Annotated in this window: 114 protein-coding genes and 2 pseudogenes (1 of these 116 running past the window's edge); 54 read left to right on the top strand and 62 right to left on the bottom strand. The window is 60.7% G+C overall.

Annotation, left to right across the window (positions count from 1 at the left end):
• Positions 1-407 carry the 5' portion of a hypothetical protein gene (locus ACTOXK_RS04015; protein WP_482277596.1) on the bottom strand. It extends 103 nt beyond the left edge of the window, so only the first 407 of its 510 coding nucleotides appear in the window; its start codon is at positions 405-407; its stop codon lies off the left edge, out of view.
• A gap of 266 nt (positions 408-673) precedes the next feature.
• Here ACTOXK_RS04015 and ACTOXK_RS04010 point away from each other — a divergent pair, with 266 nt between their 5' ends.
• From ACTOXK_RS04010 to ACTOXK_RS04000, 3 genes and pseudogenes are all read left to right on the top strand, one after another.
• Positions 674-1,150, top strand: a complete 477-nt coding sequence (locus ACTOXK_RS04010; RefSeq protein ID WP_482277595.1) for a helix-turn-helix domain-containing protein — start codon at positions 674-676, stop codon at positions 1,148-1,150.
• A 342-nt stretch (positions 1,151-1,492) separates the two neighbouring features.
• Positions 1,493-2,134, top strand: a pseudogene (locus tag ACTOXK_RS04005) (IS256 family transposase); the annotation flags it as partial.
• A 325-nt stretch (positions 2,135-2,459) separates the two neighbouring features.
• A complete protein-coding gene (locus ACTOXK_RS04000) occupies positions 2,460-3,650 on the top strand; it encodes a Fic family protein (RefSeq protein WP_482279602.1) in 1,191 nt (396 codons plus the stop codon).
• A gap of 12 nt (positions 3,651-3,662) precedes the next feature.
• On the opposite strand, the gene ACTOXK_RS03995 is transcribed toward ACTOXK_RS04000, so the two are convergent.
• Both ACTOXK_RS03995 and ACTOXK_RS03990 read right to left on the bottom strand, forming a co-directional pair.
• Positions 3,663-4,952, bottom strand: coding sequence for a cation:proton antiporter domain-containing protein (locus tag ACTOXK_RS03995; protein ID WP_482277593.1), 1,290 nt, complete (start codon positions 4,950-4,952; stop codon positions 3,663-3,665).
• A pseudogene (locus ACTOXK_RS03990) lies at positions 4,894-5,478 on the bottom strand (cation:proton antiporter domain-containing protein); the annotation flags it as partial. The gene ACTOXK_RS03995 and the pseudogene ACTOXK_RS03990, both read right to left, overlap by 59 nt.
• Positions 5,479-5,761: 283 nt before the next feature.
• On the opposite strand from ACTOXK_RS03990, the gene guaA reads away from it, so the two are divergent.
• Entirely contained in the window at positions 5,762-6,742 is a 981-nt protein-coding gene (guaA, locus tag ACTOXK_RS03985) for a glutamine-hydrolyzing GMP synthase (protein ID WP_482277592.1), read from the top strand.
• Positions 6,743-7,404: 662 nt separating this feature from the next.
• Here guaA and ACTOXK_RS03980 read toward each other — a convergent pair.
• The gene (locus ACTOXK_RS03980; protein ID WP_289636043.1) at positions 7,405-7,818 is read right to left on the bottom strand and encodes a helix-turn-helix domain-containing protein; all 414 of its coding nucleotides are present in this window, start codon (positions 7,816-7,818) and stop codon (positions 7,405-7,407) included.
• A 150-nt stretch (positions 7,819-7,968) separates the two neighbouring features.
• Here ACTOXK_RS03980 and ACTOXK_RS03975 point away from each other — a divergent pair, with 150 nt between their 5' ends.
• The 5 genes from ACTOXK_RS03975 (at position 7,969) to ACTOXK_RS03955 (ending at position 11,107) form a co-directional block, all read left to right on the top strand.
• Positions 7,969-8,172 (top strand): DNA-binding protein, encoded by a 204-nt coding sequence (locus ACTOXK_RS03975; RefSeq protein WP_289636042.1) that lies wholly within the window; start codon positions 7,969-7,971, stop codon positions 8,170-8,172.
• Entirely contained in the window at positions 8,162-9,250 is a 1,089-nt protein-coding gene (locus tag ACTOXK_RS03970; RefSeq protein ID WP_482277591.1) for a site-specific integrase, read from the top strand. The genes ACTOXK_RS03975 and ACTOXK_RS03970 overlap by 11 nt, the downstream gene beginning before the upstream one ends.
• Entirely contained in the window at positions 9,237-9,605 is a 369-nt protein-coding gene (locus ACTOXK_RS03965; protein WP_242164931.1) for a plasmid mobilization protein, read from the top strand. Before ACTOXK_RS03970 ends, ACTOXK_RS03965 begins: the two co-directional genes overlap by 14 nt.
• 2 nt (positions 9,606-9,607) lie before the next feature.
• Positions 9,608-10,681 carry a site-specific integrase gene (locus tag ACTOXK_RS03960; protein WP_482277590.1) on the top strand — a complete coding sequence of 358 codons (1,074 nt, stop codon included), beginning with the start codon at positions 9,608-9,610 and terminating at the stop codon, positions 10,679-10,681.
• Between the two features lie 84 nt (positions 10,682-10,765).
• A complete protein-coding gene (locus ACTOXK_RS03955) occupies positions 10,766-11,107 on the top strand; it encodes a hypothetical protein (protein WP_482277589.1) in 342 nt (113 codons plus the stop codon).
• 7 nt (positions 11,108-11,114) lie between these two features.
• Here ACTOXK_RS03955 and ACTOXK_RS03950 read toward each other — a convergent pair whose 3' ends face one another.
• The 5 genes from ACTOXK_RS03950 to ACTOXK_RS03930 are packed head-to-tail and all read right to left on the bottom strand — an operon-like array spanning position 11,115 to position 21,684.
• The gene (locus ACTOXK_RS03950) at positions 11,115-11,873 is read right to left on the bottom strand and encodes a hypothetical protein (RefSeq protein ID WP_482279853.1); all 759 of its coding nucleotides are present in this window, start codon (positions 11,871-11,873) and stop codon (positions 11,115-11,117) included.
• 25 nt (positions 11,874-11,898) lie between these two features.
• Positions 11,899-12,969 (bottom strand): 5-methylcytosine-specific restriction endonuclease system specificity protein McrC, encoded by a 1,071-nt coding sequence (gene mcrC / locus ACTOXK_RS03945; protein ID WP_482277587.1) that lies wholly within the window; start codon positions 12,967-12,969, stop codon positions 11,899-11,901.
• Positions 12,966-14,981 carry an AAA family ATPase gene (locus ACTOXK_RS03940; RefSeq protein WP_482277586.1) on the bottom strand — a complete coding sequence of 672 codons (2,016 nt, stop codon included), beginning with the start codon at positions 14,979-14,981 and terminating at the stop codon, positions 12,966-12,968. The genes mcrC and ACTOXK_RS03940 overlap by 4 nt, the downstream gene beginning before the upstream one ends.
• A 7-nt stretch (positions 14,982-14,988) precedes the next feature.
• Positions 14,989-20,673: a DEAD/DEAH box helicase gene (locus ACTOXK_RS03935; RefSeq protein WP_482279852.1), complete on the bottom strand. Its 5,685-nt coding sequence runs from the start codon at positions 20,671-20,673 to the stop codon at positions 14,989-14,991.
• Between the two features lie 27 nt (positions 20,674-20,700).
• Positions 20,701-21,684 (bottom strand): helix-turn-helix transcriptional regulator, encoded by a 984-nt coding sequence (locus tag ACTOXK_RS03930; RefSeq protein WP_482277584.1) that lies wholly within the window; start codon positions 21,682-21,684, stop codon positions 20,701-20,703.
• Positions 21,685-22,128: 444 nt separating this feature from the next.
• Between ACTOXK_RS03930 and ACTOXK_RS03925 the strand changes: the two genes are divergently transcribed.
• The 9 genes from ACTOXK_RS03925 to ACTOXK_RS03885 all read left to right on the top strand — a co-directional run bounded on the left by ACTOXK_RS03925 (position 22,129) and on the right by ACTOXK_RS03885 (position 28,306).
• On the top strand, positions 22,129-22,512 hold the full coding sequence (locus ACTOXK_RS03925; RefSeq protein ID WP_482277583.1) for a YraN family protein: 384 nt from the start codon (positions 22,129-22,131) through the stop codon (positions 22,510-22,512).
• Positions 22,513-22,611: 99 nt separating this feature from the next.
• Entirely contained in the window at positions 22,612-22,983 is a 372-nt protein-coding gene (locus ACTOXK_RS03920) for a hypothetical protein (RefSeq protein ID WP_482277582.1), read from the top strand.
• A gap of 133 nt (positions 22,984-23,116) precedes the next feature.
• A complete protein-coding gene (locus ACTOXK_RS03915; protein ID WP_482277581.1) occupies positions 23,117-23,884 on the top strand; it encodes a ParA family protein in 768 nt (255 codons plus the stop codon).
• Positions 23,871-24,776 carry a ParB/RepB/Spo0J family partition protein gene (locus ACTOXK_RS03910; protein WP_482277580.1) on the top strand — a complete coding sequence of 302 codons (906 nt, stop codon included), beginning with the start codon at positions 23,871-23,873 and terminating at the stop codon, positions 24,774-24,776. Before ACTOXK_RS03915 ends, ACTOXK_RS03910 begins: the two co-directional genes overlap by 14 nt.
• Before the next feature lie 277 nt (positions 24,777-25,053).
• Positions 25,054-25,473 carry a plasmid mobilization protein gene (locus tag ACTOXK_RS03905; RefSeq protein WP_482277579.1) on the top strand — a complete coding sequence of 140 codons (420 nt, stop codon included), beginning with the start codon at positions 25,054-25,056 and terminating at the stop codon, positions 25,471-25,473.
• A gap of 2 nt (positions 25,474-25,475) precedes the next feature.
• Positions 25,476-26,708, top strand: coding sequence for a relaxase/mobilization nuclease domain-containing protein (locus tag ACTOXK_RS03900; RefSeq protein ID WP_482277578.1), 1,233 nt, complete (start codon positions 25,476-25,478; stop codon positions 26,706-26,708).
• Positions 26,705-27,271, top strand: coding sequence for a hypothetical protein (locus tag ACTOXK_RS03895; RefSeq protein ID WP_482277577.1), 567 nt, complete (start codon positions 26,705-26,707; stop codon positions 27,269-27,271). The genes ACTOXK_RS03900 and ACTOXK_RS03895 overlap by 4 nt, the downstream gene beginning before the upstream one ends.
• A 55-nt stretch (positions 27,272-27,326) precedes the next feature.
• A complete protein-coding gene (locus ACTOXK_RS03890) occupies positions 27,327-28,022 on the top strand; it encodes a hypothetical protein (RefSeq protein WP_482277576.1) in 696 nt (231 codons plus the stop codon).
• 74 nt (positions 28,023-28,096) lie between these two features.
• On the top strand, positions 28,097-28,306 hold the full coding sequence (locus tag ACTOXK_RS03885; RefSeq protein ID WP_482277575.1) for a hypothetical protein: 210 nt from the start codon (positions 28,097-28,099) through the stop codon (positions 28,304-28,306).
• A gap of 83 nt (positions 28,307-28,389) precedes the next feature.
• On the opposite strand, the gene ACTOXK_RS03880 is transcribed toward ACTOXK_RS03885, so the two are convergent.
• Positions 28,390-28,830, bottom strand: a complete 441-nt coding sequence (locus tag ACTOXK_RS03880) for a hypothetical protein (RefSeq protein WP_482277574.1) — start codon at positions 28,828-28,830, stop codon at positions 28,390-28,392.
• A 294-nt stretch (positions 28,831-29,124) separates the two neighbouring features.
• Between ACTOXK_RS03880 and ACTOXK_RS03875 the strand changes: the two genes are divergently transcribed.
• The 3 genes from ACTOXK_RS03875 (at position 29,125) to ACTOXK_RS03865 (ending at position 31,936) form a co-directional block, all read left to right on the top strand.
• The gene (locus ACTOXK_RS03875) at positions 29,125-29,694 is read left to right on the top strand and encodes a DUF8617 domain-containing protein (RefSeq protein WP_482277573.1); all 570 of its coding nucleotides are present in this window, start codon (positions 29,125-29,127) and stop codon (positions 29,692-29,694) included.
• An 83-nt stretch (positions 29,695-29,777) separates the two neighbouring features.
• A complete protein-coding gene (locus ACTOXK_RS03870) occupies positions 29,778-30,452 on the top strand; it encodes a hypothetical protein (protein ID WP_482277572.1) in 675 nt (224 codons plus the stop codon).
• Complete coding sequence (locus ACTOXK_RS03865; RefSeq protein ID WP_482277571.1) at positions 30,449-31,936, top strand: hypothetical protein; 1,488 nt, start codon at positions 30,449-30,451, stop codon at positions 31,934-31,936. Before ACTOXK_RS03870 ends, ACTOXK_RS03865 begins: the two co-directional genes overlap by 4 nt.
• Here the strand turns inward: ACTOXK_RS03865 and ACTOXK_RS03860 are convergent.
• From ACTOXK_RS03860 to ACTOXK_RS03770, 19 genes are all read right to left on the bottom strand, one after another.
• The gene (locus tag ACTOXK_RS03860) at positions 31,902-32,594 is read right to left on the bottom strand and encodes a class B sortase (protein WP_482277570.1); all 693 of its coding nucleotides are present in this window, start codon (positions 32,592-32,594) and stop codon (positions 31,902-31,904) included. The genes ACTOXK_RS03865 and ACTOXK_RS03860 overlap by 35 nt on opposite strands.
• A 103-nt stretch (positions 32,595-32,697) precedes the next feature.
• Positions 32,698-36,459 carry a VaFE repeat-containing surface-anchored protein gene (locus tag ACTOXK_RS03855; protein WP_482279851.1) on the bottom strand — a complete coding sequence of 1,254 codons (3,762 nt, stop codon included), beginning with the start codon at positions 36,457-36,459 and terminating at the stop codon, positions 32,698-32,700.
• Positions 36,460-36,467: 8 nt separating this feature from the next.
• The gene (locus tag ACTOXK_RS03850) at positions 36,468-36,932 is read right to left on the bottom strand and encodes a DNA gyrase (protein WP_161471215.1); all 465 of its coding nucleotides are present in this window, start codon (positions 36,930-36,932) and stop codon (positions 36,468-36,470) included.
• A 114-nt stretch (positions 36,933-37,046) separates the two neighbouring features.
• Positions 37,047-38,051: a VirB6/TrbL-like conjugal transfer protein, CD1112 family gene (locus ACTOXK_RS03845; protein WP_482277568.1), complete on the bottom strand. Its 1,005-nt coding sequence runs from the start codon at positions 38,049-38,051 to the stop codon at positions 37,047-37,049.
• A 5-nt stretch (positions 38,052-38,056) separates the two neighbouring features.
• On the bottom strand, positions 38,057-38,815 hold the full coding sequence (locus ACTOXK_RS03840; RefSeq protein ID WP_482277567.1) for a hypothetical protein: 759 nt from the start codon (positions 38,813-38,815) through the stop codon (positions 38,057-38,059).
• 15 nt (positions 38,816-38,830) lie between these two features.
• Positions 38,831-40,468 (bottom strand): NlpC/P60 family protein, encoded by a 1,638-nt coding sequence (locus ACTOXK_RS03835; protein ID WP_482277566.1) that lies wholly within the window; start codon positions 40,466-40,468, stop codon positions 38,831-38,833.
• A 4-nt stretch (positions 40,469-40,472) separates the two neighbouring features.
• The gene (locus ACTOXK_RS03830; RefSeq protein WP_160325037.1) at positions 40,473-42,911 is read right to left on the bottom strand and encodes a VirB4-like conjugal transfer ATPase, CD1110 family; all 2,439 of its coding nucleotides are present in this window, start codon (positions 42,909-42,911) and stop codon (positions 40,473-40,475) included.
• A gap of 100 nt (positions 42,912-43,011) precedes the next feature.
• Positions 43,012-43,416 carry a PrgI family protein gene (locus ACTOXK_RS03825; RefSeq protein ID WP_160325016.1) on the bottom strand — a complete coding sequence of 135 codons (405 nt, stop codon included), beginning with the start codon at positions 43,414-43,416 and terminating at the stop codon, positions 43,012-43,014.
• Between the two features lie 13 nt (positions 43,417-43,429).
• Positions 43,430-43,645, bottom strand: a complete 216-nt coding sequence (locus ACTOXK_RS03820) for a hypothetical protein (protein WP_160325015.1) — start codon at positions 43,643-43,645, stop codon at positions 43,430-43,432.
• Between the two features lie 187 nt (positions 43,646-43,832).
• On the bottom strand, positions 43,833-45,659 hold the full coding sequence (locus tag ACTOXK_RS03815) for a VirD4-like conjugal transfer protein, CD1115 family (protein WP_482277565.1): 1,827 nt from the start codon (positions 45,657-45,659) through the stop codon (positions 43,833-43,835).
• On the bottom strand, positions 45,656-46,201 hold the full coding sequence (locus ACTOXK_RS03810; protein WP_160325013.1) for a hypothetical protein: 546 nt from the start codon (positions 46,199-46,201) through the stop codon (positions 45,656-45,658). The genes ACTOXK_RS03815 and ACTOXK_RS03810 overlap by 4 nt, the downstream gene beginning before the upstream one ends.
• 16 nt (positions 46,202-46,217) lie before the next feature.
• Positions 46,218-46,961 (bottom strand): hypothetical protein, encoded by a 744-nt coding sequence (locus ACTOXK_RS03805; protein ID WP_160325012.1) that lies wholly within the window; start codon positions 46,959-46,961, stop codon positions 46,218-46,220.
• Positions 46,962-47,146: 185 nt separating this feature from the next.
• On the bottom strand, positions 47,147-47,962 hold the full coding sequence (locus ACTOXK_RS03800) for an ATP-binding protein (protein ID WP_482277564.1): 816 nt from the start codon (positions 47,960-47,962) through the stop codon (positions 47,147-47,149).
• An 18-nt stretch (positions 47,963-47,980) separates the two neighbouring features.
• Positions 47,981-48,418, bottom strand: coding sequence for a hypothetical protein (locus tag ACTOXK_RS03795; protein ID WP_482277563.1), 438 nt, complete (start codon positions 48,416-48,418; stop codon positions 47,981-47,983).
• Entirely contained in the window at positions 48,415-48,663 is a 249-nt protein-coding gene (locus ACTOXK_RS03790) for a helix-turn-helix domain-containing protein (protein ID WP_160325009.1), read from the bottom strand. Before ACTOXK_RS03790 ends, ACTOXK_RS03795 begins: the two co-directional genes overlap by 4 nt.
• A 52-nt stretch (positions 48,664-48,715) precedes the next feature.
• On the bottom strand, positions 48,716-48,976 hold the full coding sequence (locus ACTOXK_RS03785; protein WP_160325008.1) for a helix-turn-helix domain-containing protein: 261 nt from the start codon (positions 48,974-48,976) through the stop codon (positions 48,716-48,718).
• A 251-nt stretch (positions 48,977-49,227) separates the two neighbouring features.
• Complete coding sequence (locus ACTOXK_RS03780; RefSeq protein WP_482277562.1) at positions 49,228-49,392, bottom strand: hypothetical protein; 165 nt, start codon at positions 49,390-49,392, stop codon at positions 49,228-49,230.
• A gap of 100 nt (positions 49,393-49,492) precedes the next feature.
• The gene (locus tag ACTOXK_RS03775; RefSeq protein ID WP_482277561.1) at positions 49,493-50,287 is read right to left on the bottom strand and encodes a hypothetical protein; all 795 of its coding nucleotides are present in this window, start codon (positions 50,285-50,287) and stop codon (positions 49,493-49,495) included.
• 5 nt (positions 50,288-50,292) lie between these two features.
• On the bottom strand, positions 50,293-51,078 hold the full coding sequence (locus ACTOXK_RS03770; RefSeq protein ID WP_482277560.1) for a hypothetical protein: 786 nt from the start codon (positions 51,076-51,078) through the stop codon (positions 50,293-50,295).
• A gap of 318 nt (positions 51,079-51,396) precedes the next feature.
• Here ACTOXK_RS03770 and ACTOXK_RS03765 point away from each other — a divergent pair, with 318 nt between their 5' ends.
• From ACTOXK_RS03765 to ACTOXK_RS03750, 4 genes are all read left to right on the top strand, one after another.
• A complete protein-coding gene (locus ACTOXK_RS03765; RefSeq protein WP_482277559.1) occupies positions 51,397-52,671 on the top strand; it encodes a Y-family DNA polymerase in 1,275 nt (424 codons plus the stop codon).
• A 16-nt stretch (positions 52,672-52,687) separates the two neighbouring features.
• The gene (locus tag ACTOXK_RS03760; protein WP_242165006.1) at positions 52,688-52,960 is read left to right on the top strand and encodes a hypothetical protein; all 273 of its coding nucleotides are present in this window, start codon (positions 52,688-52,690) and stop codon (positions 52,958-52,960) included.
• A gap of 342 nt (positions 52,961-53,302) precedes the next feature.
• Positions 53,303-53,962: a hypothetical protein gene (locus ACTOXK_RS03755; protein WP_482277558.1), complete on the top strand. Its 660-nt coding sequence runs from the start codon at positions 53,303-53,305 to the stop codon at positions 53,960-53,962.
• 109 nt (positions 53,963-54,071) lie between these two features.
• On the top strand, positions 54,072-54,695 hold the full coding sequence (locus tag ACTOXK_RS03750) for an SOS response-associated peptidase (RefSeq protein WP_482277557.1): 624 nt from the start codon (positions 54,072-54,074) through the stop codon (positions 54,693-54,695).
• Positions 54,696-54,742: 47 nt separating this feature from the next.
• On the opposite strand, the gene ACTOXK_RS03745 is transcribed toward ACTOXK_RS03750, so the two are convergent.
• Positions 54,743-55,192 (bottom strand): NUDIX hydrolase, encoded by a 450-nt coding sequence (locus tag ACTOXK_RS03745; protein WP_482277616.1) that lies wholly within the window; start codon positions 55,190-55,192, stop codon positions 54,743-54,745.
• Positions 55,193-55,197: 5 nt separating this feature from the next.
• A complete protein-coding gene (locus ACTOXK_RS03740; protein ID WP_482277556.1) occupies positions 55,198-56,196 on the bottom strand; it encodes a hypothetical protein in 999 nt (332 codons plus the stop codon).
• A gap of 443 nt (positions 56,197-56,639) precedes the next feature.
• Between ACTOXK_RS03740 and ACTOXK_RS03735 the strand changes: the two genes are divergently transcribed.
• The 6 genes from ACTOXK_RS03735 (at position 56,640) to ACTOXK_RS03710 (ending at position 60,726) form a co-directional block, all read left to right on the top strand.
• On the top strand, positions 56,640-57,794 hold the full coding sequence (locus ACTOXK_RS03735; protein WP_482277555.1) for a helix-turn-helix domain-containing protein: 1,155 nt from the start codon (positions 56,640-56,642) through the stop codon (positions 57,792-57,794).
• The gene (locus tag ACTOXK_RS03730) at positions 57,787-58,215 is read left to right on the top strand and encodes a hypothetical protein (protein WP_482277554.1); all 429 of its coding nucleotides are present in this window, start codon (positions 57,787-57,789) and stop codon (positions 58,213-58,215) included. Before ACTOXK_RS03735 ends, ACTOXK_RS03730 begins: the two co-directional genes overlap by 8 nt.
• Positions 58,216-58,422: 207 nt before the next feature.
• Positions 58,423-58,812, top strand: coding sequence for a hypothetical protein (locus ACTOXK_RS03725; RefSeq protein ID WP_482277553.1), 390 nt, complete (start codon positions 58,423-58,425; stop codon positions 58,810-58,812).
• A 63-nt stretch (positions 58,813-58,875) separates the two neighbouring features.
• Positions 58,876-59,082: a helix-turn-helix domain-containing protein gene (locus tag ACTOXK_RS03720; RefSeq protein WP_482277552.1), complete on the top strand. Its 207-nt coding sequence runs from the start codon at positions 58,876-58,878 to the stop codon at positions 59,080-59,082.
• A gap of 652 nt (positions 59,083-59,734) precedes the next feature.
• Positions 59,735-60,061 (top strand): hypothetical protein, encoded by a 327-nt coding sequence (locus tag ACTOXK_RS03715; protein WP_482277551.1) that lies wholly within the window; start codon positions 59,735-59,737, stop codon positions 60,059-60,061.
• Positions 60,058-60,726 carry a Fic family protein gene (locus tag ACTOXK_RS03710; protein ID WP_482277550.1) on the top strand — a complete coding sequence of 223 codons (669 nt, stop codon included), beginning with the start codon at positions 60,058-60,060 and terminating at the stop codon, positions 60,724-60,726. The genes ACTOXK_RS03715 and ACTOXK_RS03710 overlap by 4 nt, the downstream gene beginning before the upstream one ends.
• Before the next feature lie 229 nt (positions 60,727-60,955).
• Here ACTOXK_RS03710 and ACTOXK_RS03705 read toward each other — a convergent pair whose 3' ends face one another.
• Positions 60,956-61,399 (bottom strand): hypothetical protein, encoded by a 444-nt coding sequence (locus ACTOXK_RS03705; protein WP_482277549.1) that lies wholly within the window; start codon positions 61,397-61,399, stop codon positions 60,956-60,958.
• Positions 61,400-61,721: 322 nt separating this feature from the next.
• Between ACTOXK_RS03705 and ACTOXK_RS03700 the strand changes: the two genes are divergently transcribed.
• The 5 genes from ACTOXK_RS03700 to istA all read left to right on the top strand — a co-directional run bounded on the left by ACTOXK_RS03700 (position 61,722) and on the right by istA (position 68,084).
• Entirely contained in the window at positions 61,722-62,918 is a 1,197-nt protein-coding gene (locus ACTOXK_RS03700) for an ABC-three component system protein (RefSeq protein WP_482277548.1), read from the top strand.
• On the top strand, positions 62,905-63,129 hold the full coding sequence (locus ACTOXK_RS03695) for an ABC-three component system middle component 7 (protein ID WP_482277547.1): 225 nt from the start codon (positions 62,905-62,907) through the stop codon (positions 63,127-63,129). Before ACTOXK_RS03700 ends, ACTOXK_RS03695 begins: the two co-directional genes overlap by 14 nt.
• Complete coding sequence (locus ACTOXK_RS03690) at positions 63,119-64,780, top strand: DUF2326 domain-containing protein (RefSeq protein WP_482277546.1); 1,662 nt, start codon at positions 63,119-63,121, stop codon at positions 64,778-64,780. Before ACTOXK_RS03695 ends, ACTOXK_RS03690 begins: the two co-directional genes overlap by 11 nt.
• Positions 64,781-65,061: 281 nt before the next feature.
• Complete coding sequence (locus ACTOXK_RS03685; RefSeq protein ID WP_482277545.1) at positions 65,062-65,625, top strand: YdeI/OmpD-associated family protein; 564 nt, start codon at positions 65,062-65,064, stop codon at positions 65,623-65,625.
• Between the two features lie 299 nt (positions 65,626-65,924).
• On the top strand, positions 65,925-68,084 hold the full coding sequence (istA, locus tag ACTOXK_RS03680; protein WP_482277544.1) for an IS21 family transposase: 2,160 nt from the start codon (positions 65,925-65,927) through the stop codon (positions 68,082-68,084).
• A gap of 252 nt (positions 68,085-68,336) precedes the next feature.
• On the opposite strand, the gene ACTOXK_RS03675 is transcribed toward istA, so the two are convergent.
• The 6 genes from ACTOXK_RS03675 to ACTOXK_RS03650 form a co-directional block, all read right to left on the bottom strand.
• Positions 68,337-69,143, bottom strand: a complete 807-nt coding sequence (locus tag ACTOXK_RS03675) for a nucleotidyl transferase AbiEii/AbiGii toxin family protein (protein WP_482277543.1) — start codon at positions 69,141-69,143, stop codon at positions 68,337-68,339.
• Positions 69,144-69,683 (bottom strand): type IV toxin-antitoxin system AbiEi family antitoxin domain-containing protein, encoded by a 540-nt coding sequence (locus ACTOXK_RS03670; RefSeq protein ID WP_482279307.1) that lies wholly within the window; start codon positions 69,681-69,683, stop codon positions 69,144-69,146.
• A gap of 101 nt (positions 69,684-69,784) precedes the next feature.
• On the bottom strand, positions 69,785-70,573 hold the full coding sequence (locus ACTOXK_RS03665; protein WP_482277541.1) for a metallophosphoesterase: 789 nt from the start codon (positions 70,571-70,573) through the stop codon (positions 69,785-69,787).
• An 8-nt stretch (positions 70,574-70,581) separates the two neighbouring features.
• Entirely contained in the window at positions 70,582-70,785 is a 204-nt protein-coding gene (locus ACTOXK_RS03660) for a hypothetical protein (RefSeq protein WP_482279850.1), read from the bottom strand.
• A 326-nt stretch (positions 70,786-71,111) separates the two neighbouring features.
• On the bottom strand, positions 71,112-71,747 hold the full coding sequence (locus ACTOXK_RS03655) for a GyrI-like domain-containing protein (protein WP_482277539.1): 636 nt from the start codon (positions 71,745-71,747) through the stop codon (positions 71,112-71,114).
• 71 nt (positions 71,748-71,818) lie between these two features.
• Complete coding sequence (locus tag ACTOXK_RS03650) at positions 71,819-72,676, bottom strand: AraC family transcriptional regulator (protein ID WP_482279306.1); 858 nt, start codon at positions 72,674-72,676, stop codon at positions 71,819-71,821.
• Positions 72,677-72,899: 223 nt separating this feature from the next.
• On the opposite strand from ACTOXK_RS03650, the gene ACTOXK_RS03645 reads away from it, so the two are divergent.
• The 9 genes from ACTOXK_RS03645 (at position 72,900) to ACTOXK_RS03605 (ending at position 81,289) form a co-directional block, all read left to right on the top strand.
• On the top strand, positions 72,900-73,946 hold the full coding sequence (locus tag ACTOXK_RS03645) for a hypothetical protein (protein WP_482277537.1): 1,047 nt from the start codon (positions 72,900-72,902) through the stop codon (positions 73,944-73,946).
• Positions 73,947-74,186: 240 nt separating this feature from the next.
• Positions 74,187-74,789 (top strand): type IV toxin-antitoxin system AbiEi family antitoxin domain-containing protein, encoded by a 603-nt coding sequence (locus ACTOXK_RS03640; protein ID WP_482277536.1) that lies wholly within the window; start codon positions 74,187-74,189, stop codon positions 74,787-74,789.
• A complete protein-coding gene (locus ACTOXK_RS03635; protein ID WP_482277535.1) occupies positions 74,786-74,908 on the top strand; it encodes a hypothetical protein in 123 nt (40 codons plus the stop codon). The genes ACTOXK_RS03640 and ACTOXK_RS03635 overlap by 4 nt, the downstream gene beginning before the upstream one ends.
• 32 nt (positions 74,909-74,940) lie before the next feature.
• Entirely contained in the window at positions 74,941-75,276 is a 336-nt protein-coding gene (locus tag ACTOXK_RS03630; protein ID WP_482279305.1) for a hypothetical protein, read from the top strand.
• A 461-nt stretch (positions 75,277-75,737) separates the two neighbouring features.
• Complete coding sequence (locus ACTOXK_RS03625) at positions 75,738-76,433, top strand: response regulator transcription factor (protein WP_482277533.1); 696 nt, start codon at positions 75,738-75,740, stop codon at positions 76,431-76,433.
• Positions 76,433-77,611, top strand: a complete 1,179-nt coding sequence (locus tag ACTOXK_RS03620) for a sensor histidine kinase (protein ID WP_482277532.1) — start codon at positions 76,433-76,435, stop codon at positions 77,609-77,611. The genes ACTOXK_RS03625 and ACTOXK_RS03620 overlap by 1 nt, the downstream gene beginning before the upstream one ends.
• A gap of 86 nt (positions 77,612-77,697) precedes the next feature.
• On the top strand, positions 77,698-78,477 hold the full coding sequence (locus tag ACTOXK_RS03615; protein ID WP_482277531.1) for an ABC transporter ATP-binding protein: 780 nt from the start codon (positions 77,698-77,700) through the stop codon (positions 78,475-78,477).
• Positions 78,449-80,935, top strand: coding sequence for an ABC transporter permease (locus tag ACTOXK_RS03610; protein WP_482277615.1), 2,487 nt, complete (start codon positions 78,449-78,451; stop codon positions 80,933-80,935). The genes ACTOXK_RS03615 and ACTOXK_RS03610 overlap by 29 nt, the downstream gene beginning before the upstream one ends.
• Positions 80,936-81,151: 216 nt before the next feature.
• Positions 81,152-81,289: a hypothetical protein gene (locus ACTOXK_RS03605; protein ID WP_482277530.1), complete on the top strand. Its 138-nt coding sequence runs from the start codon at positions 81,152-81,154 to the stop codon at positions 81,287-81,289.
• Positions 81,290-81,328: 39 nt separating this feature from the next.
• Here ACTOXK_RS03605 and ACTOXK_RS03600 read toward each other — a convergent pair whose 3' ends face one another.
• Complete coding sequence (locus ACTOXK_RS03600) at positions 81,329-82,375, bottom strand: DUF8462 domain-containing protein (protein ID WP_482277529.1); 1,047 nt, start codon at positions 82,373-82,375, stop codon at positions 81,329-81,331.
• 701 nt (positions 82,376-83,076) lie between these two features.
• Here ACTOXK_RS03600 and ACTOXK_RS03595 point away from each other — a divergent pair.
• Positions 83,077-83,370, top strand: a complete 294-nt coding sequence (locus ACTOXK_RS03595) for a ferritin family protein (protein ID WP_482277528.1) — start codon at positions 83,077-83,079, stop codon at positions 83,368-83,370.
• Between the two features lie 211 nt (positions 83,371-83,581).
• Here ACTOXK_RS03595 and ACTOXK_RS03590 read toward each other — a convergent pair whose 3' ends face one another.
• From ACTOXK_RS03590 to ACTOXK_RS03565, 6 genes are all read right to left on the bottom strand, one after another.
• Positions 83,582-84,232 (bottom strand): HAD family hydrolase, encoded by a 651-nt coding sequence (locus tag ACTOXK_RS03590; protein WP_482277527.1) that lies wholly within the window; start codon positions 84,230-84,232, stop codon positions 83,582-83,584.
• A 168-nt stretch (positions 84,233-84,400) separates the two neighbouring features.
• Positions 84,401-84,703, bottom strand: coding sequence for a type II toxin-antitoxin system RelE/ParE family toxin (locus ACTOXK_RS03585; protein ID WP_482277526.1), 303 nt, complete (start codon positions 84,701-84,703; stop codon positions 84,401-84,403).
• Positions 84,700-84,972 carry a type II toxin-antitoxin system RelB/DinJ family antitoxin gene (locus ACTOXK_RS03580; protein WP_482277525.1) on the bottom strand — a complete coding sequence of 91 codons (273 nt, stop codon included), beginning with the start codon at positions 84,970-84,972 and terminating at the stop codon, positions 84,700-84,702. The genes ACTOXK_RS03585 and ACTOXK_RS03580 overlap by 4 nt, the downstream gene beginning before the upstream one ends.
• 390 nt (positions 84,973-85,362) lie before the next feature.
• Positions 85,363-85,869 carry a hypothetical protein gene (locus ACTOXK_RS03575; protein ID WP_482277524.1) on the bottom strand — a complete coding sequence of 169 codons (507 nt, stop codon included), beginning with the start codon at positions 85,867-85,869 and terminating at the stop codon, positions 85,363-85,365.
• A gap of 178 nt (positions 85,870-86,047) precedes the next feature.
• Positions 86,048-86,497 carry a hypothetical protein gene (locus ACTOXK_RS03570; protein ID WP_482279849.1) on the bottom strand — a complete coding sequence of 150 codons (450 nt, stop codon included), beginning with the start codon at positions 86,495-86,497 and terminating at the stop codon, positions 86,048-86,050.
• Positions 86,498-86,651: 154 nt separating this feature from the next.
• On the bottom strand, positions 86,652-87,239 hold the full coding sequence (locus ACTOXK_RS03565; protein WP_482279483.1) for a TetR/AcrR family transcriptional regulator: 588 nt from the start codon (positions 87,237-87,239) through the stop codon (positions 86,652-86,654).
• Positions 87,240-87,439: 200 nt separating this feature from the next.
• Here ACTOXK_RS03565 and ACTOXK_RS03560 point away from each other — a divergent pair, with 200 nt between their 5' ends.
• Entirely contained in the window at positions 87,440-87,946 is a 507-nt protein-coding gene (locus ACTOXK_RS03560) for an HsmA family protein (RefSeq protein WP_482277521.1), read from the top strand.
• 74 nt (positions 87,947-88,020) lie between these two features.
• A complete protein-coding gene (locus tag ACTOXK_RS03555) occupies positions 88,021-88,659 on the top strand; it encodes a GNAT family N-acetyltransferase (protein WP_482277520.1) in 639 nt (212 codons plus the stop codon).
• On the opposite strand, the gene ACTOXK_RS03550 is transcribed toward ACTOXK_RS03555, so the two are convergent.
• The gene (locus ACTOXK_RS03550; protein ID WP_482277519.1) at positions 88,656-89,258 is read right to left on the bottom strand and encodes a hypothetical protein; all 603 of its coding nucleotides are present in this window, start codon (positions 89,256-89,258) and stop codon (positions 88,656-88,658) included. The two genes, ACTOXK_RS03555 and ACTOXK_RS03550, sit on opposite strands and share 4 nt — an antisense overlap.
• Positions 89,259-89,373: 115 nt before the next feature.
• On the opposite strand from ACTOXK_RS03550, the gene ACTOXK_RS03545 reads away from it, so the two are divergent.
• Entirely contained in the window at positions 89,374-90,036 is a 663-nt protein-coding gene (locus tag ACTOXK_RS03545; protein ID WP_482277518.1) for a TetR/AcrR family transcriptional regulator, read from the top strand.
• On the opposite strand, the gene ACTOXK_RS03540 is transcribed toward ACTOXK_RS03545, so the two are convergent.
• From ACTOXK_RS03540 to ACTOXK_RS03520, 5 genes are all read right to left on the bottom strand, one after another.
• Entirely contained in the window at positions 90,033-91,778 is a 1,746-nt protein-coding gene (locus ACTOXK_RS03540) for an MFS transporter (RefSeq protein WP_482277517.1), read from the bottom strand. The two genes, ACTOXK_RS03545 and ACTOXK_RS03540, sit on opposite strands and share 4 nt — an antisense overlap.
• Before the next feature lie 125 nt (positions 91,779-91,903).
• Positions 91,904-92,683: a MerR family transcriptional regulator gene (locus tag ACTOXK_RS03535; RefSeq protein ID WP_482277516.1), complete on the bottom strand. Its 780-nt coding sequence runs from the start codon at positions 92,681-92,683 to the stop codon at positions 91,904-91,906.
• A gap of 216 nt (positions 92,684-92,899) precedes the next feature.
• Positions 92,900-94,057, bottom strand: a complete 1,158-nt coding sequence (gene nrfD / locus ACTOXK_RS03530; RefSeq protein WP_482277515.1) for an NrfD/PsrC family molybdoenzyme membrane anchor subunit — start codon at positions 94,055-94,057, stop codon at positions 92,900-92,902.
• A gap of 12 nt (positions 94,058-94,069) precedes the next feature.
• Positions 94,070-94,687: a 4Fe-4S dicluster domain-containing protein gene (locus tag ACTOXK_RS03525; protein ID WP_223901358.1), complete on the bottom strand. Its 618-nt coding sequence runs from the start codon at positions 94,685-94,687 to the stop codon at positions 94,070-94,072.
• 2 nt (positions 94,688-94,689) lie between these two features.
• Positions 94,690-97,086, bottom strand: a complete 2,397-nt coding sequence (locus tag ACTOXK_RS03520; protein WP_482277514.1) for a molybdopterin-dependent oxidoreductase — start codon at positions 97,084-97,086, stop codon at positions 94,690-94,692.
• Positions 97,087-97,315: 229 nt separating this feature from the next.
• On the opposite strand from ACTOXK_RS03520, the gene ACTOXK_RS03515 reads away from it, so the two are divergent.
• Positions 97,316-97,906 (top strand): TetR/AcrR family transcriptional regulator, encoded by a 591-nt coding sequence (locus ACTOXK_RS03515; RefSeq protein ID WP_482277513.1) that lies wholly within the window; start codon positions 97,316-97,318, stop codon positions 97,904-97,906.
• Positions 97,907-97,918: 12 nt separating this feature from the next.
• Here the strand turns inward: ACTOXK_RS03515 and ACTOXK_RS03510 are convergent, their stop codons facing one another.
• The 5 genes from ACTOXK_RS03510 to ACTOXK_RS03490 form a co-directional block, all read right to left on the bottom strand.
• On the bottom strand, positions 97,919-98,812 hold the full coding sequence (locus tag ACTOXK_RS03510; RefSeq protein WP_482277512.1) for an SOS response-associated peptidase family protein: 894 nt from the start codon (positions 98,810-98,812) through the stop codon (positions 97,919-97,921).
• Positions 98,813-98,821: 9 nt separating this feature from the next.
• Positions 98,822-99,583, bottom strand: coding sequence for a hypothetical protein (locus ACTOXK_RS03505; protein WP_482277511.1), 762 nt, complete (start codon positions 99,581-99,583; stop codon positions 98,822-98,824).
• The gene (locus ACTOXK_RS03500; protein WP_482277510.1) at positions 99,580-100,551 is read right to left on the bottom strand and encodes a hypothetical protein; all 972 of its coding nucleotides are present in this window, start codon (positions 100,549-100,551) and stop codon (positions 99,580-99,582) included. Before ACTOXK_RS03500 ends, ACTOXK_RS03505 begins: the two co-directional genes overlap by 4 nt.
• A gap of 214 nt (positions 100,552-100,765) precedes the next feature.
• The gene (locus ACTOXK_RS03495; RefSeq protein ID WP_482277509.1) at positions 100,766-102,352 is read right to left on the bottom strand and encodes an FAD-dependent oxidoreductase; all 1,587 of its coding nucleotides are present in this window, start codon (positions 102,350-102,352) and stop codon (positions 100,766-100,768) included.
• Positions 102,353-102,377: 25 nt separating this feature from the next.
• Positions 102,378-102,920 (bottom strand): cytochrome c3 family protein, encoded by a 543-nt coding sequence (locus ACTOXK_RS03490; protein ID WP_482277508.1) that lies wholly within the window; start codon positions 102,918-102,920, stop codon positions 102,378-102,380.
• 400 nt (positions 102,921-103,320) lie between these two features.
• Here ACTOXK_RS03490 and ACTOXK_RS03485 point away from each other — a divergent pair, with 400 nt between their 5' ends.
• Together ACTOXK_RS03485 and ACTOXK_RS03480 are read left to right on the top strand one after the other, a co-directional pair.
• Positions 103,321-104,763 carry a helix-turn-helix domain-containing protein gene (locus tag ACTOXK_RS03485; RefSeq protein ID WP_482277507.1) on the top strand — a complete coding sequence of 481 codons (1,443 nt, stop codon included), beginning with the start codon at positions 103,321-103,323 and terminating at the stop codon, positions 104,761-104,763.
• Positions 104,764-104,941: 178 nt separating this feature from the next.
• Positions 104,942-105,307, top strand: a complete 366-nt coding sequence (locus ACTOXK_RS03480) for an arsenate reductase family protein (protein WP_482277506.1) — start codon at positions 104,942-104,944, stop codon at positions 105,305-105,307.
• Positions 105,308-105,376: 69 nt separating this feature from the next.
• Here ACTOXK_RS03480 and ACTOXK_RS03475 read toward each other — a convergent pair whose 3' ends face one another.
• Both ACTOXK_RS03475 and ACTOXK_RS03470 read right to left on the bottom strand, forming a co-directional pair.
• Entirely contained in the window at positions 105,377-106,531 is a 1,155-nt protein-coding gene (locus tag ACTOXK_RS03475; protein WP_482279436.1) for an ATP-binding protein, read from the bottom strand.
• A gap of 189 nt (positions 106,532-106,720) precedes the next feature.
• Positions 106,721-107,299: a helix-turn-helix transcriptional regulator gene (locus tag ACTOXK_RS03470; RefSeq protein ID WP_482277504.1), complete on the bottom strand. Its 579-nt coding sequence runs from the start codon at positions 107,297-107,299 to the stop codon at positions 106,721-106,723.
• Positions 107,300-107,344: 45 nt separating this feature from the next.
• Between ACTOXK_RS03470 and ACTOXK_RS03465 the strand changes: the two genes are divergently transcribed.
• Positions 107,345-107,470, top strand: coding sequence for a hypothetical protein (locus ACTOXK_RS03465; protein WP_482277503.1), 126 nt, complete (start codon positions 107,345-107,347; stop codon positions 107,468-107,470).
• A gap of 33 nt (positions 107,471-107,503) precedes the next feature.
• Positions 107,504-108,706, top strand: a complete 1,203-nt coding sequence (locus tag ACTOXK_RS03460) for an FAD-binding protein (RefSeq protein ID WP_482277502.1) — start codon at positions 107,504-107,506, stop codon at positions 108,704-108,706.
• A gap of 299 nt (positions 108,707-109,005) precedes the next feature.
• Here ACTOXK_RS03460 and ACTOXK_RS03455 read toward each other — a convergent pair whose 3' ends face one another.
• The 4 genes from ACTOXK_RS03455 to ACTOXK_RS03440 all read right to left on the bottom strand — a co-directional run.
• On the bottom strand, positions 109,006-110,274 hold the full coding sequence (locus ACTOXK_RS03455) for an ATP-binding protein (RefSeq protein ID WP_482277501.1): 1,269 nt from the start codon (positions 110,272-110,274) through the stop codon (positions 109,006-109,008).
• Positions 110,275-110,472: 198 nt separating this feature from the next.
• Positions 110,473-110,718: a hypothetical protein gene (locus ACTOXK_RS03450; RefSeq protein WP_482277500.1), complete on the bottom strand. Its 246-nt coding sequence runs from the start codon at positions 110,716-110,718 to the stop codon at positions 110,473-110,475.
• A complete protein-coding gene (locus ACTOXK_RS03445) occupies positions 110,708-111,343 on the bottom strand; it encodes a DUF1700 domain-containing protein (protein WP_482277499.1) in 636 nt (211 codons plus the stop codon). The genes ACTOXK_RS03450 and ACTOXK_RS03445 overlap by 11 nt, the downstream gene beginning before the upstream one ends.
• On the bottom strand, positions 111,340-111,633 hold a 294-nt coding region (locus ACTOXK_RS03440), incomplete at its 5' end, for a PadR family transcriptional regulator (protein ID WP_482277498.1). The genes ACTOXK_RS03440 and ACTOXK_RS03445, both read right to left, overlap by 4 nt.

Here is a 111,633-nt window from a genome sequence, read left to right as displayed (position 1 = left end):
TTGATGCCGTGCTTCTGATTTCCTTCATGAAGCCGAAGGATCATCTCCTGCATCTTGCAGATGCCGTCCACAATTAGCTTGAGATCCTCAGACGAGAGATCGTCCCTTCCTAGTCTCGAATTAAGCTGGTCGAGAGTTGTCTGGAGCGACGCTAGAATACGTTTGGACTCATCCGCATTAACGTCGAGCGCCTTGACCATCGTCTCCTTGTAATCGCTAGCCCACGATACTGCCGTTCTTGCCAAATCAGGGAACTGCTCCAAGGCTTTGAGAGCAACCTCAGGCTCCATTTGCGACATCATAGAGACGAACTCTATTGCTCCACTCTTGGTCATGCGACGAAAATCATCGATGCCCAGAATTTCCTTTACACGATCTTCCGACAGCAGGGTTTCCTTCTCTATCAATTTCTTCTCCTCCTCTACTCAAGCGACCACTCGAATACATCACTCCGATTTTTCTTGCGAAAGCCGGATGCCTTTTTGCTTTATCGATCAGGCGTAGTGAGGCTATCCTTTCTCTTGTGTCCATTGCCTGCCCTTCTCGCATTTGCTAACGTTCGGCTCTCTTGATGCTGTATATTTTCCTCTCGAAAGTTCTGAATGATTAGGGGTTGGAATTGCAGAAAAACAGGTTCGTTCCCGGTAATTTCTACACAAAATAGGAGAACTTTATGGGAAGACCGTCGAACAACCCCGACAAACTGTCCTTTCAGATAAAGCGCGAGGAGTTGGGTCTGTCACGCGAGCAGGCCGTAAAAAACATGAGCGGCATGTCTTACGATAGACTCGAAGGCATAGAGAACAGACGCATCGCAGCGACACCCGAAGACATCCTCCTGCTTGCAGAAAGGTACAACGACCCTTCTCTCTGCAACCAGTACTGTTCCGGACAATGTAGCATTGGACAGCGTTATGTGCCCGAGGTTAGAGTCGGCGAGCTGCCGAGCATCGTTCTTGGAATGATTGCCACACTTAACAATGTTGGAACCATGAAAGACAGGCTCATTTCCATAGCCGCTGATGGAGTAATCGACGAAACCGAGCGAGAGGACTTCGAGGCCATACAAACTCAGCTCGAGGAGCTATCTATCGCCGTAGAAGCGTTACAACTTTGGGTCGAAAAAACCCTAGGCACGGAGCAGCCCTAGCCTCATTCAGTTGTCGCCGCCTCATAAGAGAACAAGAAGATTTGAAGATTAATTTCACGTAATTCAACAAGCAGACATGGGTTAGCCGTCAGCAAATGAATCCTCGACCGTCTCTACTATCGCACGCGTTGCAGGGAGCCGTATGTGCGACCGGCCGGACTACCGATTCCCCTGTTCATCGCAGGCGCACCTTACGGGACGCCTATTCGCCGGGCAACTCATCCCAAACGGCGCTGGGTAACGTACAATCTCTTGCGCACTTTGTCAGCAGCATAGTCCAGATGCAGGAAAGACACGGCTCCGGCCTTCGGTATGATTTGAGTGTCGAATTCAATCATGCTCGAGAACGTGGCCGTGATGGTGGCCATCGGAGTGAACGACGACGGCTACCGCGAGGTGATAGGGGCGGCGGAGGGCTTCACCGAGTCGGCCGAGTGCTGGCGGGAGCTCCTGTCCCGGCTCAAGGGCCGCGGCCTGACGGGGGTGCGCATGTTCACCGGCGACAAGGCCGCCGCCATGACCGGCGCCATCGCCGAGGTGTTCCCGGACGCCGCCTACCAGAGGTGCACCGTGCACTTCTACCGCAACGTGCTCGCGAAGGTGCCGAAATCGAAGAGGGGCCGGGTGGCGGCCATGCTCAAGGCCATCCACGCCCAGGAGTCACTGGAGGCCAGCTCGGAGAAGGCCGGCGACGTCGCCGTCAAATTGGACGACATGAGGCTGGCGGCGGCCGCCAAGTGCGTCCGCGACGGCGTCGCGGAGACGCTGACCTACGCGCGCTTCCCCATGCGGCACTGGCGGCGCATCCGCACCAACAACGCCATAGAGCGGCTGAACCGCGAGATCCGCCGCCGCACGCGGGTGGTGGGCACGTTCCCCGACGGCAATAGCGCGCTCATGCTGGTGACGGCCAGACTCAAGTACGTGGCCGACAGCGAGTGGGGATCAAGGCGGTATCTGGACGTGTCGCTGCTGGACGAGTGACCATGCCGACGGCCGGCAGCCGCCTGCTGGAATTTGCGCAAGAGTCTGGACAGCACCGAGGCGCGCTTTAAAGCATTTACAGGACGACGGGGGTTGAAATAAATAGTCAACCCCAAAGCAGGCGCAAACCACACTGGAAGGACTCAGTTGACGTAAGAGCTGATTAAGAGATATTTGCCACCCTGCGTCTCGCTTGACCCCCTATCCATTGCTCGTCGCAAGTGCATTACACCAAAATCAAATCGTTCAGAATTAAATTCTTCTACATTTTTAACTCAAATGGGACTAAAATGCTCTATAGAATTAAACCAACTTGGGAAAAGCCATGTATCAAGACCTAAAGAGAATCTTCCATACCGATGCCACCAAAGCCGAATCCGTTTACCAGAAGCGGTTCAGCGACTCTTCGGCGATGATTATCGGACTGCGTGAGAATGAGCCTTTCTTCTATTGGGGCGCTCCTGATACATACAAGAAAATACTCGCAATCGAGCGTCTTGATCGCAAGACCGAGGAGCTTGCCTCTTCACTGCCCCCTACGGCAGTCAACCATTATCTTTCGGAATGCATGATTGACGAGATCATCATCACAAATGATATTGAAGGCGTCATCTCGACCCGCAAGCAAGTGGAAGCGGCCCTTGATGCCCTGCGACGGAACGACAAGCGTCAACGTTTCCAGGGAATCGTCAACAAATACCAGGCACTTGCCACAAATACGGACGTGCCCCTTGCAACCTGCGAAGACATACGATCCCTTTACGACACCCTTGTTCTTGAAGAAGTCTTGGCCGACGACCCGACAAAAGCGCCCGACGGGAAATTATTCCGAACGGAAGCAGTCCGGGTGGCCGATGCTGCCGACAGAACCATTCACGAAAACGCTTTCTCGGAGAGTCGCATCGAAGCGGAGCTCACCGGCATCCTGCAGTTCTACAATAATCCGAGCATAGAAGCGTCAGTACGCGCAGCCATCTTCCATTTCGCTTTTGCCTACATTCACCCCTTCTATGATGGAAACGGGAGGACGAACCGCTTTGTGAGCAGCTATCTGCTTACGAGGTATGTAAGCCGGTTTGCCGGGTTGCGACTGTCCTTTTCCGTCAAGGAAAATATCCATGACTATTACAAGGCCTTCACTCTGGCCGAGCACCCCTTGAGCAGAGGAGACCTTACCCCCTTCATCCTTACGTTCCTGGATCTTATCATTGACGCCATTGAGAAGACCTACAAGAGCCTGGAAGAGAAACAGATCCTGCGCGGCCACTTCCGGAACATCTTGGCAGAGTGGCCGGTCGATACCAAACCTCTCGATGTTTCAGGGGTCGGCACCACTCTCCTTGATGCCGCGCTCTTTACTGCCAACGGCCTGACGGCCGAGCAGATTGCCGAAGAGACGCATATCAGCACGCCTACCGCTCACAAACGCCTCAAGGAATTTGAGCAGCAGGGCCTTTTGAGGCGCACACGAACGGGGCGGCGAGTCTGCTATCAGCTGAACCTGGAAACCCTTTAAGCCCAAGACCCCCTAATCCCCCAACGTGATCTGCAGTACGTAGACGCGCTGGCGTAGTTGTTGGGCTACCGACTCGCTGATGGCTCCGTCCTCCTGGAGGCGTCGGATCTGGTCGAGCTCGATGGTCAGCGCGTCGGCATCCACCTCGTCGGCGTAGCGGGCCGCTTCCAGCAGCTGCTTGCCGAACAGGGGGCGCATGCCCGCGGGCAGCCCGTCGTGATGAACGAGGGTGAGCCCCGTGTGGTCGGCCTGCTTCACGTCCTGGCCGTAGTTGATGCGATTCCACAGCGAATTGAGGGCCGTCTTGTGCTCATCGAGCAGCAGGCGCGCCGCCCGCTGGCGACCCTCGTCGGTCGCCGACTCTTCCAAAAAGTCGATGGCTCCGTGCTCAAGCTCGATAGCGAACAGGCAGGCATCGTAATAGAGTCGCTCGGCCTCATCCCCCTCCACTTCCAAGGGCTTCGCGCCTTGCCACAGCAGCGCCACGCGCCCCAGCAGGCCGCCAAACCGCGCACCCACTTTCACATCGGTGCCGCTGTAGCCCACCGAACGCCGCACGGCCCGCAGCATGGCGTAGAAGGAAGCCCGCTCACGAGGACTTTCCCCGCCATAGGCCTCGCCACCGATGGCGTCGGCCTTCTGCTGCTGACGCTGGCGCACCTCAGCCTGAAGCTCGTCCATCTGGCGACTGCACGAGTCGTCCAGGGCGCCCCGCTCGCGATTCAGCCGCAGTCGATAGGAAGCGATGGTCTGACGCGGGGCCGGCTCCAGCTGCGGATCGTCGTCATTTTGCAGCATGGCCCGCAGCTCGCGCAAAGTGCCTTCCAGCACCTTGATGGCGCCGCGGCGCAATTCCGTTGCCGACGTCCCCTTGCATCCTCCACCGAGCGGAGCCAGACGCGGCAGCAGCCCGTCGGCCAGCAGCAGCGTGCACAAAATGACGCTAGCCGCAAGGAAGATGAGTAGGTCGCGCTCGGGAAAGGCCGAGCCATCAGCCAGGGTCCTCGGGATGAGGAAGATGATGGACAGAGTGACGGCCCCCTTCGGGCCCGCGATGGTGAGGATGAGGGCGTCGCGCAGTACGGGCGTACCGCGGTCCCGATGCACCAGTTCCATCGCCAGCACCCAGAGAAAGCGGCAGACCACCACCAGAACCGTGGCCAGCGCTACCAAGCCCAGCAGAAACGGCAGCGAGAAGTGATCGACGAAGGCCGGCGACAAGGCGCGCGGCAGCCGCCATGCCCAGCACCGCGCCCACCGCAATGCCGCCGAAGAAGAGCCGCGCGAAGGACACCGCGGCATCGGCGGCCGAGAAGGCGCCGGTCAGGGCAGCGGCGATGGCGAACTGGAAGGCCACCACGCCCGATGCGTCGTTGATGAGCGACTCGCCCGCCAGCAGCGTAGACTGGCGCGGCTTCAGGCCAACGCGAGAACCCAGCGCGCCCACGGCCGCCGCATCGGTGGGGGCCAGGGCCGCGGCACAGGCGAAGGCGGCGGCCAGAGGGATGGACGGCACGAACCAATGCGGCACGAAGCCCACCACCAGCACGGTGAGCAGCACAAGCCCCACGGCCAGCGAGAAGATGGCGCCCTTGTTCTCCCAGAGTGCACGGCGGTTGATGCTGCGCGCCTCGTCGAACAGCAGCGGAGCGATGAACAGCACGAGGAACAGCTCCGCCGGAATGTCCACTCCGTAGACGGCGGGAACTATGCAGGCCACCACCACGCCAGCCACGATTTGCACCAAGGGCAGCGACAAGTGCCGTACGACCTGGGCGAGCACCGCCGAAGCGATGACGCAAGCCAACAGAACCAAGGCGAATTCCACGGTATGCACGGCGACTCCCTTCTCGCACGGCTTTCTCGGATATGCACCAGGCCCTAGGGCCGACCCCTCTCGCCGGCGCCTCCTGCCAGCATCCTCGGTCGGCTTTCCCGGCCGACGTTTCCCATTATGAAGGGGCCCGCGGCGCAGCCCGAAAGAAGTGCCGCTTCCGTTGAACCGCCGTCAAACCGCCGACACCTTCCCCGCTTTCCTCCCGTAGGCGATGGCGGCCTTCGCTATAATCGTCCCAGAGAGAATCACGGTCCGAATTTGCGAGGAGGCCCCTATGGATCAGAACGTTCGCCCCGACGACATGGAGCGCATCACCACGCCCGAGCTTGCCCAAGCGTTTATCGAGGAGCAGGTGGCGGCACTGCGCGAGCAGGTCGGCGACAAGAAGGTGCTGCTGGCCCTGTCCGGCGGCGTGGACTCGTCGGTGGTGGCGGCGCTGCTCATTAAGGCCATCGGGAAGAACCTCGTGTGCGTGCACGTGAACCACGGTCTCATGCGCAAGGGCGAGTCCGAGCAGGTCATCGACGTGTTCCAGAACCAGATGGACGCGAATCTGGTGTACGTGGACGCCACCGACCGCTTCCTCGACCTCCTGGCCGGCGTAGACGAGCCCGAGACCAAGCGCAAGGTCATCGGCGCCGAGTTCATCCGCGTGTTCGAGGAAGAGGCCCGCAAGGTGGGCGACGAGGTGGACTTCCTCGCCCAGGGCACTATCTGGCCCGACATCCTGGAGTCCCAGGACGGCGTGAAGGCCCATCACAACGTGGGCGGTCTGCCCGAGGATCTGCAGTTCGAGCTCGTGGAGCCGGCGCGCCTGCTGTTCAAGGACGAGGTGCGCGTGGTCGGCCGCGAGCTGGGCCTGCCCGAGAACATGGTGGAGCGCCAGCCCTTCCCCGGCCCCGGCCTGGGCGTGCGCTGCCTCGGCGCCATCACCCGCGACCGCCTGGAGGCGCTACGCGAGGCCGACGCCATCGTCCGCGAGGAGATGGAAGCGGCGAACGTGGGCGCCTGGCAGTACTTCGCCGTGGTGCCCGACATGCGCGCCACCGGCGTGCGCGAGGGCGAGCGCGCCTACGAGTGGCCGGCTATCATCCGTGCCATCAACACCGTGGATGTCATGACCGCCGAGGTGCCCGAGCTGGATTGGGCCCTCTTGAAGCGCATGACTAACCGCATCACCCACGAAGTCCCCGGTATCTGCCGCGTCTGCTACGACCTGACCCCCAAGCCGGTCGGGACGGTGGAATGGGAGTAGGTTTGTGGCTTTGACCTGGGGTTTCTTGATTCTTTATTCCTGTTGATTCGAGAGTAATTTAGTTGAACCCAGTTGACCGAAAGTTGCAAACCACTTGGAAAAGATGGACTTTGCAGAATTGAGAGCGAGCCGCCGGATAGAAACCGGCGGCTCTTCTTATCTGGCCAAACTTCATTCCCGACCCGGCGTTCTGCCGCTTTTTGCTGCTCTCGCTTCGACTGTATTCCACTGCATTCAACTCCGCTCATCTGGACGGGAAGGCGCCGAAGCTGCAAGCCACGTGGAACCGTCGGCTAGGAATAGAGGAACACCCCCTCATCCCCATTTGTTACCACTTTCCGATCTGTCGCGTTTTCGCCCCTCGAAAAGCAAGTTTCCCCAGCTCAGAAACGAGGAGCAAATTTTCGGCAGAATCGGCGTTTTCGGGGAGGATTCCCACCCCTCAGAGCCCGTCCGGGGCTCCCGATTCGAGGGCCGGAAGCCGGTGAATGCTGCGCGGTTTGCAATTTCCCGGGCCCGGCTTACTCCCCGCGCAAAGGAGGAGTATTTCTCCGACCCGGTAACACAAGGCCAGGAAGGCGGCGCGCCTCCGCATCAGGGCAAAGAAAATGGCGGCACGAATGCCGCCATCAACGATCTACCGAGAAGGGTTCTCTGCCGCGCTATTCGAAGGTCGCCCTCCAGCGCTCGTACTCGTCCTGGGTCATCTCCCCGGCCTCCAGCTCGTCGAGCGCGCCCCTCCATGCCGCGAGGGCGGCACTCAGCTTCTGGGCGCCCTCCGCCTTGGGGTCGAGAGCGAGCGTCTCGCCGTCCACGGGCTTGAGGCCGAAGGCGTCCTCAAGCCTGAAGAGCGCCTCCAGCGCCTCGCGCGCCGAGGAGAGCTCGTAGTCGTCCAGGGCGGACATCGGCACCCCCAGGGCGTCAGACAGCGCTGCCAGGGTCTCCTGCGAGGGGTCCCGCAAACCCAGCTCGTAATTGCGGACGGCGGATTCCGCGAGACCGATCCTCTCCGCGAGGCTCTTCTGCGTCAGCCCCTTCATCTTCCGATAGCGCCTTATGCGCTCGCCCCTGCTCAATTCGACCCGCTTTCCTTCTGGTTCTTAACCTGTGCCTCGAATTCTATAACAGCACGTTTCTGTGCGCAATCGCTTGACAGCACGATATTGTGCTGATAAGGTCTGCAATCATCCAACCGCACGGATTTGTGCTGTTTAGAAAGGACGGACATGGCAGGACGGGAAAGAATGATGAAGGTGGACGAGGTGATGGAGCGCCTGGGCGTGTCCAAGGCGACGGCGTACCTGGTCATCAAACGACTGAACGCAGAGCTTGAGGCCAAGGGCCTGCGCACCATACCCGGGAGGGTGAGCGAGAGGTACTTCGATGAGACCTACTTCTCGCTGAAGGGGGCTGGCGAAGATGACATCTAGGCAGGAGGCGAACGGCACATGGACGAGCCAGTTCCGCTACGAGGACGCCTACGGCCGCTCCCGCAGCAAGTGCAAGCGCGGGTTCGCGACCGAGGCCGATGCGGACCGGTTCGAGAGGCACTTCAAGGCCAGGGAGAGCAAGTCGCTCGACATCAGCTTCCTCGACTTCATCGAGCTGTACGAGGACGACGTCGCCCCGCAGCTGAAGGAGAACACTTGGCGTACCAAGGAGTACATCATCAACGACAAGCTCGTCCCCTTCTTCGGGCCGATGATAATGACCGAGGTCACGACGCTCGACGCGGTCAGGTGGCAGAACGCCCTCCTGAAGGGCAACCCCAGGACGGGACAGCCGTACACGGACACCTACCTGCGCACGGTCAACAACCAGGCGGTCTCCATCTTCAACCACGCCGAGCGGTTCTACAAGCTCAAGCCTAACCCCTTCAAGAGGGCGCCGAGGATAGGATCCAAGATCGCGACCGATATGAGCATATGGACCAAGGAGGACTTCCTCCGCTTTTCCAGCACGCTCACGGGCCGACCCATCTACTTCATGGCGTTCGAGCTCCTCTACTGGGCCGGCATCCGCGTGGGCGAGCTCCTGGCGCTCGTTCCCGACGACTTCGACCTCCGGAGATCGGAGCTGCGCATCACGAAGTCCTATCAGCGCATCAACCGCCGGGACGTGATAACGGACCCGAAGACGGAGAACTCGGTGCGAACCATATCCCTTCCGGAGTTCCTCCGGGACGAGGTGAGGGACTTCGCCTTCGACCCGCCGGGCTTCGACCACGACGAGAGGATGTTCGCGGGCCTGACGAAGGCCTCGCTCTCCGCAGCATTGCGCGAGGGGGCGCAGGCGTGCGGCCTTGAGGTGATCCGCGTGCACGACCTGCGCCACAGCCACGTCTCTCTCCTCGTAGAGATGGGCTTCTCGGTGATCGCCATCGCGGAGCGGCTTGGGCACGACTCGACGGACATCACGCTCAAGTACGCGCACCTCCTCCCGAGTACGCAGCAGAAGATGGGCGAGGCCCTGAACGACTACCAGGAGGCCGACGATGAGCTGCTATGACCACAACAGGGTCCGGTCTAAGACGATCGCGTTCCGGATCACGCCCGAGCTCAACGAGCAGATCAACCTGATCGTGGCCGCCAGCGGGATGACGAAGCAGGATTACATCACGAGCAAGCTCCTAGACCTGGAGGTAACCATAGTCCCATCCACCTACACCTACGCCGCCCTACGCGACGAGATGCGGGAGGTCTGCCGGCAGCTGAACAGGATCAGGAACGGCTGCGAGCCGAGCGAGAGGCTCCTCGGGCTCTGCGAGAGGCTTTCCGACCTCTTCCTTGGCCTCAGATGCGACGATGCGGGCTCCCAGATCGAGGACGAGGACGACATGGTACGCAAGATGGAGAGGTGCTGACCATGGCCGCGCGCAGAGAGGAGAACGGGACGTGGAGCACCTCGTTCCGCTACAGCGACTGGGAGGGCAAATCCAGGCTCAAGCATGCCAGAGGGTTCAAGGAAGAGGCCGAAGCCGACGCGTTCGAGCGGGACTTCAAGCGCATGGCGTCGGGCAAGTCCGGGATGCCCTTCGAGGTGTTCGCGGAGAAGTACCTGGAGGACATCGAGCCGAGGGTTCGGCCCACCACGTACGAGACGCGGGAGCGGATGATCCGCGTGAAGATCGTCCCCCTGTTCAAGGGAAGCCTGGTGTGCGAGATCACGTCGCTCGACGTGCTCCACGCCCAGAACGTCCTGCTCGCGCAGCGCAAGCCCGACGGAAGCGAGTACTCGCCGGTCTACATACGGCGCATAAGCGAGCAGGTATGGGGCATGTTCAACCACGCCGTGGACAACTACGAGCTCGAAGAGAACCCCTGCAGGTCGCTGAGGCAGGCGGGGTCGAAGAAGAACGGCGAGATGAAGATCTGGAGCAAGGCCGAGCTCAACCTTTTCCTGGACGCGGTGTCCGACAAGCCGCTGATCTACTACGCGTTCGAGACGCTCTACTGGACCGGCATCCGTGAGGGAGAGCTCCTCGCCCTCACGCCCTCGGATCTCGACTTCCGGGCATGCACACTGACGGTGAGCAAAACCTATCACAGGCGCGGAGGGAAGGACGTCATAGGGCCGCCGAAGACCGCTTGCTCGTACCGCACGATCTCGATGCCGCAGTTCCTCTGCGACGACCTTCGGAGGTTCATCCGCGACGTCGCCAAGACCCAGCCGGACGAGCGCATCTTCGCCGGACTCAACAAGAAGAAGCTCCTCAGGGCGATGAGCAGGGGCTGCGCCGCATCCGGGGTGAAGGCCATCCGCGTCCATGACCTCAGGCACAGCCACGTGTCCACGCTCATCAAGATGGGCTTCTCCGTTGTGGCCATCGCCGAGCGGATGGGGCACGAGTCCTCTGATATCACGCTGCGTTACGCGCACCTCTTCCCGAGCGCTCAGGCCGAGATGGCGGACGCGCTGCAGGCGGCTAGGGGGAAATAGATTTGCATGGGTGTCCCATTTGCGGGCACCCTCCCTGCACCTCGGGCTATAGACTCGATTAAAACGAGAGATTGCAAGGTGAAGATGTTTCATGCAATGACAGAGCAGGAGATCGACGGCTTCGAGGACTACCTCGCGGATGTTCTATGCGTTTGGGACTGCTATGAGCAAGAGCGGGTAACCGGGTCGCCGTTGGTTCTACGTTTCGAATCAGCAGATGTTGTCGCTGATTTGGAAATGGGAGATTTGTATTGGATCGATAGCTCCAACGAGGCGAGCGTCGATACGCTGGTCGTTGGATACGAACAGAGCGATACCGAAGGCCCCTGCCTTACTCTTGTCCGATTTGAATCGGCTGCTCGTATGGTTGGCGAAAAATGGTCGGCTGCTCACGCCTCTCGCGCTCTCACTAATTACATCTCATAGAATCGTGCTAGGCAAGATCGCATACCTCGATGAGCTTATAAGACTTGAGTGGTGGCACACTGACTTCGAGGTAGTCCTTTCTGCAGAGCATGGACTTCAGCTTCCCCGAGCGATCACCGGGCTTGGGTAGAATCGCGAAACGATACTCATGCTGATTTCTGTAGATGGACCGCTTATGGAAGAGGATGCGCCATAGAGCCGCGTCCTCTCCGGTGCTGAACCTCGCAAAATCGGCTGCCGTCAACGGCTCGTCGCTGTACTCGACGGCTCGATGGAAGAATGCGAGGCCATACTGTTCAGCGAAAGCAGAGAGGCGTTCCGCCATCTCTTCGATCGAGAAGATTACGCCGTAGCAGGATCCAGGCGCCCCCACCTGAGTCGAGAGAAAGCCAGTATAACTGTCGCTCAACTTCCCTAAATGGCGGCCAGTTTCTTCCCAGGTGTCAAGCGCTCCGCTTCCGAGGAGGGTTGCGCACAGTACCACCGCTTCGTCAGCTTCCGGAATGCTGGCGGGTGTCGAGATGGCATCAACTGGCCAGAACTGCTGGGAGGTTGCTCCGTCAATGCTGCCAGACGACGGCAAGCCAAGAAAGATCTGTCCGGCGAAAGGCCTTCTTCCCTCCTGAGAGTCCCCAATCTCCGGGTCGTCTTCCTCCATACTATGGTATCGGCTTATCAGCGACATCCTGAAATGCCCCTGCACAAGCTGCTCGCAATAGTCTTTCCTGCTCATGATTCTCATGCATTGCCCGGGTCCGATGATCATGGTCGCGCGTTTCTTGCCCGCCTCGTCACTCATTTGCGGCTCCGGTTGTCACTGCTTCGGCTATCCTATCGAGCTCGTATGCGATATCCGGGAACGGCCTTCCCAGGTCTAGTGTTCTTGCGGTAATTCGACTGCCGTCGAGAAGGAAGCTCTCGTCGGGCTGGACCGCATCGCCGGTCCTCGCGTACAAAAGCATCCCTGATACCGACAGCTCCGGAGATGTCGCAGCCTTGTTCTTCACGTAGGAGAAGATCTGATAGAGGTTGTGAGAGTGGATCGTCTTCGAGCCATATCTGTCTTGGCTCTGATAAGCATGCGCATAGAACTTGGCGTCGATGATCAGGAATTGGGAGCCTTTTGAAAGCGCGATATCTGTTTGCATGACGGGCAGCATCGTGCCCACGTACTCCTCGTCCAGCGCCCATGGGATCTTGGGTGCCGAAGGATGCAGATCCGGATGATGCACTTGGTAGTAGCGCAGGATGAATCGCTCATACAGCCTGCTCATGTCGCTTTCGCTTATGTAGGGCGCGAGAAGCATACCGCCTCCCGCATCAGTCAAGAGCATGCCTTGGATGATGAGCTGACAGATGCTTACGAGCAATCGATACGAGCGGTTCTCGCGCCCGAATGCGAAGGCCGACCATTGTATGCTCGATGGCTCCACGAACGACACGTTCGAGAAGTAAAGCATACTCTTCTTGATTGAGTCCTTGGTGCTCTTCTGCACCTCGCTGCTTCTCACGATGAGCGAGCAAACGGTCTTGATGACCTGGTTGTAAGGGTTGTCGTCTGACAGCTCGTCGAACTCGCAGGCAATTCGGGGACTTCGGGCCATCTTGTTCCTTATGGCACCTCGCATGTCGATCTTCCCGCGAAGCGCTTGCAGATCGTCGTGCATCGGAATGTATTCGCGGAAGAGGCCCTGTTTGATCTGACGGGTGACGCCCGCATCGAGAAGCGCGGCGAGGAGATCCAGCGCGTTGTCGAACTCCTCTGCGGCGACATCCTCGAACCTGCTCTCGTCCACGAACTCGAAGGCATATGCGAGCATGTAGTAGAGGTTGGATATCGGTATGCCCTTGTGGGCTCTCATCGGATAGCGCCCTCCAAGCGGTCGCGCCAAGCCGATACCCGCTCCTCGTCGTCGAACCAGTACTCCTCAAGCATGGGCACGATCTCAAGATCGACAATGTCGCTCAGCTCCTCGGCCGATCCGCTCTCCATGCCGCAGAAGTAGCTATGGCCGATTCGGAATCCCCTTCCTAGAGAGGCGTCGGATTCGATCTCTTTGTTTAAGTCCCGCATCACCTCGATGAGATTCCGCAGTTGGGGTGAATCGCTATCCGACACTGCCGAGAGAAAGCCTTGGGCATCGAATGCGGGCTCCATCTCGTAGAAGGCGAAGCGACGGCGAAGGGCGTAGTCGATCATGGCGAGGCTTCTGTCCGCTGTGTTCATCATGCCGATGATGTAGAGGTTCTCTGGCACCGTGAACGGGAGTCCGCTGTAGGCCAGCGTGGCGTAGTCGCCGCGATGGCTCGCCTCAATAAGCATGAGCAGCTCGCCGAACACCTTGCTCATGTTGCCACGGTTGATTTCGTCGATGATGAAGAAGTACTCCAAGTCGGGATGGCTCTCAGCCATCTTGCAGAACTCATAGAAGACACCGTTTTTGAGCTTGAAAGCATCGCCGTCAGGCTTGTAGCCCATGACGAAGTCCTCGTACGAGTAGTTCTGGTGGAACTGCACGAGCCGGATTCGCGCGTCGTCCTTCGCGCCCATCATGGCGAAGGCCAGCCGCTTTGCAGCGAACGTCTTGCCGGTCCCGGGCGCTCCTTGCAGGATGAGGTTCTTCGATTTCCTGAGCACTCGCGCGAGCTTGTCGTACTCCTCGGGCGCGACGAACACCTCCGAGAGGAAGCTCTCACGGTCATACGGAGCTGCTTCCTCTGCTTGGACGGCGGGATTCAGCTCGCGAACGACATCGATGATTGCCTCGTACTCCTCGGATTCCACTTTGAACAGGCTGCCGTTGGGGTTGACGAAGAACTCCATGTTCTCCAGCTCTGGCATTGCTTTCAGATCCTGATAGTCAACGGGGGTTGCGAGGGCCTCTGTCTTCTGGAATGCGATCTTCTCGCCATCACTACTTTCAACGATCTCGCCCAAGGCCACTATCTGCTTCACGGGGTTCGACTCGTAGCCAATAACGATATCGCCGGGCTTGGCGTCAAGGAAGTTCTGGAATATGCGTCGCTTGTTGCCGTTCTCGTTGAAGAGGGTGTAGGTCTGCACTTCGCCGACTGGCGTCTCCGCAAAGCTCCAGATCTTCGGGTTGGCGTTGAGCCACCATACTGCGCGAACTTCATCGAAGCTGGGGGGATTTTCTTCGCTAAGGTGCTTGTGCTCTCCGCTTTCCTGCGAGGTCCTGCTGACAAAGAATCCGAAGTCGAACGTGAGGGTTCTCTCTTCTGGATCTGTGTAGCAATCTTGGTCGATGGAGCGCTCAAGCATTTCCCGCAGTCCAGTGTCCTTAACGATCTCGTCGTGGATCGAATCGTAGAGACGATAGAAGTTCCTGAGATTGTCCTCGTACCGACCCTTCTTGAAAACGAGGTCGCTGCCGAGCGCCGCTGCAACAGCTCGGACCTCGCCAAGCTTGTAGATATAGTACTTGTGCGGGTACCTCAGCCAGAGATACGTCGAAATCGCGTTCTCGGACTGAAAGTGGTTCCCGGCGTCCGGGCGATATTTCGCATGGATTGCTTCGGCTTTGTGCTTGAAGTCCTCTATCCTCTCCACCACGTCTCGGGATTCGTCGAACAGCTCGCGGAACATCTCGCGAACCTCTTCCGGGGCGATATGCGCGAACTGGGTGATCATGCCCTTAGGGAAATTACCTGCAGAGACAAGCAGGTTACCGGTTTTCGAGAGCGATTTCTCAAGCATTGTTGGGAAGTCCTCCACATCAATGTCCCAGGAGTCTTGGAATTGCCGAGCGGCCACCCATTTATATCTCTCGTCTTCCCAGTGCTGTCCCTCGAATGCGCTCTTATAAACTTCGAGCCACTCGTCGTATTTCTCTTCGATGAAGTCGTTTGACATGGTTCTCCTATCCCTCCGAGCGCCACGCGAGCGGCCAGTCTGCGGGTTGCGGTTTCTCTTTAAGCGCCGGGAGCGAATCTACTATCTCCATCGTCTCCATTGATACGCGTACAAGTTTTTCGATGAGGTCAACGATGTAGCGGGGGTTGTCGCTGTAGTCGTTCGGGTCGTTCGTGATTCCGGACGGGCCGTCTGTTTTGACTTGGTAGCGGTCGATAATCCAGTCGAGCGGGCTCCTCCCATTCACAACGTAGCGCTGAGCCCCTGCTGGGATGTCCCGTATGGTGAGATTGTCGTTGTAGATGAGAGTCGTGTAGTCGTTTTCCTTTTTGCCTGTGGACGGATTGCGCTTTTTGGCCCATTTGATCTTCTTCACCGGACCGGGATCGACTGAATTGCCGACTTCTTCAACCGGCCAAGGCTCCAGCTCCTCGTAATCGAGATGCAGTTTCGCTAATTTGCGCCCGGCATTCGAGAAGGCAACAAAGTCATCAGCCAGGGGAATTCGCGGAAGCTCCTTCTTCAGATTTGAATTGAAGCGCATGCGGTATTCAGGAGAGTGGAGGATGCCGTAGACGTAATAGAAGATGTCCTCTTTTGTTAGCTCGATGCCGCCTTGACTCTTTGGTCGTGGCTTGCGTTTGCCAAAAGCATCGAATGCACGAGGATATGCCTCCCGGAATACCGTCAAGGCCTCGTCGGACACGGCCTCATGCTGGATCAGCTCACTTGGAGCCTCTTGGAAGAGGCCGCCGATCTCCTGGGTCCTCTCATACCAATACATCGGGAAGCATTGCGAATCGCCGTCGTAGTGGTAGTTTGGCAGCTCGTCGGTGATGAGCACGCTGAAGTTCTTCGTTCCCGAAATGCAGATGGAGACATTCTGCGTATCTTTCTCTGGATACTGCTCTGGCATGAGATAGACCATCTCATTAAGGCGCCTATCGAAATACACCCATTGTTTGCAAAACGGTCTATAGGATCCAAGAACAATGTTTCGATCATGGAATACTAAGTTTTTCTTCCGCTTGAGATCTCCCTTTAACGCCCTTGTCCAGCTGATTTTTGTTCCGTCTGGATCAACAAATGACGATACATCTTTGGGGCATCCGGCTTCCTCATATCTTTCGAGCTCGGAATTGTAGACCTCGACGAGACTCTCGATATTAGAAGAGACCTTCTCCTTGGAGTAGTTGTATGCCCAAGCATCTCGCGCGGTAAGCACACCAAGCGAATAAGTGCCGAAGATTCCCGGTGCGCCGTGCTTGTCTATAGCCATCGGCGCGAACTCGTACCAAGAGTCGTCTCGCTGGTTGAGCCAGTCGCCATGACGATCGGGTGAGAGGGTCTCCCAATCGAACGCCTCCCCCTGCGCCGCTTCTCTCACTATTGAGAGTTTCTCGTCGCGGGTCAGGTAGTCGCCGATGTCGTGGTAGTGGATCGCGCCTCGCTCATCGGAGTCTGGGTTCTTCACGAGCATGGTTATGACAATGGCCGCCCGCGATCCGGATCCAAAAATCTTTCCGCCTTCCTTGCGCGATTGCTCGCCCTGAGTGTATTGGTTGCCGCGCAGGTTGAACACGTAGATGGAGCTGAACTCGTCGACAAGGCTCTTCCTGAACCCGTCCATGGAGCCGCCTTCGAGCCAGCCGCCGTTGGTGACGAAGGAGATCACCCCCTTGTTGCCGATGCGGTCGGAGGCCCATCTGAACGCTCGGATGTATGAGTCGTAGAGCTTGGTTTTCAGCGTGGCGCTAGAGCGGTCGGCATAGGTGGCGCGGATCTTGTCATCAAGGGTCGGATAAGCCATGTTCTTCGCGTTGTCATTCTCGTTCTTCTGACCGGCGGAGTAAGGCGGGTTGCCGATGATGACGTTGATGGGCGTCTCCATCTCGCGCAGAATGCGCTCGGTGTTGTCCACGAACGTGCCGATGTCGATGGGGTCGCCCTCCTCGTACATCTGGAACGTGTCGGTCAGCACCGCGCCCTCGAAGGGCGCGTAGTCGCCCGGGATGCGGGAGTGGTAGGCGTGCTCGATGTTGATGGTCGCGATGTAGTAGGCGAGCAGGAGAATCTCATTGCAGAAGATCTCGCTTCCGTACTTCAGGGGAAGCTTGTCGTCCGGCATCAGCTCCTCGTCCTGGATGAGGTTCACCACGAACGTGCCGGTCCCGGTGAAGGGGTCGAGGATGTTCACGCCCGGGTCGGCGAGCGACTGGCCGAACTCCTTGCGCATGAGGCGGTCTGTGGCGTGGAGGATGTAGTCGACTACCTCGTTCGGGGTGTATACGATGCCCATCTTCTCGGACGTCGCCTTGAACGCCTGGCTGAAGAACTTCTCGTAGAGCTCCTTGATGATCTTCTGCCGACCGCCGTCGGTGCGCACGCCCTCGGCGCGCAGGCGCACGCTTGAGTAGAGCTCGGCCAGCTCGCGTCTCTCCGAGTCGGTCTCGATGCCGTAACCCCGGAGTGTTTCGACCATCCCTTCCATGGCGATGGAGACGGGGTTGGAGCTAGCGAACTCGGCTCCGGCGAACAGAGCCTCGAACACCGGCAGCGTGATCATGTGCTGCGCGAGCATCTCCACCGCCTCGTCCTCGGTGATGCCCTGGTTCAGCGAGTCCCTGAGGCCCTTGAGGAACGACGCGAACTCTGCGGATGCCGGGCCGCCGTCGAGGACGAGCTCGCCGACGCGCTCGATGTGCCTCTTGGCGATCTTTCCGATATCCTTCGCCCAGTCCTCCCAGTAGACCTTCGTGCCGCACTTGCGGACGAGCACGGCGTTAACGGCCTCCTGCAGCTCCTTGTCGGAGAAGTCGAGCTTCATCTGCTGACCCTCGCCGTCGAGCTGGGGCGGCAGCGCGCCCTTGCCGCCGTCTGTGGCATTCGGGGGCTTCTGCCCGTCCTTGGACACATTGATGACGTCGACCACCGCCGTCGTGGCAGGATCGTATTCGAGCCCATTGATGGATCCGTCGAGCCTCTCGTCATGGCTGCGGAGCGCCTGCACGATCTCCCAGACGACCTTGAAGGCGTCCGTGTTGTCGAGCGCCTCCTCGGGCGTCATGCCCGCAGGTATGACGACGGGAAGGATGATGTAGCCGTACTCCTTGCCCTCGAAGCGCCTCATGACGCGCCCGACGGCCTGCACCACCTCGATGCGCGACTTCTTGGGCTGGAGGAACATGATGGCGTCGAGGTTGGGGACGTCCACGCCCTCGGAGAGGCAGTGGACGTTGGAGAGCACGTGGCACTCGCCGCCGTCCTCGTCCGGGTCGTCGACATCGGCGAGCCAGCGCAGCTTCTCCTTGCGAAGGCCCATGTCCATGGTGCCGTCCACGTGGTCGACGACGCATTCCAGCAGCGGCACGTCGTTGCCCTGCTCGTTCTCGTAGTCGATGTAGGCGTTGACCGTCCTCTGGAAGTAGTCGGTCATGCGCTTGGACTCGGGGATGGTGGAGCAGAAGGCCACGGCGTTCTTCAGGCTCACGCCCTCGTCGCCCTTGCCCTGGTCGGCAAGGCCCTTCCAGCAGCCGATGACCTTCGCGGCGTCGGTGATCTCGAAGCCCTCCTCGCTCGCCATCGCCATCTGGTAGACGTCGCTCACGACGTCCTCGGAGACCGTCAGCGCGATGACCCGGTAGTCGGTGAGCAACCCCTCGTCCACGGCGCGGCCGAAAGTGAGGCGGTAGAAGACCGGGCCGAACTTCGCCTCGTCGTCCATGGAGGAGATCTCGTAGTTCTCGGTCTTGGCCTGGCGGCGCGCGTTGTCGCCGTAGAGCTTGGGGGTCGCCGTCATGTAGATGCGGCGGTGCGCCGACACGAGCCTGTTGTCGTGGACCTTAGTGAACTCGCTCTGCTTCTTCAGGTCGTCCGCCGCCTCAGACGCGCCCGTGGTGCGGTGGGCCTCGTCGGACACGATGAGGTCGAAGGGGTCGAGCCCCATGCGCTGTGCGTCAGAGACGACTTGGATGGACTGGTAGGTCGAGAAGACCACATTGATCCCGCTGTCCTTGTCGAATCGCCTCACCTGCTCGTAGAGGTTCTCGGGGTCGGTGGTAGCGGGATATGGGATATCCGATAGAGAGGTCTCCCAAGTGTCGCCCTCCGTGCTTGAAGCCTTCGCATCCGAGCACACGACGGCGCAGCGCATGGCGCGCTTGGACTGGTTCGCCCACTCGCGCATCGTCTGCGCGACGAGCGCAATCGAGGGTGCGAGGAAGAGAACCGTAGATCCTTCGGGCAGGAGCTCCTCCGTGAGCCGGAGGGACGTGAGCGTCTTGCCCGTGCCGCAGGCCATTATAAGCTGTCCGCGCTCGCTCTCCTCGAAGCCTTCTAGACAAGCGTCGATGGCCTCGCGCTGGTGAGGCAGCGGCTCCTTGAACTTGCGCTCGGCGGTCTCGCGGCCCTCCATGAAAGCGTCCCAGTCGACCTCGGAGTCGGCCATTCCGTCGGCGAAGAGCCTCACTGTGTCCCATTGCTTCGCGATCTTGTTCAGGTTCGGGCCGAAGTCGGCACAGGTTGTGACGATCATATTGTGTTTGTACTGGTCGGTCGCGCCGGTCTTCCCGTAGAAGGTAGCCACGTCGTTGTAGTCGAGAGCCGGCTTCTGGTAGCACTTGCACTGGATCGCCCAGTAGCTGCCGTCCTCCGCATCGAGGGCGACGAGGTCGATTCCCATGTCGATGCCGTCGTTTGTGGGGGCGTCCTTCCACATCCACACCTTGCTGAAGCGCTGGCTGTACACCGGGTCGTGCTCCAGGAAGAAGCGCGTCGCGCGCTCGAACTTGTCGCCCTTGTCGCGCTCGCTCTCAGAGGTTTCCCGGATCCAGTCGATGACGTGGTAGATGGTGCGGCTCGACGACTGGTCGTAGCGGAGCTGCGCGGCGTCGGGGTAATGCCGGCCCTGCAAGCCCAGCACCTCCGTCTCGACCTCCCTGAGCATGGACTCGTCCAAATCGAGCACGGAGACCGTCCACGCGCATTGGAGGTAGGGGTTGTAGATGCCGACCTTCGTGATGCCCTTGAACTCGGGCTGGTCGGAGTGCAGGCTCAAAAGGTAGTAGAGGAGGACCTGCAGAGTGGAGTTCTTGTTCGGCTGCGCCTTCCTCACCTTGAGGTCCCATATCGTGTCCGCAGTCAGGTAGTCGGCGTCGCCCGACTCGATGCTGTCGCTGTAGCCGCCGCTGAAGGTGAAGCCGCTGTCGGTAACGGGGCCATTGTCCTCGAAGAACTCTACGGTCCTCTCGATGAGTGTCCGGATGTCCGCCACGGTCTGACCATCTGGCTCGATCTCGGATACCGGTTTGTAGGCCCTCGCTCCCGCTCTGAAAGCAGAATCGAACCCGGATAGCTTGCATATGCGCACGATGGAGCCCGAAGACAGTACCCCGTCTTCGCCCGCGATATCGTCAAGCTCGCCCAGGAGCTCTTCCGCCTCGCTCAAGGCACCCACCAATGATGCGCCTGCCAGGGCCACCGAGAACACTTCTCGCGATGGCGCGCCTTGCGCGAGCCTGGTGCCGTAGTCGACGGCCAGCCCGACGATGGCCGGGTGGATGTTGTACTCTCCGCTGACGGAGCTCCCGTCGCTATACTCCGTCATATCGAACTTGGATAGAGGCAGGTAGCCCTTACGGGGCTGGTGCGCCGTTCCGACGATCTGGGTTACTGAGGGCATAGGCCCCTCCATTCGGTAATTCTGCTAACCAATCTATATTTAGAGAGCGTCCGCCATCTTAAGTAGATACTCCCTGTATTCCTTCTTCAGGCTCTTTGGTGCATGCAGCCTCACCGTTCCGCCGAGGCCTGCGAGCCAGCCGAAGAACTGCTCGGATTTGTGCACCTTCACGACCGCCTTGGCGGTTTCGTCATCCGCCTTGTACATCTCGGCCGAATCGCCGAAGCGGTCCATGATGATCTCCACCTTGTCGGCGTTGACGAGCAGCGTTGCCGTGACGGGGTCTCCCCCGAAGCGACCGAACAGCTCGTGCCCATCGCCCTCGAAGGTATGATGCGTTATCTCGTCGTTTCGCGTTGCCCGTTCATCGGACACCCTGACGTTTTCCATGCGGTCGATACGGAACTCGGTCATGTTCTCATGGTCGTCGTTCCAGGCGGTGAGGTAGTAGTAGCCGTCCGAGAAGGCGATGCCGACCGGCGTCACAACGTGCTTCTTGCCGTCATGGGTTGCGTAGCGCGTGCCATCGAGCGCGTATTTGTAGTACTTGAACTCGACCTTCTTCTGGAGCCTCATTGCGTCATGGAGCGTGTCGATGTCCTGAAACACGCTGTCGCGCTTGGAGGTGATCCTCCCGGGGACGTGGATGCGGCGGTCGAGCAGCGCGCGCTCGTGGTCGCTCGCGAGAAGCTTCAGGTTCGTCGTGAGCGCCCGGGACTGCCTCTTGGTGAGGAACTTGCACGACTCCACAGCGTCAACCAAAAGCATCAGCTCCGACAATGTGAAGTCCCTGCTCGCGATAGCGTACTGCACGGGGTTCCTCTGATACGTCTGTATGTCGAAGCCGAACTCACGCAACGCCTCGATGTCGCGGTAGAGGCCTTTGCGCTCAGCCTGTATTCCGTAGTCGTTCAGGCGCTCTATGATCTGGCGCAACGACAGACCGTGCTCGGCATCCGTCTCGTCCTGGAGGATGCGCATCACGTAGAGAGTCTTGAGCTTCGCCTTCGGGTTGTTCGACATGGGATTCCCTCGATTCCTCGCGCCTTGAGGTAATACAAAAGCGCTATTGTCCATTCTAGGCGATAATCCGTGTCCTAGCCTCCGGGTGTCCCATGGGCGCACAAACTCTCCCACCGTGCGGCAATCATCCTCGATGCCCATGCCCGCATGGCTGACCATTATTTTCCGACCTTCTGTACGGCGCTCCCTTGGTCTTCCCTTATTCGACGCACGTTCGCACGGAACCGCTTGGCCTCCGCAAGGGCCGCGATACTTTTCCGATTTCTTTTGCAGGAAGAGGCGTCTTCCATGGCCTCCAAAACAAATCCGAAAACTACCACGGCGAGGAGGATTTTCCCACGTGCCGCTTCGCTTTGAACCCTTGCGCAGGACGCGAACCCGCGCGTCCGCGATCTCACAAGGCAAGCCAAAGGGGCGAGCCGATAGCAACAGGAGGTCGTAGAAATGGACAAGTTCACAAGCAGGGCTTTCGAGGCGTCCGAGATGTTCCTCATCCGCAGAGGCTACGAGATTATCGAGCGCACCTGGAAGGCCAACGACGGGGAGGGCCCGGTGGGCATCATCGCCAAGGAAGACAACGCCATCGTCTTCGTAACCGTCAAGAGCCGCAAGGCGAAGGACAAGGGATTCCCCGAGAGCACCGCGACCCGCGAGGAGCTCGAAGCCTTCGCGATCGACTGGCTCTCCAGCAACGAGACGGAGTGCGTCGACTGCCCGGTCAGGTTCGACGTCATCGCCCTCATCCTCGTAAGCCCCGACCGAGCGATGATCCGCCATCACATCAACGCCATGTCCGCCGGATGCGACATCGACTCCGAGGAGGAGTGACGACCTCCTGACATCCTCCTACGGAGGAACCCCGGTCCCGCTCGGGCGCAAGCCCGGGCGGGGGTCCGGGCCTACCAACCAAGCGAAAGGATTCACATCATGGGACTCGACATGTACCTCACCAAGAACCGCCCCGGTACCGACGGATGCGAGCTTCTTGGCTATTGGCGCAAGGCCAACCACGTGCACGGATGGTTCGAGCGCAACACATCAGACGGCTACATCGAGAACTGCGAGCTTTACCCGGTGTGCCGAGGCGACCTCATCTGCCTCATGAGCGACTGCCGGAAGGTCCTCGACGACCCGAGCTGCGCCGCGAGGGTCATGCCCCGCGAGGACGGCTTCTTCTTCGGCGGCCAGGCCTTCGACTCCGACTACTTCGAGACCCTCGACGAGACGATCGAGATTGTCAATCGGGCGCTTGAGAAGGTCGACGAATGGGACGAGCTCTTCTACCACGCGTGGTGGTAGATCGGCTGAATCTCACAGAACAGCACAATACTGTGCTGTTCTGTGCTATACTGGCAGTGTAATACAAATCGCGGGCGCCCCATTCCACCTCCGGGGGCGCCCCCGGTCAAGACGCAAGCAGGAAGGAGCCTTCATGCGCACTATCGCCATATCCAACTACAAGGGAGGCGTGGGAAAGACCACCACGGCGGTGAACCTCGCCGCTATCTACGCCTCCCGGGACAAGCGGGTCCTGCTCATCGACCTCGACCCGCAGGCATCCGCCACCGACTACTACGGGCTCTACGACAAGGCGAGGTCTGAGGGCCGCACTTCGGTCGAGCTCCTGTACGAGGGGGCGTCCGTGGCCGACATCGCCTACCCGTGCGGGGGCACTGGCCTGTCGGTCATCCCCTCGGTGATCGAGCTCGTCGACCAGAACGAGCTCCTGCTGCGCGAGCAGAGGCTGAAGTTCGCCCTCGATGACGCGGCGGAGGACTTCGATATCGCGATCATCGACTGCTCTCCCGTGCTGAAGCGCCTCGCGTTCAACGCATACCTGGCGGCAGCAGAGGACGGCATCATCATTATCCCGGTGAAGCTCGACTCGACCGTCATGCGGGGCACGGCGCTCACCGTGGAGGCGACGAGGGCGATCACGGAGGCGCTCCGCCTCCCGCGCCCCAAGTTCCGAATCCTTCGCACCTGCGTCCCGGGGCGCATGACGAACGCGGAGCGCACGGGAGCCGAGGTCCTCGACAGGTACTTCCCGGACGTCATGTTCGACACCGTCATCCACGCATCCTCCAAGGTCTGCGAGGGCAGCTGGCAGTGGCAGCCGGTCACCTCTTTCGAGCCGGGGAGCCGACCTGCCAAGGACTATGCCGCGCTTGCCGAGGAGGTTTTCCATGAGCTCGCCTAGTGACGTCGCATCCGGCTTCTCCATCTCTGGCCTCCTCGACGAGTCCTCCCTCACCCGGGAGAGGTTCCCCATCGTGGAGATCGACGTCGGCGCCATCGAGGGGCACCCCGCCAACATCGCCTATTCCATGGACGAGAGGTCCATCGCCAACCTCGCCCGCTCGATAGAGAAGGACGGCCTCACCGACATCCCCCTCGTGCGCAAGCTCGACGACGGGCGCTGGCAGATGATCTCGGGGCACCGCCGGCTCGAAGCGTACCGCCTCCTCGCCTCCGGGGACGACTCCTTCGCGAGGATCCCGTGCCGCGTCGTGGAGGGGCTCACCGACTCCCAGGCGGTGACGCTCCTCCACACAGCGAACTACTTCGTCCGGGCCCTTACCGTCACCGAGCGCGCCCGGGCGACGGAGGCGCTCGGGCTTGAGGCGGAGCGCCTGCGCGCGGAGAACCCGGACCTCAAGGGCATGCGCACGGCCGACATCAAGGCCTCGATGGTATACGAGCAGACCGGCCGCACCGTGTCGCCCAAGACCATCAGGCGCGAGGAGAAGCTCGCGAAGGTCATCAACGAGAGCCTCTCGCGCCACTGGGCGCAGGAGGCCGACGAAGGCAGGCTCTCGGCGTCGAGCGTCGACATGCTGAAGGACCTCCCGAAGGAGAAGCAGGCGCGCCTGTTCGCGGGACGCCCTGCCGGGCTGAACAAGAAGGAGACCACCGACTACCTCAAGGAGAAGCTCGGCGTCGAGGAGGAGGCGGACAGGAGGCTCGTGCGGATCCTCGACGACCTCAGGTCGTACGCCGCCTCGCACCTCGGCGAGGTGAGCGGCGCCGACCGGAAGGCCGTCGCCGAGATCAAGCGTTTGAGCGCCCGCATCGCCAAGTTGGTGGGATAAGTCCCCACCTCGGGGATTATCGGCGCTCAGACGCGAAATCCAGCAAGTAGCCCATGGCGTATTACATTTCCATTCCATCGCCATGGCACTTGCCCCCGGAGGCGTTCGATCAGCTTTGTCGCCGAGCAATTGAGGGGCTCGGCTCCGGCGACTCCGGGGGATGAACCAGGCGGGCAGCCTCGATGCTCACGAAGCGTCGCTTCGAGGCTCAATGCCCGGCGGGGGATCCCCCGCGCCCCTGAAGACCTAGAGACTTCCGATGGTTAGGAGAATCATCATGACCGATACCAACAAGACCCATACCCTGAGCTTCCGCCTCGCCGAGGACGACTACCAGAAGCTCGTGGAGCGCTGCCGAGAGGCGGAGCTCTCGAAATCGAAGTACCTGCGCTACCTGATCCGAATCCCCGTAGTCACCGAGGGCGAGCATGCGGAGGACGTGTCGTGCCTCGTCCTCGACCGCAAGTCGCTCGCGAGGATCTCCAAGGAGCTCACCCGCTGGGGCTACCACTACAACCAGGCCGTCCACGCCATGAACTCCATCAACTACTACGTGGCGCACGGCAAGGCGAGCTCAGACATCCTCGACGGGAAGGCCGAGAGCATCGAGTGCGCGCTCATCGACGTCAACGACAACGCCCAGCGCATCGTCTACGAGATCGCAGAGCTGCAGAGCAAGCAGCTCGTCCAGGAGTGACCATGCCGATCCTGAAGGTCATATCCGGGCACGGCGGCACCGGGGGTATCCGCAACTACCTGGAGAAGGACGGGCGCGCGCTCGGCCGGGACTTCCTGAACCTGCCCGTAGAGGAGTGGATCACGGAGGACCGGGGCGGCGCGCCCCTTCAAGTCGAGTGGGACGCCGAGATGGATGCCACGCGCAGGGCCTACGGCACCGACGCCCCCTGGAAGGGCATGCGGGCGAGAACGTTCAAGCACTTCGTGATCTCGCCCGACCCGGAGGACGCTATAAGCATGGCCCAGCTCCGCGAGCTCTCGCAGGCATGGGCGGCGAAGCACTTCGGCTCACACGAGGTCGCCATCGTCTACCACGACGACAACGAGGGGAACATTCCGCACGCCCACGTCGTGGTCAACAACGTCAACCTCAAGACGGGATACCGGCTCCACACCGACCATCCCGAGGACCTGAACCGTGACTTACAGGACATGGCACGGGAGCGGGGGCTCACGGGGCTCTCCAACGTGATGCCGGATCGCGGCGAGAGAAGCCGCGACGAGGGCAGGCCGCGAAGTCGCCAGGGGGTCTACTTCGGGCGCGCCGAGCGCGAGCTCATGCGCGAGGGCAGCTACTCCTGGGTGGGAGACATACGCGCGCGGGTGGCATTGGCGAAGAACACCTCCCGAACCGAGGCGGAGTTTCTGGAGGCCCTCGACCGCCTCGGCTTAGAGGTGTCCGACAACTCCGCCAGCGCCAGGCGGGACGACTGGATATTCGCGTTGGCCGACCAGCCCACGCGAAGGGTGTCCGGCGAGAGGCTCGGCTACACGTTCGGCAAGCAGATGCTCCGCAGCCGCTTCGAGCGCCAGTCCTCGTATCGTCCAGAAGCAAGGTCGGGGCGAGAGATCAGGCATCGCGCAGCCGAGGCGTTCGAGCTGAACGACCTTCAGGACCTGAGCCGACTCTCCGCCGTGCTTGAGACGTGCGCCAAGTTCGACGTCCGCTACATGGAGGACTTCGACAAGAGGATCGCGACGCTCACGAGGCGCGGCCACGAGGACTCCGAGGGCTTCAGGCGACTGGCCGAGGCGAGGGTGTACGTGGCCGAGAACCGGCTCATGACCTGGCGCGAGGGAAGCAACGAACCAGCACCGATAGCTACCCGCAGGCGGGGCGGCCAGGGAGAGGCCCAAAGGCAGAGGGCGCAGGAGGCGGAGCGCATGCGCTACCGAGAGAGGGGCGAGCGATGATAGTCAAGATCACATACGACGACAAGCGACTCGACGTGTTCGACACGTCCACGTTCACCCAAGCGATGCCCCTCGGCAAGCAGAACATGCTCACCAACTTCGAGGTGAGGTTCGACGACATGGCATTCGACGGCCTTTGGCTGGCAGCGCACAGCTACCTCGCAGACGAGGCGTTCAAGAAGGAGGCCACCGAAGGAGAAGTGCCGGTTGCGCGACGCACCAAAGGGTGGCGCTTCCTGCTCGCATCGTCCGAGGAGCTCGACCACGTGGAGCTCGTCGTGGTGGACGGAGAGGCGATCGTCAAGCGGGTGCTCGGGGAGCTCGTGGACCTCCAGAGCTTCGACGAGAAGGCATACGAGTGCATCGGCTCATCGTCCAAGGGGCTTCACGAGCGCATCCGCGAGCTCTACCTCTATCTGCAGAAGACGACTGGCGAGATGGAGCCGTGCGTTCCAGGAATCCCGAGGCAGGTTGCAACGAAGGTGATGTTGCTCGGGGCCGAGGAGGTCGCAGAGGACGAGATGGACGAGGAATGGGGTGATCTCGATGAGGCTGGTTGGTAGCTTCGTGCGTTTCCCGATCAAGGCAGTATTCCGATTCATGTAGGGAGTGGTTGATATGAACAAGATCCTCGATAAGCTCAAAGGCGTAAGCACGTGCAGGGTTGCCGCTATTGTCGCAACGCTCCTGCTTGCCGTCCTGGTCGCAGGCTTGGCGGCTTGCTCGGCAGCCACGCTCTCAAGTGAGGCCGGGGCCGTGAAAGCCGTCGGAGACGCGGCTGCAGGCATCATCGGCGAGGCGCGAGGGATCGAGCTCCCGGAGCAGGGAAACGAGGACAATGAGGCGTCTGAGTCGAATCCTCAGGAGGCCGAGGACGCAGAACCCGATAGCGGGGACGCGCCTTCGGGGCCTTCGCCGGAGCCAGGAATCGCAGATCGAGCACAGGCGTCAGGTGGCACCGGCGACCCCGGTGGCCCCTCGCAGAACACGGGAAGCGCCTACTCTGCGGGTTCCGACCAAGCGCCCGCACAGCAGAAGAAGTGGGTTGAGGACACCGAGCAGGTCTGGGTTGAGGACAAGGCCGCATGGTCGGAGCAGGTGCCCGTCTACGGCACGAAGGAGGTGTCCATCTGCAACATCTGCGGACAGGACATCACGGGCAACACGTCGGCGCACGGCAAGGCCCATATGATCGCAGGAGAAGGCTCGGGGCACCACAGCGAGGTGCGTCGAGAGGTCACCGGCTACAACACAGTCAGCCATCCCGCAGAGGGCCACTGGGAGACCCGCGTCGTCGGAGGGCATTGGGAATGATGCATATAGGCTGCAGCAATTTCAGGCCATAGCCGGACAATGGCCAGACGCCTCGAAGAGAAAGGAGAAGAACTATGACAGATGAAGAGGCATTGAAGCTGCAGGATACGATAGGGTCGGCGCTGAGGGTTTTTGCCGGAGTGGAGCAATCCCTTGGATACGTCGACGAGTCATCAAGCGACTACCACATGAGCCATATGCTCGCAGATGTTATGAGGGAAGAGATTATGAAGGTCATGAGAGCGTTCCCCGAGAGCTGGAAGGAGGAGATCATCGTCTTCTAGCCTAGGTCTATGCTGCAAGCCGTACATGGCCTCCATTGCGGGCGGGGACGCACCTTGCGTCCCCGCCCGTATTCGTAGCCCCGCTATCTTCGCTCAGCGCTTCGGTCCCTTCCGGCAGCCATGCTGAGGGCCCAATAGAGACATCCTCCTAGCATGTAGGCAATGAGATCAAAGGGATCGCCGACGCTGTCAGCCAGGAAAGCAGGGACAACGAGCTCCCAGAAGAGGCCGCACAGAAGAATGAAAACGAGCATCGTCGGCAAGCGCTTGAACCTGACGTCCGGCTTGACGAGGTCTATCAAGAGATTGGTATAAGCGAGGAAGGCGGTTCCGCCTAGGAAGTCGTTCGCATGGCATTGGAGCAAGTAGCCCACCAGATCGCCATCTGGGGATGAATACCATGGCTTTATTAGGAGCTCGTTCGCCTCAAAAAGGACAAAGCAGATAACGAGAGTAGAAGAGTCCAGAGCAAGGTATCGTCCCGACAGCTTGGCGTTGTGGTGGAGCTGAGAGCAGGTGGCCACGACAAACTTCCTTAGGCCGTTGCGGCGAGAGTCCTCCTGCCCCATGTCAGAAGGCTGCATGCGCTATCCGCAGAATGCGAACAGGGCAAGCCCGAAGGCGATGCCCAGAGCGATCACGAAGACCCACCAACAGCATCCATGGTTGTTGTTCATGCTAGCCTTTCCCTAGAGATTCGATCGAAACGATTATATCCGCTGAAGCTTCCCGAGCTTGCGCGTTCATGGGACACCCCCGCATGTGGCAGAAGGCTAACATGGCAGCATGATTCCTTATCCGAAAAAGAGGAGCTGCGAATGGCGAGAATAGGGTGCCCTTGCGGAGGGTGCATCTCGAACACCTCCGACGGTGACGAGGTCGAATACTATTTCATGGCTGATGCGATGCTGAAGGAAAACTGGGAATCAAAGGCTTTCTTCGATATCCAGTACAGCGACCTGGCCACCGAGATCTGGAAATGCGACATATGCGACAGGATGCTGTTCTTCGAGGACGGCGCATCCGTGACGAGGTACATGAAGCGCATCGACGTAGATACTCTCACACTCTCCGACCTCGAAGCCGAGCATGCGGAGGGAATCTGCTACAACAACCTTTTGTTCAACGAGGTAGACCGTCACTTCACTTGGAGGAACGAAAGAGACGAATGCCCCGAGTACGCCTTCTTTGAAGACATGCCGGACGGCCACGACCTCCTGACCCCGGAAATCATGTTCAGGGAGGTGTTCAGTCACGAGAACGGCAGGTTCCGCAACTGGTGGTACGCGCGGCTGTATGACGACCTGCTCGTTTTCTATTCTCCCTACAAGGAAGATGGCGGCAAGCCTGTCAAGGCGTGGAGGCGCTACGAGCAGGTGTGGAATTGATGCCTGAAGCCCGGTTAGCTTCCAACTCGGGCGGTTTAAGCAAATCGAGGCCTTAAAATAGTATCCAAGTTTTAGGAGGATCTATGAGGAAGTCTCTGATAATCGTTTGCGGTGATTCCGACAGGAAGTACGCAACTTACATCCAGCAGCTGATAAGCGCTTTCGACGACGAGGGCGACGAAATCGTGGGAACGAGGGACGGCAGTGTCGATGCCGTCGTCTGGGACGAGAAGCACTACCTCGACAACATGAAGAAGCTGAACTCCTCTAACCACATCCTGTTCATCGGAGATACCAATGCCGCCAAGGAAGCGCGTTGCAACATGGACGTGAGATTCGACGAATTAGGCATGAGCTATGGATGGCTCGGCACGCAGGCTTTCATGCGAGTAGCCGACAACTCGCTTAACAAGGACAATTACGAGCACTTCAAAGAGCTGTGCGCGAAGTATGGCAAGAGCTTCGAGAAGGAGCTGGATCTGCATTTCAGCCCCGAGGAAGCTTCGAATGTTGGCAAGACGACAGAAGAGGTCAAGCCGATTGATTTCCTGCCTGTGCCGCTAGGCTTTCTTTCTCCGGTTCTTGGCGTAGCTTCCGCAGTTGCAATGCACGGGAAGACCGTTGTAGGCGCAGCTGGCCAGGCTCTGAACTTCGGAGGCGATCTGCTTCAAGCGGGCAAGGCGAAGGATCAGCAATACTCCCTTCTCTCGCTCATCGTTTACATGGATGCTCTTCCGGCGTTCTTGGGCGTGAGATGAGCGACGGGTTCAAAGACGGCTATGAGTTCTATGCCAGGACTGCTGGCGCACAGCTTGCCGCACTGACCGAGTCAGCGCGCATAGAAGCAATAGACCGTGAGATAGGAAAGCTCTATCGCGAGATCGCAGAACTTGGCACGAACAAAACCGTTGAGACGCTGAGCGGCGACATCGCCGAGTTCTACCATGCCGACACCTTCAACATCGACGCGATACTCAACGACTCGTCCAATCGTGCGTACGTGCCACGTGTCAACACCTTCGCTTCTCCCGATGTCGTATTGGATACCGGCGAGGCATTTCAGATCAAGTACTACGCGGATGGCGCAAAAAGCGCCAGGGCGCAAGCCGTTTCCCTAGAAGAGGCATCTCGCAATCCCCATACAAGCTCCGGGGCTATAAAGGCTCTTGCATCCGATGGAGCAACGGGGTCGGACCCCATCTACGATGGAATGGGGAGGCTAATCCCCGATGGTCAATTGGCCGAAGCAGATGCATTCCTCGACCAGAGGATCGTCAAGGAATCCGTTGTGCGGCCAGATGAAGTGAGGCACTACTCCGAAACGAAGGAAAAGCTCACCAGCACCGTCTCCGATAGGGACGGGATCTCCTCCAAAGGGCTCTCGCGCGAGGAATCGAAGCGGCTCGCGAGGGAGTCGAAAGAGGGTTCGCTCGATCTTGGGAATCATGGCATTTCAGCCGATCAGCTGATGGAGGCGAAGCACATCGCCAAGGCATCCCTCAAGGCGGGACTCTCTGCAGCCGCGATCGCAGCATTGTTGCAGGCGGCCCCTACCATCATTGAATCTATCCAAGAGCTTGCACAAGAAGGGTCTATCGATCTCGGTCGCTTGCAGGAAGACGGCGCAGACACGGTGGCTGCAGGTGGTTCAGCATTCGTGACGGGTGCACTTACCGCTGCTCTGACCGACATGGCTCAATCGGGAAAGCTCGGCGAGTCCCTTGTAGGGCTTCCCTCTGCAGTGATCGCAAGCGCCACCGTGATCGCATTCAACGCTTTGAAGAACGGCATCAGGATGGCTCATGGCGAGATGGATCAACGATCTTACGCCGATGCCATTTTGAACGATACATTCATCGCTTCCTGCGCCCTTGCATCGGGAATGTTGGGGCAGGCAGCATGCCCCATTCCCGCACTTGGTTACATGCTTGGGAGCTTTGTTGGCTCGGCTGTTGGTGGCCTCACGTACCAAGCCGGAAAGCAAGCGTTCATATCGTTCTCCGTGGAGCACGGTGCCACGTTCTTTGGGCTTGTCGACCAAGACTACGAGCTTCCCGACTCGGTCTTGAGCGAGATAGGGCTGGACGTCTTCGAGTATGACCGGTTCGCGTTCGAGCGACCCGCCCTAGATGCCTTCGCCCCAAGCTATGCTGAGATTGAGATGTCCGAAGGGCCGAAACCCGCCATAACGCTTCCTCGCCGTGGGGTCATCGCTGTTGGGAAAGTCGGCTATGTTCTATAGCATAGACCGTCGTTCTTGAGTTCCAGGTCTGATATGAGCAGGTCGTGAATGCGAAGAGCTGCTCTGCTTCGCCCGGGTCGCACAAAATCAAATCTGACTCAGCGATGCGCTCTGCGGGAGCTACGCCTTGATCAATCCTCAGCGATTCGCGGCTGGCATTCACAACATCAATGGCGATGGGCGCAAGATGAAGGGTCTCGCCGCCGCGTTGGTAGATGATTATCTCATCGTGCTCTTGCGCATAAGCCTCGTCGATGAAGTTTGCGAAGTCGGCGAAGGCAGAGCCGTCCGACATGTGGTGGCCGTAGACCATGACGAAAGACGAGTCTAGCGAGCACTCGCTGTCTATGTAGGGCGTGCCGTAAGCGCCCTGCCCTAGCGCATCCCGATACAGGTATGCGTTGGGCTCGTCGGGGCTTGCCTGAACGACGGGTTCGTCGATTGACGTCCCTGGAACCTCGACCCAAGCGACGACCTCGGGCGGAAGGGACTCCCAGTCGATCTGGCGCACCCGGTCCGCATTCTCGGAACTCGCGATAATCCCAGCCAGTTCGGCGCGCTCGTCCTCCGGTGCCGTGACGTAGGTAACAAGCGCCGCGAAGGCGACGCTCAGGAGGATTACGCTGAGCACGCCCGTTAACTTCTTCAGCTTCTTCATATCCTTCTCCTATGCAACAGGAGCGGGCCGATCGGAAGGCCCGCTCCTTTGGGGATTAGCTGCCAGCTAAGGTTCGCCGACAGCGATGTTCCTTAGCTGCGAGCTAAGATTCGTCCGCGCTCTCGATGACCTCCTTTTCGAGCGCGTCTATGGCCTTTGCCGTGTTGCGGGAGCGGCGAATATAGGCATATCCCGCTCCGGCGCAGCCGCAGATGGCGATGACGAGGAGGCTTGCGGCCACAGGGTCGACTTCAGCGAAGCCGCCTGTCTTGGGATAACCCTTGCCGGGCGATTCGGGCTCGGGCACCTCCTCGGGGAAGGTCACGGTCTGCCCCTCGTCGTCTATGTCCTCGTGGACAGCGATGATGGTTTCGCTCTCATCGGTCAGCTTCTCGAAGAAGACGATCGATTTGCCTGCTAGCTCGCGCGTGTCGAGGCTGACGGTGATGTCGATGGTGCCGTTGGGCGTCTCGGGGGTGAACGTGGTCATGCCGACCCTCGGCAAACCGTCATCCCCTGTCAGTGCGGCTCCCGACGCCTTCTCCATGAGGGTGGTGAAGATGCGATACTCCTTGCCCGGAGTGAGACCCGTGTAGGCCACTGTGTCGATGAGGACGCCGTTCTCGGTGCAAGTGCCCTCGCTCGTGTCCGTTATGCCGTCGCGCGCCTGCGTGGCGATGTCCACCACGGCGACGGTCTGGTCCACATCGTCGATGTCTGCGTGGACCATGTACTCGACGCCCTCGAACACCATGGTCTCGAACGCGACGAGCGACTTGCCAGCAAGGCTCGCGCCCTTGAACGTGAAGGTAACGTCCACCGTTCCGCAAGAATCCTCGGCTACGAAGGTGGAGGATGCCGTGATCCCTTTGCCATCGTCGTCCGTTGCAGGCTCGCCTGTTGCCTTGTCCATGAGGACGCCTGTCGCGGTGTATTCGTTTCCGGGGACGAGCCCGGTGTATTCGATCGTGTCGACGATGGTGAGGTCATCCCGCGCCTGGGTCTCATGAGCCCCGTTCTCGGGGTCAGTGGCCGTGGTCTTCATGGTCTTCGGCATGTTCTCTAGCTCGAAGGTGTAGGCCTGAGCCATCGAGCCGGTGTCGTCCCATTCGATCATGCCCTGGTCGTTCACCTTGAAATCGACGACGGTCGGGTTGCCCTCCTCGTCGACGTCGGTGATGGCGTAGCCCTCGGGTGCCTCGACCTCTTGGATGTGGTAGCTTCCGTGCTTGGCGTAGGCGAGCGATATCTTGCCCTCCTCGTCGGTCACCAGCTCCTCGTCGAAGGTGCCCTCGTCGTTCCAGATGTGGAACTTAGCGCCAGCGAGCGCCGCATCGTGGTCGAGCGCGTCGACCTTCAATAGCTCGGGGTCGGTGGGAAGGTCGGTGACGGCTTCCTCGTGGTCGTATACCGCGACGTCCTGGCCTGCATAGTCGAGCACGACGGTCTTCTCGGCCACGTCGAGCGCGTAGCCGTCGGTGGCCTTCGCCTCGTAGACCGTGTAGGTGCCGAGGTAGAGCTCAGGGCTCGTGGCCTTTCCATCCGCGCCGGTCGTGAGCGTGGCGACGATCTCGCCTTCGGTGGCGCGCACGGTGCCGTCGGGCGTGATGATGGCCTCCGCCGCCTTCACGATGTAGACGGACTCCTCGACCGGCTCTCCCGTCCACCCGTCAGATTTGGCTACCGTGATGGTCGCCTTCTGGGGCATGTCCGAGAACTCTACGACGAGCGGGTCGTCCCAGCCTTTGTACTCGGCTCCCACCGTGAAGACCTTACCCTCAAGCTCCTTCACATATCCGAAAGGTGCCTCGACCTCGACGAGCGTGTAGTCGCCCTGCTCAAGGAGCATGGGCAGCGTCAGCTCGCCGCGCTCGTTCGCGGTCCAGGTGTCGAGCACCTGGGTGTCGGGATAGTGCGAGGTGTAGGTTACGAGGTCGCCGTTCGCGTCGAGGAGCTGGAAGCTGCAGGGCAGCGGGATGCGCTTGCCGGTCTCGGCATCGACCTTCTCGATCTTGAGCGGCGTCTGCGGGATGTGGTTGTTCACGAGCTGGGGCGGGTCGTACTGGCCCTCCTCGGAGATGATCGTCTTCCAATCGGGCACGGCGATCAGGTCCTTGCCCCATTTGGCCTTGAACGCCTCGGCGACGTGCTCGGGGATGACCTCGTGCACGGTGTAGGTGCCGTAGGCCAGCGCCCCCGTCCAGTCTGCCGGCTTGCTCCAGCCGTTGACCTTGGCGTGGTCGTCGAGCGTGGTCGCGAGGCCGTTGTCGTCGGTGACGATCGTGCATACGCGGTTGCCCGGCTCGACGAGCTTGCCCGTCTCGGGAGAGACCACCGCATGCTCGGATGCGTTGTAGAGCTCGAACTTCACGCCCGGCACCAGGTAGCGGTTGACCTCTTGGGGCATGTCCCCGTCGGGCTCGGAGTAGACCGTGGTCGAGACCTCCTTGACGAGGCGGAAGTCTCCGTGCTTCACGCGGTCGGGGATCTGGGGCGAGTTGTAGGTGTAGACGCTCTCGCCCTGGGCACCTCCCTCGGTTATGCGTACGCAGAAGACCTTCGGGTCCCCGCCGTGGCCGTCATCTAGGTTGTAGCCTTGCGGCGCTCGCGTCTCCTGGATCAGGATGGTGCCGAGCGGGATGGAGGCGTCGCCGTTGGTCTGGTAGAAGAGGGCGTCGCCGGAGTGCTTGTACTCCTCCGCGTAGTATGCGAACCCATCGGCATCGGTCTCGAACACCCAGGTGCGCGCAGGCTCGCCCGATGCCTCTGCGGCCTGTGCCGTCGAGTAGTCTCCAGCGTAATAGCGCACCGTGAAGAGCGCGCCTTCGAGCGTTGCGTCACCTTGCGCGACGGACTCTCCGGTCTGGCCGTCTATCTTGCCGACGAGCATGCCGACCGGATCTGACTGGGCGATGTCCGAGACGGTGCGCGTGTTCACGCGCGTGGTCTCATCGGGGGTCACGTGCGTCTTGTAGACGGTTGGGTCGAGGGCATGCCCCGGAGCGCGCTTGGTCTCCATGACCCAGTAGTCGCCCTCGAAGAGCTCGCCGAGCTTGCCGTAGCCCTGCTTGTCGGTGACGATGACGCCCGCCTTCTCGGTGAGGCCCTCGTTTGAGTAGACCGTGTATTCCGCTCCCTCGAGCGAGTAGAGCGGGTTTCCCTCGCACATGGAGGGGTTCTCGGTCACCTTCACGAGGTCGATCTCGCCGTAGGGAATGTACTTGAACGAGAGGATGAGCTGGTTCCCGGCCCCCGTATAGAGCATGAACGCCTCGAAGTTCTTCGGCACCTCGCCCTGGCGCGCCGCGATCAGTCGGCCCGTCGCGTTGGCGTTGCACATATTGCCCGACGAGTCGAAGCCGATCACGTTCTGACGGCACCAGGACTTGAACTCCGCATTGCAGCCGAAGAGCGCATAGTCGCCGTTAGAGGAGAACGTGTCCGAGAGCAGGATGTGCGCGAGCGCCGCGTAGCGGGAATCCGTCATCGCGCTCCCGTCATACCACGTGGAGGGCCACAGGCTCTTGTCGAACCCCGGGCTCCCATACCCGAACCAGAGGTCCGCTACCGTCTCGGCGTTCCTTCCCGACGGGGCGCTTATGGACGACTTGGAGTAATTGCCCGCAGGCGGCGTCGCTGCGGACGGGTTGCCGCAGTAGGCGATCTCCCCGTCGGCGTACATCCACGTCGTGGTGTATCCGGCGTAGTGAATCTTGCCGCCGACGGTGAGGTTGGCGGACTCTGCCCCGAAGGCCTTGCCGCCCGAGGCGGTGACGGCCCCGAAGGCCGTCGATGCCGCGATGAGGATGGCCAGGACGCACCTGACCACCTTCGATGTCATCGCTGCTTCCATGGTCTTTTCCATGATGCCCCCTAACGTGCGACGGGCTCGGCAGCGCGCTCGCTGCGGTCCTGGTTCCGGGACGCCTCGCGGGCGTCCTTCGCCTTGTCGTCGAGGGAGGCGAGGAACTCCTTGCGGCCCTTGTCGACTGCCTCCTTGAGGGCGGCGGGCATGACCTTCACGATGTCCTTCACGCCCTTCCCGCCCTCGTCCTTGACGGGGCCTCCGTTCTCGTCGAGCTGGGTGCGGGTGAGCCACACCTCCCGCTCCGCGAGGAGGGGGATGTCGCGGAAGTGCTCCCCCTTGAAGCGTGAGGGGTTCACGAACAAGGGGCTGAACTGGTAGTAGCCGACATCCACTCCGTCGATGACGGTGTTCTTCGGCAGGGTCACCGAGTTGAAGGTCTTCTCCTCGCCGGTCCTCTGGTCGATGTAGGAGATGTCCTCCCGCACGAACTTCTCGTGCATTGTCAGGTACACGTGCTTCTTGTCTTCCATTTGTGAAGCTCCTTTACGTCTTGATTGGTCTCTTCGGGCCTTTAGTGGAATGGCCCGTGGTACTGCTGATGCGCCTAGCCCATAGGCACCACCTCCTTTCGGCCGGGCATGTCGCTAGAATCCGCTCACGATGTCGCGCGCCCAGCTTCCGCTCTTCACGAGCGAGAGCACGAGGAGGATGCACATGGCGAGGTACTGCAGCGCGTAGGTGAGGCCGTTCGCGATGGCGTCTATCGGCGTGCCGGTACCGGGGTTCACGGCGACGATGCCGCCGAGGATCGCGGGGAAGCTGATGAGGAGCACGAGGATGATGAGGCCCGCTATGCAGACCGCCCCGAAGCTCTTGAGGTAGCCGATGCCGATCTGGCGCGTCTGGTCGAAGCCGAGGAACGCGAGCGGTATCGGGGAGAAGGCCGCCATGATGTAGAGCTGGATGGCGCGCGCCCAGCAGACGACGAGCGCGACGATGTAGGCGATCAGCACCACCAGCCAGCTGATGATCGCCACGACCAGCAGCGCGAGAAGCGCCGAGAGGTCGTCGTCTGTGGTCACGACGGACACCGCAGCCATGTCGAGTGCCCCTCCCGTGCCGAAGAGCGCCTCGACGCGGTCGATGGCGAGCCCCACGACCTCGTAGATTGCGGCCATGAGGTCGAAGCTGTGCTGGATGAGGAAGAGGAACACGGCGAAGAATACGAGCAGGAACACGACCTCCTTCACGCCCGGCATCGCCTGGTTGCCGTCCATGCGCTGCGATATCTCGATGAGCTTCAAGGTGAAGACGAGCCCGAGCACGCCGCAGCCGATGGGCACGATGGCGACCTGCCAGACTCCGCGCGCGATGTCGTACATGGACACGTCGCCTGCGGTCGTGAGCATGGTCGCGAAGGGCGCGGAGAGCACGCCCTCGGCACCGAGGGACCTCATTACGTCGGTCTGCGCGCCGAAGATCCAGTTGCACCAGTCGCGGAGCACGCCGCAGAGCCACGAGTTGATGTCGTCTGCGATGGACGCCCAGGCGGGCTGGGCGGGGACGAGCAGCGCGGCGAGAACGGCGAGCGTGATCGCGAACGCGTATGGGAAGGCCCTGTTGCGGGGCAGTGACTTGATCCTTTGCATGCCGATCAGAGCGCCTCGATGGAGCCGTCGGCGTTCCTCGTCACCGACACGATGGTGGACGCCCCGTCGTCGAGCGTGAAGCTCGTGGTGGCGGTGCTGTTGGCGAAGTCGATCCACACCTCGGCGTCCCATATCGCGCGGGCGGCATCGGGCGAGACCGCTGCGGCGCGTGATGCGACGGCGGCCTCGACCTTCGCGGCGTCGACGCCGAGCGACTCTTCGAGCTTGCTGGTCACGCCCGTGAAGGTGAGCGACTTGGGCTCGGTCTGAACGGAGGCGTATTTGGCGGCAAGGGCATCGCTTTCGATGAGGGTGCGCCCCGCCGCCTCGTGTACCGTGACGAGCACGGGGCTCGCCGCCTCGGTCATGGACTTGGAGGCGAGGACGGTGGCCGTGATGCCCCCGTCTGACTCCTCTTCGGAGTCGACGGTGAAGTACGTGACGGTGTTGCTGCCCTCCTTGCCCTCGACGAACGCTCCGTCGACGATGGCGAGCGTGAGCGTCGGGTCGTCCGCTCCCACCCATGAGGTGCCGACGAGGCCCGCGAGGCCGGAGACCTCGTCGATGTCGGCGGTCTCGTCGATGTCGGCAGCCTCGGCTTGCTCTTCTTCCTTGACGTCAGCCTCCTCCTGCAGCACCGCCTCGGCGCTCTCTGCCTCCTGGATGTCCTCGGTCGCGAGGGTGCAACGCGCGACGCCCGACCCCACGAGCAAGAGCAGCGCTACCGCCGCTGCGGCTGCCATGATCTTGTTCTTCCTTGTCATGTCTGGATCCTTTCCCTATCTGATCTTGATGGCGCTCGTGAAGTACGACGCGCCGCTTGCGATGGTGCAGACCGCACCTGAGTGCGGCTCGTGGATGTACTGGTCTCCTCCGATGTATATGGCCACGTGCCCCGGCCTCCAGAGGATGTCGCCCGGGCTCGCCTGCGAGATTGGGACCTTCTTGCCGAAGGCGGCCTGGGCCTCCGACTGCCTCGGTATTTGGATGCCGGCCTTCGCGTAGCAGTACTGCGTGAGGCCCGAGCAGTCGAGGCCTACGCCCGGCGTGGAGCCGCCCCACACGTAGGGCACTCCGAGCTGGCTGTAGGCGGCCTGCACGATCGCGTCGCCCGAGAGCGCCCCGCGCTCAAGGTCGTCTGCGCTCATCGAGTCGAAGCGGCGCAGGTCGTAGGTGTCCATGATGGATTTGAGGCTCTCCACGTAGCTTGAGCTCGTGGCCCAGCCCGCGTCCTTCAGGCCCTCTGCCATCTTGTCGGACGACTTCTCCGATATCGCCTCGCGGATGAGCGCGTTGTTGCGGTAGTGGGACGCCTGCAGGAACACGCGGCTGCGGAAGCGTATGCACTCGACGTCGCCCTTGAACACCGTGAAGTACGCGGTGATGGTGGTGATCTCGCCGGGCGAGTACTCCTCCTTGGTGGACCATCCCGCCTTGCCAGCGACCTCGGGGGCGGAGGCGAAGCTCGCCGCCCATTTCATGCCGAAGAGGTTGTGGTCGCGCGTCGCGAGTTGGCTCATGGAGTCGCCCTGGCCGGACTCCGCGATGATCTGGGCGATGGTGCAGCCTGCGGGATGCCCGTACTCCTCCTGGCAGCGGATGGCCTCCTCGACCATCTCGTAGGTGATGTAGGGCGGAAGGCCCTCCATGGAGCGCTTCTTGTCCTCGGCGTCCCAGAACCCGAAGAGCGCCGATACCATCTGGCCCACGAGGAGGGCTATGAGCACGAAGGCGATGACACCGCAGAGGACCCCGCCCGCTGCGGCGAGACCGCTTCCACCGAGCGTGCCCGCGACCGCCGTGCTCCCAGACGTCGATGCGGAAGCCTTGACGGCCGTTCCCGCAGCTTGCGCTGCGGCGTGTCGCGTCGCCTGCGCCTGTGCGCCGCTCGCCCCTGACGCCCTGGCAGCCCCTGACTTCTTGGCACCCAGGGCGCTTGCGCGCTTGGCGGATCCTTCGACTTTGCCAGCAGCGCTTGCAGCATCGCTCTTGCGTGCGTTTCGTGCATAGCTCGCTGCGCGCTTGGTCGTCCTCCCGGCATCGTATGCGCCTTGGGTACCCTCGAACTCGTCGGTGTCGTCGAGCTCGGACACTGCTTCCCGCATTGCGATCTGGCGGGCGCGCAGCGCTTTGTCCTTCGCATCGGTCGGCTCGGCGTATTCGTTGGACGATTCGAGGTCTTTGGGTTCAGCGCCCGAACTCGATGCAGGCACAGCCTGCTTTGCGCGCGCTGTCCTGTTGGCTTTGTCGCGCTTTCTCGGCGTGCGCACGCCGAGCGCGTCTTCCCGCTTTGTGAGCACGGAGAGCTTCTGGGACTCGTCGTCCTTGACGATCCCTGCGCTCACGGCATCGACCTTGCGTGCGGTGACGATGTCTGAGATGGCGCTGCTGTCCTGTACGAGCTCCTTTGCATCCATATGATCAAGCGCCCTTCCTGGCGTTGTCGTTGAAGGCCTTGGCGCGCTTTAGCTGCGCGATTTCCTCCGGCTTGGTGTTGAAGAGGTCGTAGAGCAGGCCCTTGGGGAAGTCGTCCCGGATGGGCACGCGCGCTCCTCCCGCCACGAGAAGGCCTTCTCCTGCCTTGATCGACTCGTCGATGTACTCCTTCTCGGCAGCGGAGAGCGAGAGCATCTCCGCCCACGATGCGAGGTCCTGGGCCGCCTGCTTGTGCAGCAGGCAGAAGTCCGAGTTGAGGACCATCGTCCGCGCGCGCTCATGGGTGAGCATGTGGGAGGTGTTCTGGGAGATGCCCGTGCAGATGAGGTTGAACTTGCGCCCCTCCGCCCAGAACTTCGCGAAGTAGTCGATGATGGTGGGATGGCCGAAGAGCGATTGCACCTCGTCGATGTAGAGCCAGGTGGTCACCCCCCGCTCGAAGTTCGCGTACATGCGGTTCCTCACGGTCTCTAGAGCTGTGAGCATTCCGAAGACGCGCATGTTGGTGGAGAGGTCGTGCAGGTCTATGTTGGTGATGCGGTTCGCGAATCCGATGTTGGACTGCCGGTTGAAGAAGGAGAGCGCCCCTGTGACGTAGCGCTCGTAGCGGAGGGCTATGTCGCGCGCCTCGGCCTCGGGCTGCTCCAGCAGTATCCCGTGGAAGTCGGTGAGCGTCGGAGTCGCGCCGTCTTCGGCATGCCTTGCGTACGCCGCCTCGACGCAGCGCGTGATGATGGACTTGTCCGCCTCGGGAAGCCCCTCTGACGACTCCGCCATCATGGCAGAGGACAAGGCCAAGAAGGCATCGATTTTGAACGCGAGCTGCGCGGCGTCGGCGCGGCCCTCGACGTCGGTGAGGTCGAAGGGGTTCAATGCCGTGTCGGCATCGGGCGCTAGCCGCACGTTCACGCCTCCCAGGGCCTCGATGAGGTTCCCGTACTCTCCGGCCGGGTCGAAGATGATGATCTCGTCGTCGGGGTATGCGAGCACGGTGTTGGTGATCTCGCGTTTCACCGAGAACGACTTGCCGGAGCCCGGCTTGCCGCAGACGAACCCCATGGGGCTCGCAAGCTTCTTGCGGTTGCAGATGACGAGGTTGCCGGACTGCTTGGACTGCCCGTAGTAGCCGCCTCCCTCCTGGTTGAGCTCTAACGAGGCGAAGGGCATCTGCATGGCGATCTGGCCCGTGGTGAGGTAGCGGGTGACGTCTATGTGGTTCAGCCCCAAGGGCAGCACCGAGTTCAGCGCCTGACGCTGTCGGTAGTAGAGGGGCTCGATGCCGAGGGAGTTGCCCTGCCCGACCGAGATGATCTGCTCGACCTGGCGCTCAAGCTCCTCCACCGTGTCGGCGTAGGTGTAGACGAGCCCTGTGTATACGAAGAGGCGCTCGTTCTTGTTGCGCAGGAAGTCCAGGAGCTCTTCCGCCTCCTCCTTGGAGTACCGAAGCTCGGGCGGCAGGATCGTGTAGTCGTAGCCCTTCTTCATCGCGCTCATCTGCTCGTCGATGATCTCCTTGTCCATCCAGTCCAGCTGGCGCTTCACGAGCGCGAGCGCGTCTGATTGGGCGATGGGCTGGATGTGGAGGTTCACCGAGAGCGGCATCGGCAGGTCGATGATGTTGGCGAGGTAGTGGTCCTCAAGCATCGAGCCGAACGTGCGGATCGAGAGCACGCAGCCGTACGTCTTGTCGACCTTGAAGATGTCCGAGCGACCGTCCGGCTTGAAGTCTATGAGCGCCGGTGCGATGAGGTCCTTGGTGCGCACGTTCGATCTCGGGCTGATCTTGTCCCATGAGAAGGTGAAGGGCGATCGTGGGCGCAGCTGCGACTGGATCGCGCGCAGCCGCTCGGTGCCGTCGAGCGCGTGCGCCTCGCAGCGGATGCGCGAGAGCGTGTCGGTGACGTCACCCTTGATTCGGGCGAGCTTCGGTACGGCCTCGTCTACGTCGGCAGCTCCCACCATGTAGGTGAGGTAGCGGTGGCGAGTGAGGTTCGAGACGCCCTCGCGCATCTTGTCGTTCAAGATCTGGTTGTACTCCCGGGCGTATCTCGCCGTGTCCTGGCCGGACTCCGGAAAGAAGCGCTTGTTGCCGATCTCCTCGTCGGGGATCGGGACGTTCGCTATGGTGAGCTGCACGGAGGAATCCGCGCCGAAGTAGTTGTAGAGCGAGGAGAGCACGGTGAAGATGTTCTGCTGGCTCTCCTTGCGCGCCGATTGGTAGGAGATGTCGGCGAACTCGACGGTTTGGGAGAAGAGCCCCTCCTCGACCTGGGCGATGCCGTCGCGATAGATGGCGTCGTAGCCGATGAAGGAGGATATGTCTCGCGCGGCGGCGCGCGCCCTCTTCTGGCCCGCGACCTTCTCCTCGTGCGCCTTCTTGCTGCGGTCGGCGTTCGATGAGCCACCCATCATTTGGCGCAGCATCCCAGCGCCAGCATGCGACTTGGCCTTGCTCCGAGCCGCCTTCCGCTTGCCCTTGAGCGCCTTCTTCTCTTCCTTTCGCTTCCTTGGATCAGATGTCTTCTTATCGGGATGGCTCATTGCCTTCAGCTCCTTTGCGTCGGGCTGCCCTTCTCGCGCGCCTTGTGGGCCTACCCGCCTCGGCCTTCTGGAGGTCGGGGGCGGCGGGGCACGAGTAGAGCAGCTTCTGGTCTTTCAGGTGGTGGTTAGCGAGCAGCGGCGCGAACTTCTCCGCGTGCATGCCGAAGGGCCGCCAGAAACCGGCGAGCCAGAACGGGATCGATGCGCACATGACGGGGAATGCGGCGTCTGCGACCTCGATGCCTATCCAGAAGTGGCATAGGGCTGCAACGAGGATCGCCGAGCCGAAGCCTCCTGCCACGCACACGAGCGTGCGGAAGGAGAGCTTGCCGACGATCTTCTCCTCGTATTCGCCGATGTCCTTCTGTATGGGGATCTGCAGTGACATGGCGACCACGCCCCTACGATGGGAGCCAGGATGTGTCTAGCATCCCGAAGTAGACCGCTGCGGCGATGATGATCGCGCCGCCCGCGATGGTGGAAATTGCGGAGGCGATCTGGCTGCCTCCCTGCTGTTCACGGATCGCCAGTCCCAGGCTTACCGCGCCCCATACGACGAGGAAACCGCCGAGGAAGGTCACGCAGCCGGAAACCAGGCTGATGATGTTTGCGAGCATGTTCTTTGTCCTTTGCGTCTTGATTGCCCGCATGCGCCCCTGAAGTGGAATGGGGCCCTTGTGGGCGAGGGTATAATTGGTAGTTGCGAAGGGCGCGATGCGCTCCTTTGCGTCTTGATTGGCTGCGGCGACCGGTGGTGCGTGGAATCATTGCCGGTACTTGGAGGCTTAGCCTGCCGCAGCTTACTCACTCGCCCATGAGCATCCCCTCCCTCCGCGCGCGATACCGCTTGAAGTCGAATGCGCCGCGCTTGCTCGCGGCCTCAAGCGACTCTCGCCTCGGGTGCGCATCCAGCGGGTATTTCTTGTCCAGGTAGGCCTGCGCGCCGTTGATGAGGACGAGCGCCTGGTCGCGGGGCATGCGGGACACCTCGCTCGCTTGCATGAGGTCGCGCTCGATGAGCCCGTAGTTGTGCGTGTAGGTGGGGTTCGCGCCGCGCGAGTCGTTCACGGAGACGTTGGCCACTGTCTGCTTGCCGATCATGTCCGCGATCTTCTGGTTTGTGTCCGCCGACTTGCCCCCGAGGTAGAGCAGCGTGTCGCAGGCGTTCATGATGGTCGCCGCGTTGTTCTCCCCGTAGTTCTCGTCGAGCTGGGAGAGCGACTGGCAGATCATGGACACCGCGATGTTGCGGCTTCGAGTCACCGTGATCATCCGCTCGAAGTCTGGGATGGTGCCTATGTTTGCGAACTCGTCGAACACGAAGTGCACGCATCTGGGGAGAGCGCCCGAAAAGCGCGAGAGCGCCGCCTCGCAGAGGGTGTCGAGCGCCTGCTGCATGAGCAGCGCGAAGACGAAGTCGAAGGTGGAGTCCGTGTCCGACATCGAGCAGAAGACCGCCACCTTGGCGCGCGCGTCCCCCAGGTGGTCGAGCGCCATCTCGTCGTAGGCGAGCAGCTCCTTCATCTCGGCGATGTCGAAGGGCTTCATGCGCACGTTGCACGAGACCATGATCGACTTCAGGGTCTTCCCGGCGGCCACCTTGAACTGCTTGTAGCTCGCGAGCGCGAAGTCGTCCTCCGGACGGACGGGCTTCGCGACCTTCACCCAGGCATAGCCGCTCGATGCCGGCTGGAACTCTCGCGATGAGATGTCGTAGCCGCTCGACTCTGCCACCCTCATGAGCCTCTCGCCGGTCTCTATCTCGTGGAAGAGCATGTCGAGCGGGCTCATGTAGTCCTCGTCGTCCTCGCGCGCGTCGGCGAGCGCCAAGAGCGAGAGCAGCCCTGGGACGCTATGGTCCTCCTCGGGGCAGTGGAGCAGAAGGTACGAGATGAGCGCGGTGTAGAGGAGCTTCTCGGCGTTCTCCCAGAAGGGGTCGCCTGAGTGCTGGTCGTCTCCTGTGGTGTTGCGGATGAGGCATTCCACGAAACGGAGCGTGTCCGCCTCGCCCTTGATGTACTCGATGGGGTTGAAGTGGAGGGACCGGGTGAAGTCGATGGTGTCGAAGGTGCGGATCTCGTATCCGGCGTCTTCGAGCACCCACCCCATGTCGTGGATGAGCGTGCCCTTGGGATCGGTGATGAAGTAGTTGGCGTTGAGCTGCATGAGGTTGGGCTTCACGAAGTAGCGCGTCTTGCCGGTGCCGGGGCCGCCTATGACGAGAACGTTGTTGTTCGTCTCGGTCCTCTGGTCGTGGGACTTGTCGATGAGGCGGATTTTGGCGTGCTCGGTGAGCAGGATGTTGTTGTCGGCGTCCTTCCTGTCCGAGAACGCCTCCATCTCCTTTTGCGTCGCCCAGCGCGCCGACCCGTGCTCCTCGCCCTTGCGGTAGCGGCCGCGACGCTCCCACCAGCGCACCCATACGAGCCAGACCGCGCAGGCGCATGCCGCGCCTATGGCGAGTGGCAGGGGCTCTAGGGACAGCAGGGTACCGCTTTGCGCCATGGACAGGGCGGCGCTTGCGACGTCGCCCTCCGAGTTGCCCATGGCGAAGAGGACGGCCGTGGCGGCGTCTCCTGCGAGGAACGCGATGGCGGAGAGCGCTGCGATGAGCGAGAGCTCCGCCCTCATCGGCTCTTCACCTCGACCCGCTCGACCTCGCGCGCGGCGTCCTTCGCCTCATGGGCGGCCTTCGATGCCTCGCGGGCTGCCTTGGCCTTGTCCTCAAGGGGCTCTTGGTCGCGGGCCTCCGTGAGCTCGATCTCGCGCGCCTCGCAGGCGCGCTCAAGCTCTGCATCCACATCTTGCTCAAGCCCGGCGAACACCTCGTCGACCTCCGGCGCGTCCGCGATGCGGAACACCAGGTGGTCGTGGCCGTCGACCTTCGCGAAGTCGTGCTCGATGGCCGCATCGTCGAGCCTCTCGCCGATGATCGCTTTTAGGCTCTCGTAGTCGGGGAGCTCCTCGAACTCGGACATGTCGAGGCGCGCGAACTCGCGCACTTCCTCGTCTTGCTGCGGGGCGGCGTCTTCCAGGTTCCCGCGAAGGTTCTGGATCGCGCCTTTGAGCCTCTCGGCCGAGGCGCGGAGCGCCTCCTCGCTCATGTCCTGGCCCATCCTGAGGAACCAGTCGAAGAGCTTCTCCCCCGACTCGTCTCCGAAATCGCTTGCCATTTCCTGCCTCCTTCGTCTATCTCTCGTTCGAGCGCGCATCGCTTGCGCGTTCGGCTTTGCCTTGGTGCTCAGCGGCGAGCCTCGCTTCCTGGCTGCGCTGCTCCAGGGTCGGGGTCGCGGGCTCTTTTGTTTGCGCCTCGTACGCCTTGAGCTGGGCGTTGATGGCCTGCAGGAGCGTCATGCCCTCTTGCTCCTCCTCGGGGATGTCGATCAGGTCTATGCCCTTGAAGGTGAGCATCTTGCCCAGGTAGTTGCCCTCCACCGACATGAGGAAGTTCTCGCCCCTGGCTATGACTGAGCCGTCGTCGAGGTAGGGAAAGGCGTTCCCACCCCAGGTAAGCCCTGCGCTTATCGGCAGGTAGTCGAGGTGCTTGCACTCGTCGACGGTGGCGATCCGCATTCCGGCGACATAGCGCACGAGCTCCGAGCGCTCCTTGGCTATCGCCTGAAGGCTGAGCGACTCGAAGGGCACCCAGTCGGGGCCGTCCTGCTTGAGCGTCCACCACTCGTCGCCGCCGTCGACCTGTTGTATGAAGGCGAGGTCGCCGTAGATGACGCCCTGTCGGATCGCCCAGTTGCCCGCCTTGAGGAAGTCCGAGAGGTCGTCCATCGAGAAGCACCTGTCGAACTCGTAGGGGTACTCCTCAAGGTATGGGTCGTCCTGCCAAGCAAAGCCGCCTCGTTTGAGCCAGCCGTTCTTCTGGCATGCCTCCTCAAGGCTCTTCTGCTCTTCCGGGGTTGCCGGTGCCATGTTGTACATTTCCTCATCCTCTGCTTCTGTGTTTCCAGCCGTTCGATCTGAAGGGCGCGGCGGGGTCGCGTGGTTGTCTCGGCCCGTTTCTCGTCTGCGTTGCGTTTCGGCTGGCGTCTGCTATCCCCGCCGCTTAGGTGCTTTATAGGCCAGACGTTGCAGCGACGACGACGTCGACCTGCGGTTAAGCGTCCCTAAGCGTCCCTAAGCACTTCCTCCATCAGATTCACATTTGTCCGCCTGGGCAGGCGTATGAGGCGGCAGGTCTCCTTGAGCCTCTCGGTGATCGCGACGGCGCTTTCGCGCTCGCCGTTGCGCGACATGCGCCTCATAAGCTCGTCGGGCATGTACTGGGAGGTGACTATCGTCGGCCTCATCGCCTCGTAGCGCTCATTGATGATCTGGAACAGCGTTGTCATCACCCATGAGTTGGCGTTCTCCTTGCCGAGGTCATCGACGATGAGGATGTCGCACGAGGCGAATCTGGCTATGCCGTGCTTGGCATCGCCGTCGAAGCTCGCCTTCACCGCGTCGAGCATCGAGAGGGATGTGGTGATGATCGTCCGGTATCCGGACGCGCAGAATGCCATAGCAATCGCGGATGCCGAGTAGGTCTTTCCCGCCCTCGATGGTCCGCATATGTACAGGCCGACCCCGGGGCTTTCTGAGAAGCCGTCGAGGTAGTTCGAGAGCGAGGCATGGCAGATCGTCGCATCGAGGAACCTGCGCTTGACGCCGCAGCGCACGAATGCCTCCCTCTGCCGTGCCTTGGCCTCCAGCTCCTCTCGCTCGGCCTCCTCCTCCCGCTGCTTGGCCGCGCCGTCGCAACCGCATGGCTCGGCCCCTATCCAGTGGAACGCCCCCTGGAATCCCGTCATGCCGATCGGCTCCAAGGTGCTCCCGCACCATTCGCATACGATGGGATCAGGCGTAGGAACATCCAGCCCCTGCTCTTTCGCCTCCGAGTAGGTCAGCACCTTCATGCCCCTCCGTCTCTGCATGTCGCTCATTCGCTCTTGCCTTTCTTTTTAGAACCCTTTGTTTTCTTCTTTACTTATCAGGTGCCAGCTTTTCACCCCATCGGATGACGGGTTGTCACTTGAGGTAGCAGCGTTTATGCGACCTGTGTCAGGGGGTGCCAATTTGTCATCGCTGGGAGGAAGCACGGCGGGTCCAAGCCGGTAGCTCCGGGTCGAGCAGCCGTCCAGCGCCCAAGCGAGCTCGTCCTCGGCGATGAGTCCGTCGTCTGCCAGCTCGCCGATGGCGCGTATGACGGAGCGCTCCGAGATGCCCAGGTACGCCGCTGTGTTCCTCCGGCTCTCGTAGAAGCTGCCGCCTCCCTTGCAGAAGCCGTAGACGCGCGCGAACACGAGCAGCTGAACCCCCTTCAGCCCAAGCTCGCGCCACATGAACGGGTGGACGATGAGGAACGCGCCGTCGCTGTCACGATCCTCGCTTGCGCTCATCGTTTCCGCCCGTCCGAGACGAGGCCGAAGTTGCGCCGCGCCCATTCGAGCATCTCATCCCTGAACACGATCGATCCCCGCTTCATGCCGGAGAGCCTGCGCAGGGGGAACGGGTCGTCTCCGCCCCTCGCGAGGTCCCAGATCCGGTTCACCTTCATCCCGAGCAGGGCTGCTGCCTCATGAGGCGAGTAGATGTCTTGGATCGGCACCTGGTGTTTGGTCTCTGTCGCGTTGGTTTCTGTCATGGTTCAAATAGTCCTGTCTGCTCGCGAGCAGGTTCAGCGGACTGGAATTCCCTCAGCGCCCCTTACCTGATGTCTTCTCAAGGAGCTGCTTGTATCCTTTCGGCGTGATGCGCACCAGGCGATTGAGGTGCACGGCCTCGATCGCTCCTTCCTTGACCATCTTGTACACGGTCGCCTTGCACACCTTCAGCTTTGCCGCCACGTATCCGACGTCGAGGAGCCCCTCGACTTCTTCTACCGGTGCAGCGTTTTCTGGAGATGTCGCCATTGGGGCGTCGGGGGCAGATTTTGGTTGCCTTTGTTCGATCTTCATTTCATGACCTCCTGCGGGAATGCGGTTGATTCGAGTTGAGCGCAATTGAGCGCTGCGCATTCGCAGATGGTTGCAGGGCTTCGCAACGTCGGCAAACGTGAAGTTGCGGTTTAGCGTCCCTAAGCGTCCCTAAGCACGTCTTCCGCAAAAAGCACACATCGGGGCTTTCGCCGTCGCTTGTGACCCTGCTCTAGTGAATAAAAAAGCCCCGACGGCTAGTCGAGGCTATTTGCAGGTTTCGCGGAATCGCGTCATGGCTCTATCATCGCCGCTCGCGGTTCCTTCGACTGAATGCTCGCGAGGAAGTGGTGGGAGGGCAGTTTGATCTTGTTCATCACGCCCTCCTTCCTGCGCGTCGTCTCGTAGTCGGTCATCCTGCCTGCCGCATTCGCGAACGAACACGGCGATGCGTACATACTATGCTCCTATGCGAATATAAGATGTGCATCCATGGTACACCCTGCTTGAATATGAAGGTTTAATATGCGATGCTGCCGATCTGTAACCTTATCAGGGTCACTCCTGAAAGACATGTCGTCTGCCAAAGACCTTCTCGCAAGCCGGGCGCTGGTACAACTTGCATCCTCGAGAAATCTCGTTTCCGTACCGTATGGTGAAAGAATCATCAGACAGCTCGTAGCTGAGGTGCCTTCCGATTTCCGTATTGTCGAGCTCGACGAGCAAACGCCTTGTTCCGTACCAGAGGACCTCGTCGATCGCCTCCATACCCACTTCGAGCGCCTTTGTGACGATTTGCCTCGTTTTCTCAGGAATCGCCTTGTGGGACACGTCGTAAGGGAACGCCTCGCAACGGTTGTTGAGGATCTCAGACCCAACGTATGACTCAAGCAGCTCGAATGGGAGCTCGTCGTCCATGAAGGAGCACCAGGTGATTCCGTTGAGGGAGAGAGGCGGCAGACCGTCGTCGCCCTCCGCGTAGAAGCTGAGCGACCATCCGTCGCGATAGCAGAAGTATTGGGAGCGCTGTGCCATGGAGTCGTTTGTTATCCCCCGCATGGATTCTATGCAATCAGGCGTGAGGAGGCTCTCCATGTTAGCTGTCTGCCGTTCGGTGAGCTCCACGCCAACGCAGTACTCGGATTCCGCGTGCCTGCGGATGACCTCGAAGGCGGCGCGCCGCTCTTCTCTGTTCTCGCTAAGAAGGAGGGACGAATAGCCTCGGCTCCTCGTCTCCTCCCAGAACCGCAGCCTTCCCTCATCGAGGTCGCAAGCGATGTAGTAGCCGATCTCACCTGTGGCGCAGAGGCAGAATCTCCGGGCACCCGGCTTCGGAGTCCCCGTGGCACCCATGCGGCTCACCATTCTCGTGCCAGCTTTTCGGACAGTGCTTCGAGCCATCTGTCGAACGTTCCGTCGGTCACGCATTCCAGGAAGTCCTCGCTGTAGCCGTCCCACCTGTCTGCTCGGTAGATGAAGGCCATCATCGCGATGATGACGTCGGCGTCGAGATCGCGCACGTCGAGTTCCCTCATGCGCTGGAGGCTCGGCTCGATACCGGCATCCTCGATGATCTCCGAGTATCTCCGGAACCTTGGCGCTGCGTCGGCGAGCGCGTCGATGTCGGCGCGCATCTCGCTTGCGGTCATCCTCATGTCCTCCATGTGCTCTTCGAGCTCGTCGGCGTCCATGCGTTGTTGTTCGCGTCCGTCTCCGACGCGATTCAGGTAGAGCGCGATGTGCTCGCGCGGGTCGATCTCGCCCGGCCTTTCGACGAAGCACTCCTCGGGCTCGCATCCCGGCATATCGAACCTGTCAGCGAGGAATGAAGAGAGGGCTCCGAAGCCTTCGGGGTAGCAGTTCGACCCCTCATGCGTCCTGCCCTCGAAGGTGAGGCTCCACTGCGTCCCGTCGAGCACGGGATTCCAGTAGTTTGCAAACCACCCGCGCACGCCAGCGCCCTCCAGCGCCCGTTCAAGCTCTTCTAGGTCTTCGCCGGAAACCTCGAACGTGCGGTCCCTGCCCGCCTGGGGAAACTCCGTGTAGCGAGCGATGATGCGGCCGCCCTCTTCGACTATGCAGAGCTCCCTGTATCCGCTGAATAGTCCGCCGTAGCTGAACTCGAAAATCTTGTCGTTGTTCATGTCGCCTCCTTGTTCACTGTCTAAATTATCGTTGGACAGGCTTGCCCTTGATGACCTTCCATGGGACAGGCGCGATGATGCCCAAGGTCTTCATCGCATGACCAAATTGACGATTTCTTCGAAGTTTTCCCAGCTCAGCGCGACTGGGACAATTTGTCTCAGTCGAGTCCAGCTCGGTACAGGACGTTGACGCGCGGCGTCGGTCGGGCGCTCGAACCCAAAAAACACAATCTGTTCGATTGACTAATCCTTCTTTGGGTAGCATCATTGAATATCCCATAATCGAACATATGTTCCTATTCAATGAGGAGGTGCTCCGTGCGCGAGCGCGTGATCATGCATATCGACATGAACGCTTTCTACGCATCCGTCGCGCAGCACCTCGACCCGCGCCTTCGCGGCAGGGCGGTGGCCGTCGCCGGCGACCCGGAGCGCCGGAACGGGATCATCCTCGCCAAGTCGCGAGAGGCCAAGGCTTGCGGCGTGAAGACGGCGGAGGCGATATGGCAGGCCAGGCAGAAGTGCCCGGAGCTCATCGTCGTGCCGCCGGACTACGCCGCCTACAAGCGCTACTCGCGCCTCGCCCGCATGATCTACTACGAGTACACCGACCTCGTGGAGCCTTTCGGGCTCGACGAGTCCTGGATCGACCTGACGGGCTCCCTGCAGCTCTTCGGGGGCGACGCGATGCTCGTGGCGAATGAGATATCTGGCCGCGTGAAGGACGAGCTCGGGCTCACGGTCTCCGTCGGCGTGTCGTGGAACAAGGTGTTCGCCAAGCTCGGAAGCGACACCGACCCGGGTGACGGGATCGTCTCGATCACGCGCGAGAACTACCGCGATGTCGCCTGGCCCATGGCGGCATCCGAGATGATCTACGTCGGCCCCGCCACCGCCCGCAAGCTCCACGCGGCGGGCTACGAGACCATAGGGGACCTGGCACATGCGGGCGACTACTTCCTCGGCAGGCGCTTCGGCAAGATCGGATTCATGCTGCGCGACTTCGCCAACGGCATCGACGGGAGCCCGGTTCGGCAGATGGATCTCGCGAAGGCCGACGTCGACTATGTGGTGAAGGGCATCGGCAACGGGCTCACCGCCCCGCGCGACCTCGTGTGCGAGTCGGACGTGAAGGCGCTCGTGTGGCTTCTCTCCGAATCGGTCACCCAGAGGATGCGCGAGTCGCGCCTCAGGTGCCGCACGGTATCCGTGGGCGTGAGGCGCGCGGGGGATCTGTCCGGGTACTCCAGGCAGACGACGCTGCGGATTCCGACGTGCCTGACCTCGGACGTCGCGAAGCTCGCGATGGGGCTCATCGAGGCGAACCAGCCGCTCGACGAGGAGCACGCCATCCGCGCCATCCACGTTCGCGCAACCAACCTCTCCTCGATGGACGACCCGCTGCAGTGCGACATCTTCGGCGACGCCGAGGAGGCGCTCAGGGCCGAGAGGCTCGACCTGGCCATCGACGAGCTCAGGTCCCGCTTCGGCAACCGCTGCGTGCACCGCGCGGTGGAGCTCACCGACGAGGTGATGGGAGGCCTCGACATCAAGCGGGACAACACCGTGCATCCGATCGGGTTTCTGAGGTAGGAAGGAGGTGACGGGCATGAAGGGAGCCGACGGCTGGCGCAAGCGCTACGTGTCCGTCACCGCCCGCATGGACGAGGACGGCCGCGTTCGGCCGCTCTCTATCCAGTGGTACGACGGCAAGACCTACGCCATCGACGACGTGCGCAGCGTCCGCCGGTCCTCGTCGCGCAAGGTCGGGGGCGACGGCATCTGCTACACGATACGCATCGGCGAGCGCATCACCCAGCTCTACTACGAGGACCCGCGCTGGTTCGTGGAGGAGATCGTACCGGACGAGCTCGTCTCCTAGCGGCTCATATCGACGCGGCGCGGGGCCCCGCCCATCCATTTCTAATATGCGGCTCCAATCCGCTTGCCGGTGCAGCCCGTTTCCAAGCGCCTCCTTGCTTGGCGGCATGGCCCCTCACACGCCTCTATCCAGATAACGCTCGCACTGAACCCGCGTCACGCCTCAAGGCGCTCATCTCCTCGCGAAACCCGCACAAGCGACGATGCGCCCATCCATGACGTGGTGCAGGTTTCGCGAAGACATGCGCTCTGATCCTTGCGGCGCGCGCAGAACCAGCGCAGGCCATCTGGTCACGAGGCGGTGAGCGAGGGGCTCGCCGCATTAGACCAAGGAGGCAAGACCATGGGAAACAGGGCGGTCATCACGACACCGGACAAGGAGCTGGCGCTATACCTTCATTGGAACGGCGGGCGCGACACCGTGGAGCCGCTGCTTCGGTATTGCGAGCTGCAGGGGTACCATCCCCCGAGCTCCGACAACTACGGCTGGGCGCGGATCGCGCAGGTGATGTGCAATTTCTTCGGCTGCTCGACGAGCGTGGGCATCGACCGCTTCAAGAACCTCGGCGACCAGGGAGACAACGGCGTCTACATCATCGACGGCTGGAAGATTGTCGGCCGCAGGGAGGTCTCCTACGACGAGGACTGGAACGTGAACGGATGGCACGACATCCCGGAGTCCCGCGAGCAGCGCGAATACGACTTCGACGAGATGCTGCGAAGCTTCGACGAGGCCATGCCCGAGGCCCTGCGCCTGGGCGATCTCCTCGATGCCGTCGAGGTTCCCACGTCCGAAGTCGAGATCGGCGACGTCGTCTTCATGCGCGAATACGAGTCCGGCTGGAAGACGTACCCTGTCGTCGGCATCGGCGAGGGCAATCGCAACAGGCCGGAGCTTGCAGGCGTGCCCTACGTCGAGCACTACGACCACGACGGCGACTACTCTTGGAACGCGAACAACTACATCCGCGAGGACACGGCCTTCATCGTCGCCCGAGAGTAGGCCGTCGGGGATCGGCGCCGCCGGGCCATGCTGGGACGGTGGCGCGCATCCCGGTTGCGATTCGGCTACCGTTCCCGCAGGCGCGCGGGCTGGCTGCTACGATGTTGCCATGTGCGGAAGATGCGTCATATTCACATTCGACGAGGTTCTCGAAATCGTGCGGCAGATCGAGGTCGGCGCGCCGCTCAACTTGGAGCCAGACTGGCCTGCGCGAAAGCCGCAGGCGTACCCGAAGTCGCTTGCGCCCCTCATCGTGCCGTCGTTCGACACGGCGCAGCCCGCCCCGAACCTGGGCCCGGGGAGCCTTGCCGCCCGCGATCTGTCCTGGGGCTTCGAGGAGTCGTGGAAGCCCGGTGTGGTCTTCAACACGCGCATCGAAAGTGCCATGAAGCCCACCTGGCGCGACTCAATGGAGCACCGTCGCTGCGTCATACCGGTGCCCGCGTTCTTCGAATCCAGCCAGAGCGAGACATTCCCTTCGCCCAAGACCGGTAAGCCCATCAAACGCCAGTACGAGTTCCGCGTGCCCGGGCAGGACATCATCCTCATCGGCTGCACATGGAAGGGCGATGCCTTTTCAATGGTCACCACCGAGGCGAACGCCGACATGGTGCCCATCCACCACCGCATGCCGCTCATCGTGAGGCAGGAGGAGCTGTTGCTCTGGCTCGGCCCGGACTACATGGAGCTGGCGGACCGATCGTCGATCCACCTCGAAGCCCAGCCGGCGTAGCTCATTGGAGAGTTTCCAGAGAGAAACGCCTGTTCAGGCGCACGGGGTCAATTTGACCCCGTAAACTCTAGGTGTCGTGCAGCGCTCAGCGCTCTTTTGTTTGAATCCCATTCCAGTAACTCCAGCGCTTGCTGCAAATCGCACCAGAGGTATTCGGTATGCTCGCAGCTGAGCTGGATTGGCGTATCAAATGGTACGTCCGCTAAGAACGAGTACTCGGGGAGCAGCTCGACGTCATGCCCCCAGCGATAGAACCCCGCAACGTCCAACACTGACAGAATCTCTACTGATTCAAGGTCGATCACGCTAGAGACGCTCACGCCCGTCTCCTCCACGGTCTCCCTGATCGCTGCCTCGACGGGTGTCTCGTCGCCTTCGCCGCCGCCGGCGACGCCTTGCCATACGCCCATGTCGGCACGTCGGAGCAAGAGGTATTCGGCAGTCCCGTGATTGCTCCTCCGCAGGAAGACGAGCACTTGAAACGGCGCGCGACCCATGGTGCTCACAGAGCTTCTTCCAATGCGCTTGCGAAGGCGTGAGGGTCGTCCAGGCTCATACCAATAGCACGCACCCGCTTCTCACCGAGCATCGTGCGCACGGCAACTGGGTGCTTCGACACGATCCAGACGTTCGCCTGATAGAAGGTTCCGTAGTTGAGCTTGTCCGACTTCTCAATGTCTCGGATGTCGTCCTCGGAGAAGCAGACTTTTTCGATATCAGCGAACGGAATCGTGGCATGCATTTGGATGCCGCATTCCAGGCGAACGCAGTCAACACCGATTGCGACGGGTCGCATGATGCGGGCCCTCGCGTCGCCGGCGAGCCACACGACCGAGTAGACCGAGAGGGCCGTGACCAGGCACGCCGCCGCGATGCTCCACTGGGACACAAGCATGTGTACGCCGATGATCTCCACCGGGAACGCGAGCGCAAGGCCGAGCATCATGTTCATGTAGCCGCCGGCGTTGTGGTAGCCGAACGTCTTCTCATCTGGGAGCACGTAGGGCTTCTTCCGCCAAGAGAAGAGGGCGTAGTACCACACGCTGAGCTCGGCCGCCGTCATGCTCGCCGGCATGTCCCTGCGCACGAGGTAGCGCATCGTGTCCTTGAACCACGCCATGGGGTCGTCGCTGCTCGCCTTGGCGGTCCGGTAGATCCTGACGATCTTCCGGACTTCCCTGACTGCGACGGCGAGCTCCACCGGGACCAATACGGAGAGGAGGTACGGGAGGATGCCGGCCTCGGGCGACCCGAGCGCGACTACGCTGAGCGCATATCCCATCCAGATGACCGGGATGACGGCGAGCAACGTGAGCTTCCTCGGCCTCACCACGAGCAGGTAGAAGCCGAGCGGGATTCCGACCATGAAGTCGAGGGGAAGAGCGATGCCCTCGATATGGAAGGGGATGTATCGAGCGGAGGCAACGCCGTAGGCGTAAAGGAGGAGGCCTAGCGCGCAAAAGAATACGAGGCCATTCTTTCGAGTTCTTGCTGCATCCATCTTTTTACCTTCCTCGGCATGAGGGGACGAATCGTCTTCGGAGAATTTGGCTTGGCGTTGCTCGGAAAGAATCAGCACGAGAAATCTTCCCGCGTCCCATAGCCGACGCAAGTTTGTGCGAAATGCGCCTGCATATACAAGTATAGTCGGCCCATAGACGCCAAGTCCCGGCAAGCCCTCTAGGAGGCGCCTGGAATCCACGAGGCGGGGCAAGCCGGCGTCACCGGGCAAGAGCGCCAGGAAGGCGAAGACGCTCCCCATGATGCCAGGAAAGGAAGCAGCCGGGGCAGCGATCGACCCCGTGAGCGATGCCTCGCTTATCTCAGGGCGCTCACTCCCCGTCAACCACTAGTTGACTTGCTGCCGAGGTGCGTCCACGCACTCTCGCTTGTTCGGGGCATTTCTGCGGCGGATAATTGAGTACGTCAATCGAAGGAGCGCCCATGAGCAACTTGTCCCTAGCGAACACCCTTGCCTCCCTGAGGACCGCGCACGGTCTCACGCAAGAGGAAGTCGCCAACCACCTCGGGATCACCAAGGCCGCCGTCTCCAAGTGGGAGTGCGGCCAGAGCATGCCCGACATCTCGATGCTGCCCCTCATCGCCGAGCTCTACGGCGTAAGCATCGACGAGCTCTTCGGCAGAGCCGACGATGTCACCCAAGACGAAGCTGACGCCATCTACCTCAAGGCGCTCAGCCTCTTTGGCGAGGACCGCGCCTCGGGGATGGACTACGTAGACGCCCAGGCGAGGCAGCATTGGTCGTGGCTGCCAGTCGTGCGGCTTCTCGCCATGGCCACCTTCGCCCAGATCGCGGCGAGCGACGGATTCGAGGCTCGCCCCCTTGAGGGCGACGCGGCCACACTTGCGGGAGCAGCGGAGAGACTCTTCCGCCGCGCCATCGACCTGGGCCCGCAAGGCGTTCCCTCTCAGACCGACATCCTGCCCCTCGCCCGCATACTGCAATGGACGGGCCGCTTCGACGAGGCGAAGGCCCTCGTCGAGCACCTCGCGCCGGCGGAGCCGAACCTGGCGGCATTGTCCCTGGCCCAGCTGCACCTCGAAGAAGGGCAACGAGACGCCGCGCTGGAGACGCTCCAGCGCCAGCTGCTCGTGTCGCTCGTCGAGGCGATGGGCGCCCTGGCCGCGCTCGCGCCGATAGCCGCCGACGAGCAGCTGGAAGAGATTTCCGCCCTGGCGGGGCGCATGCAGGCCTCGCCAGAATATGTCGCCCTCTTCCCGGCGCTCCTGCCCTCCGTCTTCTACGAATCGGCCAAGCGGTCTGCGGAGCAGGGAGATGCCGGCGAGGCGCTGGATGCGCTTACCTCGCTGTCCGAGGCCGTCGACGGGTATTGCGGGATTCTGCTGCATCCGCACAACGCTTTGCTCTTCGACCGTATCCCGGACCTCGTCTGGGAGGAGTCGGGCGACCAAGCAGTAGAGGCGGAGCGCATAAAGGCGGCGGCCATCATAAGGCAGACCTACGCCTCCAAGCTCGCCGACGAGGGCTGCTGGGACGAACTGCGCGGCGAGCCTGCGTTCAAGGCAGTCCTAGCGCATATAGAGAACAAGGATGCCGAGGATCCCTGCCATGAGTAGCGTCGATCTCGCCTTGAGGTACCTTATCATCGCCGTCGCCTGGCACCTTGCCTGCGCATGGATTCAAACGTTCCAGTCGTCTTATCCGATCGCCGATGCGTTCGAGCTGGCAGGCACGGCAGAGGAGCAGCTGTTCAAGAGCCTCGGCATCAGCTGGCGGAGCCTCAGTGCGGCCGCCTCGAAGGCGGCGCTCGTCTCGATTCTCATCGAGGGCTTCCGCAGAGGAGGCACCGGATTGCCAACCCGCACCGTTCCCGCCCTCCATCTTCAGCATTATTTCGCGAGCAACCCCCAAGCCTATTGTATGCCCCCAATCTCCAGCAACGCCGCACTGATGTCCTCGCAGATGCTCACGTCAGCGTTGCGGAGCGCCTCGACGATCCTGCTTCGCAACGCGGGACTCTACCTCACGATCGGCTGATAACTTCCTGCTTTTTATCAAATTGCCAGCTCAGACCCACGGGGTCAATTTGACCCCGTTAATCTGGGAGCCCGAAAGAGCGCATGCTTCGACGGTCCTTGCGCTTGCCGGAAGCGTCCTCGCAGGCTTTAGATCATGTGGGAGAATATAGGGAATGCAAAAGAAGATTCCGTCTCGATATCCGGTCGGGACTGTTTAGGAGCGCAGTTGCCCGACATCAGATGCAGAGAGTTCTCTGACTTCCTTTCGACCAAGAAGGACCACTACCCGTATTCCGATAGGTATATTGCCGAAGTCCACGATTCGCCGGACAAGACGGGCCGGACAGAGCGCGAGCACATGGTCGTGTGGTTCCGCGCGAACGAGACCAAAGGCTCGGGATCCTATTCAAGGGAGACCCCAAACAGGAGCGCCCGCCGTTGCTACAACAGCCTCATGAACGCGGCATCGCTGCTCTGGATCGCCGAGGCGGTTGGGGTCGACGACCTGACCGTTCGTAGAGCCTTCGAGGCTGCTGTCGCCGCCGGCGACTATCGGCGCGCATGCGGGGCTATCCGCAAGATAATCACTTGGGACATGATTTATGCCCTTACGTAGCGGGAGTAGATGTCTCCCCGAAAGCCGCAATATGCTTCGTCGCATTGCCGAAGGAGGAACACTGTGGGAATAGTCTCTTTCGATCTCAGCGCGCCACTAGACAAGGCGGGTATGAGCATCGAGGAATTGGCGGACAAGATAGACCTGGGCGATGACAAGCTTGAGCGCGTCAGAAACCAAAAGCTCTCGGCAGTCAGGTTGTCCACATTGGCTGCCATCTGCGACGCTCTCTCTTGCGAGCCAGGAGACGTGCTGAAATACTCGAAATAGCCGCGCGTGGAAGCAAGGAGCTTGTCTCTCTAAGGCAGAGCGTTCCTCGCTCATGACACGTAATCACTTTTGTGAAGATTGTAATCAGCTTATCTTGTTTCCGCAGTTAGATGGCATTTTCTAGACTGCGACATTTACTCCTTTTCATATTCCCGGGGAGTAAATTTCCTCCATTTTGCAGGTATATAGGGGTGCCTGTAATCAGGCGCTAGCATTCGCGCGGCATCGCCGCACGTCAGCGGCCATTTCCTGGCAAGCCGCCATTTACTCCCCGCGTGCAAAGAATAAATATTCGATAAGGCAAACCGAGTTCTGGTAACAGAACTTCTTGGACAGTCTTGGTCTCCTTGGAATCCATGTCTCCAGGTAGCACGCATAGGACGCGCTATTGGCTATGTCCCCATGGAGTGGGAGTAGGTAGCTTCGGAAAGCTGCATTACTTTCTAACAAAGGATGCCATAGAATATATGCTTGTTAGCCCCGGTTCGACTGCTGATTCAAGTCACCGGGGCTCTTTGTTTTTCCTGGCGTGCGCGGAGAAAGCGAGCGAGTCATGCACCATAGCAGATGACATCACCCCTTGACAAAAGTCATAAAGGGAAGAAAAATGGAATGGTAGATTTCTAGAAATCTTCCTTTGAAAGGGATTATCGTGCCTAAAGCCATCAAGCCAGCATCGTTCGAGGACTTCCTTGGAGCAGCCGCTCGCCTCTCGGAACAGAAGGTTCTCCATGCCGGTAGCTCCAGCAGGGAAGAGCCAGCATCCGCAGTCAAACCCTCTTCTGCGCCCAGCGCGAAATATCCCAAAGCACCCTCTCGCAAGGTAAAAGTAGGACTGACCATAGACGAGGATCTTATTGATGCCGTAGATGACTACATCTACCACGCGCGGAAGCAAGGGCGGAGACTTAAAAAGAACGATGTATACGAAGCCGCTCTGCGCCAATTCCTTGAGGCAGAAGGGATCAATGTCCAATGACCGCGAACGGAAAGCTCTCTCTCGAAGACAACATCTTCCTTGCCAAGCGAAACTTGGTGGACAGCATTTGGAAGGAGGCACGCCTTGAGGGCATCGCCGTCACGTATCCCCAAACCGCCGATGTGCTAGAAGGCCGCGTGGTGGCTGACCTAAGCCTTGAGCAGAACCTTGCGCTCAACAACCTGAAGCAAGCATGGCGTTACGTCCTCGATGAGCCCCACTCCATAGGCTTCGATACGCTTCTGCACCTCAACCTGCTTATCGGCCAAGGCGGAGTGGTTCGCTATGCGGGCGAACTGCGCGACGGACTCGTGCGCATTGGAGGCACCGATTTCGTGCCAGCCGTTCCCGACGAGAATCAAGCCCGCAGCGAGTTTGCGCAAATTCTTTCCGTGGAAGAGCCCGTCATGTGCGCTTTGCTAGCATTCGCGTGGACGTGTCGCTCGCAGCTGTTCCGCGACGGCAACAAACGAACAGCGCAGCTTGTCACCAACGACATCCTCGTCCATTCGGGCGAGGGCATTCTAGCCGTGCCCATTGACGCCCAAAACGAGTTCTTCGGACTGCTGGTGGCGTTCTACGAGAGCAACGTCCCCGATGAGCTCATTTCATTCCTGAGCGAGAAGTGCATCGAAAAGCCCGCGATTGGGAAGGCCGACGCTTAACGGCCGTAGTCTCTTGCATGGGGAAGAGGTATACCCTCTTCCCCACAATGCCTGGGTCAAATCGAGTTCTACCCAAGCACAAACCTATCGCATCGTCCACGAAGCCCCGATATCTGCCGCGTCCGCTACGATCTGGCCCCAAAGCCGGCAGGAACGGTCGAGCGAGAACGGGAAATGAGAACTCGGGATCGCAAGAAGGGTCTGATCTTGTGTTATTACCATTTGCCCTTTAAAGATAAGTCTTTAGAAAGATCGTGACCAATTCGCATATTCGACCAATGCGGAAAAGCACTCTAAACAGACAAATTAGCATTCGTGCAAATTGTCGAAATAGCTTTCGGAAGCTCGGCGGCTTTCTTTGAGATTCGAGGGGGCAATTTCTCAACCACTCGATCAGCTCATCGCGCAGAACGAAAGACCCGCCGCCCCCATCGGGGAACCTGCGAATGGGCAGAGGGTTGCCTCTTATGGTCGAGAGGTAGAGAACTCGATTCCTGCTCATCCCCAGCAACTTCGACACCTCAGTGATACTGTAGACATCTTGAGAAACCATAAATTCCCGGATGGACTTCATGGAGAAGAAAGCTTGTTCCTTGCTAGACTTTACATCGGCCGACAAAGCATCGTTTACGAGATCGTTGATGGCGCCCTTCGGCACTTTCAATTGGGCCATGGCTTATGCCTTTCCCGGCTAAATCCAAGGCAGCACGCAGTCCCCGGAACCCAGCCGTTTTTTTAAAGGCTGGGCTGACGGGCGTGCTTCCATCAGCTCATATGCCAAAATAGGTTTAAGTCATAACTGCCTCCTTGGGTATTTGCCGATTGCTTCAAGCAGGTATCTATTCGGAGCAATCGGCTTGTATAATTGAAGGTTGAAAGTTCGGGAACTTTTTCAGCCCCACGAACACTTCAAACGACGAGATGCATTCTTTCTTATTTGCTTTTCACGTCGGGGAAAGTCAGGGAAACATCAGGGAAGTTCGAAGAAGGTAGTTGTGAAAAAATCCATTTCATTCAGCCAGTTTGCAGAAGCTGTGCGCTGCCTTTTCCCAGGGGCCCTAACTAATGGCGAATACGTTAGAGAGCTCTTTCTTCAAATAGTAGATTTCGGAGAAGACGAACAAGGCAATCCTGTTTTTTCGAGAAGCCTAGATACATTGAAGAGGTATTTGTCTGGAAATTCTCTGAGAAAGTTTGCAGGTAGGTTAGTGGGCAATCTCGACAAGTTCAAGTTCACCAGCTATGTTGAAGCGCGACCTCCAGATGAGCAGGAAACCGCGAGAGAGAAGCTCGCTGAATTCCTCTCATCAAGCCAATTCGCCAAATTCCCTGATGCTGTAGCGGAATTGTTCGAAGAAATAATTAGAGCAGAGGCTGACGGCAAAGAGTATACAATCGCCGAGTCAGTGCAATATGCTCTGCCGTTGTCAATGGATTATATGCCAACTCCCGAAAATGATTTTTTGAGGGAAGAATGTGCGGGTAAATGCTTGATTTGCGGCAAGAGACTGCAGAACTACTCTGCCGTGGAAATTATTCCAAAGGCATCTAATGTGCAAGTTCGAAACGAAATACGCGAGGCCCTGAAGGCCCGTGGCGTCACTGATTTACCAGATTTGAATGGATCGTTTGATACCAGCAGCACCGAGAATCATGCTCTGCTTGATCCAAATTGCAAGGCTGATTACGAGACGCTATTTAATCCAGAGAAAGCAGCCAAGCTACTCATCGCCAAACGCAAAGCAAGTCAGCGGATAGCGTTGATGGAGAAGATCGACTCCTTGGAGATAGACGAGTATCTTGAAGAGCTTTTGGACTCCATGGACAGCCTTATTGACCTTGAGAAAATGGAATCGTTGCAATACGCCCCTCACGACATCAAGGAAAAAATTGAACCCGAGTATGTCACGATAAGGAATGATGTTAGCAGTAAGGTCTCTATGTATTACGGGTTTATTGAAGAACAACTACACCAGCGAGACGGAATCAACGGGTTCGATTTCGATGACCTTGCCATGAGCGTAAGGCATTGCTACAAGAATCTTTCTAAGCAGGGTTTAAGCCAAGATCATATTTATAGTCAAATGGCGTTATGGGTGCAACGAATGACCAGATGCGAGAATTTGGTCGCATGTCAGATTCTTGTCGCGTTCTTTGTGCAGGAATGTGAGGTGTTCGATGAAATTGCCTAGCAAGGTCACACCTTACAAGAAGAGCACACTGGCAACCTTCCCAATCATCTTGAAAACGTTAAGCACGGTTGATTTGAGCCCAGATCTTCTATACTCGAAAGTCAAGGAGGACTTCTCTGGCATCTCGCAGTTCGTCGATGCCCTCGACTGCCTGTTCGCTTTGGGCAAAATCGAATTGCTTCCAGAAGGGGTGATTCATTATGTTGAGTGAAATATATTCCGAAGCATTCAAGGAAAAAGGAGAGACACGCGACAAAGTCGAGTTTCACGCAGGTTTAAATCTTGTTGTCGGAGGCAATCGTGCGACCAATTCCATTGGCAAGACTACCTTTCTCTTGGCTATAGACTTCGCATTAGGTGGCAGCACGTATATCAACGCCGCTGGAGATATGATAAAAAACGTAGGTCACCATACGGTTTGCTTCGCACATTCTTTTGGCAATGTGGCGCACCATTTCTCTCGCTCAACTGACACGCCGAACATTGTTTCAAAGTGCGATAGCAAATACCGAGAAACAAGTTCTATTTCCCTTGAAGAGTACACTGCATGGCTTACCTCTTATTATGGGTTGAGCGGATTAGGTGGAACGTTTAGAAGCCTCCAGTCACCATTTTTCAGAGTGTACGGAATGAATCACGACAACGTGGATCGGCCCCTCATCAGTCATAACTCCGATAAGGTCTCTAAAGATTTGCAGCGGCTGTTGAAGCTTTTCGGAAGATACGAAGGCATTGCATCCTTGGATGGACAGGTTGATGAAATAGAAGATAAGAGAAAGGCATATCGTGAGGCTGCTGCATACAAGCTTATAAAGCCCACGGGAAACGCAAACGACTATAGACGCAATGTAGAGAAGCTTAAAATGCTTCATTCCCAAATGGAGGACATCCTTTCGAGCTCAGACAACGGCACTACTGACTTCGATACAGCTAAGGAAGAAAGGGCAGCACAACTCCGAAATGCTCTAAAGAACCTTCGACGCCAGCGAATGAGGATAGACAGTGCTATCAGAGAAATAGGGGAGGATCTCGAGTTCATTGACTTCAAAGCGACAAACGACTTCGAGAATTTGAAGTCCTTTTTTCCTTCGGTTGATCTTGCTCGATTCGAAGAAATAGAGGCTTTTCATAGGGGAATTACCAGGATTCTCGAGAAGAACCATTCCGATGAGTTAAAGAATCTGAGAGCTGAGCGCGAAGAGCTTGAAGGGCAGATTGCTCAAGTGGAGAATAGCCTGTCCGATCTGGGAGCGACAACTAACCTATCTGCCATGGTAATCGAACGTTACGCAGATTTGAAAACCGTTTATGACGAACTCTCCGCCGCAAACTCCCTTTATGACAAGAATCGCGAGAGCTCGAAACAACTCAAAGCGCGAAAAGTCGAACGTGAGGAAGCATGGCGCGCGGAACTAGACATCATCCAACCTTTGTTAAACGACGAGATGGATGATCTCAACGAGAAAGCGACTGACCCATACAAGACTGCACCTCGTATTGACCTAGCCAGCTCCAAGGAGTATCGATTCAGCGTCCCCAACGATGGCGGAACGGGATCGAGATACAGAGGTCTGTTCATTTTCGATATCGCGATGCTTCGTCTATCATCACTCCAGTTTGCTATTCATGATTCGCTGGGCTTAAAGCAGATAGAAGATGATCATGTGCTAGGCATCCTTCAACTTTACGGAAGTCTTAATAAGCAAGTCTTTGCAGCTATAGACAAAGTAGATTCTTTGACTGCCGAGAGCAGCATACCGGAGATTGTTCAAAAGAATATGGTGTTGGAACTATCTGAGGGACAAGAATTATTCGGTTGGTCATGGAATAGGAAAACCGAACTGGACGAGAGCGAAGAGTAGAGACGCTCGCAAGACCACCGTGACAAATTGTTATAGCAATGCAAGGGGCACTATGGTTCGACGCCCTTGTCGAAATAAGGTCAATCTACGAGAATGCCCATCCGGAGGCACAACAGTAGTAAACGATCAGCAAATCGAGCGTCTGGGAAGTGTAGGTTTCGCGGCGGACTTGACTGGGCAATAGCCTCAAAGTCGTGAAATAGATTGCAACTTGGTACAATCGCCAAAACATCACTAGTGCAAGACCGGCATCTTCGCATGCCGAACGAAAGGTGTGCAACGTGGCTGTTGAGGAGCTAACATTTGAGTGCCGGTCAGATTTCAGGAGCTGGCTCACGGCTCATTGCGCGTCCGATGAGGGCGCGTGGCTCATCTTTGGCAAACCTGGTGGCCCGAAAACGCTCGCGGCATCTGAAGCGCTTGAGGAAGCACTCTGCTTCGGCTGGATCGACGGCCAGATGCAGAAGATAGATGCCGCCGCCTATCGCAAGTACTTCTGCCGGCGACGCGCCAACAGCAAGTGGTCGGAGAAAAACAAGAAGCTCGCTGCGGAACTCGAGGAACGCGGTCTCATGACGGAACACGGACGCGCGAGAATCGAAGAGGCAAAGGCCAACGGCCAGTGGGATGCCCCCAAATCGCCCGCCATCACCGATGAGGACATCGAGCGCATTGCGGAGATGCTCGTGCCCTACGAGACGGCGCACGCGAACTTCCTCAGAATGTCCCCTTCGGTGCGGAAGACCTACACCCGAGCCTACTTGGACGCGAAAACCGACGCCGGGCGAGGGAAACGACTCGCCTGGATGGTCGACCGGCTCAACAAGAATCTCAAACCGATGTAGATCGCGTATTGCCGGGAGAGACAGATCAACCTCGCTCAAATTCGCGAGATGCGCGGAGGCGAGATGGTACGATGGGAAACCGCACGGCCAGGCAATGAGCTTTGCCCAACCGAAGGGAGACAAGATGGCCTCATCTAAGGAATACGTCAGTTGTTTCCGTTATTTTGATACTTGCAGCATCGGCATCATGAAGTTTCAGCTATGACAGTGAAAGTTTTCAGATAAGGCAAAGGCATGCCGACCAGCTAGGCCATCCTTGTCAGCGTAGCTACCAACTACCCGGCAAGGAGGCGGAAAGGATGATCGACATGCCAACGATCGAGAGTATACGCGACATGAGCCGCCAGGGGCACACGAACGCGGAGATACAGAGGCGGACAGGGGTCTCGCTGCCGACGATCCGCAAGTACCTGGCGACGGACGACTTCTCGCCGCAGATGCCCGTGGAGTCCCGGCGCGGGTCGATCCTCGACCCGTACAAGCCCTTCGTCGACTCGATCCTCGAGGACGACCGACGCGTCTGGCGCAAGCAGCGCCACAGCGCCCAGAGGATCTACGAGCGGCTGCTCGACGAGACACCCTATGCGGGCGGGTACGGGACCGTGAAGAAGTACGTCCGCGAGCGCAAGGCCCAGATGAGGGCGTCGGAGGAGGCGTGCATCGAGCTCGTGTGGGCGCCGGGCGAGGCGCGGGCGGACTTCGGCGACGTCGACGTCGTCTACCGCGGCGAGCGCGTGCGCATGCACTTCTTCGCGCTGAGCTTCCCGTTCTCCAACATGGGGTTCTGCCAGCTGTTCGCCGGCGAGACCTCCGAGTGCGTCTGCCAGGGGCTCAAGGACGTGTTCGAGCACGTGGGCGGCGTGCCGCACCGGATCGTGTTCGACAACGCCACGGGGGCCGGCCGCAAGATCGGCGGCAAGGTCACCGAGGCGGAGCTCTTCTCCAGGATGCACGCGCACTACGGGTTCTCGGTGACCTACGCCAACCCGGACTCCGGCCACGAGAAGGGCAACGTCGAGCGCAAGGTCGGCTGGTCGCGCCGGCACATGTTCGCGCCGATGCCCTCGCTGGACGACATCGCGGAGTTCAACGCGCAGCTGATGGAGAGGTGCGACGGCTACGCCGGCAACGAGCACTACGAGAAGCGCGCGAGCTGGGGCGAGGCCGTTCGCTTGCGCGCGCTACGGCTCCGCGGTCGTCGACAAGCGCGGCTGCGCCAGCGTCGACGGCGGCCACCGCTACCACGTGTCCGACGCAATGGCCGGGAGGCCGGTCACCGTCGCCTACGGAGCCCACAGCATCGCGTTCGCGGACGCTGCTGGCGAGGTCCTCGCAGGGCACGGCAGGCGGTTCGGCGCGGCCGCCGGCTCCCCGGACCCCGCGTCCCAGCTGGGACTCCTCGCCAGGCGCCCCGGGGCCTGGCGCAACTCGCCCGCGAGGGCGGCGCTGCCCGCGGACGTGGCCGCCCATATGGATGCCATGGAGGCGCCAGCCCTCTCCGACTTGGTCAAGTGCATGAAGGGGTGGTGCGCGTCGTGGTCGTACGACGAGGTCGCCGCGGCCTTGTCGGAGGTGCTGGCGAGGACCGGCGCCACGCGCGCGGCCGACGTCGAGATGATGCTCGCCCGCATCGGCGGCTTCGGCCTCGGGCCGGCCCCCGACGCCGGCCCCGACCTGACGGCCTACGACGGCCTGCTGGGGCGCGATGCCGCATGAGCGCGAGGACGGAGCTGGAGGCGAGGGCCCGCGCCGGGTTCCGCGCCGTGATGCTGTCGAACCACACGGCCGAGAAGCTCGCGTCGGAGTCGAGCGCGGGGGAGCTCAGGTTCCTGTGCTCGGTGTTCGACGAGGAGCGCTCGTGGCGCGAGAGGTCGAAGCGGGAGAGGCTGCTCAAGCGGGCGAGGTTCCCCGTGCCGAAGAGCTTCGACGGGTACGATTGGTCGCGCATAAGGCTGCCGGAGGGAATGCCCAGGAGCAGCGTTGAGTCCTGCGCGTTCATCGGGTCGATGCAGAACCTGGCGCTGTACGGCGGCGTCGGCAGCGGCAAGACGCATATGGCGATCGCCTGCGGCACGGCCGCCTGCAACATGGGCCCCTCGGTGATGTTCACGACGATATCGGACCTCGTCGCGAGGATGCAGAAGGCGGAGGAGGGCGGCTCCCTCGGGCGCGTGTTCCGGGAAGTCGAGCGCGCCGACCTCGTCATACTCGACGAGCTGGGATACCTGCCGATAGACCGGCAGGGCGCCAGGCTGCTGTTCCAGGTGGTGTCGAAGTGCTACGAGCGGCGGAGCCTGATCGTGACGACCAACTTCGAGTTCTCCAGATGGGGCTCGGTGCTCACCGACGACCAGATGGCCGCAGCCATGATCGACAGGATAATCCACTACGGCCACCTGATCGTGTTCGAGGGTCCGACGAAGAGGATGGAGGCCTCGCCCATGGCGAGCAAGCGATAGGTGAGCGCCCAAGCGGCGTGCCTTGCCGAACATGAAAACTTGCAATGCCCGACCTGAAAGTTTTGGATGCCGCTCATGAAACTATGAGCTTGACGAAAACAGCCTACACTGGATAGCCGAAAGGGCGATTCATCAACAGCAAATAGCCATTGCTATCGCTAGCGAGCGGTCGCGTGTGGCTTGCTCGCGATGATGTTCTGGTTGGGCCCCGAGCCCTTGAGCCTTGTATGCACTCGTTCGCAGACCTACAAGCTATTCGGAGAAGTACTTTACGATCGTCGAAGTGGCCTTCCCTGGCGAGACCTCAAGCCAGTCGTTCTTGGCTCTTGAGAGTTGGCTTGCGAACCTTCGATTGGAGAACACACTTCGAAGCCTGCTTGCGATATCGCCATAACTTCGCTCGCGCATGGAAGTGTCGTTGAACACGAGGGCATCTAGGGCATCGTCGAGTTTCTCCGAGTCCACGCCTCTGACGACGAGCAGATAGTAGACGTCGAAGACATCCTTGTAGCGGGTCGACGCGGCTCCGATACGGAGGAGCGAGCGCAGCTTTTCAGCAACCATCTGCTCGTTGCTGTCCGCTAGCAAGGTCACTGATTCGTCGAGCTTGGAAAGATCAAAGCAGACGTCCTCGAGCTCGGGAGAAACGAGAGTGTGGACCCCTATGTCCACCTTGCTTTCGATGGAGTTGCCTGAGCTATCCGATATGATCACGTGGATGCGCTTCCCGCTGTAGTCTTGGTGCTTGAGCTCCTCGATGCTCCCAGTGAGCTTGACGGAGAAGGCAGAGCCCCCTGCATTGAGAGCATCGATGAACTTCCTGATCGAGGCGTCCGCTATCGGATAGCGTACGAAGTCGAGATCGAAGTCCGTCGTGGCACGGCGCGCATCCTTGGAAACATGCTGCATGAGCACGCCGCCCTTGATGGTAATGTTGTCGATGAGCGTCGACTTGGCGACGAGGTCAAGCATCGCATCCTGAGCGCATCTAGCCTCCGCCTGTGCGTAGCTCATGCCGTCGTTTATGTAGGAGTCCCTGATCCTTGCGAGGCCTTCCACCTAGAGCACCTCCCTTTGCAGTATGTCGAACATCGCGTCTTGCCTCTTGAACAGTGCCATGTAGTCCTCCACGAGCCTCACATCCAAGTCTTCGGATATGCGCCTGTAGGAGGCTATGACCTCCCTATAGTAGTCGAGCGGGAGCGTCGCCTGACGGCGCATCACCTCGACGAGCAGGCGCTCCCGATCGTATATGCGAATGGTGCCATGCCCCATGTCCTTCTCGACCGCCCCTGGATCGAGGAGCTCTCGCTCTGTGAAGTACTGACGATAACCCGGGCGCGAAATCCTCGTCGCGTCACGAGCGGTTGCAAGGTGCACCTTGTCGGGAGGGACATCGGTCATCCCGTACGATGCGAGCGCGCTGTCCATGGTAATGACCGCATCCGGGTAGAGGGCATGGGCAACGACAAGAGGATCGGGATGCTCGCTTGAAGCGTAGATTCCGCGGCCAATCTTGAAGAGGTCCCCGTTTCTGACTTTGATCTCGAGTGCACCCCTCGATCCAGCTTCCTCCAGGGCACTTTCGTATGTAAGCACTACGTCTCTCATAGAGCAGATGATAGCACAAACATACACACTAACTCGATTCGTGTGTATGTTTGTGCTAATGCCACCGGTTGAAGCAGCCAACCGATTCGTCACCTTTCGCAGAAATCCATCACCGCACTTTCCCACTCATCAAACAACGGCACAACCTCCGTCTCTCCATGCCCCGCCACCAACGCCGTCGCATCACCGATAGGCCGACCGCTGCGATACAGGCTCATGGTATCGAGGAACCAGAAACTCTCGCCTGATTCAGCCTCGTAGCTCGATGCTGTCTCGATTGGCGTATGCCCTACAATCTGAGATAGGCCAGGGAACGGATCACACAGCAACTCGCGTCGATCAGCCCACAACGGTCCCGGCAAGCCCCAACCGTGGCGTGCCGGGCCGCAGGAAATAAGCGATCGCCACTGCGCTCGATCGACATACATGTCGTTCAAGTGCGCGGCAATGCCCCCCGCCTCTGTGTCTTCCTCAATGCCGGCACGATGCGCCCACGCACCTGTAAGACCCGCATGGGTTACCAAACGGCCACCTACGACTGCGGCCACCCTTACACCCAGCCCATCGGAAAGCAGCGCTGCAACTTCTTCGCGCACGTCTTCGTTGGTGAAGCCATAGCTCGCAAGCCCCAGATAGGCCGCATCATGGTTCCCCATGAGCACGGTCGCCCGCAGCTTCAAGGCCTCTGCCTTCGCCTTCCATTCCGCTGCATATTCCAGCTGCCGCACCATGGCTCGGCCGTCCACGCCCCAGTCGTCGCACAGGTCGCCTGACAGCACAATGGAGTCGCAGCAATGGCTCAGTGCCGTATCTGTCACCCGCGGCAGCACCAACGACATCTTGCAGTGCAGGTCACCTACCACCAACGTTTTTCCCATAGTCACCCCTATTTCTCTCGCAACAAGTAGTCGTTGTTAATGACCTTCATGGAAAGCGGACCTTGAGCGATCTGGCTGTAAACGGGCTCCTGCGAACGCACTACGATGCCTTCCTTGGGCACACCGCTCGAATAACATCCCCGCGCCCGTTCAAGCAGTTCGTCCACGGTAGCATAGGGCAGGCCATCGCCCGTCTCTTCAATTGGGGCCATTTCCAGACCCAGATCATCACTTGCATTCCCAATCGCCGGCGGGCCTCGATGTCATACTGCAATCGGCTCCCTCAATTGGCGCGACATCGTGGACGTATTGAACCGAAGCCAGCTTTCTTTCAGCCATGCCCTCTCCTTCATATGCAGTTGTCCCTAGATGTTTCGCGCAAAACGTGCTTCGAGGTTACTGCGTATTACAGGCCAGAACAATAGTCGCATTAGTCTGATTTTTAGGAGAATTGAAAAACGCATAAATAGCAAGGCCTGCCGGTTTGTCCTCGGCAGGCCTTCTTCTGGTCAGATATGCGGCTTACGGCACGCTTGCCCTAGGCGGGCTTTACGGGGATGCGGAGAACCGTTTTCAGGCGCTCGGGGGCAACCCGTCGCGGATCCGAGAGGTAGATCTCGTGGTGGAGGCGCTTTCCGTTCTGGTCGAACCGCAGGCCCTCCGACTCGGCATAGCTTCTCAGCGCATCGATCGTCGCAGGTTCGTCGTCGTAGGACCCGAGGTGCATGCACTGTACGCAGAGCCCTTCGTCCACCGTGATCATCTCCGCCTTCGAGAAATCTGCCATCTTCTTGCGCGTGGCCTCCTGCACCGCCCAGTCGAACACGTCGGGCGTTACGAACTCGGGCAGCCGGATGCAGCTTATCCACCCAAGCTCGGCCTTGCGCTTCGGGTCCAGCCGATCGATGGGCTCCGGAAAAGTCCAGAAGCCTTCCAGCGGCGGAACGACGTAGGGCGCATACCCCTCGATGTCGTGGCCCGACTTGGACGACATCTTGATGGTGAAGGAAATGCCGTAGAGCATCTGGAGGGCACGCTGATATTCGCCGCCTTCTTCGTTCGGATCCCCTTTACCGCGCACCGCCACATAGTTGATCGGCGGCATCTCTATGAGAGCCGGCTTCTTCGACGGCTGATAGATGTCCTTGCACTCTTTCTTGTAATCAAACGGCATGGGTTCCTTGCTCCTTACGTGATGGTTGCTGCTGGCTATCAGCTCGCCGTCGGCGAACGCGGCCAGGGGCCTTAGGCCTTGACCACGGGAAGCCAGACCTCGCTCCTGCTGTCCGGCGCGGTCATGACCGGCGTGAAGTATCTCTCGACGTCGGTGCCCGAAGCCCACGTGTACCCAGAGGCCGGCAGCCACTCGGCGAGGACGCGATGCCACAGCTCGTTCATGGCATCGGGCATCGGCCCAACGCACTCGAAGACCGCGTAGGTGGCCGCCTCGACGACGCGCTCCCCCATGCCCTCGGGACACGGCTGGCCTGTGGCCACGCAGGCCATGTAGCAGTCGAACTCGCCGTCGTCGCAGAACTGGACGCCCAGCAGGCCCGCAGGCTCGCTGCCGTCCATCAGGTCCAGCACCTTGTGGATGTCCGCCCCGATCTTAGCCCAGTACTCGGTGGCCTTCGCCCCGGCGCTCTCGACGTCCCATGTCCCGTTGTCGGACGGTATCCCGACCACGCGGAAAGACGGCTGCTCGATGATCTTGTAGTCCATTGCCTCTTCTCCCTTCACGGATAGCGTGAACGCGAGGCGTGGGTGGAGTTTGAGCTTGGTGCCGGGCAGGCGCGCCTCGCTCGGCGACGCGCCGTGCACGTTTCGAAACGCCCTGCTGAACGACGTCGGAGAGTCGTACCCGTATCTCAGGGCCACGTCTATCACCTTCGCATCGGTTGACGCAAGATCGTATGCGGCGCTCGTCATCGCCCGGTGCCTGACGTACTCCGAAAGCGTCACGCCCGCCAGGTAGGGGAACATCCGCTGGAGCTGGTACTGGGAGCATCCGGCGATGCGGGAGAGCTCCTCCAGGTCGAGCGTCCCGTCCAGGTGCTCCTCAACGTAGCCCATGGCTCGGTTCAAGTTCTCAAGCTGGCTCATCCACGCCTCCTTTCGCATCCAGGTTACCGGGCAGGAGAAGGCGCGTCCTCTCATACCCCGTGCGAGTATTGGCTGGCCGCGACCACGCATCGCGCCCGAACCGGCAGCATAGTTTAACATTGCAAAGCATGCAGAAGAAACCCTGGGCATCGCGCTCCAAAGGACATATCCTTGCGCGATGGTTATACTTAAGGGAGTCTAATCTGTTCGGAAGGGGAGGAAGATGAGCGTAGCCAGAAGTCAACGAGTAAGCTCGATCGCCTTCTGCGCACTGTGCCTGGCCCTCTATGCTTATGGTGTCGCCTCTGCTCCATGCATACCGAGCCACATCGAGGGCATCGCCCTGCCGCTTGATTTCATGGTGGGGATACCGCTTTGCTTCTATCTTCTCGTAGTTAGGCCGAGAAGGCTCACGCCGCTCTCGGTCATTCCCGTTATTTGGATCGGCTATGCGCTGAGCGCGCTTGCACTCGGGTCGCCGGATGCGGGCATCCTGCCGGCCCTGCTCTCCGCGCTGATTCCTGTGGAGGTCGCCATCGCCGCGCGAGAGTGCTTAAAGATCGTCCGCACGTTCAAAACCGCCAAGGCGATGGGCCCCGACCCCATGGCCTGGTTCAAGGAGACAATGCTCTACCTCGTCCGCAAGGATGCTGCCGCCAGCATGACAGCGGCCGAGCTGAGTGTTTGGTACTACGCGCTCCTCTCGTGGCGCAAGAAGCCCTATGTCCTACCAAGCGAGCGGGCGTTCAGCTACCACAACGCCGGCGGCTACATGAACATGATGCTCGGACTTGCGCTCGCGCTCCCCGTGGAGATCGTCGCGGTGCACCTCCTGGTGTCGCAATGGAACGTTCCGGCCGCCATCGTCGTTACGGCGCTTTCCGTCTATGCAGCCGTCTGGCTCGTGGGCGACGCGCGTGCCCGCATACTGCGCCCCATTGTGGTCGGGGAAGGCTCTGTGCGCCTGGAATGCGGCATTCAGATGGAGGCCATCATCCCCGTCTCCAATATCGAGACAGTCGCGCTTTCGGATGGCGAGATTGGGCGTATTGAGGAGTCGGACAGACTCAACTACGGCACATTCTATCGCCCGGATGCATGGTTGGTGATGCAAAGTCCCGTTGAAGTTCGAACGCTTCTGGGCACGAAGCACGTGCGCGCCATCGGTGTGAGCGTTGACGACCCGAAGGCATTCGCCGCCGCGATTAAAGAGGCTGCGGCAAGCGAGAGCCGATTGACTTTGCCCTCCGTCAAGTCAACCGTCGGTTGACTGCCAAGCCCCTCTGAACGAGAGCCGCAAAAACCGATTGGCAGAGGTGAGGGGCCTGAAGCATCTGCAACAATGATCCCTCTCTTGCGCCATTGCCTCCGCCCTCCCTGCATCTGAAAGCCCGGAATACTCCAAAAGTGCTTGCAGCCACCGGTTCCGGTCATAGAACATCCCTATAGACGCTATTAAATCTTGGCCTATGGGATTACTTTCACACTGATTTCAGGATAGAATATCCGTATGAAAGTTAGTATTTACACGGAACGGCTCGATAAGCTGCTCGATGAGGGGGCTGGGATCCTCACGACATCTGCCGCAATCAGATCAGGGATTCCAAAGGATGCTTTCTATCGCTATGTGCGCAATCGCAACCTTGAAAGGGAATCCCATGGAGTGTATATGACGGAAGACGCCTTCCCAGATGAGTTCGCGCTGCTGCAGGCGCGCTTTCCGAAGGCGATCTTCTCGCACGACGCCGCACTATTTTTGCACGGAATGAGCGAGCGCGAGCCCATTCCGCTCTCGGTCAGCGTGGAGTCGGGCTACAACTCGCGAGCGCTCAAAGAACAGGGAGTGAAGATATACTACGTGAAGCCCGAGTGGCATGCCCTTGGTGTGTGCAGTGCGGACACACCGGAGGGCAACGCGGTCAAAGCTTACGACAAAGAGCGCACGATCTGCGACATTATCCGCAAGAGGGCTTCCCTCGACGTGGCTGAATTTAACCATGCCGTCAAGTCCTATATCTCTTCGAAGGACAAGAACCTCGCTCGACTGTCGGACTACGCAAGGACGATGAACATGGAGTCGCGCGTCTGGGACGCAATGGGGGTGCTTCTATGATCGACAATCCCGGGAAGGTAAAGGATCTCATCAAGAATCTCGCCAAGGGCGACAGCGGCAAGGCACAACTTCTGCAGCGTCGCTATGCCATGGAGCGAAATCATGACTGCATAATCTGAACTGTAAGCTTTAGCTTTTGTAGGTGATCATCTTGTCTCTTCAGCAAATTGCTTTCTTGGTACCTCCTGAGCTTGATCTTGGTCTAGCAACTGGCAAACTCATTCGTTATGGTGGCGTTGTGCGCAATCAAGCAGGCGAGATCGTTGCGCACCTTGAAGAGGTGGATATCTCACTTGGCGATGCTGTTAGTGAAGCTGTTAGCAAAGCAGTTGCAGTTGCTCGCGACAACAAGGGTAAGGTAATTATCGCTGGGGCTGCTGTGGCTGCTGTTACTAGAGCGATCGCCTATGCTTCATACAAACGCATGGCAAAGCGTCAAGTGTGCCAAATCGAATTAGCAGAACGGTTCCAAGAAACAATGAACTAGTATTTTCAAGCCATTTCCAATGGTGCTCTGGATGAGGCTGTCGTCGATGAAGCTATTGCCGTCATCGACGAGGCTAATTCCCACTTGCGCGGAAAGAGCGGCGAGGTTTCTCTGTCTGGACCATCTACGGCTTCATGAAGCCCCAGCGCGACATCCCCATCATCGTCGCCAACATCCCCGGCATCATCCTCGGGCTCGTCACCTTCATCACCGCCATCGTGCACTAACGCTGATTCGCGGCGGGGAAGCGGGCGAACCTGCGCGACGCAGAGAGCCGTCCCCGTGTTGGGCTGGTGAAACCCACGTTGATCATGCACTACAATTCCAGTTTGGCCCCTGCGCACCGCGCGACGTGAAGAAGGAAATCTGTCGCCCGCGCAGGCGGCGCCCCTATCATGGGCGGAATAGCGTATTATCTCGTGGGCAGGAGACGGGCGTGAGCGAGGACACGGGGTGGCATCATGAGCAAGGTTTTGATCGTTGAGGACGAGCGGGAACTGGCGCAGCTCATGGCCCGCGCGTTTGAGGCGGACGGCATCGCGGCCGTTATCGCTGGAAGCGCCGAGGAGGCGTACGACCTTCTGACCAGCGCCATTTTCGACTGCCTGATGGTGGACGTGAACCTCCCGGGCGACGACGGCTACGCCCTCTGCCGCAACCTGCGCGAGCGCAGCGGAGTGCCCGTGGTGTTCGCCTCGGCGCGCATCGAGCCTGATGCGCGCATCCGCGCCCTGGAAGAAGGGGGCGACGCCTACCTTTCCAAGCCGTTCAGCCTGCGGGAAATGCTCGCCCAGGCGAAGGCGCTCATGATGAGGCCCGAGCGGAAAACCGGCGCCGACGAGGCCGTGCTCTCCGCCGGCCCGTTTCAGCTTGACGGCAGGGCCAAGACCATCCGGAAGGGCGGCCGGCCGATCGCCCTGTCGCCGCGGGAATTCCAGCTTGCATCCGCCCTCATGGGCAACGCCGGCCAAAGCCTCAGCCGCGACGCCCTTCTAGCGAAGGTATGGGGCGCCTTTGCCGAGGTGGAGCCGCAGACGGTTTCCGTCCACATGAGCTGGCTTCGCGCCAAGCTTGAGGACGATCCGGCCCACCCCGTCTACTTCAAAACCGTTCGCGGCGAGGGCTACCGTTTCGATCTTCCCGAGGGCGACCGCTGATGGCGAAGCAGGGAGAGTGCCTGACGAGGCGGCTTGCCGGTGCGGCCCTTGCCTCCGCACTCGCCGTGGCCGTTGCCGCCTGCGTGGGCATCGCGATTGTGGCCAACGGCGGCGAGGATACGCTACGCAACCAGGTGGTCGAGCTCAACGATGCCCAGCAGGAAATCGCGGAAGGCGCGCCCGACAGCTCCGGCGGCCCTCTCCAGGCGGCCGACCAGGCGCTCGCACGCGCCCAGGACGCGTTGCGGAACGCCGCCGAGTCCCGCAACGGCGCGGCGGTCGGCGCCGTAACGCTCACCGCGCTCATCTCCGTCGCCGCCCTCGCCTTCATGACCATCTACCTGCATCGCGCGGTAGTGCGGCCCTTCACGCGGCTGGAGGGCTTCGCCGAGGAGGTGGCATCTGGCAACCTGAATGCGCCGCTCGCCTATGAGCGATCCAACCCCTTCGGCAAGTTCACCTGGGCATTCGACCACCTTCGCAAGGAACTCGACCGTGCCCGAAAGGACGAGGAGCGCGCGAGGGAGGACCACAAGACCGCGCTCGCCTCGCTCTCCCACGACCTGCGTACCCCGCTCGCATCCCTGCGCGCCTATGCGGAGGCTCTGGACATGGGACTGGCAAACTCAGAGCAGGAGCGGGCGGAATACGAGCGCGCGATCATTCGAAAATGCGACGAGGTATCGTCTCTGGTGGAAGACCTGTTCCAGCATGCGCTCTCGGACATGGATCGCATCGCGGTGGCGTGCAAGCCCGTGCAGGCCGCCCCGATCGTGAGGCGGTGCGCCGCCGATTCGTCCGGCCTGGCCCGAATTTCCTGCGAGCGCACAGACAATGCCCGCGTGGAAGCCGACGAGGCACGGCTTGCCCAGGCCATCGGCAACCTCATCGGGAACGCTATCAAGTACGCGCGCGGTTCAGCTATCGACATCCAGGCCACGGCCGAGGACGGGCTGTACACGATAGCGATACGCGACTTCGGGCCGGGCATGCCACCTGAAGATCTGCCGTTTGCCACCGAGCGCTTCTATCGAGGCGCGAACGCATCGGGTAGGCCGGGTTCGGGGCTGGGGCTCTACATCTCGGCCTATCTGGTAGAGCGCATGGGCGGCCGCCTGCATCTGGCCAATGCCCACCCTGGGCTCAAGGCCACCATAGAGCTTCCCCTCCTACCCTGAGCCGCACATGCCGTACGCCTTAATGATTCCTTAATGGCCGTCTCTCTATGATGAATGCCGACGGCGCACAAGGGAAAGGATCAACCATGCGCGAAACCATACTCTCGACGCGAAGGCTGTCGAAGACCTACGTCGCGGACGGCGTGCAGACCCACGTTTTGGGAAGCGTCGACCTTGAACTCTATCAAGGGGACTTCACCTCGGTTATGGGCCCCTCGGGCTCGGGAAAATCCACGCTGCTCTACTGCCTCTCGGGCATGGACGCCCCCACCTCGGGCGAGGTCATCTTCGAAGGCGAGGACATCGCCCGCCTTGGGCAGGGCCGGCTCTCCGAGCTGAGGGCGCAGCGCTTCGGGTTCGTCTTCCAGGCGGCGAACCTCGTGAGCAACCTCACCCTGTACGAGAACATTGCCGTGCCCGGCTACCTGAAGCAGGGGCGCGGCGCTTCCGAGACGAGGCGTGCCGCCGACAAGCTGATTGCGCGCATGGGGCTCTCCGAAGTCGCCGCTCACCTTCCCAGCCAAGCGTCCGGCGGTCAGAAGCAGCGCTGCGCCGTGGCGCGTGCGGTGGTGAACGAGCCGGCAATTGTGTTCGCCGACGAGCCCACCGGTGCGCTCAACCGCGCGAATAGCCTGGAGGTGCTCGGCCTTTTAGGCGAACTCAACCGCGACGGCATCAGCGTCCTCATGGTGACCCACGATGTGCGCAGCGCTATTCGCGGCAACCGCGTACTCTATTTCGAGGATGGCGACATCCGCGGCGAGCTGGAGCTGGCACCCTGGGACCCGGCGGCATCTGGCGACGAAGCCTACGTTCGCGAGCGCGAGGCCATGGCGAATGCCTGGCTTGCGTCGCTTTCCTGGTAGGAGGTGCGCCATGGAACCGTTGCGCACGCTCGTGTTCGCAGGGCTGCGGAAGGACAAGGGGACGTTCATCGGCCTTGCGCTGCTTCTGTCCCTCGCCACCCTCGCGCTGACGCTGACTACCAGCCTCTTCGTCGACCTCTCCAATCGCGAGGAGGCCTTGCTCGACGAGGTCGGGTCGGGGGATGTTGCCGCCAATGACCTTGTCTCGAACCTCACCGATGAGGACGTTGACGAGATAGAGGCGCTTCCCGCAGTGGAGGAGGTGGAGGTGACAGAAGCCTTCGCAGCTCCGACACGGGTTGAAGACGCCCGAGGAAGCGAGATCGTCAAGAGCGCTCCACCGTCATCGAGCGTCTATGAAGCCTGGGGTGCGTCCCTCGATTTCAACGTCCTCGATGATGACCTCTCGTCGTATCGAGACGCCAAAGGCGGGCCGGCCGACGACGAGGCCTACGTCCGTGTTGCGGAACATGCCCTGCATAACATACAGATAGGCGACTTCCTCGTACTCGATATCGGTGGGCGCGAGACCTCTCTACGCGTCGCGGGATTCTACGAAGATCCGCAGATGGGAACGCCCTTCATGGAAACAAAGCGTTACCTCCTGTCTGCCGGCACCTTTGAGAAGTTGCTGGCGGAAATCGAGATGACGGGCGCATCGGGCGCGGGCGTCTCCAGCGGTGCCGTGGCCATGGAGAAGGAGGCGTACCCCATCAGGGAAATCAACGTGATGCTGACGCCTGAGGCACGCTCCCAGGGCATCGATGGGCACGATCTAACGCAGATGATCGACGAGGGGACCTCGCGGGGCGCATCCGCGCACACGCTCTTCTCCCGGCAGACCCTTTCCGGCTACACCCTCATGGTCGTGCAGGTCATCACTGTGGTGCTCGCCGCCTTCGCGTTGATCCTGTTCGTGGTGGCCCTCATCCTGTGCCTGCATACGGCGTCCTCAAGCATACAGAGCAGCTATGCCGACTGGGGTGTACTGAAAGGAGTGGGGCTTCCGCGCAACGGGCTGCGCAGGGCCCTTGTCATGCAATACGCGCTCTCTGCGCTCATCGGCCTCGCTCTCGGCTTCCTCGCCGGCTGCCTTCTGGAACCGCTTTTCTGGCCGGCGTTCTTGCCCATCACGGGCATCCTCGTGGTCGAGGCATCCTTTCCTTGGGCGGCCATCGGCTGCTGCGCCGCTCTGTTGGCGGCCCTCATGGCATGCGTTGCCGTGATGGCGCGCAAGATAGGACGCATCACACCTTTGGCGGCACTCCGGCAAGGCGACGGCGACATCCGCTTCTCTCCTCGCGGGGCGAGCGCGATATCGGGCCGTCGCTTGAAGACGTCGCTGGCATGGCGCGCGATCATATCTGAGAAGGGGCGCTATGCGGGCATTGGCATCTGCTCGCTGCTGCTGTGCGCTTTCGTTGCGTTGTGCTTCGGAATCGGCGGTGCGGTTGCTGGCGACGACGCGGTATACAAGGCTTTCGGTGTGTGGAAGAGCGACGGCTCGGTTCGCTTCGACGGGCAGGAGGTGAGCCTTGACGAGGTGCGCGAGACCATTGAGGGTATCTCCCCTATAACGCACGAGTGGGAAGAGGGCGCTGCGGTGCTCAACCTGAACGGCGAGGCCTGCACCTTCGTCGGGCTTTCCGACACGGGCGTTTTGGAAGAGGCGTCCATCGTCTCGGGACGCGCGCCCAAGCATGACAACGAGGCGCTCGTGGGATTGAGCCTCGCCCGCACCAAGGGTCTTTCAGTGGGCGATGAGCTGGAGGTGGAGAAGGGCGACGGCGAGGAGCGAACCTACATTGTGAGCGGGTTACTGTCATCGGTGCTCAACAGCGGCAATAGCGTTGTCCTCACCTATGAGGGGCTTCAGGAGTTGGCGGCGCCGGAATCGGAAGGCGCCGATGTTTCGCGCCAGTATCAGCTGGCCGACCCCGACAAGGCCGACGAGGTGGCAGAAGCGCTTGCAAGCCGCTTCGGGGACAGCGTTGACACCGAGTCGACCGGGTTGTTCGGATCGGCAACGAATATGCTCTTGCTCGTCAGGGACATGCTTACGGTCATAGGCTACGCGATGTCTGCCTTCGCGTTGGTTCTTGCCTGCGTTGCCGTGATGCTGACAAGCAGACGGACGCTTCTCTCTGAGCGCCGCGATATGGGCATCTATCGCGCCATGGGGTTCACGGCGGCCTCGCTGCGCGCCTCGTTCGCACTGCGCTTCCTCGTCGTGTCGGCGGTGGGCGCCTTGGCGGGATCGGCCCTCACGATGGCAGCCGGGGGTGCCCTGATCAGCACGCTGTTCAGCCTGTTCGGTGTCGGCGCGTTCAGCCTCGCCCTGCCGGCCTGGGAGGCGCTTGCCATCAGCGCGGCCTTCGCTCTGGCCTTCGCGCTTTCGGCCTTCGGGATGTCGAGGAGAATCAAGGAGGTGAGCGTCCGCGAGCTTGTGGTGGAGTAATGCCACTGCATATGCGGAAAGCTTCTCTGCCCGGCGGCCTGAGAGCCGACGGGGAGGCCCGTTCCCCGCCTGCGAAAGCTCGAACAGCGCCATCGAGCTTTCGCCGCCGAGCTAGCGGAAATCACCCGCGGCACCTGGGTAGGCGTCTGCAGGCTTCCCGAATAACGGGGCCTCGCACGGCGCCTGCTCGACCACATCCGCACCGAGGCGTCCGCCATGGGCCGCAGCCACCTGTACCTGGCTACCGTCCTCGTAGGGCTCTACGAGAAATGCGGCTGGGAGCACGTTGGAGAAGTGAACGAGCTCGGCGGCGGCCCAATCCGCCTCTACGGCACCAACGCTCTTCTGCAATAAGAGGGAGGGAGTGCTCTCGGATACCCCCGCCATCGGTCGCTAATCGAGATCGTAATGGGCCAGAACGTACTGGTCGAAGAAGGGCAAGAGCAAGCGCACGTAGCCGCGTTCCTCCCCTGAAATAATGCCCTTGCGGATAAGGCGCTGGCGGTAGGGATTAAACTCGTTGGTGCTGAGCCCCAGCAGTGCACGTATGTCGCCAATGCAGCCCGACTTTACCTGGGCAATGCCGTAAAGCACCTCGCGATCTTTGCGCGAAAGTTCAGACCATACCTTGTCGTAGGCGTACTCGTCGAGGTACTGACGCGCAAGTTGCTGAGTTGTCCGGGCGTCGTCGGCGTTCTCCCAAGCGAAATAGCCGAGCACTTGAAACGCAAAGGAATACCCCTTGGTCAGCTTCGCAAGGGCCATCCCCTCTTGTTCATCCAGCCCAAGAACGGACTGGTAATCTTCGGCAATGGTTCCGACATTCAAAGGGCCAAGGTGGATTTTGGGCGCTCGGTAGAGGAAGGTCAGGCTCTTCTCATCCTGAAGGGCACTCACGTTCTCGTACAGCCCCGTCATCAGGAGGTAGACGGGGAGGTCTTGGCGGAGAAAAATCTGGAAGGCAGCGGCGAATGCCCTCATCTGAGGGGTGTTGGTAACCTCGTCAACGCTGATCAGCAGGCGCTTGCCCTTCTTTTTCAGGCTGAGCAGCATTTTCTGGAGAGCCGTCTCTATCTCGGTGATGGGAGCGGCGCCCTTGACCTCCAGACCGAACCCGAAGAACGAGAGGTTGATCTCGGCCGACTGGAAGAGGCGCGCGAGCTCGTTTTCGCTGGACAGCTTCGCGGCAAGGCTGGTCAGCAAGTCTCGCTCGGGATTGAGCTCAACACTTATCCAGTCCTTCTGGGAGGCGATTTTGCGAGCGGTTTCAGTCATGAACACCGTCTTGCCCGACCCGCGAATGCCGGTGACCATATACACTTGCTGAGTGCTTGGCTCACCGAGGAAGGCGTCAATGACCTGCTGAGACTGAGCTGCTCGCGCGATGAGTTGAGTGGGCTCCTTGCCGAATGTCAGGGTGTAAGGATTCTGCTTTCCCATAGCGCCTCCTCAAGTTTTACTGTTCTTCAAAGTTTTTACTGTCGTTTACTGTTTCTTGTATTTTTTACTGTCGTTTACTGTTTTGTCAAGAAGGGAGTGGAGGAGGCCGAAATCCCTACAAGTGCCGAAGGTTGGTGCGGTAGCTCCGCAGACGCTCCTCACCAATGTCAGCAATGACGGCGTCGAGAGCCGCGAGGAGCTCCTCCCCGCTGCTCGGGCAAACGACCCTGCAGCATCACCGGGTTGGAGGCGCCCAGCATGGCGAACTCGGTCGGCACGAAAGGAGGCCCGGTGACCATAGGCGATCAATCCCGAGGCGATATTGAGCAGCTTGGTACGTGGATTCGCGCGTGCACACCCGCGCGCATGGTGTTTAGGAAGCCGAGCAGATACGCAAAGCGCTGATGGGATTCGATCAGAATATCACACTTGGCACGCCCGCCGCCATCCCCTCCGACCCGGCGTCGATAGGCGCGGGCATATTGGGTAAGGCCCGCGCCATCAACCGTTCCGCCGTCGCTCCTTCGTCGTCCCCTTGTCACAGCGGCTACAGCTTGATGGCAACCCGGGCCTCTGCCGCACCGTGCCGCATTCGTCGCCTACGATACCCCGAAGCGCTCGAAAAACCGCTGAGACGGCACGAGGCGCGAGGTACCGAGGACGCGACCGCCGAGGCGGGGCGTCGGGTGAAAGGAGCTGTCATGGCCATTATTTCTGATCCGTTTGTCATGGAAGTGCCGCGGAAGCTGACCGATCAGGAGCTCATCAACGCGATCCGCCAGGACATCATCGGCGAGCTGGAAGCCATTCACGAGTACGATGCCCACGTGCAGGCGACAGACAACGAAGACGCGAAGAAGGTGCTCTCCGACATTCGCGACGAAGAACGTGAGCACATGGGCGAGCTGCTGGAACTGCTGGAGCGCCTGGCCCCCGACGAGAAGGGCCTCCACGATGAGGGCCGCGAAGAAGTGCGCGAGATGCTGGACAAGTAGCCCCATCCGCCGAATACCGCTGCGAGCCCCTTCGCCCGCAGCACGGAGAGGGCCCGGCACGTCATGACGACTGCCGGGCCCTTCCACAATTGTTGGAGAAACGGGGTGATTGCCCTCTCGCCGTGCACCTGTCGCTTCCCGAAGGCCGGCCGCGCCTCCGTTCTTGGCCTGCTCGCCCACCGCGGTTCGCCCACGAAGCGGGGGAGGCCTCCTACGCCCCCAGCCGGTCGGCCAGATCAGCCAGCGAGGCGCACTCGATGGAGGGGTGCTGCGCGGCAAGCTCGTCGGCGGGGAACATGCCCCACAGCGCCGCCACCGTGGGGCAGCCGGCAGCGTTGCCCGCCTGGATGTCATAGGGACTGTCGCCCACGTAGAGGCAGCGAGCCGGTGCCACGCCCAGCCGCTCGCACCCGTGCAGAATAGGGCCGGGCGCCGGTTTGTGCTCGGGCCAGTCGTCGTGGCCGATGAGGAACGAGAAGTACTCGGCGATACCGCTCATCTCCAGCCCACGCTGGGCCATGGCGTGGCGCTTCGACGTGACCACCCCCATGGGCAGTCCCGCCGCTCGCAAGCGCTCGAGAGCCGCCTTCGTGTCGTCGAAGGCGCTAATGTGCGCATCATGGACACCGTCGTTGTGATCGCGGTACATCTGCATGATTTCCGCCGCCCGCGCCTCATCGCCTTCGGTGAAGTGAAGCATCTGGTCGTACAGCGGCGTGCCCACACCAGCCATCAGCTCCCTGTCTGACAGCGAGCAACCGAGCCCGTCGTTCACCGCATAGCGCATCGACGTCAGAATGATGTCATAGGTGTCAATCAACGTCCCATCCGCATCAAACAAGATGCCTTCGATATGATTCACAGGCCAGCCTTTCTCGTAATCTCGTAAAACTATTCACCTGATGTTTTTGTCCACATCCAATATAGAGTCGCTCAAGACACCGCGCGCTCCATAACTATTGCCTAAATGGTCATTTGGCTGCGCAAGTTGCTCCAATCTGAGCCAAATGCCCTTATGTTAATCAGCACATCAGCGAAATAGCTCTACGTGAGAACTGGTTCTCTGGAGACAAGCGATCCCGCCGTCAACGCACCAGATGAGAAGCCAGTCTCCAACGTTGGCGACATGGCACTCGCTGCTTCCCTCCCATTTGCCTGAAAGCCGGTGCATGTTGTGCCGACGTTTCAATACCTCGATCGATTCGGCGCTGTTGCCCAAAATAAGATCGATCACGGACTCCAGATCGGAGAGATTCCAATTGCGCTTGGTGGCTTTCTTTTTTAGATCTCTGCTAAATGCTGGCGTGAATTTCGCCTCAAGACGGACGCTCATGCCAAAGCAGCCTGAATAAGATCATGACCGCTGCGATAACTTTCGCCTGATCCGCTCGCAATCATTTCCTTTGTCTCCCGAATGGCGATCAAACTTTCTTCATTGGGCTGCTCGTAATCAAACGAGAGAGGAAGTGCGTTAGTGTTCACAATCTGCGTTAGAAATGCCCGCATCGCAGTTGAAATATCAAGCCCATAATGCTCGACGACTCGCGAAGCCTCATCCTTAAGATCGCTATCAAGCCGGATGGTGAGAGTGCTGGCAGCCATAATTGCCTCCCTGTTTGCGTGCGTATGACCGTCTATATGATAACGTTTGTATGTACAAACGTCAATTTAGTTAATCATATCACAGCAAGGAAGTGTAAATACATGGTGCCTGGGACCGAGCTTTGGCACCGCGGCAGCCTCCGAAGGGAGGAGCCGAAGCTTTCGGCATGGGGCGGAATGGCCTCTGGCCTGTTCAAGAGCTAACGGTAAACGTCACGGCACAACCAACTACGAACTACGCGACAACGCCAACGCATCAACTCGAACGTTCCACTGAATCCCCAAGGGGAAAGTTGCCCCATGCCCGGAAAAGTTCACGAGCGCGAATCCGACGAGGAAGCGGCCGCTCTCCATCTGAGGGCCCGACATCCGTCGCCGCGCGACCGCTTTCTACAGTTCCACCTCGAACGTCTGGGTCTGGTTCGCCAGATCAAGCTCAAGCTGGATGGCGGCGATCTTCTCAGAGAGGGCCTCGTAATCCCGCTCGGCCTGGCGCACGTCGTAGTTGGCATAGCGGTATTCCACCGTCGTGGCACCACCGCCCACCAAGCGTTCGCCGAGGCGCATCTTGGGCTGCTGCGCCCGCAGTTCGGCCACACGGTCGCGCTCGTTGGATAACTGGGCCAGGGCAATCAGGGCCTCGTCGATGGTAAGCCCACACTGGGGAAGCACCGTTGCCATGTTGAACTGATGCAAGGCATGGCGCACGACCATCGTGGTGCGGTCGATTTCCGCCACCTTCGCCCGCGTCTCCTCATAGCTATACGCTGGAGGATCGGCCACTTCCTTATCGCCGAGTACGTAGGTGCTGCGCTCTGCCTCAATACCGAGAATGAAGTCCTTCTCATCTTGCAGCCGGCGCAGATACTTGTTAGCGCTTGCCGACGTGAATTCCATGGCAGCCCCCTTTCTTGGGCAGTCGCGGGTCGCCGCCCCTCGGGCAGAGCGACCGATGACAGCGCTCAGCATGCCCCAAACAATGCAGAAGTCGCAAGGGGCCGATTCTGCTCTGTTGGCAACTTGTAAGGCACCATGGCCCAAACTGCGCCCCTTGCAATACCGTCGCGCTTGGCGCTCACCCGATTGATGCCGTATCTCCGAGATGACATACGGCGTAGACGAACCGCGGCCGATCATCGAGCCGCTGGCGCAGAGCCAAGCGCCGGGCCAGGGCGTCGCGCTCCTTCCGGAGAGTCTCCAGCGCTGCTTCCAAGGCTGCCCGTTCGGCCCGATCATCGGCGGCACAAGCCCCCACGTCGCTACAGGATGCGGCAGGGCCGGCACGACCCGCAGCGCCACCCGCATCGGCTGCGGCCCGGCGACCCTGAACCACTACCGCCTTGAGATCCGCCCGGCGGTAGAGCGTGCTGCGGGCCACCCCTACGCGCTGGGCCACCTGGTAGAACGACGGAATCTTCCCCTCTGCCGCCAGGTCGTTCACCGCCGCCTGTACCCGCGCCTTCAACGACGATCCCCTTGCACCGGGCGTTACCTCAACGGCCCCCTTGTTCGTTCTCGCGCCCATAACTTCCCTCCAATTCCAAACATTTGTTCTTGTTTTGGAAGTTAGTGTAGCGCGAAAAAAGATTCCCCGTGACCCAAATTGAGGACACAGAACCTCGCGGAGGTCCCGTAGGCGATCTCCGCTGGACCATTGAGGGCCGCGACCGGACCAACAGCTAATAGAGAGCGGTTCGGAGCAGCGCGAACAAGGTTTCGTCGAGCGGCTTTTGATGGCGGGCAGCCTCCACCATGGTGTTCCAAATGAGGTTACAGAGAGGCTCGGGGGCAAGCGGGCCCACCAGCCGCTCGCGACGCACAGCCGCATCGCGCTCGAGCGCCACCTGCAAACCGCGCCGCACGTGGGCGAAGCTCGCGGCCTCCCGCCGACGGGCCACGGCAAGATCGTAGGCACCCATCGCCGTCAGCCCCTCGAGAAAATCACTACGAAACTCTTCGAGGGCCCGAGCCATCTCGCCAGCCAGCTGGCGGCAAAAGTTCACGAAATCGCATGAACCGAGAGCAGCCTCGCCGTCTTCCGCCGCACAGCACCCCATACGATCAGTGAACGCCCGCTGCCAGAAGCGACCCACCACATCGTTGACGAGATCGGACTTCGTGGGATATGAGTTGTACACCGTGCCCACGGCCACGCCGCACGCGCCAGCCACCGCGCGAATGCTCAGCGCCCCGAGCCCCCGGGTCGTGGCAATCTCGTAGGCCGCATCCAGAATCTGCTCTTTGCTGATGACGGGACGGTTGCCCATGGCCACCTTCTCTCTCGGACGATGAATCATGTTCATTATGAACGAACGCTCGGCAACGAAACTGTGGAAACCGTGCGAACTCGCCCGATTATCCTTGCCACAGGCGCCCTTCCTTTCTATTATGAACATCGTTCATTAATGAACAGTGTTCATAATAACGGCGCGCCCATTGCGCGCGACCTGCCACAGGAAGGATCCATATGTCTCCAGAACTGATTTTCGCCACCGTGACCATTTCCCTGGCGCTCGTCTTCTACACCTGGGGCGTTTTCGGCGAGCGCCGCCATGGCACTCTGAGCCTGAAATACGTGTTGCTGTTCTGGGCCGGCCTGGCCTGCGACACCACGGGCACCCTCACCATGAGCCACATTGCCAGCCAATCGGCGGCCACTGGCTTCAGCATTCACGCCCTCACCGGCGTCATCGCCATCGGGCTCATGCTCGTGCACGCCCTGTGGGCCACGATCACCTACCGCCGCGGCAGCCAGCGCGCCCAACAGCGCTTCCACACCTTCAGCACCGTGGTGTGGCTGGCGTGGCTCGTGCCCTACATTATCGGTATGCTCGTAGGCATTCCGGCCATCCACCTGCAAGCCGTCTGCGCCATCGGCACGAGCATCGTCGTCGTTTCGTTCCTGGCCCTCTTCCTGTTCACGAGGGACCGCCGCGGGAAAGATGGCGCGAGCGGCCACGCCCTCTCGCATTAGGGAAGGCAGCACTTCCCCCGTCGGGCGGTTTGGCGTATGCTGGCTTTTCCCGCTGTCTCCTTGAAAGGACCGTCATGGACATCGTCCTTGTGCAGAAGCGCACGCCAGAACTGATGAGCCGGCTGTTCGCCCTGTGGCGCCGCTCCGTGGAGGCGACCCACGATTTCCTCGGCCCCGCCGACATCGACCGCATCGCCACCTATGTGCCCGACGCCCTGCAGGGTGTGAGCCAGCTGGCCATAGCCACTGACGGGACTGGCGCGCCCCTCGGTTTCGCCGGCGTGGATGGCGAAACCCTGGAGATGCTCTTCGTGGATCCGTCCGCCCGGGGCCAAGGCATCGGCCGGACGCTCCTCACGTTCGCGGCACAGAGCCTGGGCGCACGCCTTCTGGACGTGAACGAGCAGAACCCCCAGGCCCGCGGCTTTTACGAGCACTGCGGCTGGCACGTTATCGGTCGATCGGAAACCGACGGCCAGGGCGAGCCCTACCCCTTGCTGCACCTGGAGCTACCGCCGAGCCCCGAGGAGCTGGCCAAGGCACGGCGCCAGATTGATTCCACCCTGCATAAGCTACGGGCCACCTTAGAGACCCTTGAGGCCAAGGACGATCCGAACCGCTACAAATCCCAAATCACCCTGGCGCGCCGACGCATCCAGGCCTTCGGCCTTGCGAATCGCCTCATTGAACGCGAAATCAACCGCGAGGATTAATCGTCGATGAGCGGGTTGTGCACCATGCGCAGGCCGCGATCGAGCCCGGCCACGATGCCCAGAACCCCGAGCGTCGTGTTCAACCATTCCGGCAGCGGCAGCGTCGGCACCGAGAAGCCCAGGGGGAATCCCAGCCACGCCGCCCCATTCGCCAGGCTGTTCAGCAGGTGGGGAAATTGCGTGACGAGCGCGATGGCGAGCACCGTCCAAGCCCCAACGGCAATGGCGCGGCTCGCCACGGGATGCTCGCGGTCGAAGGCGAACCGCAGTGCCTCGGCCGTACCCGGCAAGGGCAGCAGCGCCCGGGCCCGGCCACCCTCAACAAGGTGCGCCCGCTTCATGCCGTAAAGCGCCATGGCCGCCTCGATAACGGCCCCATCGCCCAGCGCGAATCGGGCCGGAGACTTCTGCTCGTCTACCAAGCGGCCATCGCGATAGAGGCGCACCTTCTCGCGAATATCGAAGAAGTCCACCTCTACCACGTAGGACGAGCCGCCGTGGCCGATGCCGAACAGACCCCGCCAGAATACGTCGGCCCCCTTGGCTGGACGCAAAAAATCGCCCGACTTCTGCCCGTTCTCGCATACCGTTAACTCCATGGTGCCTCCGACTCTCTTTTATAATACGAATGTATTATATTACACTTGTATTAGAATGGAAGACCCTATCCGGCAACCGCGACGAACGCGCCGCGCCCTACCCCGAGGAGCACCCATGCCCAAGATCATCGACGAGCAGGCTCGCCGCGCATCCATTGCCGAAGCCGTGTTGGCCATTGCCGCCCGCAGCGGCCTCGAAGCTGCCACCGTGCGCGCCGTGGCGGCGGAATGCGGGCTGTCCACGGGGGCCATTCAGCACTCCTTCCCCACCCAAGCCGCCTTGCAGCAATTCGCCATGGAGCTGATTGTGCAACGAGTCACCGAGCGCATAACGGCCCTGGACGGGCTGCCGGAAGACAACGACGGCGACGAAGCCACAGAAGCCATTGCCGCAATGCTCTTCCAGCTGCTGCCCCTCGATGATGAGCGGGAGGCCGAGGCCCGTGTGTGGGCCGCGTTCTCCACCGCCGCCCTCGTCAATCCAGCTTTGGCCCCCTACGCCCGCAAGATGGATGAGCTTCTGGTATCCTTCTGCCGCCGCTGCGCCGAACAGCTGGCAGCCGCATCGAGCAGCCGCGGCATCGGCGCCAACAGCGCCGCCATAGCTGCCCCGGCATCGGCGCCCGCAATCGCCCCCGATGACCGCTCCCTTCAGGGCGCCCACCTGCACGCTCTGCTGGACGGCCTCACCCTGCACCTGCTCACCGACCCCGCTACCGACCGCCGTCGCCAGGCCGAGGCCCTCGTGCGCTCTTTCCTGCGGCAGCTCGCGGCCTAGGACTCCCGACCCGCGCCCCCGTGGTTGATAGTCGTGGCGAGGGAGTGGTTCTTCAGGAACAGCATCATAATCAGGCACGCCAGCATCAGCGGCACGAACCAGAGGAACAGGGGCAGCAACGCATCGGAGTAGCCCTGGGCAATGACCATCTGCGTGGCCGTCGGCAGCTTGTCCACCACTTGGGGCGTCAACGTGGCGAGGGACAGGTTATCCACGTGGGAGATGCTCGCGGCCACATCGGCCGTCAGACGCATGGTGAACAGCGCCCCCACGAGCGCCGTGCCCACCGAGGCCCCGATCTGCCGGAAAAAGTTGTTGGCCGCCGTAGCCGTTCCCACCATGACGTGGGGAAATTCGTTCTGCACCACGAGCACCAGCAGCTGCATCCCCAGCCCCATGCCGAAACCGAGCACGAAGAGGTACAGCACCGGCACCCACAGAGCCGTATGCACCTCCAGGCGCGACAGCAGGAACAGGCCGGCGGCGCTCACCACGCACATGGCGATGAGCATGGGCTTATAGCGACCCGTCTTCGAGGCGATCCAGCCGGTGGCCGTCGAGGTGATGAGGATGCCCGCGCTCGTCGCCGTGCACACGAGGCCGGCCACTTCCGGCGCGAGGTTGTCCACAATTTGGAAGTACGTGGGCAGGTAGTTGAGCGCCCCCATGAAGCTGATGTTCAGCAACAGCCCCGTGGCGGAGCAGAGTACGAAATTGCGATTGCGGAACAGACCCAGGGGAATGATGGGCTCGGCGGCGCGGCGCTCGATCAGCACGAACACCACCGCGGAACCGACGGCCAGGGCCACCAGGCCCATAAAGGGCAAACTGCCCCAGGGAACCAGCGTGCCGCCCCAGGCCATGGCCAACACCAGCGAGGTAACGGCCACGGTCATGGCCATCATGCCGGGCCAATCCAGGGGCGTGCGCCCGAAGGGCTTCTCGTCCTTGGGCAGCGTGAAGCCGAGCACCACCACGGCCAACAGGGCCACGGGCACCGTGAACCAGAAGATGCCGCGCCAACCCGTCACCTGCACGAACCAGCCGCCCATCACCGGCCCCAGCACATTCGACACGGCGAACACCGCGCCGATGATGCCCATGTACGTGCCCAGCTTGCGCGGGGGCACCACGTCGGAAAGAGCCGCCTGGGACAGGATGATGAGACCGCCACCGCCCAAGCCCGAGACGAGACGGCCGCCGATGAGCATCTCCATGTTCACGGCCAGCCCGCACAGCACCTTGCCCGCCGCGTACAGCCCAAGCGCGGTCATGAGCAGGCGCTTGCGCCCGATGAGATCCCCCAGCTTGCCATACACGGGCATGGTAAGCGTGGAAGTGAGAATGTAGGCGGTGGACACCCACTGCATGATCTCCACGCCATTGAGGTCGCCCACAATGGTGGGCAGAGCCGTGGAGGCAATGGTCTCGGACAGCGAGCTGATGAACATGGCCAGCAAAAGCCCGAAGAATACGAGAGCGAGCGCACGGCCATGCAGCCCGTGGGATACGGGGGATTGCGCAGCGGTCGCGGGGCGGTCCGAGGGCGATTCGACAGCGGTTGGAGCCGCGCAGGAGGCAGATTGCGCGGCAGTCGCGGAGCGGCTCGACGCCGACTGCGCGGCGGCAGCGCCCGAAGTGGCCAACGGTTGCGCGGCGGTCGGGGCCTCGGAAGGGGCAGTATGCGGAGCGGCCGAGGGACGGCTGGCCGCCGAGGCAGCGGGGGAAGACGGTTCGGCCATGGCGCGATCTTCTTTCGTGAGGGAGGGGCGGCAACTCCCTCGATTGTAGAAGACGGAAGGGCCCGCAACGCCTGGTCGCGGGCCCTTCCTCAACGGATCGTTGCCGTCACGTCGCCGATCTGCTCTTACGCCTGCTCCGCGCACCAGGCCACGAGCGCATCACGCAGAAACGCCGTCGCCCCCTCGCCCGCTGCGTCGTCATAATAGGCCGTGAAACGCGGGTCGGCGACGTAACCCTCGGCCAGGGCACTGTGGGCCGCCGGACTGTAGGTACCCGGCCCCCAGTGCATCTGCAACCAGCGGGCGTGCATGGCGCAGAGCCTCTGCGCCTCGGGGCCTTCCGCCTTGCCAGTGGCCATCGCAGCGCGCAGCTGCTCCAGAATGGCCGCGCCCAGGGCCTCGGCATCGTGCCATTCCGCCTCATCCATAGAGACCAGGCGCTCATTGGCCCCGTCCATGGCATCGTCCCCGTAGGCCTCGCGCACCTCGGCGCCGTAGCGCTCCTCGTTCTCGGCAATGGCACGCTGTTTCATGCCCTCGAATCGTTCTGCATCAGTCATCGTAGTTCTTCCTTCCAGGGACGCGATGGTCTTCTCCACCGTTCCCACCAGGGTTTCCAGTTCTCGTTGTCGTGCACGCAACGTGGCAAGGTGATCGGTGAGCGCACTGTGGAAGTCGAAGGCCTCGTCGGCCAAGGCCGCGCCGATCTCGCCCAAGGTGAGCCCGCAGGATCGCAGTAGCAAAACCTGCTGGAGCCGGGCGACATCCGCGGAGTTATAGCGTCGGTAGCCGCTGGCGGTGCGCGCAGGCTTGAGCAGGCCCGCATCCTCGTAGTGATGCAGCGCCCGCACAGTCACCCCGGCCAGTTTCGCCAGTTGCCCCACCGTATAGGTAACCGCTTCCACCGTTGCTCCTTCCGTTTCCGCCTTGCCAAGACCAAGGATAAACCCTCACGCAACGGAAGGGTCAAGAGGGAAATTCTTCCATCGCCCAAAAAAGAAGAGACAGCCCCAAAGGACTGTCTCTTCCGCATGGAGGAGACGGAGAGAACATTGGCGCCGAGGATTCCCTCTGCGAGAAAGCCCTCGGCGCTCGTGCTTCGCCCCAACGCCTTAAGCCGGCTACTTCCTTAGCAGCTTCTGGCACAGCACCGTGAAGGCGCACAGGCCCAGGGCGAAGATGCCCACCGTGAGCGCGATCTCGGGCACCGTGGGAGCATACACGCCCGCCGTCGCCCACATATCAGCCGCATTGGCCTGGGCCGCGGTCGTGCCGAGCGTGATGCCCGGACCCCCGGCGATGTTGGGCACCGCGAAGCCGGTGAACATGAGCCAGCAGCGCTTGCAGAACACACCCGTCACTACGAGCACCGAAGCCACGCCGACCACCTTCATGTTGCGGCGGTTCCTCTCGAATACCAGCAGGCAGAAGGGAATGGCTAGGCCGCAGATCACTTCGAACCAGAAGAACGGAGCGGTGCCGCCAAACAGCAGCGTGTTGATCACGGCCATGCCACCCTCGGTGCCGTTGTAGGCGGTCGTCAGAATCTCACAGCCGATGAAGTACGCGTCCACGGCAATGCACGTGCACAGAAGCCCCGCCAAGCTCGTGAGGAGTTCGTCCTTCGTTTCGAACACACCGCGAGAGCGCAGGCCAAGCAGAGCCAGCACCAGAAGCGCCAAGCCGGAATCGAGCGCGGAGGCCACGAAGATCGGCGCCAGGATGGCGGTATGCCACGCCTCGCGAGCCACTTCCAGACCGAAGATCCACGCCGTCACGGAGTGCACGAGGATGGCCACCGGCAGAGCGAAGCGCGACACCGCGGCCACTTTGGAAGGGTCGGCTTTGCTTGAAGTCATGAAGTACAGATACACCAGGTTGATCACCAGGTAGCACGTGATCACAATCATGTCCCAGGCCAGAGGCGACATGAAGTTCAGCCCCGTGAACATGCGCCAGATGCGCTGGATGCCGCCGAGATCCACGAGCACGCAGATGCCGGCGCAGCAGATGCACACGAGCGACAGAATAACGGCGGGCAGCGCCACGACCTTGTACTTCTTAATACCGAAGATGGAAGCCGAGGAGGCCACGATAAGGCCGCCGGCGGACAGGCCCACGAAGAACATGAAGCACGTGAGATACAAACCCCAGCTCGTGGAGTTGTTCATGCCCGTGATGCCGAGGCCGAACATCAGCTGATACACGTACACGCCGATGCCCACAAGAGCGATGGCGCCTGAGCCCACCACGAGCGGGTTTTTCATCAAAGAAGTCATAACTCGCCTCCCCTAGCGAACGTAAAAGACTTGCGGGCGCGTGCCCTTCTCTTCCAACAGCACCTCGGCGCTCTGCTCGCGACGCAGGCGCGACACGGCGGAATCCGGGTCGTCCAAATCGCCGAAGATGCGGGCATCGGCCGGGCAGCAGCGCACGCACATGGGCTCGTCGCCCTCGTCGGTGCGCTCCTTGCACAGCGTGCACTTCTCCATCACGCCGCGGCCGCGCTCGGGTACGCGGGCGTCTCCATAGGAAGCGCCGGTCGCGCGCACCGGCTCGTTCCAGTTGAACGTACGGGCGCTGTAGGGGCAGGCGGCCATGCACATGCGGCAGCCGATGCACTTGTCGTAGTCGATTTCCACGCGGCCCTTATCGTCCTTATAAGTGGCACCCGTGGGGCACACGCGCTCGCACGCCGGGTTCTCGCAGTGCTGGCATGCCAACGGCAGATACGTGCGCGAAAGGTTCGGATAGGTGCCCTCGGCACTATCGAAGCGCTCGCACCCCTCGGTGAGCACGCGGTTCCACAGCATGCCGTCGGACACGTTGTTCTGCATCTTGCACGCCACGGCACAGGTGTTGCAGCCGATGCAACGGTGCAGGTTAATGCCAATAGCAAGTTTCGTCATGGCTATTCACCAGCCTTCTTGATCTCGATGAGCGTGTCGTTGAAGGGAATCATGGGGCCGAAGGGCATCACATAGCCGCGCTCGTTTAGCTGGTCATTGGAGACAGACTGCATAATGGTGCCGTCCAAATACTGGCGGTAGGTGCTCTCCACCATGAAGGCGCTATCGGGACGCACGGCCTCGTTCAGGTGCAGCACCGTGCGGAAGGAGCCGCGATCGTTGAAGACCTCCACCGCATCGCCGTCTTCCAGACCGCGGGTGGCGGCATCGGCCGGGTTCAGCTCGATGCAGGGCTCGGCCACTTCCTGAATCCATTTCGCGCCCGAGTAGGCCGAGTGCACGCGGAAGCGGGAGCGGGCCTGATTGAACTGCAGCGGGTATTTCTCGCGCAGCGGGTTCTCCGGATAGGCCTCGCAAGGCGCCTCCCAAGCGGGGAAGGCCTGGCCGAACTCCAGCATGTTCTCGTAGTAAGGCTCTTGGCGGCCTGAGGGGGTGGTGTATTCGAAACCGATTTCCGGCACTCGGAGCTCCTCCGACCCAATCAGTCGCTGGGCGCCGTTGTTCTCCTTCAAAGTCTCCAGCGTAAAGCCAGCCATCTGGGGATCGTCGCTCGACAGGAGCGCCCGGGCGTACTCTTCGCCATCGGCCGGGAACAAATCGCCCAGCCCCATGGCCTCGGCGATGCCCTTCTCGATGTAGAAGTCCGACTTGCTCTCGAACAGCGGATCGAGCACCTTCAAATTGGCCAAGATATGAGCGTTGGCGCACTTTACGCCGCCCACCTCATCAGCACACTCGAATTTGCTGCACACCGGCAGGACCAGATCAACGAAGTCGGCCACTGAGCTGTGATAGATATCGGCCAAGGCCACGAAGTCCAGGGAATCAATCCATTCCAAAGTCTTATTCCAGTTCGCAGCCTTCTGGGTGGGAATATCGCCGAAGAACATCGCGCCGTGAACGGCGTTGTCCTTCACCACATCGAAGAAGCCCTGAGTGCTCACCGGCGCCATGCCCTCGGGCAGCACCCAAGCGCCCAGCGCCGCCTCGTAGGGGGTCACATGGTAGCCGTAGATGCCGCAACCCGTGCCGCGCTTGCCGTAGTTCCCCGTCAACGAGGCAATGAGCACGTAGCAGTGGCCGGCCACATCGTTGTTATAGAACTTGTCTATACCGCCGACGCTGTTGCAAATAATGGAGGGGCCCTTCGCGTACTGGGTAGCCACGTCGACTATAACCTCAACCGGAACATCGCAGGTCGCGGAAGCCCATTCCAGCGTATAGGGCTCCATGTCCTTCCGCAAGCGCGTGAACTGAGTAACGTAGCGCTTGCCGTTCACAGTGAACTCGCCTTCCAATGCCGGAGTCGCACCCTCGGTGGTGTGGGGCACCGCCGCGTTCGTCGCTTCGTCCCACATATAGAAAGTCTTCACTTCCACCGGTTCGCCGGTTTCCGGATCCACCGCTTCGGCCACATCGGCCAGGCAGAGTCCCGTTTCGGGATCAATCAAGAACGGCAGCGCGGTGTGAGCCAGCACATGCTCGCGGTCGTACAGCTCTTCATCCAAGATGTACTTAGTCATGCCGAGGAAGAACGCCGGATCGGTACCAGCGCGCAGGCCAACCCACTGATCCGCCTTGCTGGCCGTCGGACTAAAACGCGGATCGAGGCAAATGATCTTCGTACCCGCTTCCTGGGCATTCATCATGGCGCGAGCCCAAGTCAAGCTCGTCTCAACCAGATTGCAATTTGCCATCAGCACCACCGCAGCCTCATCCCACTGCCAGATGGTGTTTTGAGCGAACAGACCGATCCATGGAGAAAATGCCTGAAACTGGCCGTTGCCCTGACCTAAATCATACCCATTCATGCTGCTCGTCTGAGCTCCCAGCACGCTCGGCAGCAGCGGTGGGAAGCGCTGGGAGGCCTCCGTGGAGAACTGGATCCACAGCGCCTCCTTGCCATACTTGTCCTGAATGGCCTTGAAATTCTCGGCGATCATTTGGAAGGCCTCGTCCCAGCTGATAGCCTCGAACTCGCCGCTTCCGCGCTCGCCCACGCGCTTCATGGGACGCTGGATGCGGGCGTCGCCGTAAATGTTCTGCACTTCGGAGATGCCCTTCAGGCATACGTTTTGGAAGCGCTTGTCCTCGTTCTCGCGCGGCTGGATCATGGCCAAACGCCCGTCGCGCACGGTGCATTGCAGCATGCAGTTGCACAGGCAGTGCTCATTGTGGTACGTGTAGCCGAGCGTCTCGCCGACGGCCTTTTCAGCCGGGGCCGCTCCTAGAGCCACACCCGTCAGACTCGTTCCGGCGAATCCGGCCGTGCCCACTGCCGCAGCTGTTTTCAGGAAGCTGCGACGGCTGAGCTTGGCGCCGTCAAATCTCTGCTCCATGATATCCTCCTGCTCCTAGGCTTCTCTCGTGCCTCCGCCCGCGCCTTCCCCGGGCAGGGCGGTTTCTGGGGTGCAGTCTACGGAGCGTCAACAGAGAAATCACTGCCCATTTACCAGGGCGCGTGGCTTATGCCGCACTTTCTGGAAAGTGGGCATAAACAGGTATGTTCCCCGAGGTGCGCAAGCCGTTAAGATACGGGGAGCCGAAAGAACACCGCAAGGAGGGGCCATGACGGACAAGAAGAGCGATCTGCGCGTCGTGCGCACGCGCAACGCCCTGCGCGGAGCCTTCGAGGAGCTGATCGCCGAGACGACCCTCGACAAGATCACCGTGAAGGCCCTCACCGACCGCGCCGGCATCAACCGCAAGACGTTCTATCTGCACTACGAGACCATCGAGGCGTTCTACGACGAGATCATGAACGGCATCATGGACGAGTTCTTCGCCTATTACGAGAAGACCCCCGACGATCCGTGGGACATGGACGGCCATGCGCGGCGCTTCTTCCGCTACCTGGCCGCCCAACCGCCCATGATCGAGCGGCTCGTGTGCTCGCCGAGCTTCTACGACTTCGGCGAGCGCATCTACGCCACCCAGATGGACCGCTACCGCGCCTTCGCCGACGAGCTGTTCTGGCGCGAGGGCATCGATTCCCATAGCGAGGAACTGGTGTGCGCCCTCATCCGCAATATGGCCTTGGAGTGCTACCGCCAGTGGGTACGAGCAGGGAAAGTGGTGCCGGTGGAAGATGCCGCCCAGCTGCTGGGATCCATGACACTCCACAGCGTCGAGCACCTCATGAGCCCGCGACCGGAATAGCAGGCGGCCCGGTTAGAACAGCGACATCTGATCGGGGTCGGCAGGCTGCTTCGGGGTCTTAACGGGCGCGGGCTCCTCGGTGGCGGTCAGGGGAATGGGGGCGCGGTTGAGCAGGGACCGCGCATCGGCGGCAGCGAGCCAAGCCAGAGCCTCGGGGGCCGTGAGCGACAGGGGCATGCGATGATGCACCGTTCCCACGACGACATCGGGCTCGCAGGTCACAAGCGCGAAGCGGTCGCCGATGCGCAGGCCGGCCAGCAACAGCGCCGTTCCACCCGCGGCCGCGAACCGGTACTGAGGACGCCGTCCGCGGGGGCGCGCACCGGCCGCCGGGGCGTCCTCCAGGCCCAGAATGCCCTGCTCGATGTCGGCCACCGCTCCGCGAGTTAGCTCGGGAGGGTCGTCGGCCGCACCCTGGACCGATGCCGCCGCGCCTTCCCCGACCGCCCCCGCGCCGGGAGTGCCCTCGCGGCTCCGGGTTTCGTAGAAGGCCCGCACGGGCACGATGCAGCGACCACGCTCCATGGCCTCATGCCACATACCCGAGCCCGACAGCGCCGATTCGATGCGAGCATTGAACACCGGTCCCCGCTTCCAGGGCACCTCGATGCCCCAGACCAGGCTCACCGTCGCGAAGTCGCTACCGCCGCCCCAGGCACGCGGAACATCCTTGCCATCAAGTGCCCCGTCGCCGTTGGCCCCCTCGCCCTCCGCCACAATGACCGGGCTTTCGCGCCCCGGATAGCAGTCGATGGCCTCCAAGGGCATCGCGGCTGGCCGCCCGAACACCGGAGGCATCACGGACGCGGCGCCCCGCCCCTCGGCGAGCGCCCGTCGTACCGCCCGCAGCCAGTCCACCACCGCACCGGCCTCTTCCCCGCTCAGCATCTCAAACCGATGGCACATGGGCGCCCCCTATATATCCAGTCCGTACACCGTCGACAGCAACTGCAGAGCCTCGCAAAGATCCATACCAAGGCCAAGCTGATCCACCCGCAGGCCGGAATCGCGCATATCGTCAACAAATGTCCTCAAGTCGGCGCGAATCCGCCCTCCCACCTCGACCGACATCCCGGCGGGAAGCAGCGACAGTAGCTGGAGTACATCCTTGCGATGCTTTTTCAAATCCCGTTCATTCACGTGATCGCCCCGTTGTTTGCGCTCGCTCAAATCAATGTGGGCTCTCACCTTAAGGGGAATGATATGGGCCGTATCGACAACGCTCAGCCCCTCAACGCGATCAAGGCCATCCGCAAGAAAGCCGAAGTAGTCGTCATCCAAAATAATGGCCGATAAGCTTGAGATGTCTTCTTCCAGAGGAAGAGGAGCAACGATTGCCCGCTCATCGTGCAAAGGGAAATCGGGATGGCGAGAAAATAACTCGATCATCGCGGGATAGGCGACGTTCTCCGGATCGGTAAAGCGATAGAAATGAACCCTCTCGCTGTTCCTCCACCCGCACGTATAGCCGGCCTTGAGAACAAAATCCCAAAACACTTCGCCGAACTCCCTACTCGGTCGATGGGAGAGCACGACGATATCCAAGTCCTTCGTTGCCCGAAACCTGAGTCCCTCGCGATCGAAGAGCAGGTCACAGGCGCTGCCGCCAATCAGAGCATAGGAAGTCGCAAACGGCTCGAAGGCCTCGCGGAAGAGCTCGATACCATGGACGCTCACAGACCAATTCTCCTCTCTAGAACTTCCAACGCTTCGTCCAAGCGGGGATCCTCTCCCTTCCTATCGCGGAGGGAAAGAAACAGCGGCACATCGCGAACGAACCCATCTACGGTCTCCACGTCATGGGACCACAGCTCAATAAGCGCATCGGGGCCATCCCCTTCATCGACTCGCACAACTCCAGCAGCCTCAAGGCGATCTAGCGCATCGGAGCCGTACATCGCATAGGTCGGCCACGGATCGTCGCCCAGCATCGTCAGGGAACTCAAAGCCGTCAAACCCGCTCGAGCGCAGCAGAGCTCCCCTAATGCCCCCGCCTCTTTGGGCCGCTTCACATAGAAGCGATCAAGACAGGGGGACGCAAGCGCCTCTTTAAGCTTGTCCCACACTTCGCGTTGCTGGGCGGCTGAGAGGGGAGAAATACGTCGCGTGCGACCCTCTATGACAAAAACTTCGGGGCTTCGAGCGGAAATTTCCGCAAAGTAATTCGAGACGCTCGGCAAGCTTTTTTCCATCAGCGCCGCCACATCACTCGTCGATTTACCCGCCCAGGACTGATCGAGAATACGGCCGGCCACCCGTTGGGCTTGGGGGCTCAGAATTCGAGTCTTCGGCCGATGCTTCTTCATGCTGCTCATCACAGCGAGCCCCAAAAATGGCACGAAGAAGCGCTCCGCTGAAGCAACCCAGGCGATGCGCTCCTCGGTCAGCCGCTGTATCTGGTACAGGCTCAGTTGGTCGGAGGCGACCACGCACGGCTTCAGAAAGTCAGATTGCAGCCGTTCCACTGCTTTCAAGAGCGGCGTAAGCTTTACTTCACCCCGCGGCATCACGAAAAGACATTCGGTCTCCCCCAGACTTCCTTCAACAATGGAAAACAGCGTAGAGAAAAAGAACGGGAGTCCCTTCGCGTCAATAGGCTCTCCCTTTTTGAGGGGAAACCCGAGAATCTGTGCGGGCAATTCCATATTCGCCTCCTAACTTTATACAATTTTAACTAATTTTACTTTATGAGTAAAGTTAGAAAAAATGAATAAATACAGCAGGTGGCATTAAGGCGAATTACCGCATCGCCCGCTACAGTCCCCATCAAACGCACGGGCCCCGCTGGCTAACGGGGAAGCGCCAGCGGGGCCCGGAAGATTCGTTGGCAGGCAGGAGAGATGCCGTCGCCTCGGGGCTTTACGCCGTGGGCAGGTACTCGTTCACGGCATGCTCGGCCGCCCAGTAGCCGGACACGCGGGCCCACAGCTGGGTGGAGCCGGGGGCGCAGGATACGTCGTAGTAGGGGCCGAACAGACCGCCGGCATCGGAACCGCCGGCATACAGACCGAGAATGGGCTTGAAGTCCCGACGGATGACGCGGGCGTACTCGTCCACCTTCAGGCCGCCCACGGTGCCGTAGAAGGCCAACAGGCAGCGGAAGCCGTAGAAGGGCGGCGTGTCCATCTTGCGCAGGAACTCCGGCGCCTTCAGGAAGTCGTGGTCAGCGCCCTCGTCGCAGTAGCCGTTGTACTTGTCCATCTCGGCCTTGAGGGCCGTCGGATCGATGCCCAGCATCTCGCCGAGCTCCTCGATGGTGTCGGCCTTGAACACGCGGGGGTTGTCGCGCTGGGTAGCCGCATCCAGTTCGTCCTGGAATCCCGGCACCGGCTCGCCCGGCTCGTAGTAGTTGGCACGGCGGGTCGTCACGCCCTCAGTCTTGATCTTCTCCACGAAGGCCTGGTCGATGATGGCATAGACATGCTGTTGCTGGGAGCCGATGTTGCCGGACAGCGTCCAGTCCTTGATGACGCTCTCATCGCAGAAGCGGCGCCCCTCCTGGTTCAGGAACACCTCGTCGGCCTGATTCACGCCGCACACGGTGAGCGCGCTCTTGTTGTAGTGGCCGGGCAGGATCCAGCTGCAGTAGTTCACCGCCTCCGGATGGTGCAGCAGGGCGTCGAGCTCAAGGCCCATGGTGATGCCGTCACCGCGCTGGGTGCCCATGGAGCCGCGGGGAATCACGCACTCGTAGGGCACGTTGGTGTAGCGCTCGAACATCTCCTTGTTGGCTGCGAAACCGCCGGTGCACAGATCCACGGCCTTGGCGTTCACCTGGATGATCTCTCCGGTGCGGCTCTTGCACAGCACGCCGGCCACCGCGCCCGCGTCATCCACGAGCAGCTGATAGGCCCGGGCGTCGAAGAGGAACTGCACGCCCTGGTCCTGGGCCAGCTGGTACATCTTCATGATGGCGGTCATACCGCCCGAGGTGCCATCCTCGCCGTGGTCGTACTTGCCCTTCTTGTTGTAGGTGATGCCCTGGAAGTCCGTCGTCCAGGCGCGCACCTTCTCGCCATCGTTGGCATAGCGGCGCGTCACCGTGGTGCTCGAGGCGTAGCGATGGTAGCTGGCCAGACCGTCGTAGTAATGGTCGGCCGCGCCCACGTTCTCCAGGGCGTTGTCAGTGCCCATAGCCACGTTGCCGATGTTCTCGACGTAGCGGGAATTGCCGCCCACGCCGTTCTCGGTGTTCACGTCCACGAGAATGACCTTGGCCCCCAATTCAGCCGCGCGGTTGGCGGCGCACAGGCCCGCCGTGCCCGAGCCGCACACGACGAAGTCGCAGTCATAGGTGGCAGACACCTCTGCCGGCGCCTCGGCGTCATCGGCCTCGTCGGCGTGAGCCATCTGGGGAGCGAGCCCCAGGGTGCTTGCAGCCAGGGCAGCGGCGCCCAGGGTAGTGGAGCCGAGCAGGAAGCTGCGGCGAGAAAGTTCTTGCGTCATGATAGTTCCCTTCCTTCCGTAATTCCTACTCGAATCCGTCCCAACCCTCGGGCAGATCCATGTAATGGCACTGCACGCAGTTCAGCGTCGGCTGGCCGTGCATGGAATGGCACTGGCCGCAATCCACGTCGCCGCGGTGGTTGTCGTGCACGTTGTAGAGGCCCTCGGGGTTGTAGACGGTCTTGTCGCCATCGAGAATGGTGGTGTCCACGATCTTCTCCCAGCTGTGGCAGCCGTCGTTCAGGCAGAACTCGCGCGTGGCGATGGTCTCCTCCGACGGGCCCACCAGCTCGGTGAAGTTGCCCACCTCGTCCACAACGGCGTCATCGTGGCAGCTCTCGCAGGTGTTGCCCAGCTTCTTGTGCATGGTGATGAGCGTCGCCGGATCCTCGGCCTCATAGCTGGCCACGTAGGGATCATCGGGGTGCTCGGCCATGACGGCCTCCCAGTCGCCCCCGCCCGTCTCGCTCATCTCCTGCCCGCTGGGGCTGCACGCGGCAGCCACGCACGCCATGGCGCCCATCAGCGCCAGCGTCGCAACCGCAACCACCATTTTCCTTGCTTTCATGATGCGTCCCTTCCTTTCCCCTCATTGGTTCGTTTCGGGTTCTCTTCTGTGCCGTGCCCCGTTCGCCCATGAATTGGAACTTGTTCGCGGCACAGTCCCGATTGTTTCACCGCACAATCCGGAAAGCACCTCATGTTTCATGGTGAATTTCCCGCCACCCCGTCCCCTACAGGCCCCATAAAAGCAGGGGGTTGACAAAGAATTGCCTGATCGCACTCTCAAACCGTCCTCTTTCCTCTCCGAGAAGTCCCTTTCCCTCACCTTTGCCGCCCCGTTTCCCCACCCCGTGGTTTCGGGTAGAATGGAGGGGCAGAATCCCCGGGCGCAGGGGATGCGGAGCCGCAGGGTTTGAGCCCGGACTTCCGCGCAAGAGCGCCATGGTTGCTATCGAGGGGTTGGGGTGTTGGTCACATTAAGGAAGCGTCAGTTCGCGCTGGCCCTCATAGGGCTCGTCTTCAGTTGGGTGTTTTTCCCGCCGGTCATGATGGCGGGGTTCTTTCCCGAGGCCCGGGCCTATTCCTACGCCAATGAGACCATCCTCGGCTTCTGCTTCCTGCTGTTCTTAGCCGCCGCCGTGGCCCGACGTCCCGTCGAGCGATTCATCGCCCAGCATCGTCCAGTCGTGTTGGGGCTCGTGCTTTTGGGATTGGCAGGCTATGGGGCGCTGCTTGCTGGATTCACCGTAGGGTACTCGCTGCCCCTGGCGCTGACGGCGACGTTCCTTCTGTCGGTCAGCTACGTGAGCCTCATGCTCGGCTGGATTATCCGGCTCGCCACCCTGGTTCCGCGCCAGACCATGGTGCTCCTGTTCGCTTCGGCCATTGGCTACGCTGCCCTCACCATGGGGAACTTCCTGCCCATGGAGGGGCGCATGGCCCTCTGCGGCCTGTCGGCGGCCCTGTCGGGCATCTGCTGGTTCGCGGTCTCGAAGGTGTCGGCCGACCACGCTCTGCCCCGGTTCAGCCACGATCTCAGCGCCTTGGGCCATGCCCCCTTCGTGCTATTGGGACTTCTCGCCGTGCTGCTCATCGGCGGCCGCATCGTCACCGGCCTGTACTTCAACCTGGATAAGGACGTGCCCTTCGGCGAACTGCTCGCCCGCTGCGCGAGCATTGCCTGCGTCATGGCCTACTGCCTCATATCGGCCCGGCGCGGCGCGTCGCTCGAGCAGGGCTACCGCAACACCTGGATACCAGCCGCCGGCCTGTTCCTGCTCGGCGCCATGATGATCATAGGCCTTCAGGGAGCCGCCACCTACGCCGGTCTGGGCATTGCCCACGGCGCCTTGAACTGCTTCGAGGTGCTCGCCTACCTCATCCTGTTCCAATTCGTGAAGAACGACCGCGTCTCACCCGTCTTGGTAGTGGGGCTGGGCATGGTCGTGTTCAAGGTGCTGCCTATCGCCCTGCAGCGACTCGTGTTCCCGCGCATCATCGCCTCCCTCGGCCTGACCGAGGTGGATGTGGTGCCGGCGGTTATCCTCATGTCCATGGTCGTGCTCGTCTCCGTGCTCGCCTTCGCCAACCACCGCCTCACCGCCAGCGAGTTGCACGCCCTTGCTCAAACCGACGAATCTGAGAGCGAGCGGGAGGATGACGAGAGCGATCACCCCAGCTTCGAGGATGCCTGCGCCGCCCTGGCCGCCGAGGCGGATCTCTCGGCCCGCGAGGCGGAGATCATGGCCCTCATCGCCCATGGCAACAGCCAGAAGCACATATCGGAAGTGCTGTTCCTGGCGCTCGGCACCGTGCAATGGTACGCAAAGACCATCTACCGCAAGCTGGGCATTCACTCCAAGCAGGAGCTCATCAACCTCGTGAACGAGCGCACCGGCGGCGCCTAGGCGAAATGCTCTTCCACACGGGCCGCATCTCCGCTACCATGAAGACGGGCGCGATCGTCGTCGCAGGAACCGCACCCGATCCGCAGTCTGCGCAGCACCGTCCCGCAGCCGCGCTGAGCGCCGCGCCTCACGTAACGACATCCCGCGCCATTCACGCATCCCGACGAAGGAGAACCCCATGACCACGAGCGTTTTGTTTTTGGAATACCCGAAGTGCTCCACCTGTCAGAAGGCGAAGCGATGGCTTGACGAGCGGGGCGCGGCCTACACCGACCGCCATATCGTGGAGGACAACCCCACGGCCGACGAGTTGCGCACCTGGCATGAGCGGAGCGGGCTGCCCCTCAAGCGCTTCTTCAATACGAGCGGCATGCTGTACCGCGAGATGGAGCTGTCGAAGAAGCTGCCCGCCCTGTCCGAGGCCGAGCAGTACGACCTGCTAGCCACCAACGGCATGCTCGTGAAGCGCCCGCTGCTGGTGACCGCCGCCACCGCCATCCCCGGCTTCAAGGAAGCCGCCTGGGCAGAGGCCCTGGAGGCTTAGGCCGCGAGCGCGTTTCGCGCTCCACTTCAACGAAAACTCAAATCGCCCAGGCTGGGAAGACCCGTCAGCTCACGCCAAATCAGCAAAAGACCTGACCACACCATGACGGGTCTTCAGCGTGTCGGTGCCTGAGTAAACGACTTCACGGGCCTCCGGAAGAACGCCAAGTACATCACCGAGCACATCAAGCGTTGCGAAAAACTTGGGGCTGTAAGTGGCCGAGGCCTTAATCTCAATGGCCCGTTGAATTGAACCGCCCTTTTCAACAATCACATCGATCTCGCGACCAGAAGAATCCCGCCAAAAATAGATGCTGGGAATCTTCCCCTGGGCATAGACCCCCTTCAACAACTCGGAAACCACAGCGTTTTCAAAAAGCGTCCCTTTGAAATAACTTGTCAAAAACTGCTCAGAGGTCTCAATCCCCAACAAGGAGCAGGCGAGACCGGTGTCGGCGAAATAGAGCTTCGGCGTTTTCACGAGTCGTTTGCCGAAATTGCGATGATAGGGGTGTAGCAGATGAATGATGAAGCTCTGCTCCAACACCGAAAGCCAATCCTTCGCCGTGCGCACGTTAATACCGCACTCCGTTGCGAGAGACTGAATGTTCACGAGGTTGCCAATACGCGATGCGCATAAGGCGATGAAACGGTTGAATTCTGTGAGTTTAACAACTCCGAGCTCACGACGGACATCGCGATCCAAATAGGTTTGAATATAGCTTGGGAAGTACTCGTCAGGATTCAACGCTACATCATACAGACGCGGATAGCCGCCCTTCACCACCCACTCCTCAACAGTCGGCGGCTGGCCGCCCGTCCCTCTCACTTCGCCATAGGACAAGGGTGGCAGATGCCGCACGGCAACACGACCCGCGAGAGATTGAGATATTGCCTCCATAAGAAGAAAGTTCTGAGAGCCGGAGATGATGTACTGTCCCGGTGCCCCCGATTCGTCCACCTTTCCTTGAAGATAGGAAAAAAGCTCCGGAACCCGTTGAGCCTCGTCGAAGATGGCATGGGAGTCGTACAGCGAGAGAAAGGAGCGCGGATCGTCTTGAGCCAACGCGCGAGCATCAGGATCCTCGAGCGAGACGTAGGCGTATTCGGGAAACTCGTACCGCAAGAGCGTAGTCTTGCCACTTTGACGGGGGCCCGTAAGCGATACCAGGGGAAACTGCCTCAGATTGCGTCGCAACGTCGCAGAAATTGATCGCGGGATCATAGCATCACCTAGCTCTTCGAAGAACACAGACTTTGTCGCGATGGACCATGCTGATAGACTACCAGAATATTCGATACCTTACTACAAGATTATCCGTCCTATGACTACCAGATTAGCGCAAATAACTCCCGCATCGGAGCAATACAAATCCACGACAAAGCCTGACTGTGACGAGGCCACAGCGAGCCTCTACACAGGGTAATCACCCAAAAGCTCCTGCAATTCCTGACGGTTGGCCACGCCGACCTTTCGATAGATATGGCGCGAGTGAGTTTTCATGGTCGACTCCGCTACATACAACTCGGAGGCGATGCGGGAAAACGTATAGCCGCGCATCATGAACAGCAGAATCTCCTCCTCGCGACGGGTGAGGCCATAGCGCTTCGCCACTTTTGCGCATCGCCGCGCCTCTCGCTCCTCCTCCGCCAAGACCGAAATTGCCGTGTCTGCCGCCCCTTCTCGCGGCATCACGCCCCAGGTGGTCTCGAAGTCGCGATCCGAAACCAACAGCATGGAAAGGGCCACCAGCACCACGACAAGGACGGCGACGGCAGCAGCGGTAGCCTCCTCTGGCACGGCGAGTAGCGACGCGCCCTCGGGAAGCACGGCGCCCAAAAACGAGCCGGCGGTCAACGCCGCTTGGGTGATGCCAAACAGCCAGAGCGCATTCACACCATAGCGAAACGCGATGGCGCAAAACACCGTCGCTATGAAAATGGAAAACAACGTAAACGCCGCATTGGAACAGAAAGCGGCCGCCACCGACACGCCCGTTCCTCCCAGTTCGCCGCCTTCAACACCGACAATGCGCGCATGATGGGCATTGAGGACGTCGATACCACCGAGCTGGTGAACGAGATGATGATCCAATGCGGCCATCGCGCCGACTTCCGCGTACTCAAGCGCTGGGCCGACCATTGCGGCGAGGCCTTCGACTAGTACGCCGGCGCCTACGACGGCCTTCTGTGGGAGGTGCCCGGCGGCGATAAGCTCGATCAGGAAACCCAGTACTACGTGGGGAACAACAACATCTATGCGCCCTATCGCTACGGCGTCGACCATGAGCGCGTGTTCACGGGAACCCTCTCGTTCCGCACTCCCGAAAAGGGCCACAAGCCCATCATGATGGCCAATTTCCAGAAGGCCTTAGATACGGGCAATGTCGAGGCCATTTTCAACGCTCGCGCCCGCCAACTGGTAAAAGATGACGCGGGACGCATTGTCGGCGTCATCTTCGAGGACGTGACCACGGGCGAATATACCCAGGTTAACGGTACACGCGGCGTGGTATTGGCCACCGGCGGCTACGTGCGCAATGACGAGCTTTTGGCCCACTATATGCCGTGGATCTACAACCTGAAGGAGAAGTTCACCTTCACCTACCCCCATGCTGACGTGAATGGCGAATACAGCGATCAGGGCGATGGCATGCTCATGGGGCACTGGGCCGGCGGCCACATCGAAGAAGGGCCGCACTGCGCCATGGCCCACGGCGATCTGGGCAAGATGGGCGTGGCGGCATTCCTGCAACTCAACGCCAACGGTGAGCGCTATATCAACGAAGACCTCACCAACGACCACTTCGGTTCGGCCGTGCTGCGCCAGCCCGGCACCCTGGTCTACCAGATTTTCGATGGCGACTTCGCCGAGCAGGCGACCCACATGCAGTCGGGTTTGGGCTCTTATACCAAACTCGCACCTGAAGTCGTGGAATCGGTGGACGAGTGGACCTCGGCCAAAGGTGATACCCTTGATGAGCTAATCGCCAACCTGGGGGTTGACGAGACCGTCGCCGCCACGATGAAGGCCGAGATCGAGCGTTACAACGAGCTGGCCGAAGCGGGCAGCGATGAAGACTTCGGCAAAACCGCCGAGCGTATGTTCGCCCTGAAGAAGGCGCCGTTCTACGCTATCAAGTGGGAGGTCACGGACGGTGAGGGTGGCGATCTGCACGATTCTCTGCGCTGCCTGGTGACCATGAGCGGTCTTTCTACGAATAAGAACGCCCAGGTTCTCGATGAGAACTTCAACGTGCTGCCCGGATTGTATGCCATCGGCAACACCCAGGGCGGCCGTTTCCTCGGCGATTACCCGGCCACTCTGGCAGGGGCGAGCCATTCCATCGCTATGACCTACGGTTACCTGACCGGCAAGTTCATCGCAGGCAACGCCTAAACGCCATTCCCGCTGTCGGCCGGCCTGCCAGCTTCCCTCCCCTCGCAGGCCGCCGGCCTATTGAGCCGAGAGCCCACCCTGCGCGGGCTCTCGGCGTTTCACGAGCGGAGCGCCCCCCTCGGGGCCATAGAGCCCACTGCGGACGCAGTGCCCCATTCCTGAGGAGCCTCCTGCCCCCGCTCGGGCGAAACTCCGATAGGATCCTGTTAGCGCCCCTCGCTACAATGACCAGGCAAAACCAGCTGCAGCAACTGATGGTGCCGGGACGGCAGGACTCGGGTGCCCTCCCCAACGAAAACTCAAATCGCCCAGGCGGGGAAGGCCCAGGCGCGCTCGTTCACGGGGAACGTGTCGTCGGCCATACACACAAGCGACCCCGTTCCCACCTCGCGCTTGAACGAGGTCAACGCTGAATCAGCCGGAACTTTCGCGGCATCGAGGACCGAGAACGCGCGAACGTCTTTCGCCTGCGGCATCGCCGACTTCTTCACCTCAATGGGGAACAAGCACCCGTCGCGCTCGAGAAGCAGATCAATCTCCTGCCTGTCATTGGTCTTGAAGAAGAAAAGCGGTGCAGTCATACCGTTGTTGCAGTAGCTTTTGTATATCTCCCCGAACACGAACGACTCGAACACGAGGCCCCCCATCGCTCCTGTTTCCAGGGACCGCGCGCTACTCCATCCGGCGAGGTGAGCCGCCAGCCCTGTGTCGGTGAAATGCATGACGGGCTGCTTGCTCAACCGCTTGATAAGGTTGTTCGCGTAAGGTTCCACGATTTTGACCAGATAAGAACTCACGAGGAGGGAGAGCCACGCCTTGGCCGTCTTCTGGTCGATATCGGCGATGCGCGCCAACTCGGCATACACCACCGGCTTCGAAGTAAGCGACGCGCAGGCGGCCATAAAGCGCCGGAATTTCAGCTCGTCGGCCACTTGAGACAGATCGCGAATATCGCGCATGAGGTAGGTGTCGATGTAGGAATCGTAAGCGGCGGCACGCATGTCGAGCGGAAGAGTGCAAATGCCTGGGAAAGAGCCGGCACTGATGCGGTCGAACACCTCAGTCACCGTTCGCTCAGGCATGGCCTTTACGCGCTCGGTGAAGTAGTCGGGCGACGGAAGGAAAGGGGCCGAGGGACGGCCTTGAAGTTCCGCATCCGACAGCCCCAGCATCTCGATGATGCCCGCGCGCCCCGCCAGAGATTCGGAAACGTGGCGCATGAGGTGGAAGGGCTGCGATCCCGTGAGCCAAAACCCCCCGTTCTCACTTGCGTTATCGGCGGCGATCTTGATGAACGGCAGCAGCTCGGGGGCGTATTGAATCTCATCGATGAGGACGGGAGGCTCGTAGCGTTGCAAGAAGAGCGCTGGATCCTCTCTCGCCAACTGGCGCACGGCGGTGTTGTCCAGCGTCACGTAGTTGCGCCTGCGACCAGCGATCTCGTCCTCTTCCATAAGGTGGCGAAGCATTGTCGTCTTCCCAACCTGGCGCGGACCGGTGACGACGACGACTTTGAAAAAGTCGGAGTAGCGGCGAACGACAGATTCAAGGGCACGAGGGATGTACATGAAAATCCTCTCAAATCTGGAATATAATTCCATTTTTGAGAGGATTATAACAGATTGACCCTTGCTGCGAACAGGTTTCCCGGAATGCATCGGGGGAGTCCTTATCTGCCTTCGAGGCACATTTGAACGTGCCGGGAAATCTCGCGGCACTCCCTTGGGTGTTCTGAGGCGCCTCGGTCGGCCGAAGATGGCTAGCAGCTAGGAAATCGTCGGAGGTTCGGGAGGTGTCGGGGCTGCGGGAATGCCGCAGGTATCGCCGGGTATTCCGGGAAAGCGCAACAGGTCCGCCACGGCCTGCCAGCTGGGATTCTCGAGGCCGGCTACGGTGAGGCCGACGATAGCCGTGCCCACCGTGAGGATGACGGCCCCGACCGCAATGCAGGCCACGGCCACCAGGTGGACGTTCTTCCACGTCAGCCAGGGGAATTTCTCGCTAAGATTCATGGACGGGCTCCTTTCCGACAAACGCAGCTGCACCCTCTTCTTTCACCTTCACGAAAGGCTCCTTGGCCTTCGCGATCCACTGGCGTGACACCTGCATGAGCGTTTTGCTGGCCGCCACGGCCCCGTGCAAGCAGAACAGCCCCAGGCCGAAGCAGAGAAGGCCCGATCCCAGCTCGAACACACCATAGGCCGGCTGCCCCATGACTAACGCCCACAGGCACACGCCGATGCCGAGCGGACCGCCGGCCAGCAATCCCGCCGCCAACAGCCACAACCCCAGGATGAGGCACCAGATGGTCAGCAGCCCCGCCAGCACCAGCATACCGGCAGCTAGCAGCAGCGTGAGCCACAGAGGCGACCCCAGAATGACGAGCGTCCAGTACAACGCGCGGTTCTTCTGCTTGGTGCGCACCACCGTCCGCGGCACCACAGGCAAATCGGCGATGATGGCCCGCGCGGCGGTCTTCGGGTCGTCCAGCTGGGCTGTGGCCTCTTCCTCGGTGAGGCCGTCGGCGACGCGATCGTCGATCATCTCGGTGTAGAAGGCCACCGACTCCTCGATTTCGCTCTCGGGCAGGCAGGCCAGGGCTGCCCGCAACGAGGCGAGATATTCCTGCTTGTTCATGATGCAGCTCCTTCAGTTCGGAGGGTTTTCGTCGATGGCGCAGCAGCCGGGGCAGCTGGGACGGTCGCTGCTGGCGCAGCAGCCGCAGGCGCGACCGTCGCAGACGCGCCACCGACCGCGGCTTCCCGCACAAAGCGATAGATGGCCTCCACCTCGTTCCACTCCTCCACAAAGGCCTCCACGCGGGCGCGGCCCTCCTTCGTGACGCGATAGTACTTGCGCAGCCGCCCGTTGTGCTCGGCGGAGCGCACGGCAATGCAGCCCGCGCCCTCCAGCCGCTTGAGCAGCGG

It is taken from the genome of Adlercreutzia sp., from assembly GCF_056795635.1.
The sequence above is the reverse complement of the archived record's forward strand: the minus strand, read 5'-3'. Positions and strand labels throughout refer to the sequence as shown.

What these genes read in the sequence shown, in the direction of transcription:
- ACTOXK_RS04010 (WP_482277595.1), top strand. Translation starts at nt 674, where the DNA reads ATGGGAAGACCGTCGAACAACCCCGACAAACTGTCCTTTCAGATAAAG.
- ACTOXK_RS04000 (WP_482279602.1), top strand. Translation starts at nt 2,460, where the DNA reads ATGTATCAAGACCTAAAGAGAATCTTCCATACCGATGCCACCAAAGCC.
- ACTOXK_RS03995 (WP_482277593.1), bottom strand. Translation starts at nt 4,952, where the DNA reads ATGCCGCGGTGTCCTTCGCGCGGCTCTTCTTCGGCGGCATTGCGGTGG.
- guaA (WP_482277592.1), top strand. Translation starts at nt 5,762, where the DNA reads ATGGATCAGAACGTTCGCCCCGACGACATGGAGCGCATCACCACGCCC.
- ACTOXK_RS03975 (WP_289636042.1), top strand. Translation starts at nt 7,969, where the DNA reads ATGGCAGGACGGGAAAGAATGATGAAGGTGGACGAGGTGATGGAGCGC.
- ACTOXK_RS03970 (WP_482277591.1), top strand. Translation starts at nt 8,162, where the DNA reads ATGACATCTAGGCAGGAGGCGAACGGCACATGGACGAGCCAGTTCCGC.
- ACTOXK_RS03965 (WP_242164931.1), top strand. Translation starts at nt 9,237, where the DNA reads ATGAGCTGCTATGACCACAACAGGGTCCGGTCTAAGACGATCGCGTTC.
- ACTOXK_RS03960 (WP_482277590.1), top strand. Translation starts at nt 9,608, where the DNA reads ATGGCCGCGCGCAGAGAGGAGAACGGGACGTGGAGCACCTCGTTCCGC.
- ACTOXK_RS03955 (WP_482277589.1), top strand. Translation starts at nt 10,766, where the DNA reads ATGTTTCATGCAATGACAGAGCAGGAGATCGACGGCTTCGAGGACTAC.
- ACTOXK_RS03950 (WP_482279853.1), bottom strand. Translation starts at nt 11,873, where the DNA reads ATGATCATCGGACCCGGGCAATGCATGAGAATCATGAGCAGGAAAGAC.
- mcrC (WP_482277587.1), bottom strand. Translation starts at nt 12,969, where the DNA reads ATGAGAGCCCACAAGGGCATACCGATATCCAACCTCTACTACATGCTC.
- ACTOXK_RS03940 (WP_482277586.1), bottom strand. Translation starts at nt 14,981, where the DNA reads ATGTCAAACGACTTCATCGAAGAGAAATACGACGAGTGGCTCGAAGTT.
- ACTOXK_RS03935 (WP_482279852.1), bottom strand. Translation starts at nt 20,673, where the DNA reads ATGGAGGGGCCTATGCCCTCAGTAACCCAGATCGTCGGAACGGCGCAC.
- ACTOXK_RS03930 (WP_482277584.1), bottom strand. Translation starts at nt 21,684, where the DNA reads ATGTCGAACAACCCGAAGGCGAAGCTCAAGACTCTCTACGTGATGCGC.
- ACTOXK_RS03925 (WP_482277583.1), top strand. Translation starts at nt 22,129, where the DNA reads ATGGACAAGTTCACAAGCAGGGCTTTCGAGGCGTCCGAGATGTTCCTC.
- ACTOXK_RS03920 (WP_482277582.1), top strand. Translation starts at nt 22,612, where the DNA reads ATGGGACTCGACATGTACCTCACCAAGAACCGCCCCGGTACCGACGGA.
- ACTOXK_RS03915 (WP_482277581.1), top strand. Translation starts at nt 23,117, where the DNA reads ATGCGCACTATCGCCATATCCAACTACAAGGGAGGCGTGGGAAAGACC.
- ACTOXK_RS03910 (WP_482277580.1), top strand. Translation starts at nt 23,871, where the DNA reads ATGAGCTCGCCTAGTGACGTCGCATCCGGCTTCTCCATCTCTGGCCTC.
- ACTOXK_RS03905 (WP_482277579.1), top strand. Translation starts at nt 25,054, where the DNA reads ATGACCGATACCAACAAGACCCATACCCTGAGCTTCCGCCTCGCCGAG.
- ACTOXK_RS03900 (WP_482277578.1), top strand. Translation starts at nt 25,476, where the DNA reads ATGCCGATCCTGAAGGTCATATCCGGGCACGGCGGCACCGGGGGTATC.
- ACTOXK_RS03895 (WP_482277577.1), top strand. Translation starts at nt 26,705, where the DNA reads ATGATAGTCAAGATCACATACGACGACAAGCGACTCGACGTGTTCGAC.
- ACTOXK_RS03890 (WP_482277576.1), top strand. Translation starts at nt 27,327, where the DNA reads ATGAACAAGATCCTCGATAAGCTCAAAGGCGTAAGCACGTGCAGGGTT.
- ACTOXK_RS03885 (WP_482277575.1), top strand. Translation starts at nt 28,097, where the DNA reads ATGACAGATGAAGAGGCATTGAAGCTGCAGGATACGATAGGGTCGGCG.
- ACTOXK_RS03875 (WP_482277573.1), top strand. Translation starts at nt 29,125, where the DNA reads ATGGCGAGAATAGGGTGCCCTTGCGGAGGGTGCATCTCGAACACCTCC.
- ACTOXK_RS03870 (WP_482277572.1), top strand. Translation starts at nt 29,778, where the DNA reads ATGAGGAAGTCTCTGATAATCGTTTGCGGTGATTCCGACAGGAAGTAC.
- ACTOXK_RS03865 (WP_482277571.1), top strand. Translation starts at nt 30,449, where the DNA reads ATGAGCGACGGGTTCAAAGACGGCTATGAGTTCTATGCCAGGACTGCT.
- ACTOXK_RS03860 (WP_482277570.1), bottom strand. Translation starts at nt 32,594, where the DNA reads ATGAAGAAGCTGAAGAAGTTAACGGGCGTGCTCAGCGTAATCCTCCTG.
- ACTOXK_RS03855 (WP_482279851.1), bottom strand. Translation starts at nt 36,459, where the DNA reads ATGGAAAAGACCATGGAAGCAGCGATGACATCGAAGGTGGTCAGGTGC.
- ACTOXK_RS03850 (WP_161471215.1), bottom strand. Translation starts at nt 36,932, where the DNA reads ATGGAAGACAAGAAGCACGTGTACCTGACAATGCACGAGAAGTTCGTG.
- ACTOXK_RS03845 (WP_482277568.1), bottom strand. Translation starts at nt 38,051, where the DNA reads ATGCAAAGGATCAAGTCACTGCCCCGCAACAGGGCCTTCCCATACGCG.
- ACTOXK_RS03840 (WP_482277567.1), bottom strand. Translation starts at nt 38,815, where the DNA reads ATGACAAGGAAGAACAAGATCATGGCAGCCGCAGCGGCGGTAGCGCTG.
- ACTOXK_RS03835 (WP_482277566.1), bottom strand. Translation starts at nt 40,468, where the DNA reads ATGGATGCAAAGGAGCTCGTACAGGACAGCAGCGCCATCTCAGACATC.
- ACTOXK_RS03830 (WP_160325037.1), bottom strand. Translation starts at nt 42,911, where the DNA reads ATGCTGCGCCAAATGATGGGTGGCTCATCGAACGCCGACCGCAGCAAG.
- ACTOXK_RS03825 (WP_160325016.1), bottom strand. Translation starts at nt 43,416, where the DNA reads ATGTCACTGCAGATCCCCATACAGAAGGACATCGGCGAATACGAGGAG.
- ACTOXK_RS03820 (WP_160325015.1), bottom strand. Translation starts at nt 43,645, where the DNA reads ATGCTCGCAAACATCATCAGCCTGGTTTCCGGCTGCGTGACCTTCCTC.
- ACTOXK_RS03815 (WP_482277565.1), bottom strand. Translation starts at nt 45,659, where the DNA reads ATGAGGGCGGAGCTCTCGCTCATCGCAGCGCTCTCCGCCATCGCGTTC.
- ACTOXK_RS03810 (WP_160325013.1), bottom strand. Translation starts at nt 46,201, where the DNA reads ATGGCAAGCGATTTCGGAGACGAGTCGGGGGAGAAGCTCTTCGACTGG.
- ACTOXK_RS03805 (WP_160325012.1), bottom strand. Translation starts at nt 46,961, where the DNA reads ATGTACAACATGGCACCGGCAACCCCGGAAGAGCAGAAGAGCCTTGAG.
- ACTOXK_RS03800 (WP_482277564.1), bottom strand. Translation starts at nt 47,962, where the DNA reads ATGAGCGACATGCAGAGACGGAGGGGCATGAAGGTGCTGACCTACTCG.
- ACTOXK_RS03795 (WP_482277563.1), bottom strand. Translation starts at nt 48,418, where the DNA reads ATGAGCGCAAGCGAGGATCGTGACAGCGACGGCGCGTTCCTCATCGTC.
- ACTOXK_RS03790 (WP_160325009.1), bottom strand. Translation starts at nt 48,663, where the DNA reads ATGACAGAAACCAACGCGACAGAGACCAAACACCAGGTGCCGATCCAA.
- ACTOXK_RS03785 (WP_160325008.1), bottom strand. Translation starts at nt 48,976, where the DNA reads ATGAAGATCGAACAAAGGCAACCAAAATCTGCCCCCGACGCCCCAATG.
- ACTOXK_RS03780 (WP_482277562.1), bottom strand. Translation starts at nt 49,392, where the DNA reads ATGTACGCATCGCCGTGTTCGTTCGCGAATGCGGCAGGCAGGATGACC.
- ACTOXK_RS03775 (WP_482277561.1), bottom strand. Translation starts at nt 50,287, where the DNA reads ATGGGTGCCACGGGGACTCCGAAGCCGGGTGCCCGGAGATTCTGCCTC.
- ACTOXK_RS03770 (WP_482277560.1), bottom strand. Translation starts at nt 51,078, where the DNA reads ATGAACAACGACAAGATTTTCGAGTTCAGCTACGGCGGACTATTCAGC.
- ACTOXK_RS03760 (WP_242165006.1), top strand. Translation starts at nt 52,688, where the DNA reads ATGAAGGGAGCCGACGGCTGGCGCAAGCGCTACGTGTCCGTCACCGCC.
- ACTOXK_RS03755 (WP_482277558.1), top strand. Translation starts at nt 53,303, where the DNA reads ATGGGAAACAGGGCGGTCATCACGACACCGGACAAGGAGCTGGCGCTA.
- ACTOXK_RS03750 (WP_482277557.1), top strand. Translation starts at nt 54,072, where the DNA reads ATGTGCGGAAGATGCGTCATATTCACATTCGACGAGGTTCTCGAAATC.
- ACTOXK_RS03745 (WP_482277616.1), bottom strand. Translation starts at nt 55,192, where the DNA reads ATGGGTCGCGCGCCGTTTCAAGTGCTCGTCTTCCTGCGGAGGAGCAAT.
- ACTOXK_RS03740 (WP_482277556.1), bottom strand. Translation starts at nt 56,196, where the DNA reads ATGGATGCAGCAAGAACTCGAAAGAATGGCCTCGTATTCTTTTGCGCG.
- ACTOXK_RS03735 (WP_482277555.1), top strand. Translation starts at nt 56,640, where the DNA reads ATGAGCAACTTGTCCCTAGCGAACACCCTTGCCTCCCTGAGGACCGCG.
- ACTOXK_RS03730 (WP_482277554.1), top strand. Translation starts at nt 57,787, where the DNA reads ATGAGTAGCGTCGATCTCGCCTTGAGGTACCTTATCATCGCCGTCGCC.
- ACTOXK_RS03710 (WP_482277550.1), top strand. Translation starts at nt 60,058, where the DNA reads ATGACCGCGAACGGAAAGCTCTCTCTCGAAGACAACATCTTCCTTGCC.
- ACTOXK_RS03705 (WP_482277549.1), bottom strand. Translation starts at nt 61,399, where the DNA reads ATGGCCCAATTGAAAGTGCCGAAGGGCGCCATCAACGATCTCGTAAAC.
- ACTOXK_RS03695 (WP_482277547.1), top strand. Translation starts at nt 62,905, where the DNA reads ATGAAATTGCCTAGCAAGGTCACACCTTACAAGAAGAGCACACTGGCA.
- ACTOXK_RS03690 (WP_482277546.1), top strand. Translation starts at nt 63,119, where the DNA reads ATGTTGAGTGAAATATATTCCGAAGCATTCAAGGAAAAAGGAGAGACA.
- istA (WP_482277544.1), top strand. Translation starts at nt 65,925, where the DNA reads ATGATCGACATGCCAACGATCGAGAGTATACGCGACATGAGCCGCCAG.
- ACTOXK_RS03665 (WP_482277541.1), bottom strand. Translation starts at nt 70,573, where the DNA reads ATGGGAAAAACGTTGGTGGTAGGTGACCTGCACTGCAAGATGTCGTTG.
- ACTOXK_RS03660 (WP_482279850.1), bottom strand. Translation starts at nt 70,785, where the DNA reads ATGGCCCCAATTGAAGAGACGGGCGATGGCCTGCCCTATGCTACCGTG.
- ACTOXK_RS03655 (WP_482277539.1), bottom strand. Translation starts at nt 71,747, where the DNA reads ATGCCGTTTGATTACAAGAAAGAGTGCAAGGACATCTATCAGCCGTCG.
- ACTOXK_RS03650 (WP_482279306.1), bottom strand. Translation starts at nt 72,676, where the DNA reads ATGAGCCAGCTTGAGAACTTGAACCGAGCCATGGGCTACGTTGAGGAG.
- ACTOXK_RS03645 (WP_482277537.1), top strand. Translation starts at nt 72,900, where the DNA reads ATGAGCGTAGCCAGAAGTCAACGAGTAAGCTCGATCGCCTTCTGCGCA.
- ACTOXK_RS03640 (WP_482277536.1), top strand. Translation starts at nt 74,187, where the DNA reads ATGAAAGTTAGTATTTACACGGAACGGCTCGATAAGCTGCTCGATGAG.
- ACTOXK_RS03635 (WP_482277535.1), top strand. Translation starts at nt 74,786, where the DNA reads ATGATCGACAATCCCGGGAAGGTAAAGGATCTCATCAAGAATCTCGCC.
- ACTOXK_RS03625 (WP_482277533.1), top strand. Translation starts at nt 75,738, where the DNA reads ATGAGCAAGGTTTTGATCGTTGAGGACGAGCGGGAACTGGCGCAGCTC.
- ACTOXK_RS03620 (WP_482277532.1), top strand. Translation starts at nt 76,433, where the DNA reads ATGGCGAAGCAGGGAGAGTGCCTGACGAGGCGGCTTGCCGGTGCGGCC.
- ACTOXK_RS03615 (WP_482277531.1), top strand. Translation starts at nt 77,698, where the DNA reads ATGCGCGAAACCATACTCTCGACGCGAAGGCTGTCGAAGACCTACGTC.
- ACTOXK_RS03610 (WP_482277615.1), top strand. Translation starts at nt 78,449, where the DNA reads ATGCCTGGCTTGCGTCGCTTTCCTGGTAGGAGGTGCGCCATGGAACCG.
- ACTOXK_RS03605 (WP_482277530.1), top strand. Translation starts at nt 81,152, where the DNA reads ATGGGCCGCAGCCACCTGTACCTGGCTACCGTCCTCGTAGGGCTCTAC.
- ACTOXK_RS03600 (WP_482277529.1), bottom strand. Translation starts at nt 82,375, where the DNA reads ATGGGAAAGCAGAATCCTTACACCCTGACATTCGGCAAGGAGCCCACT.
- ACTOXK_RS03595 (WP_482277528.1), top strand. Translation starts at nt 83,077, where the DNA reads ATGGCCATTATTTCTGATCCGTTTGTCATGGAAGTGCCGCGGAAGCTG.
- ACTOXK_RS03585 (WP_482277526.1), bottom strand. Translation starts at nt 84,703, where the DNA reads ATGAGCGTCCGTCTTGAGGCGAAATTCACGCCAGCATTTAGCAGAGAT.
- ACTOXK_RS03580 (WP_482277525.1), bottom strand. Translation starts at nt 84,972, where the DNA reads ATGGCTGCCAGCACTCTCACCATCCGGCTTGATAGCGATCTTAAGGAT.
- ACTOXK_RS03575 (WP_482277524.1), bottom strand. Translation starts at nt 85,869, where the DNA reads ATGGAATTCACGTCGGCAAGCGCTAACAAGTATCTGCGCCGGCTGCAA.
- ACTOXK_RS03570 (WP_482279849.1), bottom strand. Translation starts at nt 86,497, where the DNA reads ATGGGCGCGAGAACGAACAAGGGGGCCGTTGAGGTAACGCCCGGTGCA.
- ACTOXK_RS03565 (WP_482279483.1), bottom strand. Translation starts at nt 87,239, where the DNA reads ATGGGCAACCGTCCCGTCATCAGCAAAGAGCAGATTCTGGATGCGGCC.
- ACTOXK_RS03560 (WP_482277521.1), top strand. Translation starts at nt 87,440, where the DNA reads ATGTCTCCAGAACTGATTTTCGCCACCGTGACCATTTCCCTGGCGCTC.
- ACTOXK_RS03555 (WP_482277520.1), top strand. Translation starts at nt 88,021, where the DNA reads ATGGACATCGTCCTTGTGCAGAAGCGCACGCCAGAACTGATGAGCCGG.
- ACTOXK_RS03550 (WP_482277519.1), bottom strand. Translation starts at nt 89,258, where the DNA reads ATGGAGTTAACGGTATGCGAGAACGGGCAGAAGTCGGGCGATTTTTTG.
- ACTOXK_RS03545 (WP_482277518.1), top strand. Translation starts at nt 89,374, where the DNA reads ATGCCCAAGATCATCGACGAGCAGGCTCGCCGCGCATCCATTGCCGAA.
- ACTOXK_RS03540 (WP_482277517.1), bottom strand. Translation starts at nt 91,778, where the DNA reads ATGGCCGAACCGTCTTCCCCCGCTGCCTCGGCGGCCAGCCGTCCCTCG.
- nrfD (WP_482277515.1), bottom strand. Translation starts at nt 94,057, where the DNA reads ATGACTTCTTTGATGAAAAACCCGCTCGTGGTGGGCTCAGGCGCCATC.
- ACTOXK_RS03525 (WP_223901358.1), bottom strand. Translation starts at nt 94,687, where the DNA reads ATGACGAAACTTGCTATTGGCATTAACCTGCACCGTTGCATCGGCTGC.
- ACTOXK_RS03520 (WP_482277514.1), bottom strand. Translation starts at nt 97,086, where the DNA reads ATGGAGCAGAGATTTGACGGCGCCAAGCTCAGCCGTCGCAGCTTCCTG.
- ACTOXK_RS03515 (WP_482277513.1), top strand. Translation starts at nt 97,316, where the DNA reads ATGACGGACAAGAAGAGCGATCTGCGCGTCGTGCGCACGCGCAACGCC.
- ACTOXK_RS03510 (WP_482277512.1), bottom strand. Translation starts at nt 98,812, where the DNA reads ATGTGCCATCGGTTTGAGATGCTGAGCGGGGAAGAGGCCGGTGCGGTG.
- ACTOXK_RS03500 (WP_482277510.1), bottom strand. Translation starts at nt 100,551, where the DNA reads ATGGAATTGCCCGCACAGATTCTCGGGTTTCCCCTCAAAAAGGGAGAG.
- ACTOXK_RS03495 (WP_482277509.1), bottom strand. Translation starts at nt 102,352, where the DNA reads ATGACGCAAGAACTTTCTCGCCGCAGCTTCCTGCTCGGCTCCACTACC.
- ACTOXK_RS03490 (WP_482277508.1), bottom strand. Translation starts at nt 102,920, where the DNA reads ATGAAAGCAAGGAAAATGGTGGTTGCGGTTGCGACGCTGGCGCTGATG.
- ACTOXK_RS03480 (WP_482277506.1), top strand. Translation starts at nt 104,942, where the DNA reads ATGACCACGAGCGTTTTGTTTTTGGAATACCCGAAGTGCTCCACCTGT.
- ACTOXK_RS03475 (WP_482279436.1), bottom strand. Translation starts at nt 106,531, where the DNA reads ATGATCCCGCGATCAATTTCTGCGACGTTGCGACGCAATCTGAGGCAG.
- ACTOXK_RS03465 (WP_482277503.1), top strand. Translation starts at nt 107,345, where the DNA reads ATGATGGGCATTGAGGACGTCGATACCACCGAGCTGGTGAACGAGATG.
- ACTOXK_RS03455 (WP_482277501.1), bottom strand. Translation starts at nt 110,274, where the DNA reads ATGTACATCCCTCGTGCCCTTGAATCTGTCGTTCGCCGCTACTCCGAC.
- ACTOXK_RS03450 (WP_482277500.1), bottom strand. Translation starts at nt 110,718, where the DNA reads ATGAATCTTAGCGAGAAATTCCCCTGGCTGACGTGGAAGAACGTCCAC.
- ACTOXK_RS03445 (WP_482277499.1), bottom strand. Translation starts at nt 111,343, where the DNA reads ATGAACAAGCAGGAATATCTCGCCTCGTTGCGGGCAGCCCTGGCCTGC.